Source organism: Shimazuella sp. NTD248 (assembly GCF_059510395.1).
Map to the genome: position 1 here is coordinate 1 of NZ_JCAJZT010000006.1, position 115,343 is coordinate 115,343.

Annotated in this window: 117 protein-coding genes, 2 tRNA genes and 2 pseudogenes (1 of these 121 running past the window's edge); 55 read left to right on the plus strand and 66 right to left on the minus strand. The window is 38.0% G+C overall.

Annotated features, from left to right (window positions below):
• Positions 1–1,013: 1,013 nt before the first annotated feature.
• Both purU and AC5WOE_RS14310 read right to left on the minus strand, forming a co-directional pair.
• Positions 1,014–1,901: a formyltetrahydrofolate deformylase gene (gene purU / locus AC5WOE_RS14305; protein WP_496050910.1), complete on the minus strand. Its 888-nt coding sequence runs from the start codon at positions 1,899–1,901 to the stop codon at positions 1,014–1,016.
• 65 nt (positions 1,902–1,966) lie between these two features.
• On the minus strand, positions 1,967–2,833 hold the full coding sequence (locus tag AC5WOE_RS14310) for a fructosamine kinase family protein (protein WP_496050909.1): 867 nt from the start codon (positions 2,831–2,833) through the stop codon (positions 1,967–1,969).
• Between the two features lie 83 nt (positions 2,834–2,916).
• Here AC5WOE_RS14310 and AC5WOE_RS14315 point away from each other — a divergent pair, with 83 nt between their 5' ends.
• The gene (locus AC5WOE_RS14315; RefSeq protein WP_496050908.1) at positions 2,917–3,942 is read left to right on the plus strand and encodes an SPFH domain-containing protein; all 1,026 of its coding nucleotides are present in this window, start codon (positions 2,917–2,919) and stop codon (positions 3,940–3,942) included.
• The gene (locus AC5WOE_RS14320; protein WP_496050907.1) at positions 3,939–4,907 is read left to right on the plus strand and encodes an NAD(+)/NADH kinase; all 969 of its coding nucleotides are present in this window, start codon (positions 3,939–3,941) and stop codon (positions 4,905–4,907) included. Before AC5WOE_RS14315 ends, AC5WOE_RS14320 begins: the two co-directional genes overlap by 4 nt.
• 199 nt (positions 4,908–5,106) lie before the next feature.
• On the opposite strand, the gene AC5WOE_RS14325 is transcribed toward AC5WOE_RS14320, so the two are convergent.
• Positions 5,107–5,550 (minus strand): hypothetical protein, encoded by a 444-nt coding sequence (locus AC5WOE_RS14325; protein WP_496050906.1) that lies wholly within the window; start codon positions 5,548–5,550, stop codon positions 5,107–5,109.
• Positions 5,551–5,817: 267 nt separating this feature from the next.
• On the opposite strand from AC5WOE_RS14325, the gene AC5WOE_RS14330 reads away from it, so the two are divergent.
• The 4 genes from AC5WOE_RS14330 to AC5WOE_RS14345 are packed head-to-tail and all read left to right on the plus strand — an operon-like array spanning position 5,818 to position 9,249.
• Complete coding sequence (locus AC5WOE_RS14330) at positions 5,818–6,477, plus strand: GntR family transcriptional regulator (protein WP_496050905.1); 660 nt, start codon at positions 5,818–5,820, stop codon at positions 6,475–6,477.
• The gene (locus tag AC5WOE_RS14335; RefSeq protein WP_496050904.1) at positions 6,474–7,148 is read left to right on the plus strand and encodes a DUF2848 domain-containing protein; all 675 of its coding nucleotides are present in this window, start codon (positions 6,474–6,476) and stop codon (positions 7,146–7,148) included. The genes AC5WOE_RS14330 and AC5WOE_RS14335 overlap by 4 nt, the downstream gene beginning before the upstream one ends.
• 13 nt (positions 7,149–7,161) lie before the next feature.
• Positions 7,162–7,947, plus strand: coding sequence for a carbon-nitrogen family hydrolase (locus AC5WOE_RS14340; RefSeq protein WP_496050903.1), 786 nt, complete (start codon positions 7,162–7,164; stop codon positions 7,945–7,947).
• Positions 7,948–7,959: 12 nt separating this feature from the next.
• The gene (locus tag AC5WOE_RS14345) at positions 7,960–9,249 is read left to right on the plus strand and encodes an MFS transporter (protein ID WP_496050902.1); all 1,290 of its coding nucleotides are present in this window, start codon (positions 7,960–7,962) and stop codon (positions 9,247–9,249) included.
• Between the two features lie 141 nt (positions 9,250–9,390).
• Here the strand turns inward: AC5WOE_RS14345 and AC5WOE_RS14350 are convergent, their stop codons facing one another.
• Positions 9,391–9,954, minus strand: coding sequence for a DUF4309 domain-containing protein (locus tag AC5WOE_RS14350; RefSeq protein ID WP_496050901.1), 564 nt, complete (start codon positions 9,952–9,954; stop codon positions 9,391–9,393).
• A gap of 385 nt (positions 9,955–10,339) precedes the next feature.
• Between AC5WOE_RS14350 and AC5WOE_RS14355 the strand changes: the two genes are divergently transcribed.
• Entirely contained in the window at positions 10,340–10,999 is a 660-nt protein-coding gene (locus AC5WOE_RS14355; RefSeq protein ID WP_496050900.1) for an SDR family NAD(P)-dependent oxidoreductase, read from the plus strand.
• A gap of 89 nt (positions 11,000–11,088) precedes the next feature.
• Here the strand turns inward: AC5WOE_RS14355 and AC5WOE_RS14360 are convergent, their stop codons facing one another.
• The 5 genes from AC5WOE_RS14360 to AC5WOE_RS14380 form a co-directional block, all read right to left on the minus strand.
• Positions 11,089–11,997 carry a peptidoglycan recognition protein family protein gene (locus tag AC5WOE_RS14360; protein ID WP_496050899.1) on the minus strand — a complete coding sequence of 303 codons (909 nt, stop codon included), beginning with the start codon at positions 11,995–11,997 and terminating at the stop codon, positions 11,089–11,091.
• 380 nt (positions 11,998–12,377) lie between these two features.
• Positions 12,378–12,785: a GNAT family acetyltransferase gene (locus AC5WOE_RS14365; RefSeq protein ID WP_496050898.1), complete on the minus strand. Its 408-nt coding sequence runs from the start codon at positions 12,783–12,785 to the stop codon at positions 12,378–12,380.
• A 120-nt stretch (positions 12,786–12,905) separates the two neighbouring features.
• Entirely contained in the window at positions 12,906–13,316 is a 411-nt protein-coding gene (locus AC5WOE_RS14370) for a hypothetical protein (RefSeq protein ID WP_496050897.1), read from the minus strand.
• Between the two features lie 116 nt (positions 13,317–13,432).
• Complete coding sequence (locus AC5WOE_RS14375) at positions 13,433–13,606, minus strand: hypothetical protein (RefSeq protein WP_496050896.1); 174 nt, start codon at positions 13,604–13,606, stop codon at positions 13,433–13,435.
• Positions 13,607–13,925: 319 nt separating this feature from the next.
• Positions 13,926–14,156, minus strand: coding sequence for a hypothetical protein (locus tag AC5WOE_RS14380; RefSeq protein WP_496050895.1), 231 nt, complete (start codon positions 14,154–14,156; stop codon positions 13,926–13,928).
• 172 nt (positions 14,157–14,328) lie between these two features.
• On the opposite strand from AC5WOE_RS14380, the gene AC5WOE_RS14385 reads away from it, so the two are divergent.
• From AC5WOE_RS14385 to AC5WOE_RS14400, 4 genes are all read left to right on the plus strand, one after another.
• A complete protein-coding gene (locus AC5WOE_RS14385) occupies positions 14,329–15,648 on the plus strand; it encodes a helix-turn-helix domain-containing protein (protein ID WP_496052861.1) in 1,320 nt (439 codons plus the stop codon).
• A gap of 830 nt (positions 15,649–16,478) precedes the next feature.
• The gene (locus AC5WOE_RS14390; protein ID WP_496052862.1) at positions 16,479–17,630 is read left to right on the plus strand and encodes a D-glucuronyl C5-epimerase family protein; all 1,152 of its coding nucleotides are present in this window, start codon (positions 16,479–16,481) and stop codon (positions 17,628–17,630) included.
• Between the two features lie 348 nt (positions 17,631–17,978).
• Positions 17,979–18,407, plus strand: a complete 429-nt coding sequence (locus AC5WOE_RS14395) for a MarR family winged helix-turn-helix transcriptional regulator (protein ID WP_496050892.1) — start codon at positions 17,979–17,981, stop codon at positions 18,405–18,407.
• Positions 18,408–18,444: 37 nt separating this feature from the next.
• Positions 18,445–18,798, plus strand: a complete 354-nt coding sequence (locus tag AC5WOE_RS14400) for a nuclear transport factor 2 family protein (RefSeq protein WP_496052863.1) — start codon at positions 18,445–18,447, stop codon at positions 18,796–18,798.
• 78 nt (positions 18,799–18,876) lie between these two features.
• Here AC5WOE_RS14400 and AC5WOE_RS14405 read toward each other — a convergent pair whose 3' ends face one another.
• The 7 genes from AC5WOE_RS14405 to AC5WOE_RS14435 form a co-directional block, all read right to left on the minus strand.
• Entirely contained in the window at positions 18,877–19,083 is a 207-nt protein-coding gene (locus AC5WOE_RS14405) for a hypothetical protein (protein ID WP_496050890.1), read from the minus strand.
• A 1-nt stretch (position 19,084) separates the two neighbouring features.
• Positions 19,085–19,213 (minus strand): winged helix-turn-helix domain-containing protein, encoded by a 129-nt coding sequence (locus AC5WOE_RS14410; protein WP_496050889.1) that lies wholly within the window; start codon positions 19,211–19,213, stop codon positions 19,085–19,087.
• Positions 19,214–19,426: 213 nt separating this feature from the next.
• Positions 19,427–20,053 carry an FMN-dependent NADH-azoreductase gene (locus AC5WOE_RS14415; RefSeq protein ID WP_496052864.1) on the minus strand — a complete coding sequence of 209 codons (627 nt, stop codon included), beginning with the start codon at positions 20,051–20,053 and terminating at the stop codon, positions 19,427–19,429.
• Positions 20,054–20,131: 78 nt separating this feature from the next.
• Complete coding sequence (locus AC5WOE_RS14420; RefSeq protein WP_496052865.1) at positions 20,132–21,325, minus strand: NAD(P)/FAD-dependent oxidoreductase; 1,194 nt, start codon at positions 21,323–21,325, stop codon at positions 20,132–20,134.
• A 246-nt stretch (positions 21,326–21,571) separates the two neighbouring features.
• Positions 21,572–22,078 carry an SRPBCC family protein gene (locus AC5WOE_RS14425; protein WP_496052866.1) on the minus strand — a complete coding sequence of 169 codons (507 nt, stop codon included), beginning with the start codon at positions 22,076–22,078 and terminating at the stop codon, positions 21,572–21,574.
• Positions 22,079–22,316: 238 nt separating this feature from the next.
• The gene (locus AC5WOE_RS14430; RefSeq protein WP_496050931.1) at positions 22,317–23,192 is read right to left on the minus strand and encodes an RNA polymerase sigma-70 factor; all 876 of its coding nucleotides are present in this window, start codon (positions 23,190–23,192) and stop codon (positions 22,317–22,319) included.
• A 39-nt stretch (positions 23,193–23,231) separates the two neighbouring features.
• Positions 23,232–24,530, minus strand: a complete 1,299-nt coding sequence (locus tag AC5WOE_RS14435) for a phytoene desaturase family protein (RefSeq protein ID WP_496052867.1) — start codon at positions 24,528–24,530, stop codon at positions 23,232–23,234.
• A gap of 252 nt (positions 24,531–24,782) precedes the next feature.
• On the opposite strand from AC5WOE_RS14435, the gene AC5WOE_RS14440 reads away from it, so the two are divergent.
• Both AC5WOE_RS14440 and AC5WOE_RS14445 read left to right on the plus strand, forming a co-directional pair.
• Positions 24,783–24,962 (plus strand): hypothetical protein, encoded by a 180-nt coding sequence (locus AC5WOE_RS14440; protein ID WP_496050884.1) that lies wholly within the window; start codon positions 24,783–24,785, stop codon positions 24,960–24,962.
• A gap of 173 nt (positions 24,963–25,135) precedes the next feature.
• Positions 25,136–25,759, plus strand: coding sequence for a flavin reductase family protein (locus AC5WOE_RS14445; RefSeq protein ID WP_496050883.1), 624 nt, complete (start codon positions 25,136–25,138; stop codon positions 25,757–25,759).
• A 431-nt stretch (positions 25,760–26,190) separates the two neighbouring features.
• Here AC5WOE_RS14445 and AC5WOE_RS14450 read toward each other — a convergent pair whose 3' ends face one another.
• Together AC5WOE_RS14450 and AC5WOE_RS14455 are read right to left on the minus strand one after the other, a co-directional pair.
• Positions 26,191–26,607 carry a hypothetical protein gene (locus tag AC5WOE_RS14450; protein WP_496050882.1) on the minus strand — a complete coding sequence of 139 codons (417 nt, stop codon included), beginning with the start codon at positions 26,605–26,607 and terminating at the stop codon, positions 26,191–26,193.
• A 56-nt stretch (positions 26,608–26,663) separates the two neighbouring features.
• The gene (locus AC5WOE_RS14455; RefSeq protein WP_496050881.1) at positions 26,664–30,992 is read right to left on the minus strand and encodes a PolC-type DNA polymerase III; all 4,329 of its coding nucleotides are present in this window, start codon (positions 30,990–30,992) and stop codon (positions 26,664–26,666) included.
• A 320-nt stretch (positions 30,993–31,312) separates the two neighbouring features.
• Here AC5WOE_RS14455 and AC5WOE_RS14460 point away from each other — a divergent pair, with 320 nt between their 5' ends.
• Positions 31,313–32,665 carry a protein kinase domain-containing protein gene (locus AC5WOE_RS14460; protein WP_496050880.1) on the plus strand — a complete coding sequence of 451 codons (1,353 nt, stop codon included), beginning with the start codon at positions 31,313–31,315 and terminating at the stop codon, positions 32,663–32,665.
• A 19-nt stretch (positions 32,666–32,684) separates the two neighbouring features.
• Here AC5WOE_RS14460 and AC5WOE_RS14465 read toward each other — a convergent pair whose 3' ends face one another.
• Together AC5WOE_RS14465 and AC5WOE_RS14470 are read right to left on the minus strand one after the other, a co-directional pair.
• Positions 32,685–33,284 carry a DUF4241 domain-containing protein gene (locus AC5WOE_RS14465; protein WP_496050879.1) on the minus strand — a complete coding sequence of 200 codons (600 nt, stop codon included), beginning with the start codon at positions 33,282–33,284 and terminating at the stop codon, positions 32,685–32,687.
• Between the two features lie 116 nt (positions 33,285–33,400).
• Complete coding sequence (locus AC5WOE_RS14470) at positions 33,401–34,237, minus strand: EamA family transporter (protein WP_496052868.1); 837 nt, start codon at positions 34,235–34,237, stop codon at positions 33,401–33,403.
• 473 nt (positions 34,238–34,710) lie between these two features.
• On the opposite strand from AC5WOE_RS14470, the gene AC5WOE_RS14475 reads away from it, so the two are divergent.
• Positions 34,711–34,836: a hypothetical protein gene (locus tag AC5WOE_RS14475; protein WP_496050877.1), complete on the plus strand. Its 126-nt coding sequence runs from the start codon at positions 34,711–34,713 to the stop codon at positions 34,834–34,836.
• Here the strand turns inward: AC5WOE_RS14475 and AC5WOE_RS14480 are convergent.
• Positions 34,833–35,021, minus strand: a complete 189-nt coding sequence (locus AC5WOE_RS14480) for a hypothetical protein (RefSeq protein WP_496050876.1) — start codon at positions 35,019–35,021, stop codon at positions 34,833–34,835. The two genes, AC5WOE_RS14475 and AC5WOE_RS14480, sit on opposite strands and share 4 nt — an antisense overlap.
• A 154-nt stretch (positions 35,022–35,175) precedes the next feature.
• Here AC5WOE_RS14480 and AC5WOE_RS14485 point away from each other — a divergent pair, with 154 nt between their 5' ends.
• From AC5WOE_RS14485 to AC5WOE_RS14505, 5 genes are all read left to right on the plus strand, one after another.
• Positions 35,176–35,547 (plus strand): YndA family protein, encoded by a 372-nt coding sequence (locus AC5WOE_RS14485; RefSeq protein ID WP_496050875.1) that lies wholly within the window; start codon positions 35,176–35,178, stop codon positions 35,545–35,547.
• Between the two features lie 119 nt (positions 35,548–35,666).
• Positions 35,667–36,473: an alpha/beta fold hydrolase gene (locus AC5WOE_RS14490; RefSeq protein ID WP_496050930.1), complete on the plus strand. Its 807-nt coding sequence runs from the start codon at positions 35,667–35,669 to the stop codon at positions 36,471–36,473.
• Positions 36,474–36,608: 135 nt separating this feature from the next.
• Positions 36,609–37,859, plus strand: a complete 1,251-nt coding sequence (locus tag AC5WOE_RS14495; RefSeq protein WP_496052869.1) for a copper resistance CopC/CopD family protein — start codon at positions 36,609–36,611, stop codon at positions 37,857–37,859.
• 20 nt (positions 37,860–37,879) lie between these two features.
• Positions 37,880–38,497 carry a YcnI family copper-binding membrane protein gene (locus tag AC5WOE_RS14500; RefSeq protein ID WP_496052870.1) on the plus strand — a complete coding sequence of 206 codons (618 nt, stop codon included), beginning with the start codon at positions 37,880–37,882 and terminating at the stop codon, positions 38,495–38,497.
• A 101-nt stretch (positions 38,498–38,598) separates the two neighbouring features.
• Positions 38,599–38,733, plus strand: coding sequence for a hypothetical protein (locus AC5WOE_RS14505; protein ID WP_496052871.1), 135 nt, complete (start codon positions 38,599–38,601; stop codon positions 38,731–38,733).
• A 129-nt stretch (positions 38,734–38,862) separates the two neighbouring features.
• Here AC5WOE_RS14505 and AC5WOE_RS14510 read toward each other — a convergent pair whose 3' ends face one another.
• The 3 genes from AC5WOE_RS14510 to AC5WOE_RS14520 all read right to left on the minus strand — a co-directional run bounded on the left by AC5WOE_RS14510 (position 38,863) and on the right by AC5WOE_RS14520 (position 40,666).
• On the minus strand, positions 38,863–39,621 hold the full coding sequence (locus tag AC5WOE_RS14510; protein ID WP_496052872.1) for a pirin family protein: 759 nt from the start codon (positions 39,619–39,621) through the stop codon (positions 38,863–38,865).
• A 156-nt stretch (positions 39,622–39,777) separates the two neighbouring features.
• A complete protein-coding gene (locus AC5WOE_RS14515; RefSeq protein WP_496050870.1) occupies positions 39,778–40,200 on the minus strand; it encodes an organic hydroperoxide resistance protein in 423 nt (140 codons plus the stop codon).
• A 19-nt stretch (positions 40,201–40,219) separates the two neighbouring features.
• A complete protein-coding gene (locus AC5WOE_RS14520; RefSeq protein WP_496050869.1) occupies positions 40,220–40,666 on the minus strand; it encodes a MarR family winged helix-turn-helix transcriptional regulator in 447 nt (148 codons plus the stop codon).
• A gap of 287 nt (positions 40,667–40,953) precedes the next feature.
• Here AC5WOE_RS14520 and AC5WOE_RS14525 point away from each other — a divergent pair, with 287 nt between their 5' ends.
• From AC5WOE_RS14525 to AC5WOE_RS14545, 5 genes are all read left to right on the plus strand, one after another.
• The gene (locus tag AC5WOE_RS14525) at positions 40,954–42,720 is read left to right on the plus strand and encodes an HSP90 family protein (protein WP_496052873.1); all 1,767 of its coding nucleotides are present in this window, start codon (positions 40,954–40,956) and stop codon (positions 42,718–42,720) included.
• A gap of 2 nt (positions 42,721–42,722) precedes the next feature.
• Positions 42,723–43,772: a hypothetical protein gene (locus AC5WOE_RS14530; RefSeq protein WP_496050867.1), complete on the plus strand. Its 1,050-nt coding sequence runs from the start codon at positions 42,723–42,725 to the stop codon at positions 43,770–43,772.
• 72 nt (positions 43,773–43,844) lie between these two features.
• Positions 43,845–44,339 carry a DinB family protein gene (locus AC5WOE_RS14535; RefSeq protein WP_496050866.1) on the plus strand — a complete coding sequence of 165 codons (495 nt, stop codon included), beginning with the start codon at positions 43,845–43,847 and terminating at the stop codon, positions 44,337–44,339.
• 15 nt (positions 44,340–44,354) lie between these two features.
• Positions 44,355–44,657: a putative quinol monooxygenase gene (locus AC5WOE_RS14540; RefSeq protein WP_496052874.1), complete on the plus strand. Its 303-nt coding sequence runs from the start codon at positions 44,355–44,357 to the stop codon at positions 44,655–44,657.
• 29 nt (positions 44,658–44,686) lie between these two features.
• A complete protein-coding gene (locus tag AC5WOE_RS14545) occupies positions 44,687–45,241 on the plus strand; it encodes an RNA 2'-phosphotransferase (protein ID WP_496050864.1) in 555 nt (184 codons plus the stop codon).
• Positions 45,242–45,373: 132 nt separating this feature from the next.
• Here the strand turns inward: AC5WOE_RS14545 and AC5WOE_RS14550 are convergent, their stop codons facing one another.
• The 5 genes from AC5WOE_RS14550 to AC5WOE_RS14570 all read right to left on the minus strand — a co-directional run bounded on the left by AC5WOE_RS14550 (position 45,374) and on the right by AC5WOE_RS14570 (position 48,545).
• On the minus strand, positions 45,374–46,414 hold the full coding sequence (locus AC5WOE_RS14550) for an oxidoreductase (protein ID WP_496050863.1): 1,041 nt from the start codon (positions 46,412–46,414) through the stop codon (positions 45,374–45,376).
• A 127-nt stretch (positions 46,415–46,541) separates the two neighbouring features.
• Positions 46,542–46,655, minus strand: coding sequence for a LuxR C-terminal-related transcriptional regulator (locus tag AC5WOE_RS14555; protein ID WP_496050929.1), 114 nt, complete (start codon positions 46,653–46,655; stop codon positions 46,542–46,544).
• A gap of 111 nt (positions 46,656–46,766) precedes the next feature.
• Positions 46,767–47,015, minus strand: a complete 249-nt coding sequence (locus tag AC5WOE_RS14560; RefSeq protein ID WP_496052875.1) for a hypothetical protein — start codon at positions 47,013–47,015, stop codon at positions 46,767–46,769.
• A gap of 211 nt (positions 47,016–47,226) precedes the next feature.
• The gene (locus AC5WOE_RS14565; protein WP_496052876.1) at positions 47,227–47,745 is read right to left on the minus strand and encodes a pyridoxamine 5'-phosphate oxidase family protein; all 519 of its coding nucleotides are present in this window, start codon (positions 47,743–47,745) and stop codon (positions 47,227–47,229) included.
• Positions 47,746–48,011: 266 nt separating this feature from the next.
• A complete protein-coding gene (locus AC5WOE_RS14570; RefSeq protein ID WP_496052877.1) occupies positions 48,012–48,545 on the minus strand; it encodes a hypothetical protein in 534 nt (177 codons plus the stop codon).
• 648 nt (positions 48,546–49,193) lie between these two features.
• On the opposite strand from AC5WOE_RS14570, the gene AC5WOE_RS14575 reads away from it, so the two are divergent.
• From AC5WOE_RS14575 to ulaA, 3 genes are all read left to right on the plus strand, one after another.
• On the plus strand, positions 49,194–49,991 hold the full coding sequence (locus AC5WOE_RS14575; protein WP_496050860.1) for an HAD family hydrolase: 798 nt from the start codon (positions 49,194–49,196) through the stop codon (positions 49,989–49,991).
• A gap of 102 nt (positions 49,992–50,093) precedes the next feature.
• A complete protein-coding gene (gene rpiB, locus AC5WOE_RS14580; RefSeq protein WP_496050859.1) occupies positions 50,094–50,537 on the plus strand; it encodes a ribose 5-phosphate isomerase B in 444 nt (147 codons plus the stop codon).
• A 154-nt stretch (positions 50,538–50,691) separates the two neighbouring features.
• On the plus strand, positions 50,692–52,062 hold the full coding sequence (gene ulaA, locus AC5WOE_RS14585; RefSeq protein ID WP_496052878.1) for a PTS ascorbate transporter subunit IIC: 1,371 nt from the start codon (positions 50,692–50,694) through the stop codon (positions 52,060–52,062).
• Between the two features lie 325 nt (positions 52,063–52,387).
• On the opposite strand, the gene AC5WOE_RS14590 is transcribed toward ulaA, so the two are convergent.
• The 3 genes from AC5WOE_RS14590 to AC5WOE_RS14600 form a co-directional block, all read right to left on the minus strand.
• On the minus strand, positions 52,388–54,109 hold the full coding sequence (locus tag AC5WOE_RS14590; RefSeq protein WP_496052879.1) for a M20/M25/M40 family metallo-hydrolase: 1,722 nt from the start codon (positions 54,107–54,109) through the stop codon (positions 52,388–52,390).
• Between the two features lie 787 nt (positions 54,110–54,896).
• Positions 54,897–55,376, minus strand: a complete 480-nt coding sequence (locus AC5WOE_RS14595; protein ID WP_496050856.1) for a hypothetical protein — start codon at positions 55,374–55,376, stop codon at positions 54,897–54,899.
• A gap of 40 nt (positions 55,377–55,416) precedes the next feature.
• The gene (locus tag AC5WOE_RS14600; protein WP_496052880.1) at positions 55,417–55,857 is read right to left on the minus strand and encodes an Lrp/AsnC family transcriptional regulator; all 441 of its coding nucleotides are present in this window, start codon (positions 55,855–55,857) and stop codon (positions 55,417–55,419) included.
• Positions 55,858–56,001: 144 nt separating this feature from the next.
• On the opposite strand from AC5WOE_RS14600, the gene AC5WOE_RS14605 reads away from it, so the two are divergent.
• Positions 56,002–56,829: an alpha/beta fold hydrolase gene (locus AC5WOE_RS14605; protein ID WP_496052881.1), complete on the plus strand. Its 828-nt coding sequence runs from the start codon at positions 56,002–56,004 to the stop codon at positions 56,827–56,829.
• A 195-nt stretch (positions 56,830–57,024) separates the two neighbouring features.
• Here AC5WOE_RS14605 and AC5WOE_RS14610 read toward each other — a convergent pair whose 3' ends face one another.
• The 4 genes from AC5WOE_RS14610 to AC5WOE_RS14625 form a co-directional block, all read right to left on the minus strand.
• On the minus strand, positions 57,025–57,645 hold the full coding sequence (locus AC5WOE_RS14610) for a LysE family translocator (RefSeq protein ID WP_496052882.1): 621 nt from the start codon (positions 57,643–57,645) through the stop codon (positions 57,025–57,027).
• Positions 57,646–57,742: 97 nt separating this feature from the next.
• Positions 57,743–58,165, minus strand: coding sequence for a DUF2000 domain-containing protein (locus tag AC5WOE_RS14615; protein ID WP_496052883.1), 423 nt, complete (start codon positions 58,163–58,165; stop codon positions 57,743–57,745).
• Positions 58,158–58,991: an AraC family ligand binding domain-containing protein gene (locus tag AC5WOE_RS14620; protein WP_496052884.1), complete on the minus strand. Its 834-nt coding sequence runs from the start codon at positions 58,989–58,991 to the stop codon at positions 58,158–58,160. Before AC5WOE_RS14620 ends, AC5WOE_RS14615 begins: the two co-directional genes overlap by 8 nt.
• A 558-nt stretch (positions 58,992–59,549) precedes the next feature.
• Positions 59,550–61,451, minus strand: coding sequence for a BglG family transcription antiterminator (locus tag AC5WOE_RS14625; protein ID WP_496052885.1), 1,902 nt, complete (start codon positions 61,449–61,451; stop codon positions 59,550–59,552).
• Between the two features lie 191 nt (positions 61,452–61,642).
• On the opposite strand from AC5WOE_RS14625, the gene AC5WOE_RS14630 reads away from it, so the two are divergent.
• From AC5WOE_RS14630 to AC5WOE_RS14645, 4 genes are read left to right on the plus strand one after another with little or no spacing between them, the layout of a single operon-like run.
• Positions 61,643–61,951, plus strand: coding sequence for a PTS sugar transporter subunit IIB (locus tag AC5WOE_RS14630; protein WP_496052886.1), 309 nt, complete (start codon positions 61,643–61,645; stop codon positions 61,949–61,951).
• 28 nt (positions 61,952–61,979) lie between these two features.
• Positions 61,980–63,218: a PTS sugar transporter subunit IIC gene (locus AC5WOE_RS14635; RefSeq protein ID WP_496052887.1), complete on the plus strand. Its 1,239-nt coding sequence runs from the start codon at positions 61,980–61,982 to the stop codon at positions 63,216–63,218.
• A gap of 34 nt (positions 63,219–63,252) precedes the next feature.
• Complete coding sequence (locus AC5WOE_RS14640) at positions 63,253–63,615, plus strand: PTS sugar transporter subunit IIA (RefSeq protein ID WP_496050847.1); 363 nt, start codon at positions 63,253–63,255, stop codon at positions 63,613–63,615.
• The gene (locus tag AC5WOE_RS14645; RefSeq protein ID WP_496052888.1) at positions 63,608–65,044 is read left to right on the plus strand and encodes a glycoside hydrolase family 1 protein; all 1,437 of its coding nucleotides are present in this window, start codon (positions 63,608–63,610) and stop codon (positions 65,042–65,044) included. The genes AC5WOE_RS14640 and AC5WOE_RS14645 overlap by 8 nt, the downstream gene beginning before the upstream one ends.
• 121 nt (positions 65,045–65,165) lie before the next feature.
• Here the strand turns inward: AC5WOE_RS14645 and AC5WOE_RS14650 are convergent.
• A pseudogene (locus tag AC5WOE_RS14650) lies at positions 65,166–65,435 on the minus strand (DUF444 family protein); the annotation flags it as partial.
• Between the two features lie 386 nt (positions 65,436–65,821).
• On the opposite strand from AC5WOE_RS14650, the gene AC5WOE_RS14655 reads away from it, so the two are divergent.
• On the plus strand, positions 65,822–67,528 hold the full coding sequence (locus tag AC5WOE_RS14655; RefSeq protein WP_496052889.1) for a DUF262 domain-containing protein: 1,707 nt from the start codon (positions 65,822–65,824) through the stop codon (positions 67,526–67,528).
• A gap of 885 nt (positions 67,529–68,413) precedes the next feature.
• A complete protein-coding gene (locus AC5WOE_RS14660; RefSeq protein WP_496052890.1) occupies positions 68,414–70,225 on the plus strand; it encodes an ATP-dependent nuclease in 1,812 nt (603 codons plus the stop codon).
• Positions 70,226–70,309: 84 nt separating this feature from the next.
• On the opposite strand, the gene AC5WOE_RS14665 is transcribed toward AC5WOE_RS14660, so the two are convergent.
• From AC5WOE_RS14665 to trmL, 4 genes are all read right to left on the minus strand, one after another.
• On the minus strand, positions 70,310–70,660 hold the full coding sequence (locus tag AC5WOE_RS14665) for a hypothetical protein (RefSeq protein WP_496050843.1): 351 nt from the start codon (positions 70,658–70,660) through the stop codon (positions 70,310–70,312).
• 378 nt (positions 70,661–71,038) lie between these two features.
• On the minus strand, positions 71,039–72,187 hold the full coding sequence (yhbH, locus tag AC5WOE_RS14670; RefSeq protein WP_496050842.1) for a sporulation protein YhbH: 1,149 nt from the start codon (positions 72,185–72,187) through the stop codon (positions 71,039–71,041).
• Positions 72,188–72,214: 27 nt separating this feature from the next.
• The gene (locus tag AC5WOE_RS14675) at positions 72,215–74,113 is read right to left on the minus strand and encodes a PrkA family serine protein kinase (protein ID WP_496050841.1); all 1,899 of its coding nucleotides are present in this window, start codon (positions 74,111–74,113) and stop codon (positions 72,215–72,217) included.
• Between the two features lie 338 nt (positions 74,114–74,451).
• A complete protein-coding gene (gene trmL / locus AC5WOE_RS14680; protein WP_496050840.1) occupies positions 74,452–74,916 on the minus strand; it encodes a tRNA (uridine(34)/cytosine(34)/5-carboxymethylaminomethyluridine(34)-2'-O)-methyltransferase TrmL in 465 nt (154 codons plus the stop codon).
• A 105-nt stretch (positions 74,917–75,021) separates the two neighbouring features.
• Between trmL and AC5WOE_RS14685 the strand changes: the two genes are divergently transcribed.
• Together AC5WOE_RS14685 and AC5WOE_RS14690 are read left to right on the plus strand one after the other, a co-directional pair.
• Positions 75,022–76,194 (plus strand): MFS transporter, encoded by a 1,173-nt coding sequence (locus tag AC5WOE_RS14685; RefSeq protein ID WP_496052891.1) that lies wholly within the window; start codon positions 75,022–75,024, stop codon positions 76,192–76,194.
• Positions 76,195–76,219: 25 nt separating this feature from the next.
• On the plus strand, positions 76,220–77,059 hold the full coding sequence (locus tag AC5WOE_RS14690; protein ID WP_496052892.1) for a Cof-type HAD-IIB family hydrolase: 840 nt from the start codon (positions 76,220–76,222) through the stop codon (positions 77,057–77,059).
• A 2-nt stretch (positions 77,060–77,061) separates the two neighbouring features.
• Here the strand turns inward: AC5WOE_RS14690 and AC5WOE_RS14695 are convergent.
• The 6 genes and pseudogenes from AC5WOE_RS14695 to AC5WOE_RS14720 form a co-directional block, all read right to left on the minus strand.
• Positions 77,062–77,550, minus strand: a pseudogene (locus tag AC5WOE_RS14695) (amidase domain-containing protein); the annotation flags it as partial.
• An 84-nt stretch (positions 77,551–77,634) separates the two neighbouring features.
• Entirely contained in the window at positions 77,635–79,014 is a 1,380-nt protein-coding gene (locus AC5WOE_RS14700) for a cytochrome P450 (protein WP_496052893.1), read from the minus strand.
• 482 nt (positions 79,015–79,496) lie between these two features.
• Positions 79,497–80,636 (minus strand): tRNA epoxyqueuosine(34) reductase QueG, encoded by a 1,140-nt coding sequence (gene queG / locus AC5WOE_RS14705; RefSeq protein ID WP_496052894.1) that lies wholly within the window; start codon positions 80,634–80,636, stop codon positions 79,497–79,499.
• A gap of 16 nt (positions 80,637–80,652) precedes the next feature.
• Positions 80,653–81,063 carry a ribonuclease HI gene (gene rnhA / locus AC5WOE_RS14710; RefSeq protein ID WP_496050835.1) on the minus strand — a complete coding sequence of 137 codons (411 nt, stop codon included), beginning with the start codon at positions 81,061–81,063 and terminating at the stop codon, positions 80,653–80,655.
• An 82-nt stretch (positions 81,064–81,145) separates the two neighbouring features.
• Positions 81,146–81,223, minus strand: a tRNA-Pro gene (locus AC5WOE_RS14715).
• Positions 81,224–81,237: 14 nt separating this feature from the next.
• Positions 81,238–81,321: transfer RNA gene (locus tag AC5WOE_RS14720), tRNA-Leu, on the minus strand.
• Between the two features lie 173 nt (positions 81,322–81,494).
• Between AC5WOE_RS14720 and AC5WOE_RS14725 the strand changes: the two genes are divergently transcribed.
• A complete protein-coding gene (locus tag AC5WOE_RS14725) occupies positions 81,495–82,277 on the plus strand; it encodes a mechanosensitive ion channel family protein (RefSeq protein WP_496050834.1) in 783 nt (260 codons plus the stop codon).
• A gap of 34 nt (positions 82,278–82,311) precedes the next feature.
• Here the strand turns inward: AC5WOE_RS14725 and AC5WOE_RS14730 are convergent, their stop codons facing one another.
• Both AC5WOE_RS14730 and AC5WOE_RS14735 read right to left on the minus strand, forming a co-directional pair.
• Positions 82,312–82,830: a DNA topology modulation protein gene (locus AC5WOE_RS14730; protein WP_496050833.1), complete on the minus strand. Its 519-nt coding sequence runs from the start codon at positions 82,828–82,830 to the stop codon at positions 82,312–82,314.
• Positions 82,831–82,979: 149 nt separating this feature from the next.
• The gene (locus AC5WOE_RS14735) at positions 82,980–84,887 is read right to left on the minus strand and encodes a heavy metal translocating P-type ATPase (protein WP_496050832.1); all 1,908 of its coding nucleotides are present in this window, start codon (positions 84,885–84,887) and stop codon (positions 82,980–82,982) included.
• Positions 84,888–85,380: 493 nt separating this feature from the next.
• On the opposite strand from AC5WOE_RS14735, the gene AC5WOE_RS14740 reads away from it, so the two are divergent.
• The 3 genes from AC5WOE_RS14740 to AC5WOE_RS14750 all read left to right on the plus strand — a co-directional run bounded on the left by AC5WOE_RS14740 (position 85,381) and on the right by AC5WOE_RS14750 (position 91,417).
• The gene (locus AC5WOE_RS14740; RefSeq protein WP_496050831.1) at positions 85,381–87,759 is read left to right on the plus strand and encodes a type IV secretory system conjugative DNA transfer family protein; all 2,379 of its coding nucleotides are present in this window, start codon (positions 85,381–85,383) and stop codon (positions 87,757–87,759) included.
• 26 nt (positions 87,760–87,785) lie between these two features.
• Positions 87,786–90,104 carry an ATP-binding protein gene (locus AC5WOE_RS14745; RefSeq protein WP_496052895.1) on the plus strand — a complete coding sequence of 773 codons (2,319 nt, stop codon included), beginning with the start codon at positions 87,786–87,788 and terminating at the stop codon, positions 90,102–90,104.
• Between the two features lie 113 nt (positions 90,105–90,217).
• Positions 90,218–91,417, plus strand: coding sequence for a peptidoglycan-binding protein (locus AC5WOE_RS14750; protein ID WP_496052896.1), 1,200 nt, complete (start codon positions 90,218–90,220; stop codon positions 91,415–91,417).
• 52 nt (positions 91,418–91,469) lie between these two features.
• Here AC5WOE_RS14750 and AC5WOE_RS14755 read toward each other — a convergent pair whose 3' ends face one another.
• Positions 91,470–92,837, minus strand: coding sequence for an amino acid permease (locus AC5WOE_RS14755; protein WP_496050828.1), 1,368 nt, complete (start codon positions 92,835–92,837; stop codon positions 91,470–91,472).
• 617 nt (positions 92,838–93,454) lie between these two features.
• On the opposite strand from AC5WOE_RS14755, the gene AC5WOE_RS14760 reads away from it, so the two are divergent.
• Together AC5WOE_RS14760 and AC5WOE_RS14765 are read left to right on the plus strand one after the other, a co-directional pair.
• A complete protein-coding gene (locus AC5WOE_RS14760; protein WP_496050827.1) occupies positions 93,455–94,105 on the plus strand; it encodes a hypothetical protein in 651 nt (216 codons plus the stop codon).
• Positions 94,059–94,682 (plus strand): divergent PAP2 family protein, encoded by a 624-nt coding sequence (locus tag AC5WOE_RS14765; protein WP_496052897.1) that lies wholly within the window; start codon positions 94,059–94,061, stop codon positions 94,680–94,682. Before AC5WOE_RS14760 ends, AC5WOE_RS14765 begins: the two co-directional genes overlap by 47 nt.
• Here the strand turns inward: AC5WOE_RS14765 and AC5WOE_RS14770 are convergent.
• A complete protein-coding gene (locus AC5WOE_RS14770) occupies positions 94,679–94,960 on the minus strand; it encodes a YuiB family protein (protein ID WP_338057502.1) in 282 nt (93 codons plus the stop codon). The two genes, AC5WOE_RS14765 and AC5WOE_RS14770, sit on opposite strands and share 4 nt — an antisense overlap.
• Before the next feature lie 165 nt (positions 94,961–95,125).
• Complete coding sequence (locus AC5WOE_RS14775) at positions 95,126–96,322, minus strand: NAD(P)/FAD-dependent oxidoreductase (protein ID WP_496050825.1); 1,197 nt, start codon at positions 96,320–96,322, stop codon at positions 95,126–95,128.
• A gap of 254 nt (positions 96,323–96,576) precedes the next feature.
• On the opposite strand from AC5WOE_RS14775, the gene AC5WOE_RS14780 reads away from it, so the two are divergent.
• Positions 96,577–96,840: a hypothetical protein gene (locus tag AC5WOE_RS14780; protein ID WP_496052898.1), complete on the plus strand. Its 264-nt coding sequence runs from the start codon at positions 96,577–96,579 to the stop codon at positions 96,838–96,840.
• 32 nt (positions 96,841–96,872) lie between these two features.
• Here the strand turns inward: AC5WOE_RS14780 and AC5WOE_RS14785 are convergent, their stop codons facing one another.
• Both AC5WOE_RS14785 and AC5WOE_RS14790 read right to left on the minus strand, forming a co-directional pair.
• Positions 96,873–97,232 carry a HesB/IscA family protein gene (locus tag AC5WOE_RS14785; RefSeq protein WP_496050823.1) on the minus strand — a complete coding sequence of 120 codons (360 nt, stop codon included), beginning with the start codon at positions 97,230–97,232 and terminating at the stop codon, positions 96,873–96,875.
• Between the two features lie 53 nt (positions 97,233–97,285).
• Positions 97,286–97,525, minus strand: coding sequence for a Spo0E family sporulation regulatory protein-aspartic acid phosphatase (locus tag AC5WOE_RS14790; RefSeq protein WP_496050822.1), 240 nt, complete (start codon positions 97,523–97,525; stop codon positions 97,286–97,288).
• 328 nt (positions 97,526–97,853) lie between these two features.
• Here AC5WOE_RS14790 and AC5WOE_RS14795 point away from each other — a divergent pair, with 328 nt between their 5' ends.
• From AC5WOE_RS14795 to AC5WOE_RS14810, 4 genes are all read left to right on the plus strand, one after another.
• A complete protein-coding gene (locus tag AC5WOE_RS14795; protein WP_496052899.1) occupies positions 97,854–98,579 on the plus strand; it encodes a futalosine hydrolase in 726 nt (241 codons plus the stop codon).
• Complete coding sequence (locus tag AC5WOE_RS14800) at positions 98,579–99,412, plus strand: 1,4-dihydroxy-6-naphtoate synthase (RefSeq protein ID WP_496052900.1); 834 nt, start codon at positions 98,579–98,581, stop codon at positions 99,410–99,412. The genes AC5WOE_RS14795 and AC5WOE_RS14800 overlap by 1 nt, the downstream gene beginning before the upstream one ends.
• 34 nt (positions 99,413–99,446) lie before the next feature.
• Positions 99,447–100,520, plus strand: a complete 1,074-nt coding sequence (gene mqnE, locus AC5WOE_RS14805; RefSeq protein ID WP_496052901.1) for an aminofutalosine synthase MqnE — start codon at positions 99,447–99,449, stop codon at positions 100,518–100,520.
• A gap of 178 nt (positions 100,521–100,698) precedes the next feature.
• Positions 100,699–101,685: a ketoacyl-ACP synthase III gene (locus tag AC5WOE_RS14810; RefSeq protein ID WP_496050818.1), complete on the plus strand. Its 987-nt coding sequence runs from the start codon at positions 100,699–100,701 to the stop codon at positions 101,683–101,685.
• 149 nt (positions 101,686–101,834) lie between these two features.
• Here the strand turns inward: AC5WOE_RS14810 and AC5WOE_RS14815 are convergent, their stop codons facing one another.
• The 4 genes from AC5WOE_RS14815 to AC5WOE_RS14830 are packed head-to-tail and all read right to left on the minus strand — an operon-like array spanning position 101,835 to position 104,454.
• Entirely contained in the window at positions 101,835–102,074 is a 240-nt protein-coding gene (locus tag AC5WOE_RS14815) for a YuzB family protein (protein ID WP_496050817.1), read from the minus strand.
• Complete coding sequence (locus tag AC5WOE_RS14820) at positions 102,058–102,387, minus strand: DUF1462 family protein (RefSeq protein ID WP_496052902.1); 330 nt, start codon at positions 102,385–102,387, stop codon at positions 102,058–102,060. Before AC5WOE_RS14820 ends, AC5WOE_RS14815 begins: the two co-directional genes overlap by 17 nt.
• Positions 102,388–102,400: 13 nt before the next feature.
• Entirely contained in the window at positions 102,401–103,531 is a 1,131-nt protein-coding gene (locus tag AC5WOE_RS14825) for a bifunctional cystathionine gamma-lyase/homocysteine desulfhydrase (RefSeq protein WP_496052903.1), read from the minus strand.
• 2 nt (positions 103,532–103,533) lie between these two features.
• Entirely contained in the window at positions 103,534–104,454 is a 921-nt protein-coding gene (locus AC5WOE_RS14830; RefSeq protein ID WP_496052904.1) for a PLP-dependent cysteine synthase family protein, read from the minus strand.
• Between the two features lie 145 nt (positions 104,455–104,599).
• Here AC5WOE_RS14830 and AC5WOE_RS14835 point away from each other — a divergent pair, with 145 nt between their 5' ends.
• Positions 104,600–104,821, plus strand: coding sequence for a NifU family protein (locus AC5WOE_RS14835; RefSeq protein WP_240876194.1), 222 nt, complete (start codon positions 104,600–104,602; stop codon positions 104,819–104,821).
• Between the two features lie 19 nt (positions 104,822–104,840).
• Here AC5WOE_RS14835 and AC5WOE_RS14840 read toward each other — a convergent pair whose 3' ends face one another.
• The 3 genes from AC5WOE_RS14840 to AC5WOE_RS14850 form a co-directional block, all read right to left on the minus strand.
• Positions 104,841–106,493, minus strand: coding sequence for a peptide ABC transporter substrate-binding protein (locus tag AC5WOE_RS14840; protein ID WP_496052905.1), 1,653 nt, complete (start codon positions 106,491–106,493; stop codon positions 104,841–104,843).
• A 108-nt stretch (positions 106,494–106,601) separates the two neighbouring features.
• Positions 106,602–106,946, minus strand: a complete 345-nt coding sequence (locus tag AC5WOE_RS14845) for a PqqD family protein (RefSeq protein ID WP_496052906.1) — start codon at positions 106,944–106,946, stop codon at positions 106,602–106,604.
• Positions 106,933–108,819: an OPT family oligopeptide transporter gene (locus tag AC5WOE_RS14850; RefSeq protein WP_496052907.1), complete on the minus strand. Its 1,887-nt coding sequence runs from the start codon at positions 108,817–108,819 to the stop codon at positions 106,933–106,935. Before AC5WOE_RS14850 ends, AC5WOE_RS14845 begins: the two co-directional genes overlap by 14 nt.
• A gap of 131 nt (positions 108,820–108,950) precedes the next feature.
• Here AC5WOE_RS14850 and AC5WOE_RS14855 point away from each other — a divergent pair, with 131 nt between their 5' ends.
• Positions 108,951–109,448, plus strand: coding sequence for a phosphatidylglycerophosphatase A family protein (locus AC5WOE_RS14855; RefSeq protein ID WP_496052908.1), 498 nt, complete (start codon positions 108,951–108,953; stop codon positions 109,446–109,448).
• A gap of 30 nt (positions 109,449–109,478) precedes the next feature.
• Here AC5WOE_RS14855 and AC5WOE_RS14860 read toward each other — a convergent pair whose 3' ends face one another.
• Positions 109,479–110,435 (minus strand): MBL fold metallo-hydrolase, encoded by a 957-nt coding sequence (locus AC5WOE_RS14860; protein ID WP_496052909.1) that lies wholly within the window; start codon positions 110,433–110,435, stop codon positions 109,479–109,481.
• The gene (locus tag AC5WOE_RS14865) at positions 110,428–110,859 is read right to left on the minus strand and encodes a DUF86 domain-containing protein (RefSeq protein ID WP_496052910.1); all 432 of its coding nucleotides are present in this window, start codon (positions 110,857–110,859) and stop codon (positions 110,428–110,430) included. The genes AC5WOE_RS14860 and AC5WOE_RS14865 overlap by 8 nt, the downstream gene beginning before the upstream one ends.
• A gap of 35 nt (positions 110,860–110,894) precedes the next feature.
• Between AC5WOE_RS14865 and AC5WOE_RS14870 the strand changes: the two genes are divergently transcribed.
• The 5 genes from AC5WOE_RS14870 (at position 110,895) to AC5WOE_RS14890 (ending at position 113,972) form a co-directional block, all read left to right on the plus strand.
• On the plus strand, positions 110,895–111,791 hold the full coding sequence (locus AC5WOE_RS14870) for a DUF4349 domain-containing protein (RefSeq protein ID WP_496050808.1): 897 nt from the start codon (positions 110,895–110,897) through the stop codon (positions 111,789–111,791).
• A 534-nt stretch (positions 111,792–112,325) separates the two neighbouring features.
• Positions 112,326–112,547 carry a spore coat protein gene (locus AC5WOE_RS14875; RefSeq protein ID WP_496052937.1) on the plus strand — a complete coding sequence of 74 codons (222 nt, stop codon included), beginning with the start codon at positions 112,326–112,328 and terminating at the stop codon, positions 112,545–112,547.
• Between the two features lie 224 nt (positions 112,548–112,771).
• Entirely contained in the window at positions 112,772–113,377 is a 606-nt protein-coding gene (locus AC5WOE_RS14880) for a MerR family transcriptional regulator (protein ID WP_496050807.1), read from the plus strand.
• Between the two features lie 45 nt (positions 113,378–113,422).
• Positions 113,423–113,689 carry a DUF3055 domain-containing protein gene (locus tag AC5WOE_RS14885; protein WP_240876183.1) on the plus strand — a complete coding sequence of 89 codons (267 nt, stop codon included), beginning with the start codon at positions 113,423–113,425 and terminating at the stop codon, positions 113,687–113,689.
• A gap of 31 nt (positions 113,690–113,720) precedes the next feature.
• Complete coding sequence (locus AC5WOE_RS14890; protein ID WP_496050806.1) at positions 113,721–113,972, plus strand: hypothetical protein; 252 nt, start codon at positions 113,721–113,723, stop codon at positions 113,970–113,972.
• Positions 113,973–113,979: 7 nt separating this feature from the next.
• Here the strand turns inward: AC5WOE_RS14890 and AC5WOE_RS14895 are convergent, their stop codons facing one another.
• From AC5WOE_RS14895 to AC5WOE_RS14905, 3 genes are all read right to left on the minus strand, one after another.
• Positions 113,980–114,270 carry a YutD family protein gene (locus tag AC5WOE_RS14895; protein WP_496050805.1) on the minus strand — a complete coding sequence of 97 codons (291 nt, stop codon included), beginning with the start codon at positions 114,268–114,270 and terminating at the stop codon, positions 113,980–113,982.
• Between the two features lie 139 nt (positions 114,271–114,409).
• Entirely contained in the window at positions 114,410–115,282 is an 873-nt protein-coding gene (lipA, locus tag AC5WOE_RS14900; protein ID WP_496052911.1) for a lipoyl synthase, read from the minus strand.
• 57 nt (positions 115,283–115,339) lie between these two features.
• Positions 115,340–115,343, minus strand: the end of a protein-coding gene (locus AC5WOE_RS14905; protein ID WP_496050803.1) for a FecCD family ABC transporter permease. Its footprint extends 1,001 nt past the window's final position; 4 of the gene's 1,005 nt are visible here — the last part of the coding sequence; its start codon lies off the right edge, out of view; its stop codon occupies positions 115,340–115,342.

Sequence of the window (115,343 nt, forward strand, 5' to 3'; positions counted from 1 at the left end):
TTGACCAGATGGTCGTTTTCACCACTATAACACCTATTGACCATATGGTCAAACGGTATGAATAAAAGAAATGTTGATGTTAAATTATTATCTAGCATTAAATGTTAAGCGTTAAAAAAACACTTGATCCCCTATAAAGATCAAGTGTCTTATCATATTCTCTATTCCATTACATTCATGTTAAAAATATGGAGAGGCCTCATCTCCATGTCATAGCAAGATGAGGCGTCCTGACATCTAGCAACAAGAGCAGATATCAGGAAAGATCGTCCACCTCAGTCCTCACTTATCGATGATCTTCGCCATCTGCTTCTTGTACGACTCCGCCTGTCGCGGGCTGACCGTATTGGCAGGGTTAGCCGGGTCGCCGACACGCACAGTATGATCGTCCATCAACGTGACCTTCTGACCCCTGATGTTAACGGTCATAACCTGTTTCGTCATAATGCAAGCTCCGAGGTTGATCCGATCTCACTATCATCACTTTACTGGAAATGTTATTAGTAGAAAATGCATAAAAAATGGATATAAGTAATTATGGAGAGAAATTTCAACCTTTTATAAAAAAAACGCCCAATCTAAGTTGGACGTCTCTTACAAAACAAAGATTATATGAATAAAGAGCGATCGACCGCCCGAATCTTGTCTCTCAACAGATCCAGACGGTCTTACCCCATCAGGAGGTCAGGAGGTTACTTACTTCCGACCGACAGGTAGAGCGTGTACCGTCCGGGAACAGAGCGAACCTGCGTTCCTCTCTGATTCCGCACATAGATCGCATGGATTCGACGCTTCCCTGCGTTACGCTTCTGTGCGATACGCCGCATCACCCGCAGCCGGTAGTTGCCACTGCGCCTGACATTCTTACGCAAAACGACTCCTTGGTGAGGAAGGGACGACATTGTCCTTGTTTAAATTTTATTTGCTATTCCTTCTTATTTCAATATTAAAATCAATGAGATGATATCTAATGAGACACTTTTTGTTTTATTGACAATTAGTAAATGAAATTTCTACCCAGGAAATACAATCGTCTTATTCCCATGCACCAACACTTGGTCATTCACATGCCAAGAAACAGCACGAGCGAGTACAATTCGCTCTACTTCACTTCCAATACGAATTAATTCCTCTGGTCTTTGGCGATGGCTGACACGCTGGACATCTTGTTCGATAATCGGGCCTTCATCTAACTCTTCTGTCACATAGTGGGCAGTAGCACCAATGAGCTTGACACCGCGGTCAAACGCTCGCTCATATGGATTTGCGCCGACAAATGCTGGTAAAAAAGAGTGGTGAATGTTAATGATCTGATTCGAATACACATCGATCATGCTTTTGGGGATTATCTGCATATATCGAGCTAAAATGACCGTATCTACTTCTTCTCTATGTAAAATTTCCAATTGTTCAATCGCTGCTTCTTCGCGAGTTTCCCTTGTCACAGGGATATGATAATAAGGCAGTCCATATGGTTCCACCAATGGTCTACAATCAGGATGATTGCTGATCACTACTTTTATATCTGCGTCTAATTCTCCCATTCGCCATCTCCACAATATTTCTTGCAGGCAATGGTCATATTTGGAGACGAATAATGCGATTTTCTTCTTATGAGAAGCCAGAGAAATTTTCCATTCCATTGCAAATTTATCCGCAATTGGTTGAAATTGTTCACGTAAATAAACTTGCTTCTCTTCTAATTCATCCAACTGAAAAGCAATGCGCATAAAAAAGATACCATTTTCCTGCTCTGTCGCATGCTGATCGGAGTGGATAATATTTGCTCCTTGTTGAAACAAAAATTGAGAAACTGCGGCAACTATTCCTGTTTGGTCGGCACAGGAAATAAGCAATCTGCCCACATCTTTTTGCGTTTTTGCTGTATGTGTTGCATCCAACTTCCATTCTCCTTCACTGTTCAAAATAGAAAAGCCTACAGGTCGGTACCTGTAGGCACTCCCTCTTATAACGAAACATAACGGTCAAGCATATCATCGACTTGTTTTCCGTATGATGATTCTCCATAATAATTTAAATGCAGTAGTAGATAGTATAACTGATATATTCCTTTCCGATCACTATATTCTACTTCTAAGGGATTTATTTCCTCGTAGGCTTGATAAAACCTTGGGGAAAATCCACCAAATAACTCTGTCATCGCGATATCTACTTCTCTATCTCCATAACTCACAGATGGATCAATGAAAACAGGCTCTCCTGTTGAACTGATAAATGTATTTCCACTCCACAAATCACCATGTAACAAAGAGGAGACTGGTTTTGCTGGGAGGAAATCTTCTAATCTTTCCATTAGCTTTTCGAGCTTTTGCAACCGATCTGCATAAAGAAAACCTTTTTCCAGACCGATTTCTTTTTGCACTTGTAATCGCTTATCCCGAAAGAAAGAGACCCAATCATCTGACCATGCATTTCGCTGAGGGTAGATTCCCAAGTAATTATCTTCCACAAATCCAAAAGTAGTATGAGTGGTTTGATGGAGTAATCCGAGTTTTCGTCCTAGTTCTTCTTCCCCTTTTTCAGACCTCACTCCAGCAGGAACCCACTCTAACCAAAGACTTCCACCCGTCTCCTCATCATACTGATAGCTATATACTTTAGGAACTCGCACACAGCAAGATAATGCGGACAATCCCATTGCTTCTTGGATAAAGAAGTTTTCCGGCATATTTGTATGCGCTTTCAAAATGTACTTGTTGATATCCGTCTCCACATACGTCACCTGATTGATGCTGCCACCAGAAACCGCTTTTATCTCCCGTATGCAACTCTTGTCGCCTAGCTCACGCAATGCTTCTAGCAAATAAGTCAATGCAGATTTCCTCCCTTTTTTTCTCCTTTTTTGAATATTGTATATGTTACAATATCCTTTATACAACTTAAGGAGTGAACAGCATGTTTGGCTTTCGTTATCTCAAGACCAACCCAACACAATTTGTACTTCATTATCAGAAAGGAATATTAAAACAGAGTGGGAAAGGGTTATCTTTCTTCTATTTTAAACGTTCTTCCTCCATTTCCGTAGTCCCAATTTCCAGTAAAGATACATCTTTTATTTTCAATGAGATCACCGCTGACTTCCAACCCGTCACCGTACAAGGACAAGTCACTTACCGCATAATCGAGCCGGAAATGGTGGCAAGTCTATTGGACTACACGATCAAAGACCGCTCCAATCAATACATATCCGATGATCCAGAAAAATTGGAACAGAGGATCGTCAATTTATTACAAGTACATACCCGAACTGAAATTCAAAAACGCTCCTTAAAAGAAGCTGTTCAAGTGTCAGATGAAGTAAGTCTTGCTGTAAGAAAATTGTTAACTGACTCTGGCGATTTAGAAAAATTAGGCGTAGAACTCCAAACATTAGCGATCGCGGCTATTAAACCTACTCCAGAAATGGCTCGAGCACTTGAGGCAGAAGCGAGAGAAGACTTATTGAAAAAAGCGGATGATGCGATCTACGAACGACGCAATGCAGCCGTTGACCAAGAAAGACGAATCAAAGAAAACGAACTGCAAACGGAGATCAAGCTGGAAGAAAAACAACGGCAAATACGCGAAACCAAAGCAGAAGCAAACCTAGCTATCGAGATGAAGGAACAAAAGATCAGAGAAGCGAAACTGCAAGGACAAGTAAAATTAGAAACAGAAAGAAAGCTGCTCGTCGTTACAAAAACAGAAAATGCCAAAGCAGAAGCGGATGCACAAGCTTACGCCTTAGAAGCTACCCTTCGCCCGCTTACAGAACTCGATTCCTCTCTCATCCAAGCACTAGCGATTCAAACGGCTGAACCACGCTTAGCGGTTAGCATGGCAATCAAAGAACTGGCGAAAAATGCATCTAAGATCGGGCAGCTAAATATTTCTCCTGATTTACTAGAATCTTTGATGGAAGAAAAACCGAAGAGACGATGAATTACGAAAAAATCGTCATCGTCACGAGGGAAACACGATTAGACGGCTTGGTCAAACGCTATAATACGCGATCTCAAGCCAAATTTTATGTCAATCAAAGCCTTAAACAGGCTTCACGCTCCCCATCAGGAGAAACTACTCAGGATTTCAGTCTTTTTGAAGCAGAACACAATACGTATCTTTCTGCGGTAGAATCCGTCAAAGAACAGCTTCGTGAAAACTATAAACTGCAAGTGATTGATCGCTCTTTTTTACCAAATTATATTTTTTCTCCCCAAGATATTGTTGTGACCATCGGTATCGATGGGTTAGTGGTCAATACGGCAAAATATTTATCCGGCCAGCCATTGATTGCTATCAATCCTGACCCTGAACATATTGATGGAATCTTACTTCCTTTTCAAGTAACTGATGCATATGCTGCTGTGGAAAGCTTATTCCATGGCAGAGAAACATACAAAAAAATTACTATGGCAGAAGCCAAACTTAACGATGGACAGTCTTTACGTGCTTTTAATGACTTATTTATCGGTGCTTCTACCCATGTCTCTGCTCGTTATCGGCTTGGATATCAAACTCCAAATGAAACACAATCTTCCAGTGGGATCATCGTTTCCACTGGTGCCGGTTCTACTGGATGGATAAGTTCTGTGATCCATATGGCTAATGGTGTTTATCGCTCTTATCAACCGAAAAGCCAGCAACTTGCTCAACCAAAGGTCAAATGGGAAGACGAATCTCTCCTGTTTGCCGTCCGGGAACCTTTCGTGAGCAAGATGACATCCGCTCAGATGGTAACTGGCTCGATTACGAAACATAAACCGCTGGTCATTGAGTCTCAAATGGAACAAAGCGGTGTGATATTTAGTGATGGAGTGGAAAGTGACTTCCTAGCGTTTAATGCAGGAATGACAGCTACCATTACGATCGCTGAACAGAAAACAAACTTAGTAATCAAATCATAATGAATATGATGAAAACAGCCCAAGTATATTACGCTTGGGCTGTTTTGCTGGTTTCTTCTAATACAACGCATATAAGAGAACAGTTGTCTTTTAATTTCTAAGAGCATTTATACTATCAACGATTTATCCAAACCTCATAAAAAGCAGCGACCCAGCCTCCTTGATCAGGGGCTGGGTCTGCATGTATCGACCAGGAGGTCTAGTACCACTTGCCGTTGTTGTAGGGTTTCCGGGCGTCACACATCACCGGACTGATCCAGCCGTTCTTCCGTGCCAGCTCGGTCCATGCCTCGACTGCCTTGTCTGCTTTGATGAGCTCTTTCTCGAAGTCGCTCAAGGCAACAATGTAGTCGTCCTTCACCGCGATGCCGTGCGTCATGAACCCAACCGCGAACTTGTCGGGGTCGATCTCATCCTTGTGACGATAGATCATCACGGGGCACTGTCCCAGTCGGGCCGTGACCTTCGACCAATGCTCGTCGTCACTTGCGACCGTCTGGACATTGGTGTAGCCAGCCTTGACGGCCAGCTCGTTCAGGGAGGGCCTGTGTACCCAAGGCTTGCTGGCGTAGAGTCCGATGGCGACGAAGAAGGCGATCGTGACCACGACAGCCAGGACGGAGTAACGCTTACGCTCACGCATGGCGGAATGCCTCTCTCACTGGAATCGATCCATGCCAGAAACCAGAATCTGATCGAAACTGGTTGTTTTCATTATTGTATCACTTTTCACGAAAATGCGAAGTGTAGGTAGCAAAACTTACTTGGAGACAAACAAGACTCTAAATGAACAGCGGATTTTTGTAATTAAAATTCACATAATTCCATCATTAATCACAAAATAGACAAACGCCTTTGGATCGTATATCATATACGATATACGATATATTTGATATTAAAGGAGTTTCGCATGGATCATCATTCATTATTGCCAAATCCATTGAGGCAGCAGGCGTATCACATTATGAAAGAAGCAATTATTTATGGGACTTTCAAGGAAGGAGAAATCATTTCAGAGCGGCGTGCTAAAGAGGAATTGGGTATTAGCCGGACACCTTTTCGTGAAGCCATGCATGCTCTTGAAGCAGAAGGCTGGGTCTTTACCATACCTTATAAAGGTGCTTTTGTTAGCCCAATCACACACAAAGACATGGAGGATTTGTTTGAGCTGCGGGTATTATTAGAGACATTTATCGGCCAAAAAATTAAAGATAAACTAACGCCGAAGCATCAGCTTAAACTGCAACTTCTCATAGAAGAAATGAAAGAAGCGATAGAGTTATCAAAACATGATGTCTTTATTCGTTTGGATCGTGATTTTCATCATTATCTCGCCAGCTTATCTGAAAATAATCGCTTAATCACTGTATATGAACAGACACTAGACTTGATGCGGCGCATGGGAATGCGTGCATTGCAGCAGGAATCACGAAATGAAGAGGTAATAAAAGAACACCAAGCGATTATTGACTCATTCCAGACTGGCAGTATCGAAAATGCTTTGCTTCATCATCTTGAAAACACCAAAACAGCACTTTCACCTCACATCAAAGGAGAAGAAACACCATGACACCACTTGTTTTTCAATTAGCACCAAATGAAAACGTTTTCGCAAACCCTCAAAAGGTTGTATGCATTGGTTATTCTGGGCGAAATCAAGAAGTAGTACAAAAGCATATTGATGAGCTGGCGATGGAAGGAATTGCTGCCCCGCCAGAAGTCCCAATGCTTTACCCAGTGAGTCAATTACTAGTGACGCAAGAGGATAAAATTCAAGTTTTAGGAGAAAAAACTTCTGGAGAAGTAGAGTTTGTGGTCATATCGCAAGGTGAAAACAAGTGGATCTCCCTTGGTTCTGATCATACAGATCGAGAGTTAGAAGCCTATAGTATCCCATATGCAAAGCAGGCCACACCAAAACCATTGGCAAAAAAGGTATGGAATTTAGAAGAAGTACTCCAGCATTGGGATCAAATTGAGCTAAAGTGTGAGATCAAAATGGACGGAGATTGGCAAGTTTATCAGCAAGGAACTGTTGCAGGGATATTACCTGTACAAGATTTACTAACATGGGCAGACAAACGCCAAGCGGTCGAAGGAACTACCATCCTGTTTTGTGGAACTGTGCCCATACTAGGTGGTTCCTTTCAGTTTGGATCTGCTTTTCGGATGCAAATGCACGATCCTGTTCTTGAAAAAACAATAGAACTGCAATACAGCGTAGAAAATATCGCTAGATAGGAGCTTATGTTCAATGAAAATCGCTATATGCCAGATGAATGTTGTACAAGGGGATAAGGTAAAAAATGAACAGCGTGCAACAACGATGATAGCAGAAGCTGCAAAAGGCGGGGCGGAATTGATCGTATTACCAGAGATGTGGAAATCAGGATACGATTTTTCCAATTTAGCAAAGCATGTAGAGCCAATCGATGGGGCCACCGCTGCTTTCCTAGCCGAACAAGCTAAATTACATGGTGTGTACTTGATAGGCGGATCGTTTACGATGCAGCAAGCAGGCAAAGTATTCAATACCTCCCTGACATTTGACCCTCATGGGGAACAGATTAATGCATACTCAAAGTTACACCTGATCGGATTGATGGCTGAAGATAAATATCTTGCAGCAGGTACAGACTACCAAACCTTCCCGCTTGGGGATGCACTGGCAAGTGTGATTATTTGCTATGATCTACGATTTCCAGAATTAATCCGTACTTATGCAGTGGAAGGTGCTTCTATTTTATTCGTTCCTGCTGAATGGCCGATACAGCGTGAGGCCCACTGGCTTGCTCTCCTTCGGGCACGGTCCATCGAAAACCAAATGTTTGTGGTTGGTGCCAATATCGTCGGTCAAAATGAAAATGACCGATTTAATGGAAACTCTATCATCTTTGATCCTTGGGGTGAGATAGTAGCTCAAGCAGGAGCAGAAGAACAGATCCTGTTTGCAGATTTAGCATTGGAAAAAGTAGCAGAAATTCGTCAAGCCATTCCTGTATTTCAAGATAGAGTACCACACCGATACCGACTTTCTTAGGAGGAGAATAGTATGAGCAGCCAAGAATCTACAGCAAGAAATCAGTCACAACCTACCAAAGTTCGCTGGTGGTTAGCATTCCTCTTTTTTATCATTGGTTTAGTAGCTTATATGGATCGCTCAAATATCTCTGTTATGGCAAAACCAATCATGGACGATCTTCATATGGATAAAGTGCAATTCGGTTTACTAGCATCACTTTTTTCATTGGGATATGCATTGATGCAAATTCCGGCTGGTCTCTTAGCTGAAAAGCTTGGAGCAAGGAAGATTGTGTTTTACGCTCTCGCATTTTGGTCTCTCTTCACTGCATTAACGGCAACAGTAAAATCACATGGGTGGATGGCTTTGGTACGGTTCTTGTTTGGTATGGGGGAAGGACCGATGTATCCGGGGAATGCAGTATTTAATACGTATTGGTTTGCTAAGGAAGAAAAAGGACGGGCTTCAAGTGCACTACTTGCTGGGTCTTATTTTGGTCCTGTAATCGCACCAATTGTCACAGTAGCAATTTATAACCTACTTGGCTGGGAAGCCGTTTTTTATCTATTTGCTTTGATCGGTTTACTTATCGGTCTTGTTTGGTACTGGAAAGGTCGAAATCGACCTGAAGAGCACCCAAGTGTCAATGGAGCAGAATTGCAATGGATTCTAGCAAATCGTTCTGTGAAAACGGGACAAAAACAAGCAGCACCATGGAAACAATTTTTGTCTAATATACGGTTTTGGGTACTCGGTCTTCAGTATTTTGTCGTCTTATATATCGTTACGTTCTTTCTGGTTTGGTTACCTACCTACTTGCAAGAAGCTCAGAATTTTTCCCTAGAAAAGATGGGATTTGCAGCTAGCTTACCTTGGCTCGCCATCTTTATCACCGTGATGACTGGCGGAGCAATCTCCGATCGGTTAGTCAAACAAGGAAAATCTAAGTTTGTTGCCCGTGGTATGTTAGCGATCGTTGGGTTACTAGTATTTGCAGTAACCATGTATTTAGCCGCACACGCAGCCAGTGACTGGATGAACGTCCTGTGGTTAACCATCTCACTGGGTTCCCTCGGGTTTCCAGTCGTCGTCTCTTGGGCAGCAGCAAATGATATGGGTAATCAATATGCTGGTTCTGTGTCCGCTTGGATGAATCTATGGGGGAATATCGCTGCATTTCTATCTCCATTAATCTGTGGCTGGCTGGCACAAAAAATCGGCTGGGAAGGAACATTACTTGTTACTATCCTCCCGATCTTGCTTGCAATCATACTTTGGTTTATGGTACGACCTGATCGTGCGTTTGTCGAAGAGGAATAACCTTTTTGTATCGTCTGTACCGAAATAAAATAACATAACAAAAAATCCCCTCTGTACCTCTACTAGGAGGGGATATCCTTATTGATTTTTTCGGGTGTATGTTCACGTTTGAAATGATTTGTTCTTCATTTTGAGAAATGTTTAGGTAAAATAATTAACAGATACTTCTTTGACATCTCCCATTTTTCCATGTTTATCGAGAGAGAAATAAAAATTCAAATAGTTTGATTGTTCACCGCCGGCTGGAGCAAGATAACTCACACAATACGTATTTTTATCCACTTTACCTTCTTCAAAAGGTTTCCCCCATGTTTTTTTCAATTCTGCTACCGTTACAGATTTGTAACTTTTATCGGTAGTTGAAACTATTTCAACAAGTTGTTTTTTATCTTCTGTATCTACATAGAAAATCGTATGATGTTTGCTATAGCTCAAAATCGCTTTATTCTTATTTTTATCTGGTTTTCCCCATTTGGATTCAATAGATTTACGGGGAGTGGACAGTTTGAATTCGCCGCTTGTTATCACTTTGCCTTGTTTAGCCAGATTCCATGTTTGTTTTAGCAGTTGGGCATGATTTTGTTTCGCACTTACTTGTGTTGCATGACTCGAAGCGGCTTGCACTCCATTCATATAACCGAAGCCTGTTAGTAAAGTTCCGATAGCCAATGTAGTGATCATCGCAGTTTTTATACTTTTTTTCATTTTCCTTTTCCCCTTACAACATTTATTTGCAATTGATCAAGCTAATTTGTTCCCTTGTCGCTTTATCAATTTAAGGTTATTGTAAGAGACTCCTTTTTCCAAAAAATATCGAAATTGTTTCCACAATGTAAACTAACTATGGCTAAAATGAGGCAGACAAATACTGTTTGAAGTGGAAAAACATATGCGATAATAACTCGAACAATCGCTTCTTCGTATAACCAATTCCCATACAATAACGAACTCTGTATATTGACAATTTTAATCATTCGGCCTAAAATACGATTATACCAAAATACTAGTATTAATAAACATTTATAAAAGGATTATACAGATGACTAACTGAAAGCCATGTACGGAGAAGATAAAAAAGGAGATTAGATAAATGAGCAGCAAACCATTACTTGTCATCATTGGATCAGGACCAGGAGTAAGCTTAGGTGTTGCAAAGAAATTTGGTGCACAAGGATTTCGGATTGTTCTCGTTTCCAGAACCCATGAATCTCTCGAACGTAATATCAAAGAACTACAGGAACAAAATATTGAATCATATGGTGTTCCCGCCGATGCTGCTGATTCAGATTCACTGAAAAAAGCCATGAAGTATATAAAGTCGACATATGGAATACCTGATGTTTTTGTATACAATGTGGCAAATATTGTTCAGGGTAATGCCCTTTCCTTGACAGAACAGCAATTAATGGATGATTTTAAAGTGAATACAGTAGGTGCATTAACGAGTGCCCAACAAGTGATACCCGAAATGATCGAACGTAAGCAGGGAGCACTTTTCTTCACAGGAGGAGCAATTGCTCTTGAGCCAAATCCAGAGTATGCCTCGCTATCGATAGGTAAATCGGCAATTCGTTCCCTTGCTCTTTCTTTGGCTGATACACTTTCTCCATATGGAATCTATGTAGGCCAGGTTTTGATTGCAGATCATGTTAAACGTGGAACCTATTATGATCCAGACCGTATCGCGGATGTTTTTTGGGATGCATATAAAAATAAAGATCAAAAAGAAATTATTTTTAAAGAAGTATAATCATTTCCTGAGTTTCTAAAGCTTGTCCTTCCACTGCATACTATGTAAATAACCCAAGCTTTTACGCTTGGGTTATGTTTCTTAATCAGTCAGCCAAGCAAAATAGCCTCCCAAGTTGACTCTCCTACAATTCCATCCGTTTCTAAACCATACGATTTTTGAAGCTTTGTAACGAGATTCATGGTCTTGGCATCATAAATCCCATCGATAGGTGCATGAACCTTCTGTTGAACCTCTTTTACATCTTCACCTGTCATGGGAGGATTCGTTAGTTTCAATGTTCTCCTGTTTAAAAAAATTACCTTCCAAGTCTTTTCTCCTACGATCCCATCCGTTGATAAACCATGTTCTTTTTGTAACTTTGTTATTAAGTTCATCGTTTTAGGTCCAAATACTCCGTCTGCCTCTATACCAATAGCCTTTTGAATTACCTTGATATCATTTCCATGCATATAAGGTGACGTTAACTTCACCATTCTTTTGTTAACCGTGTTCGGTATGGGAATATCGCTAGAACCAGAGCAGTGGGTGACAAGATTTAAAAATGACTGCCACCCGCTCTTTCTTATGTTTCGCGGGCAGTTTTTGCCTGACCAATGATTGTGTTGAACTACATTTGAGATAGAAATGCCATGTTTTTTCATCAAATATGAAATAAGGCGGGCAGCGTTGTGTTTCGCCTGCTCAAAATTTCCGTCAGCGTTAACACAAATCTCCACACTGATACTCTTCCGATTTCCTGCTCCATTTCTACCATCTCCACAAGCCCAAGAGACTTCATCGTCGGGGATAGACTGCCAAACCTCCCCTTCATCGACCGTATAATGCCAGCTTGCCTTTCTACTATTCCCTTGTGCCTGTAAATTCGCATGTGCCCTGGCATCTGCCCCTCTTCCCGTATTATCCGTTTCATGCACCGTGATGTAAGAGGGATTTAAATACAGACCTGAACGTGTTCCAGTTAAAGATCTAGGTATTAATTTCTGTTTTATTTCCAATAAAACAATCTCCCTTCGTTTTAATAATATTGAATTATCATAATATAAAGATATCACAAAATAGAAAATATATCCTTACAAGGATGAAGATTCCTATCTTTTTTTGTAATCTACTATTTTTATTTTCAGAGTGACTGGTCGATAACTCGGCTTTAAAATGAGTACTCCGCTTGAGCAAAAGACTTTGAAATAAAAAACATGAGCTTCCCTTGTTGAAAGTTATAGGATCTCTCCAAATAACTCTACAAAGGAAGCTCATGTTTTGTAATGTAATTCTAACTCGAAACCATTCATATAGTTCTCTAATGATTTGATCTATATGGCATATGAGATTAGCCGATTGGAAGAAACAATAGCTCTCAATATTCTTTGATCATTAATTATATCCATTTCTCCATAAATATTAATTCATCCCTATGAAATCCTTGTTTTTCATAAAAACCTTGCACGTTTTCATTATCCAATTCAATTAATAGATTAATCTTTTCACACCCTGCTTGCTTGAAACGCAGTTCAAGCTCGGCTATTATTTTCTGACCTATCTTATTTCCTTGATATGCTGGGTCAACAGCTAAATGATTAATCCAACCTCTTCTTCCATCATAGCTGCCCATCACTACTCCAATAATTCGGGTATTATCTTCTAATACAAAAAACAACTCCGGGTCTCTTTTTAATTTTTTCTTCATTCCTGCCAATGTATCCGAACGAGATAATTGTAATCCTGTTTTTGTCCATAAATGAATAACGGAATCGAAATCATTTAATACAAATCCACGAAAAATCATAGTATTCACTCCTATGTTTTAGTAAAAATACTATAGCAGGAGGAATGCAGCGTTGAATGTAATGAAAAAGGAAGAAAACGGCGGCGGCATCAGAGCTGTGGGCTCTGATGCCGCCGATTGTCACTGATGGTTCAATTCAGGGAACACCGTTTTGATGAGACCTCGGGTTGTACCCACCTTGAATACCCACCGAAAGGGGGATGCCTCTCCTTGGAGCGGTACCTCCCGAAGCCTTTGTGCATCCAGCAGGTTTACTGCCTCCTTCCAGAGGGTGGTGATCTCGGCGAGGATGTCCTCTTGTTCCTGCCTGGACATTCCATTGAAAGGACATCGATCTTGGTTGTCTGTCAAGGACAAGGTCCAGTCACCGATTGGAAAGAGCTGAGCGCCAGCGTCCACCGCCGCCTGCAACTGATTCCAGAACAGATTTGAGGGTCCTTCCTGACGGAAAATCTCTGTCACGTCTTCCCAGTGGTAAGTAAGCTTTCTCAGGGCACGCAGTTCCTCGACATTGAGTCCAACGAAGGACATTTTTTACCTCCAGTGACTTGGGAAGTTCCCGTATTTTAAGTATACTTCTATTCCCAAAAGGGATAAAGGAGTACCAGAGACCCGTCTCCTTAAACTCTTCCTCACTTACAAATAGTCTATGATATTGGAAACTTCAACTCCCTTATCTGATCTAAGTCGATTCCATACCGTTTATATATTTTAGTCGTATTTTCCCCTGTTAATTGTTCCTCTTTCAAATCTAGCAACCGTACTGTCGCTACTACCCGTTCATAACAATCTGCTTCGATTTCTTGATAAGCTGGGATCAAAGGCCAGTGATCTATCTCTAGTTGAACTAGTCCTCCAGCCTCTCCAATTCTACCCTTATCTTTTCGCTTCCAAATATTAAGACATAGTAAATAAAATCATAGTAGGATTTCCTCCATTCGTGCTCATCCGCTTGAATTAAAAAGTTACTTATCTCTTCTAGATGTCCTTGTTTTAGTACCGTTTGTATCGGCTTCCCATGTTGTAAACAATCATTAATCCATTGAACAAAGCTTTTTCGCTCATCCATCTCTTGAGAGGATAGTTTCTGGTAAATCTCCCTTTCATCACAGGCATATATCAAGTGCCAAGCTAAATATTTTAGAGATTCCATGGAACAGGATTAGTTTGCACGTTTTCTTTAGCAGGACAATGAGCTTCCTGATCCAACACCTTGCCAAACACAAACACATGCCCATTACCCATATCGACCAATTTGGCATCCCATAAAGGAATATCAATCTTTTCCCCATTCTCTAGATGTAATCGAATGTCTTTCTGTACTCTGCTGAGAAAGGAAGCGACTTGAATGTTTGCCGATAAATCGTTCATACGCTCACCCCTTTTTCTTGATACTATTAGCCTAAAATATTTAGAAAATATTTACAAATATTAAAATAGTAAACATTATTATCGCAATCCATAAAATATCTTGCTTTTTTGTCCAACATCTTCCATAATCACGATAAAGAATATCCATTTTTTTGCAGAGACAGGTGATGACATGGATTTAGTGCAGATCGGCGGAGTTTTACGAGCAGAACGAAAGAAGCAAAAAAAGAGTTTAGAGCAGATTGCAGATGAACTGGGCTGTGGAGCATCCACTATTAGCTCCATTGAACGAGGAATTTTAAATGTAAGCGAAGAAAAACGGATTGCTTATGCGAGAGCAGTAGGTATGGGGAGTTTATTTGGGATTGTGGAAGAGGCTGAAAAACGAATTATTCGTTTACAGCATAAATTAGAGATAATTGAAGAGATTGTATTTGCAAATCCTAAAGAAGCTCTACAGAAGTTAGCAAAACTAAATAAAGAAGAAAAAGTTGATTATATTGGCATTCTTCGACCATTTGTTCATTATTTAAAAGGAAGGGCATACTTCGTTTTGCAAAACGGGGAAAACGCAGAGAAATATTTTCATTATTGCATTGAAAGCATGGAAAAGTATCCTGAACTGGAGAAAACAAACCATAAAACCTTTTGTTATAATGGATTAAGTGTCATTAAACACTTGCAAGGGAATTATCGAGAAGCACTAAAACAAGTACAATTTGGGTTGGAAGGCTTTCTAGAGACAGGAGAACGAACCTATATCAAACCTCTCTTACTTTTAAACAAGATTATTTACTTAGACGGTTTGGAAAAGTACGAAGAAGCACTGAAATCATTGGACGAATTAAATCAATATATCACAATAACACCAGATCAAAATGAAATACGAACTTCATTAAAGATTAAGATGTATACCCTTTATACCAATACATTAGATAAACTGGGAATGCCACAAAAAGCATTAGAATATGCCAGATGCGGGGAAAAAATCGCCGATACCAACCAAGAAATAGACAGCTTATTTATGTTATGGAGTCAAATCGGTACGATTTATCTAAAGCTAGAAGAATTAAAAATAGCAGAGGAATATTTCTCCAAAGCACTGGATATACAACCAAAAGTAAAAGGAAGACATCTTATTCCTTTTGCATTCAAACACTTCGCCACCTTGCTGATGATGAAAAACGATTGGGATTTTGCCAAAGAAATTATTGATCAATCGATAGAAATCAGTAAAAATCAAAAAGATGAACGAGAACTAGCTGAATCTCTTGTTTCTTTGGCAAATTGGTGTATGAGACAAAATCAATTTGAAGAAGCAATTGATTTATATTTACAAGCAGAAAAACTAGCTGAACTACAACCAACAAAATCTCTATTAACTGAATTAACTGCTGATTTATGCTTTTGTTATGAGAAAATCAATAACTTGGATATGTTTCAATCCTATTCAAAAAAATTCTTCTGGTTATCCTATAACAAAGACAAATGATTTTCTCCGTGATTGACTTAGTCTTTCCACAATTATATATTCAATTTGAAAAACTATTTCATAAGGTCGGTGATTGCTTTGTCTACTTATAAACATCTTCCGTTATCCGGTCCCGTTGATCCTGAATTAGCTTAAAACTATTCACTGAATGGTAAAAACCATCAGTTTTATAAATCTGACCATGTCCTATTTTTAATTACGTATATCATCATAGAGGTTGCTAAAGATCAAAAACTTGGGTGGTGACAGCATTGCATACAAACATGAAAATGTATATGGGTGGACCTGGCCCAGAAGGAAGTTAAACAATAGAAAATTGTAATTTTCGCATATACTAGATTAAATAAAATACATTCCATTTTTCCAATCGCCCACCAACATATGGGCGATTTTTTCTTTTCAATTACCTTTTTACTAAAAAGCTTATAAATTATCACAAATTTCTCCATGCAACCTACATCCGATGAATTAAAAGTTCTCCAATGATGATTTACAAGATATGTATGAAATCTATCAAGATGAAGAAGGGAATACATTTCTTCCCTAGTTCCCCTTTCTATCCATTGAAGCAACAAGCAATCTTGTCCATCAGACAATTCTATTCATCAGAAATAATAAAATATTTATAGTTAAATTTATTTTTCCTAAAATCAAAATATCTACCTGATTGTCTATCATTTAAAAAAGAAATAAATATCACTTTTATAAGTGTATAAAACTACTCATTAATCCATTTTTAATTCATAAATTGAATATTTTTATTCATTTACACTTTCTCCTATTCTATTATAATGAAATGGTATTGTATAAAATTATAAGGAGGAAATTATTTGTTCAAGAAATTCATTGTTTCATCGCTAGTTTGCATTTTTACATTAAGTACTTCTTTATATGCAGTAGCAAATGCAGCAACGACGAGACCAAACCCCGTAATGAAGCCTTACACAACTATTGGTACTTATAATAGTACATACCGTGTAAATATCTATCCATTTAACTTTGTTTCTTTAACCGCACAAACCGATGATCCATATTACTATGACTTTGCAAATGGAAAACCCGTGGAAGAATTAACAGCACCAGTATCACCGATGACTACAGATAGTAATGGAATGCCATTGATAAAAGTCGGAACCTCCTATTACCATCATCCTGTTCGAGCTGCTGGGAATGGATTATACTATCTGAATGCTTATAAACAATTACAAAAACCAGAATATCTAGCGAAAGCAAAACAGTTTGCAGATCACTTAGAAACGCTGGCAATAAAGACTTCTGACGGTGCATATTATTTTCCATACCGATTTCAATTTAATGTCTTAAGTCGTTCTACTGAAACACTTACCGCCCCTTGGTATTCTTCTATGGCACAAGGACAAGCATTGTCTCTATATATTCGACTTTACCAAGAAACACACGAAACCAAGTATTACACAGCTGCAAATCGTACGCTAAAAGCACTACTTAAGTTTGTACGCACCATGCCCGGTAACAAACCATGGGTAACAACTTCAGATGGCTATTTATACGAATGGTTTGAAGAATATCCCACTGAAACAAAAGTACACAATCATGTGTTAAATGGATTTATCTTTACTCTTTATGGTCTGTATGACTACTATAATGCAACCGGCAATACCATCACAAAAACTTACCTTCAAGGTGGATTAACCACTATTCTTGCATATGGAGACCGGTTCCGCCTTCCTAACAACTATAGTTATTATGGGCTGAAATATAATAATGCTGCGAGTGCTACGTATCACAATATCCATATTCGTCAACTCAAACAGTTGTACAAAATAACAAATGATTCACGCTTTCTCGCTTTAAGTAACCGCTTCTCTAACGATACTGCTTCGTCAACACAATCCAGCACTACGCGTTCACTAGCACCTAATATAAATACCAATGGAACTAGTGGTTTTACAACCGATGAAATCGAGACCATTCTCAACAATTCAACCATTCCAAATAAATAATAACTCTGCATGAGCGAAAATATGCATATATAGTGTATTTGCTCGACTGGAAAATAAGGAATGAAGAGACCTGTATGAATGTATAGGGTCTCTTCTTTTTGATTCCTTAGATTAAATTACAATTAAGGAGAACCATGAAAAGACGGCTGAAATCAAACTCTCTCTTCTCAGGAACATAGAAACTGTAAATGTTCATTTTTTAATATCAACTATTGATTATATCAACAGTTGATGATATAAATATAAAGACGAAATCAATTTACCTCCATCCAATGTAACCCTATCTTCTAGATGAAATGTCCATATTGACTCGTTATATCAAAAATATTTTCCTTCGAAAGGATCACTATGAAAAACGAAGCAGATATTCTTTTTCGACAACTTGCACATGTTTGTTCTGAATCTAAGCGTGCCTTTGCTGATCACATCGGTGTGAGTCAGCAAAGAATGCGGCTGCTTACACTAGTGGCAAGGCAAGGAGAGATCAGCCATGCTGAGATAAAACAACAACTATCGCTTGACGGAGCAACAATTACTCGTATTGTCAAACAGTTTGAATCTGAAGGAGTCCTCAGCCGACGAATCGATCCGCAAAATAATCGCTATACGCTCGTTTCTTTGACCACGTCTGGAAAACAACTTGTTTCTAAATCCATCGAAGCTCACGGTGCATTTCAAGAAAAGCTTCTTTCTGGAATCACCAAAGAAGAGCAGGAAATCATGGTGAGTGTGCTGGAGAGAATGCGAAGTAATATATCTACTATTCAGGATAAGTAGGGGCTAATTTTCAAGAAAAAGCGAAGGGGATATTCATATGACAGAAATAAATAAAAAGGCTTTAGGGTACCGGATTTACGAAGCATTTAACACAAGAAACTTAGAGGCGATAGATGAACTTTTCTCCCCCAATTTTTATAGTCATGCATCTGGAATAAAAGGAACCGAAAGTATAAAAAATTATTTGACTGGGTTATATAAAACCTCTCCAAACAAGCGTTTTGTTGTAGAAGATTTGGTGGAAGACGGCAATAAGTTTGCTATACGTGTGACTGTTCACGGGATTCCATTGGATTCACATGAACCACAGCCAATGATTATGGAGATATTTCGTGTGGAAAATGGTCAAGCCGTTGAAGTCTGGGGAGCAGGTACAAGTAAAATGAATTAGCCTCCAAAATGATTGGAATGGAGAGTGTAATAAGTGAGAAAAGTAAACACACCAACGATCGAAGTAGAACGATTGATATTAGAAGTAGTCTACAAGTCGGTTTAACTCTCCTCCTAAATTTTCCATGCCTTTTTGCGAAGTACGTAATCGATAACGTAAATTAAGATTTCCAGCTTGAATTTCCCGTGTAATCTGGATGATTATTTTTATTTCCCGAATGACCTGGAAGTATCGAAACAAAAGAACTAGGATAAAACATAGGAGTACAAGAGTTATGCTCAGCATACTAACACCCCTCACCCAGTTTATAACCAAAGCCCCACACCGTTTGAATATAAACAGGATTGGACGGATCTGGCTCTATCTTCGCTCTGAGTCGATTGATATGCACCATAACGGCATTGTCATCAGCCATACTATCTTTCTGTCAGACGGTTTAGAAAATTTTCGATTTACTAAAAACACGAGTGGGATTTGTTAGAAACAGTTTTAAGATGGCGAACTCCTAAGAGGAGTTTAGGGAGCAGACGAACACAAAATGGAATAAGTGATACAGGCCTAGAACAGTGATATGTAAAACCACTGTTCTAGGCCTGTATCAGATTTACGTAGTCTACCTTTCGTAACCTCAGAAACTTGCTGCGACTTTCTTAGTTTTCTCTAACCCTGATTGAATGATTTCGGAAGTACGATTTGGATATTGTTGATGGCCCTCAATTATTATTTCTTCTACTGGTGCTCCCATTAATCCGGAGAAAACAGACTTTGTTGGTTTGACTGCAAACTCCATAAGTTGTGTGGATTCTGAAGAATAATCACCTCCGCGGGCATTAAGCAACAGAATCTTTTTATTGGTCAGAAGCCCAACAGGACCTTCTGCGGTATACTTAAACGTTTTTCCAGTCTGAGCAAGATAAGATATATAAGTCATTAACGGAGCAGGCACAGTAAGATTCCACGTCGGGAAAGCGATGACGATTTTATCAGCGGCTAAAAACTGATCCATGTATTTATTAATAACATTCACCATTTGCTCTTCGGCTTCTGTTAATGATTCTCGTTGGGAAGCTTTATGCAGACCTGTTATAGCATCATTCCCATAATAAGGGATATTGTCTTTGAACAAATCAATCTCCATCAGCGTGTCTGACGGATTTGCTTCCTGATATGCATGTAAAAATGTTGCATACATTTGGACGCTTATAGCTTGTTCAAAGGGGCGATCATTTACTTTCACGAACAGTACATTAAACATCTGTTCATCTCCTATTCATTATATAAACTGAGACTACTTGTTTTATCACTTCAAATTTCATTTTGATATGACATTTCCTTATGCTAGTTCTGCTGCTGCAAAAATCTCATCCCGATTTTCAGAACTAGGTGGATAGATCGCTAAGTTAACGCCTCTTTTCGCTTGTTTCGCTTCTTCTTTTTGAATAACCGGAACTCTGTCCCATCCTCGAGTTACAAGTGCTCCCCATGCTCCTAAATCTATTGCAGTGTTATATCTTTCCTGTCTGTATGGAATTTTTTCGTCTATGCCTAATAAATCACAAACCGCATTATGCCCAGCAACTCTGCCTTGAGGATTTGCATGCTGGCAAGACATGAGTGAAAAATGATGATCATCTGTTTTCGCTTTTACTGCATCTCCAGCAGCAAAAACAGAGTTGATCCCTTCGACCTGTAGGTAAGAATCAACGGACAATCGTCCCAAATGATCTTTTTCTACAGGAAACCATTTAGCCAATGGACTAGCTTGTAAACCAGCAGTCCAGATAGTAGTAGCAGCAGGAATTCGTGTTCCGTCCTGTAAAAGGATACCTTGTTCCGTCATTTCACTGACTGTCTCATTCGTATAAATTTCTATATTTAATTCCTGTAATGCTTGTTTAATGATGGGTCGAGGATTAGCTCCTAATTCTGGTCCTACAACAGATGCTCTTTCTATTAAAATCACTTTTGCTTCGGATTCTTTCTTTTCCCTTTTTGCGACTTCTTGGATACGGGACACCATTTCAGTAGCAATCTCCAGTCCCGTAAATCCTGCTCCAACCACTACTACTGTATATTTTCCGTCTGCGATAGATAAGGAAGGTAACTGGTGTATATGTTGATCCAGTTTTACTGCATCTTGCAGTGTATCAACAGAGAAGGAGTGATGAAACCCTTGGATATTTGGACGAATTAATTGACTACCTGCGGTATAAATCAAGCGGTCATAATGTATATTTACCTTTTCTTGTTGATGAATCGTTACTACTTGGGATTTCGTATTGATTTTTTCCACTTCTCCTTGGATAAAATCAACCCCTGTGGGTCTGAAAACTTTTTCTAACGGAAATCGGTAGTTTTGCGGATCCTTTTCATAAAAACGCGGGCGAATGCCTAGATAGGCATCCCGATTCACAACCTGTATTTTTACTTCATCCGAACTTATATTTAACCGGTTCAATTGTCTAGCAGCACTAAGTGCGCTCCAAGTACCAGCAAATCCACTGCCAACAATAACAATGTTTTTCATGATATGTCCTCCAATTGGGGCATACAATAATTGATCTTTCTAATACTCTGCCAGATTTCGAAAGCTCAAACTATATCGTATATAATTTCTTATTATATTTGGAAATTGTAACCTTTCTCTTCAAGTCTCAACATAAATATGCAGATACACTAAAACGAAAACATAAACTTATATTCTAAACTCTTTTTTCCAGTAGAATAAACGACCAACACCAACTGTTTTTGTATTGATGTTGGTCTGTTTGTTTTAAATCGAAACCACACTTGCTAAGTAATTTTCAAGCTGATCAAAGAGTACAGCAAATGCTTGTTGAGCTGACTCCATTCCACCCTCAAAGGTTTTGAGCTCCTTTTCTGTAGCAGAGGACCAAGGACCCACACGCATGGTGATGGTAGTCTTACTTTCCTGTTCAGTAAACGACAAGGTATTGAGGATTTCTAATGGATAGTTGGGAAATGGCGCACGGATCGTATTACCTTCTTCATCAGAAAAAGAATTGATGAACACAAGATTTTCTGGCTCGTCCACCTCACGATAAACAAACTTTCCCCACATTTCTTTGCCATCAGGAGATTTTTGGCAGAAATGAAAACGACCTCCAGGACGAAGATGATCTAACTTGGCGACATTCATCTCAAACCCTTTATTCCCCCACCAATTTTTCAGATGCTCAGGCTTCGTAAAAATTTGAAATACAAGCTCACTAGGTGCATTAACGGTACGCGTAATAATGAATTCTACTTTTTTGGACATGATGGTTCCCCCTAAAATTTATATTGTTATTTTTCAAATGCGCTTTCAGACGATCGAGTGTTGCTCTTCCTCATTCCGACCTTCCTTCGCTTTTTTGTCTTTCATAAACTAAGATGAAGAAGGATGTAGTTTTGTGACATTTTTTAATAACTTTTTTTCTATAAAAATCTATATAGAACATAGAATAGTTAATATAAGCGGGTTTAAATAACCTATTAAATATATGAATTCATTCATCTTAAAACACATGTGTCAATTTATCTGGATTTATAACGAAGTAAAGATTAGCGATGTGGCCATCTTGAATCTGAAACGAAAGGACAGTCAACGTTTTCCCATCCAAATATACGACGATTCCAGGCAGGCCATTTACCATGGTGAGACGATAAGTTACGTTTCCAGGCAATTTTTTCAAAAAATTCGATGTCAAATGGGAAATTGGTATATGCCCATGAAGGGGTTGCAGTTGTGCTCTTACTTTTCCTCCCCCATCTGTGACGAGTACTGCATCAGCCGATAGGAGTTTCAAGATTTGGGCCGCGTCACCGGAAGCAAGAGCATTCATAAATTGCTCCACCAAGTTGGTGGTTTGCTCTTGATCGAAGCGATCCAAATGATCCGGACCATCTTTTAGATGAAGACTGCGTTTCGCTCGATGAAAGATTTGCCGGCAGTTCGCACTGCTCTTGCCAACGATGTCAGCAATTTCTTTATAATCATACTGCATCACCTCACGCAGCAAGAATACAGCCCGCTCCACGTAAGATAATTGCTGCAACAACAGCAAGTAAGCGGTGGATACCGATTCCTTCTGTAAATAAGATTGCATCGGATCTGTTTCCTCACTCGCTGTAGTCACGAGTGGTTCAGGCAGCCATGTCCCAATGTAGTTTTCCCGTTGTTTGCTCGTAGAACGAAGCAGACCGAGACAAGCGTTCGTTACGATTTTGCACAGGTATGCTTTCATATTTCGAATGTGATCAGAACCAGATTTATATAAGGTTAAAAAGGCTTCCTGGACTATATCTTCCGCATCTGTGACACTTCCAAGCATACGGTAAGCAAGAGAGAATAATAGTGGTTTGTATTCAATATAGAATTGTTCTGTTTTTATGTTTTCCAAGATGTTAGCCACCTGCTTTCTTCCTTTTATTCAGACTACAATAGTTTCCCGATCACCTTTACGGTCTATCTCCATATCTTTTAACACGCACTGTGCCGCACGTCTTCCGCTTGCCGCCGCAGCATCTGCCAAATTTTCTCCATGAGTAGCCCACTCTCCTGCGACGTAAAGCCCTGCAATTTCAGGTACGGCTGGACCGGGAAATCGATCTTCCCTGCCTAAATGCATATAGTCGTAGGCTACCACCATATTGGGGAGGTACTGTTTGGCGACGACTTCCTTCTGCCAGCCCGGTTGGATCACGTCCAACATCTGTTCGAGAAATCGTTCGTCAGCCTTTGGATCTGTTCCACCAGCGCCATTATATTTAACAATGTTCACCACTGAAGTGTCATCTTCACTTAGTCGAATAAATTTCGATTGATTCACGAAGTATATGGGTTCATCCACACCCAAAACCGCAAAATGAGTTGGTGCGGAAAGCCGCTTCAAAGAAAGCGTCAAGCTTGCCGCCTTAATGACACGAGCCTGTTCTTTCCAACGTAAAACCGACTTACTTCCCACATCCCCTAAAAGTCGAGAAGTTACTGCTGGTGGGGTGGAGGAAATCACATGCGAGATGTCCATCTCCTGACCGTCAGCAAACCTTATTTTACGAACGGCTCCATCATGCTTGATTTCCGTTACGTTTTTTCTTATCATCATGGCTACGCCTGATCGAACTGCCTTTTCGTAAAGTTGATCCATTAGAGTTTGCCAGCCATCCTGCACATAGACAATACTATTCTTTTTCGTCGTGCGTGCTATCGAACGTAAGGCAGGACCCGCTAATTGGTGATCAGGAGCATGTGAATACGAACTTACCCGGAACATGGCGTAAGCAATATGACGAGTCATTGGGTCGCGAATTTCATGTTCCAGCCAACTCCGCAGGCTGATAGCCGGCACGGAATCGGCATCGATTTTTGTCAACTTATTATAGAACTTAAAAAACTCTATTTTGCCTAACCAGCTCAAGTTTTGAGAGAAAATAAATCGAAATATATGAGATACTTGATTGTTCCAGAGAAACGATATATTAGCCGAGGGGGATCTCCCTTCCATTCTTATACCTAAATCTTGAAAGATTTCATCTACTGCCCCTCCCCTGATTATTGCATGAGCGCCTAGATCAAAGGTAGCCCCGTTTTGCTTGACAGATATAGCCCGACCACCAAATTGGCTGGCCTTCTCCAACAGGACAACAGACTTCCCTGCCTGAGCTAAGTCAATTGCAGCCACCAAGCCTGCAATACCTCCACCGATGACTGCCACATCAAACTGTTTCATTATTGAGACCTCCCTTCGCTTTTTTGTCTTTCATAACTAAGATGGGGAAGGGTGTGGATTTGTGACATTTTCTAATAACTTTTTTCTAATATCTGTTTCTTTGAGAATGAAAGCGATAATCGGTTCAAGAACTTGATAAAATTCGTTTTTTAAGTCCTTATTCAGTTTTTACAACTATCTATTGAATGAATAGGTTCTTACGCTTGAAGAACGAGACTCTATTTGGTTAAATTTAATTTGGAGGTAGATCATTTGAAATCGCATTTTTTAACTATTCCTGGAAGGTTTCATATTGCTGTGCAAGCATTAGTCGTAATTGCCGAAACAGACGGAGCTTGTTCTAGTTCTGTAATTGCTCAAGAATTCAAAACACATGCTACTTTTTTAAGACGTGTCATGACCCAACTTCTACCCAGTTTCGCTATCCCTTAAAAATATGAAAATTGTCTAATCAAACAAACTCAACTGCTAACTAGCATAAGCTGAAAGTGTTATGTGTCATCTCTGTTTCGTTTGTATGTATGCCATTGATGCTCAAAGAGCGATCAAAACGATATTTGTACACTGCGAAATAGCGTATATCAAATAGAGAAGAAGGCGTGTATATGTATAAAATTTATCCTGATGACCTGTCCATTAACGAAAATTATAAATTAATGAGTGGTTCCGTTATCCCTCGACCTATCGCATTTGTTACCACATTGTCAACTGTCAATGGAGTTGTAAATGCAGCTCCTTTTAGTTACTTTAATGCCGTCTCTTCTGATCCTCCCTTACTTTCTATATCTATTGGACGCAGTCAAGGTCAAATGAAAGATACAGCCCGGAATGCCATTGAAAATAAGGAACTTGTCGTTCATATTTGTGATGAACAAATCATAGGTGATGTAGATAAAACTGGTACTCCACTGAAAGCAGATCAAAGTGAGTTAACTTTGACAAGTCTCACTACCATCCAAAGCGACAGAGTTTCCGTACCAGGTATCAAAGAAGCACGCATACGTTATGAATGTAAACTCCATCAACATCTGCCAATTCAGAACGATCATGGAGAAATTGTGATAGATTTTCTGCTTGTTCGGATTGTTTGTTATCATTTTAGTGAACAAGTATATGATCCTGAAAAGAAGTATATTTACTCCGAAAAACTCCAACCTATCAGCCGACTGGCAGGAAATAATTATGCATCACTTGGAGAGTCGTTTGCACTGGAGAAACGTCTCAAATAGATGTCTCTCCTACATTTGTGTTAAAGACATTGCCCAAAATAAAAATGTTATTGTTCTCTATAGAATAGTCTGATATATTTAAATAAGGAGAGAGCAGTTGTCTCCCATACATTGGTTTAGCAGTACCAGCAGTACCATTCCGTAGAAGTAAGCAGAGCATTACCCGCAAGTCGATGAATCATGTTTCGCTCTTTACGAGCGCTTCGTGTCGTCCTTGACGGGACGGCACTTCTGTGGAGAAGTACAAGCAGTACCAGCAACACCAAGCTGAACCAGCAGTGCACAATTACTTTATGCGCACACATCCCGCACAGCAACACCGTGTGGGACTCAACAAATAACGATATATCCATAAAGAAAAGCACCTAATACTAGGTGCTTTTTTCATTTCAAAAAAAGATCCCTCCCTCTGGAGAGATCTGAACCATTACTTACTCACGATACTTCTTCGTATCATCTTTTCCATCCTTATCATCTTCATGATACTCATCTTCTTCATCTGTCTGATTTTCACGTGAAGTGAGATCATGGAAATAAATCTTATCTTCCTCTTCTTCCTCATTAGAATCCACTTTGCTGCCTTTCGAAGCTGTATATGTCCGCATGAAGCCTCCTGTTAGATCAGAAAGCTTATACGTACGAAACTTATCGGTAATATTAATCCCCACCTGGTTAACTTTACGACCTACTTCTTTTCCGACACCCATCAGTAAAGAGGAAAGGGAACCTAACCAGTTTCCAACTTTTCTGCGTGCTCGCGGAGATATGAACAAGATAATAACTGCGGAAATGACTAGGAATATCAAAAAAGAACTGCCAGATGATCTACGTCTATAACTATAGTACATATTATGTCACAACCTCCATTTCTTTCTCCTTAAGAGTTTGTGCTAAATTTGCAACTCTATGCAAACAAACTGAGCTGGTTGCTTTCTGGTAAACCTTTCAAACAGCCCATGCGCTGCAAGCTCTCAACGACGGTACTGGAAATACGACCACGTCGTTGTAAGTCTTCAATCGATAAAAATTCACCAGCTTCTTGAGCTTCGGCAATTCCATCTGCTGCACTCTCTCCCACTCCTGCAATCGAGGCAAAAGGTGGAAGTAAACCGCCATCGCTGATTAAAAATTTATCGGAATGAGACTGATGAATATCGATGGGAAGAAATTTAATTCCTCGTGCATACATTTCTTGAGCCAGTTCCAAATTAGTCAGAAAGTTTTTCTCTTTTTGGGTTACTCCATACCCTTTTTCTTTGATTTCTTTCATCGCATTGGTGATCGCTTGATAGCCTTTCCCCATCAATTCGATATCAAAGTTATTGATTGCTTTGCTAAAGTAAGCAGCATAAAAAGCTTCTGGATGATACACCTTATAATAAGCAATCCAAATGGCAGAGATAACATACGCTGCTGCGTGTGCCCTTGGGAACATATACTTGATCTTTTTACAGGACTCGATATACCACTCTGGGACATCATGTTCACGCATAAGAGCAGTTTGCTCCTCCGTGAGGCCTTTTCCTTTCCGAACTGCTTCCATGATCTTAAAGGACGTTTTATTCGGCAATCCTCTGCGAATCAAGTACAGCATGATATCGTCACGGTTACAAATGGCTTCTGACAGGGTACAAACCCCATTTTGGATTAACTCCCGCGCATTTCCAGCCCAAACATCTGTCCCATGGGATAAGCCAGATACACGGGTAAACTCCCCAATCGTTCTCGGACGGGCAATTTCCAAAATACCTTGGGCAAATGCGGTTCCAAACTCTGGTATTCCAAGGGTTCCAAGCGACACACCACTGATATCTTCCGGCTTTATCCCTAACGACTCTGTACTTTTAAACAATTCGATTACTTTCGAATCATTGGTAGGCAGTGTAACAGGATCAACACCTGTCATATCTTTTAGCATTCTGAGCATCGCTGGTGCTGTGTGTCCCAGCAAATCGAGCTTCAAAATTTTACCGCCGATAGCATTGTAATCAAAGTGTGTTGTCGTCACGGTGGACTTCATGTTATTTGCTGGCCGTTGGATCGGAGTGAAATCTTCAACAACCATCGTTTTCGGTACAACCATCAATCCACCAGGATGCTGACCTGTTGTACGTTTTACCCCGATACAGCCATTGGCAATTCGCGCTATTTCTGCTTGACGGAACGTACGATTATTTTCTTCTGCATACTTTTTCACATAGCCAAAAGCTGTCTTCTCTTTGACGGTACCTACAGAGCCTGCACGGAAAATACATTCTTTGCCTAGTAGATCCTCTGTATAAGAGTGACATCTCGCTTGATAATCGCTGGCAAAGTTCAAGTCAATATCAGGTGTTTTGTCTCCTTCAAACCCAAGGAAGGTTGCAAACGGGATATCGTGACCGTCTTTTTTCATCTGTGCTCCACATTTTGGACAAGCACGATCAGGTAAGTCAAATCCCGTCTCGACTGAACCATCAGTGACAAACTCGGTGACAAAGCAGTCTTGACAACGATAGTGCGGCGGGAGAGGGTTCACCTCGGAAACTCGTGACATGGTAGCGACAAAGGAAGAACCCACAGAACCCCTCGATCCTACCAGATATCCGTCTTCGATCGATTTAACAACCAATTTACTGGAGATCATATAAATAACAGCATATCCATTACTGATAATCCCGTTCAATTCGGTATCTAAGCGTTCTGCTACGATATCTGGCAATGGGTTTCCATACCATGCATGAGCGGTTTCATAACAAATATTTCGCAGCTCATCTTCTACGCCCTCAATTTCTGGAGTGTAAGTACCTTCTGGGAACGGATTGATTTCTTCGATCTGATCTGCAATCAATTGGGTATTGGTAATAACTACTTCCCTTGCCTTTTGGGAACCGAGATAAGCAAACTCCTCTAACATCTCATCCGTTGTCCGCAGATGTGTTCGGGGTAATGTCCCTGTAAAGCGTGCACCACCCATCTGGTTACTGGAGACAATCTCTCGATAAATGGCATCTTTTTCATCCAAGTAATGCGCATTGCCTGTTGCAACAACGGGTTTACCCAGCTTTTCCCCAATGCGGACAATCAGCTTATTTGCTTCTTTAATCCGATCAATGCTATCCACTAATCCCTTTTCCACCAAATGTTGATTGATTTCCAGCGGTTGAATCTCTAGGTAATCATAATACTTAGCCACTTCTTCTGCATCTTCTGGTGTCTTGTTGAGAACTGTCTCATACAATTCTCCTTTCTCACATCCTGAACCGATAATCAATCCTTCTCGATATTCTTCTAATAAGCTTTTTGGAATCCTTGGTACTCGGTAAAAATGTTCGATATGAGATAAAGAAACGAGTTCATATAAATTTTTAAGTCCTGTTTTATTTTTGGCAAAAATAATAGCATGAAAAGGACGAAGTCTGCTGAGATCTCTGTTCTTGCTGGCTTCATTTAATTCATTTAACTCAGTGATATCTCGTTTTAATAGTAATTCGATTAGTTTCCAATGAACATAACCAGTAGCTTCTGTATCATAGATCGCTCGGTGATGCTGTTCTAAGGTTACATCGAATTTTTTTGCTAATGTATTTAAGCGATGGTTTTTCAAGTCAGGAAAGAGAAAACGAGCCATTTCCAATGTATCCATTACCGGATTCGCAGCGCTCGGATGCCCATTCTTCTGAAAAGCTGCTTGAATAAAGCCCATATCAAATCGAGCATTGTGCGCAACAATAACACTGCCCTCGATAAACTGAATAAAATCAGGTAAAATTTCGTGTAATTCTGGAGCATCCTGCACCATATCATCGGTAATCCCTGTCAGTTCTGTTGTAAAAGCAGATAGAGGGCGGTGCGGGTTGATAAATGTTTCATATCGATCGATGATTTTGCCTGCTTTCATCTTAACCGCAGCTAACTCAATCATCACATCGTGATTGACAGAAAGACCAGTAGTCTCCACGTCAAACACAACATAAATATCATCTTCAAGCTTTCGTTCTTCTGGATTCATCACGATGGAGACCCCATCATCGACAACGTTGGCTTCCATCCCCAAAAGCATCTTTATACCATGACTTTTCCCAACATCATATGCCTCTGGAAATGCTTGAATCACGCCATGATCGGTTATCGCTAAAGCGGTATGTCCCCACTCTTTTAACCTTTTGCATACTTTGGAAAACTGGGAGAAACCTTCTTTTTCAAAGCCATATAATCCATCCATCGCTGACATTGCGGTATGAAAGTGAAGTTCTACTCGCTTCTCCTCTGATTCATCCATCCGATATTCTTCCACTTTTGGCACTTCTACTATGTCTCTAGCAGTTAAAACCAAGTCGCGAGAAAAAGTGTCGTATTGAACAGGACCGCGAACTTTCAGCCAAACTCCATTTTTAATCCGTCTTAAAACTGGCATATCTTCTTTGTTCACAAACATTTTCATGGAAATAGAATTGGAATAATCCGTCAAATAACACGTGAACAATGTCCTTCCACTCTTTAAATCTTTCCAGTCTATTCCAAATACTTCTCCAGCTACAGTGATCCGCTTTTCTTCATCTTGAATCGTATCAATGGGAACAGGGGAATCTTGAATTTGATTTCCAAGTTGAATTTTGCTATCAACCGTCTCTTTTTCTTCTATTCTTTCTTTTACTTTTGCTTCTTGCATCTGAGTCTGATACAACTCGCGGCGAAGTACTTGTTCTTCTTTCTGCTTTTTTTCTTCTCGTTCTGTTGAATCCATCGTTTGTCCATCTGTTTTCAAAATAACCCGTATCTCTTGCCCCGTTAATCTTCGATAATATCCCTGGACGAGAAAATCCAATTCTTTTTGTCTCGCCATTTTCTCCATTAGCACATTGGGAAAAGCAACTTCTAAACTGCCAGAAACCATTTTCCACTTTGCTTTTCCAAGCCATCCACTCGCTGCGACAGCAGACTTTTCTGCTATTTGTCTTTTTATCCAATGCCAGTATTTTTCCATGACTACTTTAGTTTCCAGCGGATCATATATGAACTGTACCGTGGCATCGATACTCGGAGCCAAGTAACGCTGAATCTTCTCTTGAACTCCTTCCCATACCTCTACAGGTACCAGCTCTGGTAAATGGATATGTATCATCCAAGATTTCTTTTGAAGTTGAACGTTTACGTTTGTTATGAATGATTGTGTAAAATAAGCTTGATACCATTCAGAAGGGATTTCAGCGACAGAGAATAATTTCTGGAGAGCTTCATAACCTCTCGACAAATCCCCCACATCCTTTTTCTCATAGTAGAAATTAGTTTATCAGATTTTGCTTCAGAAGTCCCTCGATTTATTCCTAGCAAAACAGTCTAACATTATACATCCGTTACCTTCACTCAAACGTCACTTAACCTTTAAAAATAATTAATATTCTCTTGGAGTGTTATCCTGTGATAGACTTCATAATTATAGAGGAGATACAACGTTTTCCTATGATCTCAAAAGATTCACGCTTATGACACGTATTCGAACACAAATCTCAGCATACCTGATATAATAAGCAATGGACTAAATCCTTATGATAATAGACAAAGGTGGATACCATGTTAGGTAAGATTATCGCTGGCAGGTACGAAATACTAGAACATATCGCTGGTGGCGGAATGGCAGCTGTCTATCAAGGAAGAGACAATGTTTTAGATCGCATCGTGGCAGTAAAAGTGATGGACCCCCAACTGGGGCAAGACGATGAATTTGTGAAAAGGTTTATTCTAGAAGCCCAAGCAACCGGGAGGTTATCCCACCCTAACATTGTAAATGTGTACGATGCTGGAGAAGAAAATGGCATCTACTACATGGTAATGGAGTTTGTAGAGGGCATCACACTGAAAGAATATATTATAGAAAAAGGTTTTCTTTCCGCAAGAGAAGCAGCGGAAATTAGTGCTCAAATCTGTGATGGTTTAGCACACGCACACAAACAAGGCATCATTCATCGTGACATCAAACCGCAAAATATATTGTGTACTCCAGATGGAAGATACAAGTTGACTGACTTTGGAATTGCCCGTTTAGTGGACGCAGCTACACATCTGACCAAAACTGGAACGGTAATGGGGTCTGTCCATTATTTTTCACCAGAACAAGCTAGCGGACTCAACATCTCCTACCCTTCTGATCTCTATTCGCTAGGCGTAGTACTATTTGAAATGTTAACTGGCTCTGTTCCATTTGATGCTAAAGAACATATTTTAGTTGCGATGATGCATCTTCATGATGAAGTACCTGATCCAAGATTGGTGCAAGAAGACTTGCCAGAAAGTTTCACTCAAGTATTAAACCGTGTATTAGCCAAAAAACCGGAAGAACGCTATCAGTCATCCGAAGAATTTAAAACAGCATTACTTCAATCATTTTCCAATAACCCAGAACCCGAAATTCCCCTTCGTACCGAAGTACATTACCAGCCTACTGGGGACCAAGAGGTCGCTTGGACAAACGACAATCAAGCAGGATGGACGGACAAAAACCCGGAATATCCTCCAAAGAGCAATCGTCGGAAATATACCATTATCGGTTTATGTATTTTAATCATTGTCGGTTTAGGTTACTTTTTCTGGTCGCCAGGGGAACCAAACGCAGATGAGACCAAACCGCCAAAGACGGAACAATCACCACCATCGCAATCATCTTATATTGTAGTAGTTGGACTATTTCAGCATCGTACCAACGCAGAAAAGTTGGTAAAAAAATTAGATAATCAACAATTCGACGCAATGATTACTCCGAAAATAGTAAATGGAACTAAATATTACAGTGTTTATTTAGGTACTTATTCCGATAAAAACGAAGCACAAGTCCAGTTGGATGAACTGAAACAAACAGATATAAAAAATATACAAGATGCCTATATCACAGAAATGGACTCGAAAGACATAAAAAAGAGTGGTTCTTAAAATAGAACCACTCTTTTTCTTATGTTTTTATAAACTCCGTGACTAAACAGACAGGGTCGCCGTCTTCGTCATATCCCCAGTAAGTAGGATAAATACCGTGCCCATTGCCAGCCTGAAAACTAAATACATTGTAGCCCACTTGATTGAGCATTCTCTCTCCCCAAGTCATATCATCCTTACTGATTAACTTCATCCAATCCCCGCCATCTTCTACTTCATCACGACGGAACCGCAGTAGATTTGCTGTTTCTAAATCCATAAAACAACCTACTCCAGCGTCTACTGCATAACCAAATATCTCGTTTTCTTTTAGCTCTCTGATATCTTGCCCTTTGGTAGTGGCTAGCTCCCAATGAGCTACGTTCCCATCACCAAAACGCAACATGGCATGAGCAACACGACCATTATTTTCATCTTCAGAAGAGATGCGATTCATATACACAGGGTATCTGCCTTGAGGAACAACTTGTACAAATGGCTCGTATTCAGGACCTAAAGGATATATGTATGGATCACAAGCTACAATGCGTCCGGTAGGGAGCAATATAGTGCCTAGCTTTTTCCAGTTGTCGTGTGTAAGATTTTCCATGTTGTCAATCTGTATGGATAATTGTCTCATGAAACCCCTCCAAAATTTTTTCCTTATCATAACATATTGAAAATGTTACTAAATTTCAATCATGTTTCATTAAGTTAACAGATAAGAAAGACTCTAAAGCATAACATCGAACAAACCTATCCACCCAACTTGATCAAAAGAATCCCCACGATCAAAATCCCAATGCCAATATAGTGGTTTTTCTTCAATTCTTCTTTAAAAAATAACCAGCCAATCAACGTCCCAAAAGCAATGCTCAGCTCTCTGGTAGCAGAGACATAACCTACTGGAGTAGATTGCAAGGCATATTGCGTAGAGGCATTTGCTCCGAAAGTCAGCAATGCGCCAACCACCGCTTTGCCCTTATTTAAAAGAAAAACCCGTTTATATTCACGCAATGAAATACGATCCATCATCATTTTCCCTAGCCAGATGCCAATAAATACAATGTATTTGAATAACACACCAGACATCATAGCAGCACCCATGCTGTCAAATGTGATCGCACCTCCATTGATCGCGCCAGCGAGAAAAGCCCAGCCTGCTCCCGTTTGCAAAGTAAACTTTCCGCTAAACTGCATCAATAAAATACCCGCGACAACGAGGAGAATGCCGCCAAAACCAATCCATGTAAGAGTTACTCCGAGAAAAAAGGATAAAAAAGTAGACACCAACGGCCCTAATCCTCGAACGATCGGATAAGCATAACTAAATGGCAATTGTCGATAAGCATGAGCCAAACCCCAAAAATAGATGAGCTCACAAACAATGCTGCCTGCCATATAGAGATATGCTGCTGGTGGGATGGGTTGTTGTAACAAGAGATAAATGGCTAGTGGCAAGTAAAGAAAAACAGCGAGACCTACGATAATAGTGAAAAATGTATCTTTTTCTGTTACTTGCTTCGAGATAGCATTCCATCCTGCATGACCCAATGCCGAAATCAACAATAAGGACAAAATATATCCAGTCAAATGACCAATCCTTTCCCTTACATTAATACTTTTTTTCTTGACAAAAAAATAAATCCATGTTATTTCATTATAATTGTGGAGAATTGCAAAAAAAAGCACCTTTTCCTCATCTAAGCTGTATAAAATTCATAAATTTTTATTAAAAATAATAAAACACCTTTATTGATTTTTTATTAAGATTATTATTTATTTTTTAAATTTTAAACTCGCATCTTTACAAAAAATCAATAATTCTCTGGCTTGTTAGTACGGTAAAGCAAAAAATCTCCTTATTTTGAAAGCGATATCTTTTATGTAAAGAATGAAATCATCATAAAAAGAAAATATCCAATCGGCAGTTTTTTTGAAAATTTACGAAAAAGGGGTAGCATAATTTTGGTGGTTGGTCTATAATAAAGATGACTTCACAACCGTGGAGTTACCCGGAAACTTAGGAGCTGAGGCTCATAGTTTGGACCTCTTAGGAGGAACTCATGGCGAACACCACTTTCGTCAAGGTCATCAAGGTCATCGTCATCGTGGCAGAGCACAACGTCTGCTCCTGCGGAAAGCCGCAGGGACAGGGCGCGGGCTGCAACCACGGCGGTCGTGACCGCTAGTCCGAAGGGATCGGTAGATTAGGATGGACGATCATCCTAGCACAAGTCCGCACTCTCATCAATACATTGATTTGGTAATGATGAGAGTGCGGGCGAGCAAAAGCAAACACTTTATGTGTTTTATATAAGAGAGGAAAAGGGCTGGTAGGAATACTAGTCTTTTTTCGTACGCTCATACCATTCACACAGTACCCTCTTAGGAGATAGGTTCAGTGTTAACAATCTTTTCAAAGTAGGCTGTCATTAGCTTATCTCATTACATTCCTAAATTTTATGCATTTATACTTCTGATATATTGATTTATACTAAAATTCAATTAGCGAAATAGGGGGAATCGCCGTGAAACGAAAAAGGTTCAGTCATTTATTTGTGCTATTTCTCACTTTAGCTTGTGCTTCTGTTCTTCCATCTGGAGTGATACATGCTGGAACATGGGATTATCTAGGTAAGTATGATATGCATACGTATGTATACTCTACAGGCGGAGACTTTATGGCTTGTACCTCCCACCGTGAAACCATTAAATTGTGGGAATATGATCCGGACAATGCTGATGATTATGTCGGTTCTCAGTATCCTCTATGGAATCCTACTTATGGCGGCTGGTGTTCCATTTGGCGCGGTATTTCCAAATATGTCGACGGGGACAATGAGCGAGCAGAATTTTATGTCACCGGCTACGAAAGTACTTGGGTAAAATATTATGATTGAGTGTAGTTTATAGAAAAAAGCTCTCGACAGTGTTACTAATTCATTTTGTGTTCATACTCAAAACCTAAAATAAACATAATAATATCCACTCCCTAAGAGAAAGGAAGCAAAAATTGAGTATGAAAACAAATATTTTACCTGTTCCTGGAGCTAACTTGTACTACGAAGTCAGAGGTTCTGGCCCTATTCTCCTTTTGATTCATGGTGGAGGAGGAGACACAAATGTATTTCATTTTATCGTTGATCAACTCGCCAATTGGTATACTGTTGTAACTTATGACCGCAGAGGACATTCTCGCAGTAGCTTAATAGACCCATCAGAATCCTTTCATATCTCCACACACAGCAATGATGCTCATTTACTCTTGTCCCATATCACTGATGAACCTGCCTATATATTTGGAAGTAGTTCTGGAGCCGTGATTGGACTCGATCTAGCTCTTCATCACCCTGAGCAAATAAAAACCCTTATAGCCCATGAGCCACCTTTGTTTCAACTTCTCTCTGGCAAAGAAGGAGAATTTGCAAGAAACTTAATCATTGATTTGCAAATCGATCTCCAACAAAAAGGCGCATTTTATGCAATGAATCGGTTTGGACAAGTGCTAGGTATGCATCACGGTGATCAAGCCCCTCCAGAAAGAGAATCAGACAAGAATGTGGTTTATTTTATTACCAAAGAAGCACCGGGTGTTGTGGAATACCAATTTAATAAAAATCTTTTATCATCCATCGAAGAAAACAACGCTCTGTCGGTATTACCTGCTGGTGGAGAAAGCTCAAAAGATTACTTCCCATTTACAAGTTCCGTATTGCTTGCCGGGCTATTACAAAAGCAAGTTACTGAATTTCCTGGTGATCACATCGGTTATGTCTTTCAGCCTCAAGCTTTTGCTCAAAAATTACATCAAATTTTATCCGAATAAGAGCCTGCAAATACGAACCTTTTATAAAATAGGTTCGTATTTTTTTGTGAAAGGATAGTCCTTTTGAGTCATATCAAAAATAAGATGATCTTCTATAATAGAGAAGACAAGTTTTTACATTTAGGTGGTCTTTTCATGCCAAAAAAATCAGCTTTTCTATTATCCTTATTTATTTGTTTCCTTGGATGCCTTATACCTAGCCGTGTATTTGCACATGCATATTTACTCGATAGCAGTCCCAAACAAGGAGAAACAGTAAAACTAGCTCCCAAAGAGATTCAGTTACATTTCAGCGAACAAATAACACCGGATGTGCTGAGTATTACTGTGAAAAATCCAAGGGGACAGTCCCTTCCCATATCGCTAAAACTTGCCCCAACTGATCCATCCCGAGTAATCGCGTCCCTCCCAAGTATTAGTAAAGGTACGTATACCGTCAACTGGTCAGTAGTTTCTGAAGATGGTCATCCAGTGAATGGAAGCTATTCTTTTGCTTTTGGAGAGAAAGCAGCCACAACAGCAGGGGGAAATGAAACTTCACATCCCATCTCGACATCACTGCTCATTCTGCTCCGTTTCCTTAATGAAGGATGGCTGCTGATCGGTGCAGGATTTGTCTGGGTTTCTTTTTTTGCGAAAAAATATCAGTTACCCGTCTGGACAGGAAAATCCAACCGTCTTGTCAAATGGACTTCGGCTCTTCTTTGGTTTGGGTTTCAAATCACTATCTGGTTTTTGTATGCATCGGAACTGCCTCAAAACTTGTTAAACAAATGGTTATGGCAAGGGCAGTTTGCTTCCCTTGTGCTTGTTCCATTTGCAATCGTCTTACTGCTTCAGGCATTTCTTTATATCTTGCTGTGCCTTCCAAACATGGTCAAAGGCTGGTATCTGACCCTATGGGTATTGATTACAGCAACTTTTGCTTTTAGCGGGCATGCTTGGTCTAGCCAATCGGTCGGTTTAGCCTTGATCGCTAGACTTCTTCATATTTGGTCTGGAGCACTATGGCTCGGAGGGCTCGCTTATTTACTATGGGTTTGCATCCACTATCAAACAAAAATCGGGGAAACGCTGCGAAAGTTTCAACCTTTTTTCTCTCGAACAGCATTGATAGCTGCTAGTTTATTGATTTCAAGCGGCCTATTACTTGTTACGGTTCAAACCGATTGGTCTCTTGTTTGGACATTCCAGACATTTTGGAGTCGTTTTCTGATCATAAAAATATTACTTGTCATCGGAATGCTCTTATATGCAGGACTGCAAAATCGTCATTGGAAATCCACTATGCTGCTTGAGCGTGATTCCCTGCGAACAGAAATCATACTTGGTTTCATCGCATTATTACTTGGTGTCTGGATGAGTCAAATCGCTTATCCCATCTAATGAAAAAGGAGTTTATTTCATTGAAAAAATATCATATCCCTATGACGTTATTCGTTTTATTTACCTTTTTTGGATTTACAAGCATCGTCGATGCACATGTTACCGTTTGGCCTAAAGAATCAACGGTTGGAGCTTATGAAAAATACACCGTACGTGTACCATCTGAAAAAGACAGCAGCACGACGAAAGTACAATTAGAATTTCCAAAAGACGTGCAGGTAGAAACCGTAGAACCTGTTCCCGGTTGGAACTATCAATTTGTCAAAGGTTCCGATGGCCGCAATACCGGTATCATCTGGACGGCTACAGGTGATGGGATCAAAGCCCATGAATTTTTTGAGTTTCCGTTTATCGGAGCAAACCCAAAACAAGCAACATCTGTCTCATGGAAAGCTCATCAAACGTATGCAGATGGCACTGTAGTTGACTGGACTGGTGCTCCTGAGAGTGAATCACCTGCATCTGTCACCACCATTAGTCCTAAAGTGGAAATGAATGCAATGGATCATACGATGAATATGAATCCTCCAGCAACCGACAAGTCTTCATCTTCCTATCAATGGATAGCCATCGTCCTTGCTGCACTAGCACTCTTGCTTTCCATCATCAATCTGTTCCGAAAGAGAACAGGAGAATAACTTATTAAGGAAAATTTTTCGTACTTGGATTCATATTACCGAGCAGATACAATGATAAGTGTAAGCATAAGCATCACTCTTCCTTCTGTTTGGGAGCAGTTATGGATGATGAGCAACTCAAGGAAACTCTGAAGGAGCTGGACAAAGACCTCATTGAATCTCTGGAAGGGGATTCTGATGTTGAAGAGGAACTGGCAAAAGTCAAACGGCTAGCCGCTGGTGAACCCACGGATTAACTGCGTCCGCAAACAGAAGCGACCGACCTGAATCATCTCGGATAGATTCGGTCGGTCGCTCATTTTATTGATATAAGGAAAATCGCATTTAGTAATGCTAAGTCTCCACACTACTTACATACAAACATCTTACCATTTTGGATACAGTTTATAATCTGTTTTACTGGGTACTTGAATGAGTAACATTCGTAACTCGGAATCTGATTTCAGTTGATATATGTGTTGCTCATCTGCTTCCAAAACAATAAAATCTCTCTCTTGAAAAGAAGTCCAGTCATCCTCTTTCCAACTACCCGTTCCTCGCAGGGCTAATGCCGCTAAGACATATCCTGCCGGAAGAAGATGTTCATAAGTACTGTTGCCAGCTAATTGTACATCCCACATCTGTACATCAGTAGTCAAAAAAACAGGGGAACCGCTGCCAATAATATTTTTAATCTGCACACCATCTTGCTCCACAACAGGAAACTCTGTTGTTTCAAATTGATGATAAGTTGGTTTCCTTTTCATTGCTTCTTGAATAAAAGGTTCAAACCATATTTGAAATGCTTCCATATTAGGTCCGATGAATCTTTCTTCATGAGACACTCCTGATCCTGTCTGCATCACTTGTAATCCACCAGCGCCAACAACACTTTTCGTGCCCAACGTATCCCCATGTTCTGCCTGACCATGTATCACATAGGTGATAATCTCAAATGCTTGGTGGGGATGTAACGGAATATAGCCTTCTTGCTCTGCATGAGCCCATGCCCAATAAAACAAAGGGCCAATTCGTTTAACTCCTGATCTTTCCCCTGAAAAACCAATGGGTTTTTGTTCTGTAATTTTACCGCCATCAAAACTGCCAACAGCTTGTTGAGATGGTTGATAAACGCTTATACCCATCATGACACCTCATCATTTTTATAAAAAATTTTATTAGTTCAATCACTTACTTTAATTTAGTATATAACATTCACTTACTTTTGTGAAGTTACTTGTTTCATCTAGAAAAAACAGGCTATAGATCTCGTTTGATCTATAGCCTGTTTTGTTTATGGTTTATTCTACTACATTCAACACAACATCAATATTGCCACGAGTGGCTTTGGAATAAGGACATACCTGATGTGCTGCTTCTAACAACTCTTGTGCTGTCTCTTTATCTACTCCAACAATTTGTACATCCAGCTGAACAGCAAGTCCAAATCCACCATCTGTATCTTTGCCAATTGAAACGTTAGCTGTGACTTTTGTACTCTCTACTTCTTTTAAACGTTTTTTTCGTATCACAAGGTTAAGTGCGCTATCAAAGCAAGCAGAATAACCAGCTGCAAATAACTGCTCAGGGTTTGTTGCTTCTCCACCCGGTCCGCCTAAAGACTTAGGCATTTTCACTTCCAAATCAATCACACCATCACTTGATACTACTCGACCATTACGACCGCCTTCAGCAGTCACATGCGCTGTGTATAGAGATTCCATATTGTTTACCTCTTTTCATTTATTTATCTTTTAACCCATGCAATTGCCCAAGTAATGCTTGTAAGCGGCTGAGCATCTCCATGATTTCTTCTGCTGTCCATCCACTTTTTTCGAGCAATTCCTCAGGTATGCAATAAGCTCTCTCCTTTAAAGCTTCCCCTTTTTCCGTCAAACTTACTAAAACCGTTCGTTCATCTTCCTTCGATCGAAAGCGTTTCACTAACCCATTTGCTTCCATTCGCTTTAACATCGGGGTAAGAGTACCAGAATCTAAGTAAAGTTTCTTTCCAAGTTCTTTAACAGTTGCTTGTTTTTGCTCCCATAATACAAGCAGCACCAAGTACTGGGGATACGTTATCTCTAAAGCATCCAACAAAGGGCGGTAGAGCCCGATAACTTCCCGAGAGCAAGCATATATCGAAAAACAAAGTTGTGAATCAAGCCGCAGCATATCTTCTTTGTTCATTCTTCCTATCCTCCAGAAACTGCTTCGTAGTTTCTTTCTACCAGCAAAACAGCCACCTTCTTCAAATTCAATTTTAAGCAATTTGATTGTGCACAATTAAAATATCATGTTCTATTCTTCTTGTCAAGGAAAGGTTTATGATGACTAAAAACTAATTCTATTTTTCCCAAAATGCCCTAGAAAAAACATCCAATTGCCATAAAATTAATGAAATTACTGGTTTGATCTAAGTATTTATAATAAAATTAAAATCAATATTTATTTGCAAATCACAAGGGAGATATAAAATGGATCAATTTCATTTTAAAGTAAACCTCAAAGGGATGATTGATCTGCTTTCCAATCATCTATACAGCACCCCACAAGTATTCGCCCGTGAATTGATACAAAATGCAGTGGATGCGATCACAGCACGTCAAAAAATAGAAGCTTCTCATCAAGGGAAGATAGGATTAGAGTTGTTCTCTTCTCCTGATACTCTCCCCACTTTATATATTGAAGATAACGGTATTGGATTAACAGAAGAAGAAGTACATCATTTCCTTGCACAGATTGGACAAACATCCAAAAACCGGGAAGAAGAACAAGATTTCATCGGTCGCTTTGGTGTTGGGTTGTTATCTTGTTTTATCGTGAGTGATGAAATTGTGCTGCTCACTCGTTCTGCTAAGGAAAACAAAACGATTGAATGGCGCGGTAAGCCTGATGGAAGCTATACAATCCAAGTGTTGGAACAGGAAATGGAAGTAGGCACAAAGATTTACCTCCAGAGCAAACGCGGCTTTGAATCCTACTTTACAAAGGAAAAAATACAAGAAATGGTTCGACACTATGGGGAGTTTCTTCCTTTCCCCATTCACTTTTATGATGATAAGCCAATTCGATTGAACAGCGATAAAACCCCATGGGAAATGACGACTGAAGAAGCACTTTCTTATGGAAAGAAAAAAATGCAAATCGATTATCTCGATGCAATTCCGTTATATTCACCTGCCGGGGATGCTAGTGGTGTTGCCTACATTCTTCCCTATCCTATAAGGGTCAACGCTAAAAAACAGCATCTTGTCTATGTGAAGCAAATGTTATTATCCGAAAAAGTAGAAGGAATACTCCCAGACTGGGCATTTTTTGTCACAAGTATTCTCAATGTCAATTTACTAAAACCGACAGCGTCTCGTGAAGAATTCTCCAATGACGAACGCCTAAAATTGGTTCAACAAGAATTAGGAAAATGTATCAAACGATACCTCATTCAACTGAGCAAAACAAACTTAAATCGATTTAAAAAAATCATTGAAATTCATTATGAATCCCTTAAGTTTTTGGCGCAAGAAGATGATGAATTATATACACTTTTCATCGATTGGCTACCATTCAACACTTCTTTTGGACGACTGGCCATGAAAGAAATCCGAGATCATTCCAATACCGTCTTATATACCTCGAATATGGATGAATTTCGACAAATCCACCAAGTAGCGAAAGCTCAATCGATCTGCGTTGTAAATGGTTCTTATATGTACGACACAGAGCTATTGGAAAAACTGCCAAACGTATTTTCTGATTATAAAGTGAAACACATCAATTCTAGTTCTTTCATGTATAATTTCACAGAGTTATCACTGGAAGACCGAAGAAAAGCATATGATTTTGTTGAATTAGCAAACAAAGTTCTACAGCCCTACCAATGTACAGCAGAGATGAGAAATTACCAACCTGATGATCTCCCAGCACTTTATACAACAAATGAAGAAGCACTTTTTATTCGTACGACCGAACAGACAAAAGAAGAAGCGAACGATTTATTTTCTTCGATTATCACTCAACTGACCAATAACAAAGTAAAACCTAGTTTTGCTCAATTGTGCTTTAACTTTCAAAATCCAACGATCCAAAAAGTGATCCAATCTACCAATACATCACTCAATGAGTTGATCGTAGAAATGTTATATGTACAAGCGTTACTGCTAGGGAATTATCCACTGAAAAAACAAGAATTTCAATTACTGAACAAAGGATTAATCTCATTTATCGAGCGAGGGTTAGGAGAATAGCGATGATAGAAAAATTTGAAGACCTTTTGGAGCAATCATATGATGCTCCTCATGGCAGAGCAAAAATCGGTATCTTGGAAGAAGCGATCCGAATCGCAGATGTACATTTAGGTCCAGAATATCAATTTGATGCGAGAATGTTATTAGTCGATACTGCTATTTTCTCTGGGCATGGCGAGAAGGCCATCGTAGCATTCGCTTGGTGTCTGGCTTATTATGATAAACATCCAGAGATGGCAAACAACCATCAAATGATGTGGAACTACAAATGGGTTGCCGATCGTCTCCTTTTGTTCCCAGATATCGAACTTGCCAAAGTGGAATCGACACTCGAAGATTTAAGAGAAAGATTTTCCCAGACTGGTCATGGGCCACACTACTATTATTATCTCAAACATGTCTTAGCGATGAACTTAGAGAAAACAGAAGAAGTAAAACACTATTATGAAAAATGGATAGCAGAACCAAGTGATTCACTGTCTGATTGTCATGCTTGTACATTAGCAAACAAAACACAGACGCTTCTTTATCTGGGAAAATTAGAGGAAGCCTTAACCGTCGCACAGCCTATTTTAACAGGAAAGGTTTCTTGTCATAGCGTTCCACATCGAACCTATGCTGATTTATTACTTCCTCTTTTAAAGGCGAATCGCAAAGCAGAAGCTGATACTTATTATCAAAAATGCTATGAACTGATCTATAATCAAACTGGATTTCTAGATACATCTATAAAACTATTTACATATCTGGCCATTACCGATACAGCAAAAGCAGTAGCATTTTTAGAAAAATACTTTAAAGATGCATATGAAACAGATGAATCTATTGTCAAATTTGATTTTTATATTGTTGCAGCAACCATTTTGGATATATTAGAAGAACAAGACTCTAAAACGATCCAGTTACCCGATTCCATGAAACTAGAAGACATCAAACAAGAAATGTTAAGATTAGCTACACTATTTGATGAGCAAAACCAAACAAATGTCTATACCAACAAAATAAAAAAGGTCCAAACGGAAATACAAGAACTTCAAAAAATATTTCAATAAATCAATCACCCTGACCATATTTTGTCAGGGTGATTGTATAATAAAAGAAAATAGTTAGGGGAGTTTATATGCATGTTTATTACTATAAAGCAATTTGAAGCCGAGTTTATTGAACACGCCACCAATACACAAAATCTGTTTAATGCCCTGACAGACGAATCTCTCGATCAAAGAATAACAGAGGATCACCGCTCGCTAGGAGAACTCGCTTTGCATGTTATCGCTTCTTATAATTTCGTCGGTTTACTCGGATTATCTGTACCAACATTTGAACTAGATGATATTAGGTTATCTGCTGAATACATTCAAACAGAGTATAATAAAATGATAAATGCAGTGTTACGAGCTGTTGTAACGGAATGGAAAGATAAAAAATTAAAAAAGCAAGTAAACATAATGGGAGAAGAATTACAGAACGGTGCAGCACTTCGATTTATCATCAATCATTCCATCCATCATTGCGGGCAAATGACCGTATTGATGAGACAAGCAGGTTTACGTATCCCAGGATTATATGGTCCGACAAGTGATGATTGGATAGAACAAGGAGAAACACCTCCAATTTAAGAGGAGCCAAGTGACATGGACAAATTCGGTCAGTATGTGAAGTTCATTACTCATGAAGGGAAAAGAGATGAGCTGGCTCAAAATCTACTACAGGTGGTTGAGCACATGCATATAGTAGAAGGTTGTGAACTTTATGTTATCAATATATCTATTGAAGATGAAAATGCATTATGGGTTACAGAGATATGGTCAAATAAGGAAGCTCATCAAGCCTCTCTCACCTTAGAAGGAAGCAAAAAATATATCGCTGCTAGTTTACCTCTTATCAAACAAGTTGATAAAGTAGAGCTAAAAACATTAGGTGGCTTTGGCTTGTAATTTGGATATAAAACAAAGAAGTGATGGAAATGAATGAAAGCAAACTAAAAAGTACCAGTAAGTTCCTCAGTTTAATCTTGCGACACCAACCAGAATTAATTGGAATTGAATTAGACCAAAATGGATGGGCCTCTGTTTCCAAGCTTCTAACTGCATGTAAAACCAAAAACAAGTCCATCACGATGGAAGAATTAGAATTTATCGTAGAAACGAACAACAAAAAACGGTTTTCCTTTGATATACAAAAGCTTCGAATACGTGCAAATCAAGGGCATTCGATAAACATAGATCTAGGCTATGAACCCAAGTCCCCACCAGATCTGCTGTACCATGGAACTGCAAAACATTATTTAGAACAAATTTTAAAAACAGGTTTAAATAAAAAATCCCGCCATCATGTCCACTTATCGTTATCTCCGGAAACAGCCAGGGATGTTGGAAAACGACATGGCGTTCCTGTTATACTCACCGTTAATGCTTACCAAATGGCACAAGACGATCATCTCTTCTATGTATCAGAAAATGGAGTCTGGCTAACCGAACATGTACCACCAAAGTATATTTTGCAAAAAGATCAAAGGTAATCACCGGCTATAGATGATTACCTTTGATCTTTAGTTTGGATTAACTTCAGAATACATATTGGTGCTTGTCCGAGAATCACATCTTGCATAATAAAAAGAAAAAACTCCCTCTTTTCTAGGGAGTTTCCGTTTCTACTCTGACAAATAAATTGCTTTTTTCTGCTCACTGCTTAATTTTGCCAGCTCAATCAACTTTATGGTTAACAAACCTTCCTCTGCTGGGACGGGAGAGGCTTTGCCTTCTTTTATATGCTCATATACTTTTTGATAGTAGGCTAGATAAGAACCTGGAATCGTTTTCACTCTTTGCGTCACTGATTTGCCTTCTTTTTCAACGGTTAATTCCCCATATTTTGTAGGATCATCTTCTCCCCAATCACTGCTGATCGGTTTCTTCCCTGCTTTTAATGCTTCTTCTTGACAGTCCAGTCCATATTTAATAAAACTGCCTTTGTCTCCATGAACAATATATTTTAAATCATGTGCTGAAACGACGGAACCTGCATGTAAAATCACACGCAATGTATCGTAACCTAGCACCAAATGAAAATAATCATCTGTTACTGCCTGATCTCGTTGGTGAAGGAGATCAGCCTGTATAAACTGAGGAGGTCCAAATAGATGGAGTGCTTGATCGATTAAATGAGACCCAAGATCATAAAGAATTCCTGAACCTACGCCTTCTTGCTCTCTCCAACGCGCTTGCACATCCGGCCGATATCGATCAAAGTGAGCTTCATACATACGAACTTCTCCCAATACTCCTTCGGTTATAAGATGTTTTACCGTCAAAAAATCGTTGTCCCATCTTCTATTTTGATAGACACTGAGCATTACATTTCTCTCTTTTGCTATTTCCAATAACTGCTCAGCTTCTTCAACCGTATTCACCATCGGTTTTTCCAAAACTACATGTTTTCCAGCCAGCAACGATTGTTTGGCCATCTCAAAGTGAAATATGTTAGGGGTAGTAACGACTACCAATTGTATGCTTGAATCATCTAAAATTAGTTGAAGATCAGATACTACTTCAACATTACCAAGATCTTGATGTACCTTCTCTGGGTTGGATGACAGTACCTTAGTGATCTTAAAGTTTTCCAAAACTTCTAGCAGAGGTGCATGAAAGGTAGCCCCTGAAAATCCATATCCAATAAGCCCTACTTTAATCATATAACACCCTCTTTTCCCTTCCATTTTTCTCTTCTACATTTTCCGTTAAACCTGCTTTCAAAGCAAATAAAGCTGCTTGTGTACGATCTCGAATTTTCAATTTTTTTAATGTAGAAGAGAGATAATTTTAAACGGTACCTTCACTGATATACAACTTACTCGCTACTTCTTTGTGATGAAGACCACATCCCAAAAAATCGAGAACTTTCTTCTCTCTACTAGTAAGCTGATCTGATCTGATCTAATCTTTTTTGTCCTTCATCATCTAGTGTATTCTCATTTTTTCTATTTTTATCAGAGCTCTTCCATAATCTCTCCTGTTACGTCTTCTTGCATGACTATTCCCCTCTCATTAGACGATGGGAATAACAACTCTTGTTTTAAATCCATTCCCTTTTTCAGATAAAAATGAACATATTCCGTTCAATTCTTTTGCACGATTTTGTATATTCTTTAAACCAAACCCCATTTTTACTGACTCACAACCTATTCCATCATCTTCTATCATGAATTGGAGAAGATGATCTTTAAGCTCATCCCTTATCCATGCTTTATTGGCATTTTCATAGGTTCCTGACAAAAAATAAACGACTTGAATCATTTCCGATTCAAGTCGTTTATTTTTACATAAAGAAAAGACATTTCATTTATAGTCTTTTGACCGAAAAGGAAAACCGCAAACTCTGGATATCACACCGATTTCTACATTAGTCAGTTTTATATAAAAGCAAATCATTTCAGGATAGAGAAGAGCTACTTAAACGTCTTCTCCAATTTTGGAATTAGTGAAGACGTTGCTCAGAAAAAAGAGGCTATAGTTGTGATCCTTTTAAGTTTTCCAACACACGATCAACCTCTACTTCTAAACGACGATCAATTTGTGTTTTCATAACAGATTCGATATCTATAATGTATATTTTCTCTAATTCAATCTTAAAAAATCTCCATGGAGCATTTCCTTCAAATGAAGTAGAAGGACGGTACCACCATTCTCGCTCTTTTGAGTCAGGAAAGTTAACTTTAAAATAATATTCGGATACTTCCTCTAATTCTTTGCCAGATACAACGGAGCAATTTCCAATGAATTGCATACCATCTACTTGCTCACCAATAGCTGTAGAGTTATAGACAGCACACATAACCCTTGGATGCTTTATTATATCTTGAGAGTGATGTGCTTCTGTTGCAGAATAAAAATACAGATGACCTTCAGGTCCGATAACATAATTGACAGGTGCAACCCAAGCTTCTCCGTTTGAATTGGTTCCTAAAGTTAAATACCTGTTTTCTTGTAGGATTTTTACCGCACGTGCAACAGATGGATTATTCATTTTAATTCTCCTTTTTTTAAAAGTTTTATATATAAAATATAGAATTTACCAAACGAAGTAAAGGAAAAATAATAAGAATAACAATAAATCAACAAAAACCGTCTATTTCAAACTAAGAGAAGACGATTTTATCCATTACTTTATTAAAAATTGTTAATAATTAAATTTCGATTAATAAACCACTCATATAACTTACATATTTTTGGTGGCTGGGCGAGATCACTGAGGCGATGCCTCGTCCTCGTCCAGCCTCCCTGGAAATTCAGTTATTCGCTCAGGAGACTCCTGAGGTCCTTTCCAGACCTTCTCCGGCCATAATGGTGGTATCCCTCTGGGATCCCACATTCAGCCAAGGCATCATTGAGCAGAACGTACTCTTTCAGAATCCCGATCAATTTTTCACCCAGTGGTAGCATTCGAGCCAAGTAGTCCTCTTCTCCTTCATAGCCTCGAAAAGAGAAGTTAGGTCGAAATCCTTTTTGCCACGTAGGGCGATTGTCCGTCAGTCTCATCAGATACCAGATTCGATCTCCCACCAAAGTGAAGTCGTAACCGATCATCACGGGATACCACCTTGTTGCAAGTTGGTACACCTTGGAATCAACGATGGTGAGACGATCTTTCTCCAGATGGGACAACTCACGGGAATCTTCCTCGGAGCAGGGCTTCAGAAGTGATTCGTAGATTACCTCCTGTGTTCTGGGAACTACGGCAGCCATCATGTGAAAGAGAAACTTCCTCTGCCACAGATAGTATTGATCGGTCAACTCAAGTGCTTCGGAAGAAAGTCCATCGGACATCTTTACCTCCAGGGTTTCGATATATCTATTATAACGAAAAAGTCATAAAATGAGCAGCTGCCCCTTAGGCGAATTCCTTGAAATAGTCACTAAGAAAACATAAATCCCATAAGGAATGTTTTTATATAAAACGAAACTCTTTTGATAGCGCAAACAATCTATTTTTTTTACAATCTACTCCTATTAAAAATCGTGTAATAAGATAAGAATCTGTTTGTCTATTTGATCCATCAAGCTAACCTTCAACTATTATATAAATATATAAATTCAATCGCCCAATTTTCTACTAGACTCTATTCTTGTTCAAAAGAATAGAGTCTAAAATTTATTCAAAACTCTAATGGCTTTCCATTTTAGTCATATTTTCTTTGAATTTTTTTGTCTCTCTCAAATGTATCAAAGATTCGTTTTCGTTTGTAGAACTATCCAACTATATCAAAACTTACCTAACTGTTATGTACTGAGAAATTAAGTTTAAATATAATTTACAATCTTTAATATTTCTTTATATAATTATCATTATTCCTATATAGAATTATCTATATATTTCTGATAAAATAAATCCCAATCATTGATAATTAAAGTTTATATTTTGCAGAAATTGTGCAAGAAGATGGGAATGATTTCTATTGAAGAAGGGGAAAAGAAATGATTCGATTATTTGTTAGTGACATTGATGACACCTTGTACAATGAGAAAAAGCAAGTTGATTCGGAAAACCGAGAGGCCCTAAAAAAATTACACCAAGCCGGTATCCACCTTTGTTTAGCATCTGGAAGAAATAAATTAGAGATTGATGAAGTGGTTCAAGATATTGGAGGCAGTTATCATCGAATCTGCCAAAATGGGGCAGATGTTTTCACATACGAAGGAAATTGTGTTGATACGATCTCCTTTGAACCTCATCTGGCACGTGAACTTTATCAAACTGCTAAAAAGTATGAATTATTCCATTTTATTGGAACTCCTACACAGATACTCACTCCAGAAAATCACGATTTAGCACGAGAATATTCCCAAAAAGTAGGCATCATATTTGAAGAAGATCGAGGTGTAGAGAGCAAAATAGGAAATAGTATTCTACCTAGTAAATTTGTTTATTATGGCGCACAGGAAGAACTTAATTCTTTGGATCAACTCATACATCATACTTTTCCTGAAAAGCTGGATAGTTTTATGAGTACTCCTTATAGTTTGGATTTTTTACCTAAAAATGTAAATAAAGGCACAGGTGTTCATAAATTAGCTCAACATTTAGGAATAAAAACAAACGAAGTAGTGACCATCGGAGATTCAGACAACGACCTCTCGATGTTAGCTTACACGCCACACAGTTTTGCTATGAGCCATGCAAAACCTCATATACAAAACAGTGCGAATCATGTGGTTTCTTCCGTAGCTAAAGCAGCTGAATGGATACTTGATTATAATCAAAAAAACGCTTAGTGGGGACCTCCTTCACTAGTAAAATACATGTAAATCTAAAGTGTGATGTATTTAAAAAACAAAAAATTGATGACAAACATCAAAATACGGGGGAATACATCAATGCGAATTTTAATTGGTTCTGATCATAGTGGACTAAAATTAAAATCGGACATCCAAGAATTCTTAGAAAAATCAGAGATTGATTTTACTGACTATGGTTTTGATAGTGAGAGAATAAGTGATTATCCAGACTACGCCATTCCTATTGCTGAGCAAATAGCTAGCGGAGAATATGACTTAGGAATTCTTATCTGTGGTACAGGGATTGGCATGTCGATAGCAGCCAATAAAGTACAAGGAATTCGCTGTGCGCTTGTCAGCGATGAGTATTCGGCTCGTATGAGTGCTGAACATAATAATGCCAATATTTTAGCTATTGGTGAACGGGTCGTGGGACCTGAATTAGCCAAATCAATCGTACAAGCATGGTTAAATGCCAACTTTGCTGGAGAACGTCATTTGCGCCGAATCAATAAAATTGCCGAATTTGAAAACCAGAGATAGATTGCGTGTATGAACTACCTTAGAATCCTACGACTTGGGTCGTGTGGAGTCTCAAACTATCTACTCAGCAGACGGTAAAATGTAATTTATCAAATACGCCCTAAAATACAAGAATGTAAAGTGTTTTTATTTCACCTATGTGGATGTGTTGGCATTGTTTAACTTCTTGAAAGATATCCTCAATACACCTGCTCTACTCATGGGATCATTTTCTCTCGTAGGTCTTTTATTACAGAGAAAAAATGTAGCTGATACTATTTCGGGAACGATCAAAACGATCATAGGGTTTATTATCCTCCAAGTTGGTGCTGGTGTTTTAATTAACTCCATTGGTATCTTCGGAAAAATGTTTGAAGCAGGATTTCATATTCGTGGTGTTCTTCCAAATAATGAAGCGATAGTAGTTATTGCTCAAAAAATGTTCTCTACTGAAACTGCCTTAGTAATGTTTTTTGCGATGATCGTTAATATTTTTTTGGCACGTTTTACTCGTTTTAAATATATTTTCTTATCCGGCCATCTTGTTCTTTATATGTCTTGCCTGCTCTGCGTTGTATTATCAAATGGAGGCATAGAAGGAATTTCACTCATATTTATTGGTTCACTGATTCTCGGCATCCTTATGGTATCGCTGCCTGCACTCCTCCAACCATTTGTAAAACAAATTACCGGATCAAATGATTTAGCCGTCGGTCATTTTGGTTCATTTGGATATTTGATATCAGGTACGATTGGAAAATTGTGGGGAGATAAAACGAAATCAACGGAAGAGATAAACATTCCAAAATCTTTAGGGTTTTTAAGAGATACCACAATATCCATTTCCCTAATCATGCTGTTGATGTTTTTCATTGTCGCTTTTGCAGCTGGTCCATCTTTTGTTGAGAGTAAATTGAGTGGAGGTACCCATTTCATTATATTTTCATCAATGCAAGCACTTACATTCGCTGCTGGTGTATATGTAATAGTAGCCGGTGTTCGTTTGTTGAATGCTGAAATTGTTCCTGCATTTAAAGGAATCGCTGAAAAGATCGTTCCAAATGCCATTCCGGCTCTGGATACTCCTAGTATTTTCCCCTATGCACCAAACGCTGTTGTGATAGGATTCAGTTTTAGTACTCTTGCCGGCGTAATCAGCATGTTTATTCTCCCTATATTGGGAATGAAAATCGTCATCCCTGGACTAGCTTCTCATTTTTTTACAGGGTCTGCTGCTGGTATTTTTGGAAATGCTACAGGTGGGAGAAAAGGAGCTATTTATGGCTCATTAGCTAACGGCTTTATTATTAGCATTCTGTCATCTCTGCTTTTTACATTTACTGGTCCCCTGAATTCTGTGAATACCACATTTGGTGACTCTGATTATGCAATCATTGGAATCATTATAGGGAAACTGACTCAGATTCATGAACTTGTTGTTTATGCCTTACCCATTGTCATCATCGCTCTTTTTTTTATAGGGTCAAGAAAAAAAACTAATTTGGCTTCGGTGAATAAAATGAAAGAAAAGAGTAGTGCAGGCTGACTCTTAGTCAACGAAACACGATTGCACTCAGTTATTGAAGGTTAAAGAGAGACCACAGAAACCCCCATGTTATTAGGTTAATATCTCATTCCTTCGCAGAGTGAAGTCCTAATTACGGACGACATAAAAAGAGGAAACCGCCTCCTCCAATACACGGAGAAGGCGGTTTCTTTTTACATTAGTTCTTTCACTTGAAAAAATGCTTCAACACATATAATAATTGACCATTTTCACAGATTACAGAATACATAAATTAGGATTCTACCAAATGCCGGCAAGCAGTCATGAGAGTGCTGTAACGGTTGTATTGATATCACTCACTAGCTTATTGAGCTTCAGAAAGGTTCCATCGCTCAGCATCTTTTGATATTGTTACGAACAATGCGGAAATTATCGCAATTGGAATGACGCTTATCGTGACTGCTAACGGGGTAAACGGTAACATGAACATTACATAAATCAACCAGCATACCGGCGTATACAAAAACACTATCCCTACTCCGACAACTGCCGATACAATCCATCTCCCGATTCGGTACTGATCCAATAGGGCAACAATCAAAAGCCCTAGCGTGGGGAGAGAAAACAAATAACTAATCTCTTGAAACAGAACAGCACTGCCTATAATCAGAAGCAAGAGAAGAGGTGAGAGGCCAGCAAGCATTTCATGCAGAGACAATTTGCGAACTCCGATAATTCCAGCAGTGAGAATACACACTTCTACAACGAATAGGATACTTAAAAATACCACATCATTGTTTGTTGACTTACCCAGCTGCATCACTTGCGTTACTCCAGATACGATTCCCCAGCTCAATAACGCCGCTCCAGCCATCGCTCCGAGCAACCAGCCTGTTCCTATCATGATTGTATGAAGCCGAAAGTTGCCATTTCGAATCTGTGAGATCATCCACCATAAGGCAAGCACAACCGCTATAAATGACAGGATATAAGACGTAAAACTGCTCATGATCATCAAATAGTCAGGTGACAAGGAGAAGAAAAGGCTGTCTTGGTTACTTCCTTCGTTAAAAGGTACCTGTGCGGCATGGCCTGTAACTTCCAAGGCTGTTAATAAAAAATGGTATGCCGTACCACGATCTAAATTTTCGAAGTTATCCGTTTTTTTGTGGTAATTCTCCACTCCTTCCGCTGCTGCGAAATTTAGACCTGAGTATCCTGCCTTCAAAAAACGGGTTAAATCTGTATCATTTGGCATCTGGTGGTACAACGCAGTCAGAAACGAAAAGGACAACGGACGCGAGCTTGCAGACTGAAGGTAGTGTACTTCATCCAGATTGTCATCGGAAGTTTCGAACATCAGCAGTGGTCCGCGATTACCTCGTGCTTCAAAATTGACGGCTAGATCGATTTTATGTTGCAACTCCGGGTGTGATCGAACAAATGACTTCGCTCCCAATGTCCCGATCTCTTCTCCATCAGTAAACAGAAAATAAAGATCTGATTTAAGATTCGGGTTTCCCGCCTGTTGGCGCATGGCTTCCAGCATGGCGACTACGGAGAGCATATCGTCGGCCGCGCCTGGAGTTTCCGGTTTGGAGTCGTAATGGGCTGACATCAAGATTCCGCGATCCGTTCCGGGAGCGTCCAACTTCACCAATATATTTTGCAGAACCACTTTATCATTCTTATCAAAATGGGCTTTTGCTCGAATGAAATTCAAGAGATCCTCCTCTGGAGGAATGCCGTTAATAGTTGGCATATTCTTGAAATCCGGCCGTCCCTTGCGCTCAAATTGGTCATCCTCCACGTCTTTGACCGTGTAGGTTACTTTTTCGACTTCCGCTTTCACTCCCATTTTGCGGATTTGCTCCAGTATATAGGCTCGAACCGATTCCAGTTCCTTCGAGCCGGATGGATGTGGTGCGACAGTCATCGCCTTTAGGTTATCCATCATCTGCTCATATGCTAGATAATTGGTATCAGATTTGGACGGCTGCATCGGAGGCTGAAAAAGATGAGCCCCCAGTCCAATTCCTGTCGCAAGTACAATGAACATTAGAATAATTGAAAGAATTCTCGACATATTGTGTCCTCCCGCCGAATTTTTGTAAGCCCATGCTGATTGATCGTTGTATTGACAAATCATCCTCGACTACTAATATTTTCAATATCATTTCTCCCTTCATCCAGTTAGTCCCATGATAAGACAAGCTCAGTTATGCGAAGGTTAAGATTCCATCCAAACCTTACGAATTCACAAAAGCCAGACCAATATTGACAATTGACAATGGAAATTGCTAGTATCGTGAACAAAAAGAAAATCGAAAACACTGAGTAAATTTCCCTTAACCCTATTTTTCATGTAACCCAGATCACCCGCTGCCCCCTCCTTAAGAGCATTTTCTTATGATCCTCAAGTGTTTAGGCCAAAAATTCGCTCTACATATTGACGTGGTTTAAATATACTATTTCATTGCATCGTATTACTATATTTAAACGCACATAAACAACATACATAGAACGAATTGAAACAATTGAAACAATACCAATATATTAAATCATATATATTTAGCAAAACCTCATAATTCCATAAAATAAAGAATCGCCTCCTCTGAATGATAGAGAAGGTGATTTCCTTTTATACCACTTTCTTTCACTTGAAAAAGTACTTTAAGCATGGATTACATAGTGCATAAATTTTGGGTCGACCAAATAACGATAAGCAGTCAGGAGCGTGCTGTGACGGTTGTATTGATATAGAACAACAAGATCTATACTTAATAAACTTTCCATATTAATCTATCTGTACTCCCCGGCTAATGATTCCAATTGATACTAGAAGCCTTATTCTTAAACTATAATTTCTTAACTTATTTACATAAAGAGAGAAAAAAGTTTCCAGTATATAGCCCAAGGGATAAAAAAATCCCTCCAATCATAAGCATAATGATACGAATACGATAAATATTTGTCAGTTTTGCATGTCGTCTTTTTATCCAACTTATGAATAAGAATACAGTTAGTACTAGTGTTGCAAGTGAGGTTAGTTGAATGAGTAGCCAAAACAATGGTTGTCCAATCATGACTGGACCGACATTTTTCCCTCCTCCTGTTAAAACGAAAAAGGTATATACCCAAAAACCAAGAACAGAAATAGTACCAGCAAATGCTAGTAATCTTGCTTGTAACTTGAACGGGAAATAGTCTTGTTTTCTTTTCTTAAAGAACCCGCCAATGGTTCCAATATAATATCCTACGAAAGCTAAAAGAAATACTATCAATAGCCCCAATTGAAATTTATAAGAGTCATACCAGTGTATTTGTGTTACTTCTGGTGAACTCATACTCATTTGTGTTGGTGTCTGCCCAAGTGTGAGCAATGGGACCATGTCATATGGTTGACGGATTTCCTACAATACATTTATCCTCAAACGTCGTCGAGAGTACGATTAATGGTATTGAAAATCCAAATATGTTGCAGCTGTCAAGAAATTCCGCAAGTGATTCAGTCGTTTCTGACTGTACCTTCATTAAAAAATTATACTCTCCACTAATCCTATAAAGATCGACAATCTCAAGGGATGTTTCACAAAATGTATTGAAATCCTTGCAATTACTAGTTTTAAACAAAACAAATGCGGTTGTATGCTTACCAAGTTTCTGAGTAGAGAGTTTCGCATGATAGCCAGTTATAACCTTCTTCTCTTCCAATTTCCGAATTCTTTCCGTTACAGCTGGCTGCGACATAGCGATCAGTCGGCTCATTTCTGAAACAGAAATACGAGCGTTGTTCTGTAACACAGACAAAATTTCATAATCAATTTTATCCATAAACAGGATACCTCCATTTATAAAGTATAATCTCTTAATTAAAATAAATAATTAAGTATTTACCCTTTTATAACTTAATAATCATATGTAAATTGTACATTTTCCCTTATAAAATGTCACTATCAAATAAAAGGAGAAAATAATATGAAAACAAAAGTAAACGAACCTATACTACATGACAGACTAAACTTCTTTACAACTGGTGATGGGTGCCGCATTGCTTATCGATTTGATGGTCAATCCAACAAACCTGTGTTGGTCCTTGCAAATTCAATTGCAACTACAATGAATATGTGGGACGGACAAATCCAGAGTTTGTCAAAACATTTCCGCGTCCTACGATATGACTTCCGTGGTCATGGTGCCTCTGAGGCCTCAGTTGGTGCTTATTCACTTGACCGGTTGGGACGGGATGTAATCGAGTTACTCGACTCGTTACATATAAGTCGTGTACATTTTTGCGGGCTTTCATTAGGAGGAATGGTTGGGCAATGGCTAGGAATCCATCATTCTGATAGAATCGAACGGCTAATTCTGTGCAACACTTCCTCATACTTGGGACCAGCCGATCAATGGGAAGATTTAATCGCATCTGCTTTGAAAGCCAAGGAGCTCTTCAAATTTGCTGACATGTTTATGAAAAATTGGTTTCCATCACGTATGCTTGAGACGGAGAATGACATTGTGTCGAAGTTTCGTGGCATGGTACTCGCAACCAACCCACAAGGTCTTGCTGGATGTTGGTGTGCAGTTCGTGACATGGATTTGCGTCGAACGATCTCCCTTATTAATAGTCCGACATTGGTGATCGCAGGGCAATATGATACGGTCACTCTCCCCAGCCACAGCGAATTGATTGATTCGACAGTACCTAATTCAAAACTAGTCATTTTACCTGTAGTCCACTTATCAAATGTAGAGCGCCCTTCCGATTTCCAGAGCACAGTACTGGAATTCTTACTCTCGAAATAAAGGAAATTATTTAATACTTCTAGAGACTGACTTCTTGATCAGATGGAAATTTATAGATCATATCATCAAATTGCACTATTTGATCCATTATGCTAACCTTCGTCTATTTGTGGATATATAAGTATAGCAAACAAACAATGTTAAATGAAAAAGGATCGCCTCAAAAAAATTGGAGGCGATTCTTTGTCTACATATTCAAATACAAGTTTCTACTCCAAATGCTATTAACATTACCCCAATAGATTTTTGAAATACTTTTTGAATTTTAGGTTTTTTCAACCACTTTTTCACATGATCTAGAAGATAAATCAAGATTAAAAACCATCCCACTGCTATTATGGTAAGAATTAAGCCCAATCCAATAAGTTGTTGATTTATATTTTCATTCAGATCAATGAATGGAGGTATAAAAGTTATATAGACTAAAACAGTCTTAGGATTAAGGATATTACTGAGTGCTCCTTGCAAATAGGATTCTCTATAATAATGATGTTGTGTTGACTTGTCCACACCTTGAACAGCTTCTAATGAAATTGTACTTTTAGAAAAAAATGCCCTCACACCTAAATAAAACAAGTACGTCGCTCCCAAATACTTGATTACATTGAAAAGAACTACTGACTGAGCAACGACAACTGACAGACCGAGAACAGCAATAATCGTCCAGCAAGTTAAACCTGTTGCTATCCCAAGTATCGTATAGCATCCAGCTTTTGCTCCATGGTTGAGCGTATTTTTAATAATAAGTGCTGTATCTGTACCAGGTAACATAGACATCATAAGAGCCATTAAGATATATGCAAGCAAATGATCCATTATACTCCTCCTTTTTTATATCTATTGGTCCAAATCGGCAGTTACAAGTTGCCTTCTCTTATGTAACAACACACATAAACTATAATCTCGTTTCTGTCTACCTGAGCAGAGATAAACCTCCCGTTAATCGATTTACTTTTTTCTTATCGCCATAGATTCCCATCCCAAAATAACGATAATCGTTTTTGGATATTTTCTGTAGTTTCGCTGTGTACTCTTCGTATGTTTTACAGCTTTGTGCGGTATCTGAAAAACCTACGACAATGAGATCAGCAAACGCTTCTGTCATCGTCCTATCTCTTAGCTCATGAAGAATGTGAGTACTCCCTTTTAAGATTGGAACTGGTGTTTTCACTATTCCCAAATGTTCGATCCCTGAAAGGTCTGTTACACTGCGGCCTACCATCTCGGGAACATACTTTCCAACAGTTATACCCAAGATTGCTGCTGTATTGGTAATCAATCCTAAAGGTAAATTTTCATCAATAACAAGTACACATTTTGTTTCAAAATTACTCATTAGGTTCTCCTTCACTTTCAAAAATTCTCATATATTGTTTTGGCGTTAACCCAACCAGTCTTTTAAAAAACTTAGTCAAATGACTTTGATCACTAAATCCTGTTAAATACACTACCTCTATGGGCTTTACACCTTGTTCCAAAAGTTTTTTTGCATGATTTACTCGGATGGTTTCTAGATAGCTGAAAGGAGTGATACCCTTTTGTTTTGTAAAGGATCTTAGTAAGTGATACTTACTCCATCCCGTTAAGTTACTTAATTCATTAAGCGTAATTGATTTTGTATAATTTTCTTCCAAATAGCTACATATAGTTTTGATTTCGTGAGAGGTCTCAGAAGCTGTCGGAAGGATCGTAAGGTCAGAATGCATCTGAATGAGCTCTTCCAATAAATACAGAAATAACTCTTCCTTTTTAAGGTCATTCTCACCCTGCGAAATTTTTAAATGTAACTCTTTTAAATTAGATACAATCTCGCTATTATATAAAACATTTTGCTTAAAGCAGGGAAGATTTTTATTACTATTAATTTCCGATATTGCATTTTTCATGACTTCTGGATTCACATTGATGCAGCGATAATCTAATGTTTTGCCGTCTATTTGTTCACAACTGTGAGTATCATAGGGGTTGAACAATAATAAATCTCCTGGATTAATAATGTATTCTTCACCTTTACAAACCAAATAACGCTTCCCTTTTTCAATAAAACCGATCACATAATATTCATGAAAGTGGGCAGGAAACTTTTGCATGATCCCCTTAAATCGATAGGCTTCGATGTTTAAATCAGAATCAAGATAAACTGTTCGGATTTCATTTAACATCAAGCCAGCCTCCTATACTGTAATAACTTTTCTAAATGTATCATTTACTTTAAAACTTTTCTTGTATGATATTGCGCTTGAGACATTAGCTGGTTGTCTTGAAAAATAAAATGAAGATGCAGGCATGCTCCAGTCTATTGAAGTATATCAACAAGAAACTCTATCTTTAAGGGTAGAACCAGCAACTGACTACTGAGGGGAAATGAAACTATATAATGAATCTTACGAACCTTCTCGGTTGCAGATCGAATGCCTTCTCATTCTTCCAGCACGATCAAACTATTTTTCCCCATTTGCTCCACGAGTGCCTTAGAGACTTGATGGTTGACATCTGTCATCCAACGGTTTTCTCGTGACTATAACGATCTCATTATATAGAACTCGCCTCCAAATTATTGGAGGCGAGTTCTTTTACACCACTTCTTTTTGCTCTTAAAGAAATGCTTTAACGTATGGTACACTTGACTCTTTTCTCGAATGATGTAATGCATAATTTTGAGACTAGCACATGGCGGCAGCTACTCCCCTGCTTATATTGCAATCTGTCATTAAATCTAATTAGTAACATGAAACAAGTAAATCAACAAAGCTCTGATAATTTACTGCGGTCACAATTTGAGAAACATTTCTATCCTCAGTCAAAATGGTTGCCAGTGAATCAAATACATCGTGGAATATTCCCCTATCGTCTGCACTGACAGCTAAAAGCAGGACTAAGTTAACGGTTAAATCATTCCACTCTATGCCCTTGTTATTGATTAAAGCAAACATTCCGGTCCTTTTCGCATTCATTTTGATAGCATGAGGAATAGCTATTCGTCCATATGCGGTTGAAGACATAGCTTCACGTTCTTTTACGTTTGAAAGAAAATTAGAATCAACAAACCCCTTTTGTTCCATAATTTTACACATCATGGTCAGAGTTTTCTCTTTCGTTCCTGTTGCATCAGCTATTTCAAAAAGATCTTCATCTGTAATCGCCTCAATATTTCTCTTGAAGGAGTCTTTCCTTTTCGTTTCTTTTAGTTCACTAATTTTATAAGCCACTTTGTTTTTGTCAGCACTCGTAAAAAAAGGATTAATTAAAACAAACGGTGCTTTCGGCACTGAATTAAGCTGCACTGTAGATATAACTAAATCGCTATTTAGTACATTTAAATCGCTTTCATTTGTTACGATATGCTGAATAAGAAGATCTTCACCAAACTGTTTCGTTAACTTTTCTGACAGCTGCACATTGTAATTATAGTAAAAAGGAAAAAGGATAGAACAAGTAATTTTTGAATCTGCCTGCTTTTGCATTTCTAAGGCATAACCTAAATGAAAGGCAATATAGGCAATCTCATCATCATTCATCGTGTATCCTGTTTCTTCCTTAATAGTATACGAAACATGAACGGCACAATCATAAATGGACGGACAATTTAGCTTAATGGAAGAAGTCAACGGATTTTTGCTAGAAAAATTATTCTCCAAACGCATAAGCAGATTTTTAATATGAAGGGTGAAACGTACCAAAAATTCTGCGTCCTCAATCAATAAATAATAATTACTTTGCAAGTCATCAAGGATTTTCCCTACTAGATTTAAACATCGCAATCCTGCCACGTCCTGCAGTTCGGAAAGCTGCAGGTGCATGAAGTTGATGCTGGTTCCACTACTGGAAATAAGGAGAGCAAGATCGCGTATTTCCCCTTCTGAATACTCAACACCAAAGTGCCCTTCAAGTTTTTTGGCAATCTCCTTGGCAATTTTGTATTCTTTTTCCTGATTCGCATCCCCATCCACTTGTTTCGAAAAAATAAAGCCATTTTTCATACGATCAATGGCAATAGCGATATGCAGTATGACATTGATCTGCGAATAATCATTTGTAAAATAATGATAAGTTGAGAAGACTTCCGAAATAACATTACGGATATAATCAACATCAAAACCCTCAAAAGAGGCTTTTAGCTTATCAATATCTAAGAAATTATCGTTTGTTTCACTATAAAGAATAGAACTCATTAATTTCCGTTTATTTTTTTCATTCCCGACAATTTGAATCGTGTCGCTGGAAATTCTTAGTTCCAAATCATGGTCTGCTAAACGTTTTTTGACTTTACGTAAATCACCTTTTAAGGTGACTTCACTGATGTATAATTCATCACTTAAATCGTAAATATTAAGCTCGCGGTCTGTATTAACCAAAGACTTTAAAATATATTCAACACGTTCTTTTGGTGTTTGTGGAATCGTGTTATTCATGGATGTTAAAAATGGGTTTAATTTTTCTAGGTCAACTTGATAACCCTTTTTTGAAGAAATGACTAAATCATTTTCCAATGAGTTAATGTCAGCAATATATGTTTTCACACTTCTTTTTGAAATACCTAATGCACTGGCAAGCTGAGCTGAAGAAGTCCAGCCATTTTGAGTACTTAGATGACGAAGAATATTTCTGTATTTTAAATTCATTGGTTTTCAGCCCTATTTCTTTTTAAAATATGGATTTTCACCATGAAATACATATATTTGCACTACAAAAATATCTTTTTGCACCACCTTAGTGTAAACGAATATTTGAGAGATGTCGAGATTCATTTTATTGTAGAGATGTAATAAATGATAGCGCTATCAAAAAAGTAAAAAAAGCTGAGGTGATTCATATGAAAAAATTAAACATATTATTAGTTTGTGGATCTGGGGCAAGCTCAGGTTTTATGGCATCAAATATTCGCAAAGCAGCAGCAAAACGTAAACTTGATATTGATGTCAAAGCCCGTGGTGAAGCAGAAATTGAAAACTATATTGATCAAATCGATGCCCTAATGGTAGGCCCTCACTTAGCCTATATTTTAGAAGATATCGAAGAATATATAGGCAATGCTGACGTAAAAGTTATTCTTATGAAACCTTCCTACTATTCTACTCTTGACGGTGATGCAGCTTTAGAAGATTTATTAAAGGAATTCTAAAACCTGATTAGTCGAGGTGTATAATAAAATGCAAAAAATGATGAGATGGTTAGAAAATGATTTCTCACCAAAAATGATGAAAATTAACAGTAATGTATGGATTACAACGCTAAAAGACTCCATCATGCAATTGCTTCCCTTTATTTTATTAGGTTCTGTATTTTGTTTGTTAACCATCCCTGGTGATGTGCTCCATATTAAAAACTACCCTAATTTCTGGACATTATTTGGTTGGACAATGGGTCTGCTGTCCCTATTCATTTCATTCTTAATTCCATTCAACTTAATGGAAAAGAAACGGTTGCGTAAACAACGTTTTATCGCTGGATGTACAGGTCTTATAACGTTTTTAATCATTATTACTCCACAAGTCATCGCTGATAAAGCGATCGGCTTTAGCCATGAGTCATTGGGCGCAGGGGGTATGTTTGTAGCGATTGTTGCAGGTGTAATAACCGGATACATCATGGGTCTATTTGGGAAGTTTTCTTTCTTTAAGGAAGAGTCTGTCATTCCTGACTTTGTCCGGGCCTGGTTTGATGCTATGCTGCCGATTGCTGTTGTAATTGTGGCCACTTGGTTAGTAGTGGATATCGCTGGCTTTGATTTATACAACACGATTTTAAGACTTTTTAAACCACTTGGAAACATTATGGAATCACCATGGGGATTCCCGCTTATGAGCTTTATTATCTGTTTCTTATACACATTGGGTATTTCTTCTTGGGTGCTGACTCCAGTAACAAAGCCGGTTTATTTAGCTGCTATTACCGCTAATGCTACTGCTGGGGCACACTATCTAGTTACTTCTGAAACAATCTTCTCAGCTTATCTTTTCGTCGGTGGTATCGGTACAACATTGCCGCTCGTTTTAATGATGGCTTTCTCTAAAAATGCGAAACTTAAAGCGTTAGGACGAGCTAGTATTACCCCTGGTATTTTTAACATTAATGAACCAATTGTCTTTGGGGCAATCGCATGGAACCCAATTATGATGTTACCAATGTGGATTATCTCCATTATATTGCCAATCATCATTTGGACTGGAACAAAAATCATTCCTTTTGCACCTATCCCAAAAATTGTCTTTGATTTATGGTATGTTCCGTTCCCTATTTCAACTTGGATTACAACAGGCGCTGTAAGCGGGATAATTTTAATGCTTATCTGTGTGACAGTAGCATCTCTCATTTGGTATCCATTTTTTAAAGTGTATGAAAAACAAGAAATGGAAAACGAAGTAAAAGAAAGTACAACCACTTCATGAGAAGCGAAATAATGATTTTGAGGAGATTTTAAAAATGATTGATGAAAAAACAGCTCAGAATGCCATGCAAATTATTCTCCATGCCGGCGATGCACGCACCCATTGCATGAATGCATTAAAAGCAATTGAGAATAGTAATTTTGAAAACGCGAAAGAAGAAATGGAACGTGCGAATGTCGAAATCGTCAAAGCCCATCGTATTCAAACAAATGCTATTTCAGCGGAAACACAAGGTGAAGATGGTAAATACTCTGTGCTCTTTGCCCATGCCCAAGATACATTAATGACCATTTATAGTGAAATTAACATCGCCAAACGAATGATTAAGATTTTTGAAGCGTATGATGCTCGTTTAGCAAAATTAGAAAAGATAGAAAAGGTGAATGAACATGAGTAAAGTACCCGCAGGTTTTCCTAAAGAATTTCTATGGGGCGGCGCTATAGCCGCCAACCAGGCAGAAGGCGCGTATGACTTGAACGGAAAAGGATTAAGTGTAGCAGATATTAATGAATTCCGTGACGATATTCCGATTGAGAAAAAGTCAAACTGGGAAATTAACACGCAATACATTAAAGATGCCTTAAACAGCAAAGATCGTGTGTTCCCGAAACGTTGGGGAACTGACTTCTATCATACGTACAAACAAGATTTGAAATTATTAGCAGAAATGGGTTTAAAAACATTTAGAACATCCGTTTCATGGGCACGCATTTTTCCTAACGGCGATGAATTAGAACCAAATGAGGAAGGTTTACAATTCTACGATGACTTATTTGATGAAATCATCAAAAACGGCATGGTGCCGATGATTACCATTTCACACTATGAAATGCCTTTATATTTAACAACCGCATACAAGGGCTGGTATTCTCGTGAATTAATTGAATTCTTCACTCGTTTCTGTAAAGTCCTGTTTGACCGTTACCACGAAAAAGTGAAATATTGGATTATTATTAACCAAATTAACTTAATCGTTCATGAATCCTTTAACCATTTAGGAATTGCCGAAGATAAGGTCGATAACCTTCAAGAAGCAAAATATCAAGGCGTCCACAATGAAATGGTTGCTTGTGGGTATGCAACAAAATACGCACATGAAAACTATCCTGATCTACAAATCGGAATGATGTTATGCGGTGGACCAGCTTATCCAGCGACTCCAAAACCGGAAGATGTATTCGCTACCGTTCGTCATAATCAAATGGAATACTTCTTTTCCGATGTATTATTGCGCGGGTACTATCCTGGTTACGCATTCAGATACTTTGCCGATATTGGCATCGACGTAGAATTTGGCGGAGGTGATGAAGAAGCATTGAGAAACACTGCTGACTTCATGTCATTCTCATACTACTATACTCGTATTTGTGATACTGAAAGTTTTGCAAATGGGAATGAAACTTACCGCAATCCACAGTTGGATGCAAACCCTTGGGGCTGGTCTATTGATCCTGTTGGGTTAAGAACGTTTCTTAACCTATTCTATGACCGCTATCAATGTCCAATTTACATCACGGAAAACGGTGTTGGATACTATGACAAATTAGAAAATGACGAAATTCACGACTCTTACCGGATTGATTACTACCGCGCACACATTGAACAAATGAAAGAAGCAATCAAAGACGGTGTTGACCTACGTGGCTACTATGCTTGGGGACCAATTGATATTATCAGCTGTTCATCATCTGAAATGTCCAAACGCTACGGATTTATCTATGTAGATCAAGATGATTATGGTAATGGCAGCAAGAAACGAATACTAAAAGACAGCTATCACTGGTATAAAAAAGTCATTGAATCGAACGGTAAAGACTTAAAGTGAAAATGTAAGAGAAAAGCAACTGTGTATAAAAATTTTTACTTTTATTATGTTCCCACAAACTACGGTTGGTGGAAACTTTTTATTAAAAAATCGCCTCCTCAATTGAGAAGGCGATCTTCTTTTACACCACTTCTTTCTCCTGAAAGAAATGCTTCAATGCATGGTACACTTGGCTTTTTTCTCGAATTACAAAGTGCATAAATTTTGGATCTACCAAATTACGATAGGCCGTCATTAGTGTGCTGTGGCGGTTGTATTGGTTTACTTCACCATAGCCAAACATGTTACTTCTCTCCATCAAAGCTTTGACTAAACCCACGCATCTTTCGTTGTCAGAGGTCAAATTGTCCCCATCGGAAAAGTGAAAGGGATAAATGTTGTAACGGCCAGTATTCAACGGGACGGTTCTCTTGTCGCATTGAATACTAGATAATGATCCACTCCCCCGCACACTAAATTACCTTTTTGGTTAATCTCTTCATTCCTATAAAAATTCCATCTCTTATATCTTTCGTATTTTATATTCTTCAACTCCAATAATTAAAGTAGAATCATATCTATCTTGTTTGTCAATCTATACACAGAAAGTGCCTTTCAATACGGTATTAAATCAAGTGTCTCAGATTTTATTTGTTAACCATTCAATATAAACCTTTTAGACTGATGATTCTATTTCAATCTAAATAAAAAAAGAATTTCTCATTCGAATAAAAAATAGTTCATGATAAAATAGGAATTGAAAATTTTGATTCTTTGACAAATAAAGCAGGTGACAGAATGGCAGAATTAATGGTTAATAAGACAACTATCTACCACTATTTTAAAGAAACAGGAGAAAAAATCTATCGAATACCCCCATATCAACGACCTTATGCTTGGGAAATCAATGAAATTGATCAACTATGGGAAGATGTGAAACAGTCTTTTGAAGATGCCCCAGAAACAGAATATTTTTTAGGCTCCATTGTTACATACCAAAATAGAAGTTTTGCTGACATCATTGATGGTCAACAAAGAACCATTACTCTTCTATTGTTTATACGTGCTATATTAAATCACTTAAACCCAAAATCTACACTATATGATAATGTTTTGCCAACTATTTTTAAAGCAAAGGGATTATCAGGTGATATTGACGAAAAGAAATCGCCCATCGTAATAGCATCAGAGCTCATTCAAGAAGACAATACCATTTTGGAGAGAATCCTCAGAAGAAATTACACCGAAGAAGAATATGAGAATAATCAGAGTAGATATTTCGAGAACTTCAGGCGGTTCAATGATTTTCTAGATCAATATACAAGTACCAATGCTAGTTATATTGCAGACTTCGTTGAATTCTTACTCAAAAAATGCATCATTTTACCCATTGAATGTAATACTTTTGAACTGTCACTCCGGATTTTCTCCACTTTGAATTCAAGAGGACTTCCCTTAAGTGAACTTGATATTGTGAAAGCAGAACTGTATGAACGATTAAATTCAAATGAAGACAGAAATGAATTTGTCAAAGATTGGGGAGTGTTTATTGAAACTTGTGAAGATGGAAACATCTCGCCTGAGTTAATTTTTTCCATATACAACACGTATTTGATGGCAAAAGCAGGACATCGCGACGCGAAAAAATATGGTGGTGCATTAAAAGGATATTTTAAACGTCACAGTATCGATGAGTTCATCCAAAATAATACATTACAAAATCTAATCCAAATTGCTGATATTTTTGCATTCATTCAAGATAAGAGTAGCAATGTGTATTCGCCATTTGAGGATTACTTTATAAAAAGCCATATAAGATTAATTATGAACGCAAAAACTGCTTTGAATGACAATTATGTTGCACCAATTATTGTGTACTATTTGCATTACAGAGAGAATCTAGACATTCATAAACTTAGAAAATTCATTCTGTCATGGGTACAATCCATACTTAGATTAATTTTCACAAAAGAAACCAGTGGTAAAATTAATGCTTTGACCATCGCAAAATCAATTGAAATTGTAAATGACTTACCTCAGATGTACAGCATTTCATGGCAAGATCATGAAGAGCCATTTATCAGAGAACAGATAAAACAACTAACCAACGATACTAAATCTAAAAATAAGCGGATTACTACAACAATTCTGTACATACTTGCTATCTTAAATCCTAAACAACAAGAGATTTTAGAAAACAATCTGGAAATCGAACATATCATACCTCGAAATGGTAAAAATTCTACTTTATTTGATAAACCATGGAAAGAAGTTCAAACGTATGTTGAACGTCTCGGAAATAAAACATTATTTGAGAAACGCCTAAACGTAAAAGCAAGTAACTATTTTTACGCTAGAAAGAAAGAACATTATTCCACTTCGCAAGTGATTGATACAAAAGAACTAAGCATCAAGTATTATAATGAGTTTGCATTGGATGATGTGGTAGGTAGAGAATTGAGTATTATCGATAAATTAATAAATTACATGAAAAACAAGAGTTAGATTGGATTAGAAAATCAAAAATTTTATTGGGTAAATCTGTAACACTTTACTAAACTAATAATTAACTTTGTGCTGCATAAATGGGATTCTAACAAAAACAGGACTCCAACCATGCAGTTTTCTTTTATTCGATTATTGTACATATGAGAAACAACAAACTATTTTTTTAAATGACGCCCACTACAGATAACGAGCATAGAAAAAAGCCACACTTATTTGTGTATATCTAGGATACAGAATGCCTCCGTCGTTTGACTGATTCACTTTCTATTTTCAATGGAATCCAGCCTCTGACCCCCGGCCTCAACGTGAAAGAGGAGTAGATCCCAGACAGCAAACATTGGATTTCTTCTTCTCTAAAAAAGGAGGAAGGTCAAAAACCTCGGACATTCACGTTCCAAGGATCTGATTATCCGGGTTTACCATATAGATGATCACGCTGTCAAACCGCTTGCAACTCAATGGTAGCAGGTGTTTTTTTATTTTCTGTAATCCAATAATAAAATTCACAACAAAACACCATTACTATTGTTCCTCTACTTCTTTTCCTGACTACCTGCACTCTATTTCCCGCAACGAGTAGCTTCAACTTCATCTGAGCGTTGGCTTTTTTGTCTGGGAGATTCCATACTTACAAGTGTTACAGAGGACAGTTCTTCTTTACTGTTACATGAATGAATTTATTGCCTTTACAACAACAACCTTCATTATGGTTTCTGAAAAAGAGAGGAAAACATAGAATATCGCTTGAAAAATATAGTATTCAGTTTGGAAAATTCAAATTTTAGATATACTAATTACTTTACACACTATTCTTAATTTTAATAATATAGAGCACAGTCCCAATTTAATCAGTACGAACAAAAATATAGGAGAGTGTTGATCATGAGATTAACAAGAATTGAAATCGAAAATTTGAGAAAAATCGAATATGCAGATATTCAGTTTAGTCCAGCGTCGTTTATTATTGGTCCTAATAATGTCGGTAAAACAACAGTTATCAGAGCAATCGAATTACTACTGTCCAACAAAGAAGATCTATGTATAGAAGATTTCAGGATATTATCCGAAGGAAAAAGATCTAATATAATTGAGATACGTGGCTATTTTTCCGATATACCTAGAGACACAGCAAATAGTAAAGGTTTCAAAGGAAGAGTCGTAGATGGATGTTTTTCTTATATAAAACGCTTTTCCATTAACGATTCTGATAACAAAGTGAAGACCCAAATATTTACTAAAAAATATACACATAAACGAACTGATGAATTTAAAGAAGTAACTACTTGGCAACATCTTATTGACAAAGGATACGTACTAGAGAAACTAAAAGAATTGCTGAATATGAAAAGACCTAAAAATGACAAATTACCAAATGAATGGGAATTATGTATTGAGGATGCGATTGAATGGGATTTAGATTCTGACTTTAGAGAAGTTGAAAATCCTGGAGGTCTTCCAAGTATTATCGTTTCAAAGTTACCACGCTTAGTTCATATTCCATCATTTGCAAATGCGGATGATATTGGTAAAGCGGAAGGAGCCAAGTCAAAACTAGGGGAATGTTTGAATCTTCTATTTGGAGATTTACTAAAACGTAGTAAATTAGCTTCTGAAATACAATTGAAACTATATGAACTACAAAAAGAGATGTCACCTGGTATAAACGGATCTATGATAGATGAGATCTGTAACAATGTTAATGATGTGATCAGCAGTGTTTTCCCAGAATGTGGGATAACTATACAACCGTCGCTTCAAGACCTAGCTTCTGTGCTGAAACCACAATACAAAGTGGAAATGTTCTCGAATGTAGAAACGAATGCATCTCGACAAGGAACAGGACTAATTCGAACTGGTATCTTTTCTATGTTACGATATCACTCTCAAATAAATAAAGAATTTAAAACAAGGCCTCTTCTTATTGCATTTGAAGAACCTGAAATTTATTTACATCCTGCAGCAGCAAACTTGTTAAAAGATACTCTTTATTCCCTAGGTAGATCTGACCAGATTATTTGTACAACCCATTCACCATGGATGGTCGACTTGTCTAAAGATTGGCAAAGTTTGACCAGACTTAATTTAAATGATAACGGATACAGTTTTGCAATCAATTACGGGTTGTCAGAAGCAACTGAAATTCTACAGAGTGATGAGAAAGAACATCTCAAAATGATTAAGACATTTGATAACGAACTATCTCAAGTGTTTTTTGCAGAGCACTGTGTAATTGTTGAAGGAGATTCGGAAATTATCGCCATTAAAAATACGATCAAACATCTCCCTGAAGAACAAAAAAAGTATGTATTATCCAAAATTCAAGTGGTGAATGCACGAGGAAAAGCAACAATCATCCCTCTTGTCAAATATTTAAAAGCCTTAGATATATCATTTTACGTCATACATGACAGAGACAAAGATAAAAGAAAGGTAAAGGCTGAAAGTTTCAACGATTTTATATTGAAAGCAGTTGACAATCCTGATTCAATCTCCTTATTAGAAGAGTGTCTGGAACAATGTTTGGGTTATGAGCCACTCAGTTCTAACAAGCCTTTTCAGGTTCATAAAGTGACTTCAAAATGGAATTGTTGGGAAGATATCCCCAAAAAATGGAGTGAAGTTATCCTTACTGCTTTTGGATTAAATTCTATAAGTGAAAAAGAGTCTAAAAAGAGTGAATTAATTATGGGATAGTTCCTCTAAATAAATCCACTACTTGTATATTTAGCAGAATAATTACACCCGTAAAGAAAACCACAGGAACAGTTCTCATATACATCAACTCAATAACTCCAACAAATAACGATCCTGCTCCCGTATCTTCTCCACCTCATACTTCCAGATATGCATACTAAGGGAAGAGTGAAAATGGGTGACCTCTTCCCTGCTTTTTGTTTGGATAAATGGGTATAAATGCTTTAACTTTGGTTCCTGTAAGTCTTCTAATTCGAATTTGAGATGTGCAGTTCCATAACAAATCAGGACATAGATCACTTCGATGATGCTGGATCGGGTATTGGCAGCGCGCAGCCGGTCGATCAGGGCAATGTAGTGTTCCCCTTCACCACAAGAATAAACGAAATATTCCGCTAATAATTTTCCTATTTGTTGTGCTTCCTTTCTTTCCACAGTTACCACCCCTCACCCATCAATTCTTCATATTTTCTCTAAATGAAGCCATTTGTGGTTGCATTGGGATCAATGAACACATTTCGTTCAGCTGTCAACCCTAAATGAGCAAGAATATTCCATTTATTCGAAAGGAAGAGAAAATTACTTTTAATCATGAATCCCTACCTATTTGTGTCAATAGTTACATTATATCGAAATTTATCTCTGAAATAAAAAATAGATTTCGTAAAGGGAAAAGGACATAAACGGTAAATAATATTTATTTATGACAGTAGAGTTGAGCTAACAGATGAGACAAAAGGACCGTTCTTTTGTTTCATCTGTAAATGATAAAAAAATCGCCTCCTCAAATTCAAATGAGAAGGCGATCTTCTTTTACACCACTTCTTTCTCCTGAAAAAAGTGCTTCAATGCATGGTACACTTGGCTTTTTTCTCGAATTACAAAGTGCATAAATTTTGGATCTACCAAATTACGATAGGCCGTCATTAGTGTGCTGTGGCGGTTGTATTGGTTTACTTCACCATAGCCAAACATGTTGCTTCTCTCCATCAAAGCTTTGACTAAACCCACGCATCTTTCGTTGTCAGAGGTCAAATTGTCCCCATCGGAAAAGTGAAAGGGATAAATGTTGTAACGATTGGTAGGATAACGACTATCGATTATCTCGATAGCTTTTCTATAAGCAGAGGAACAGATGGTTCCACCACTTTCTCCTTTGGTAAAGAACAGGTCTTCTGTTACTTCTTTTGCTTCCGTGTGATGTGCAATAAACACGATTTCTACATTTTCATACTTGGTACGCAAAAAGCGTACCATCCAGAAAAAGAAACTTCGCGCAATATATTTTTCAAAGATACCCATTGAGCCACTAGTATCCATCATCGCGATCACAACGGCGTTGGAATGAGGCTGAACTTTTTCTTCCCATGTTTTAAAACGAAGATCATCGATCGAGATTCGCGTCTTTTCCCTCGAACCTGCTAATGCATTTCGTTTAATGGCTTCCAATAGCGTACGCTTTTTGTCAATATTGCCCATCAAACCTTTTTTGCGGATATCAGTGAAACGAATCTCCTCGATTTGAATATCTTCTTGTTCTTTGCGTTCCAAATTGGGAAGTTCCATTTCAGAGAACAAAATATTCTCCAATTCATCGATGGAAACTTCAGCTTCAAAGTAATCATCACCTGCTTGGTCCCCCGCACCTTTGCCTTTCCCCTTAGCAGGTGAGCCGGAAGGATCTCTAGCTACCACATCACCTACTTGACTGTCGCCATCTCCCTGACCTACTTGTTTTCCTTTGTTAAAGTTGTAGCGAATGCGATATTCCTCAATGGAACGGATAGGAATCTTTACCATCTGTTTTCCATCTGACATAATAATACTCTCTTCACTCACCAGATCAGGCAAGTTTTTCTTAATTGCTTCTTTGACTTTTTCTTGATGGCGCAGCTGATCTTGATAGCCTTTGCGATGGAGGGACCAATCTTCCTCTGACACAATAAACAGGGGATTCTTCATTTTCGGTTCACCTCCCGCCTTGTTAGGTTATCGATTGAGTAAACTTCCTACATAACGCAGTAGTCCGTTCGCACTGGAAGGAGTATAGCCATAATCTTCTACCAATCGGGAAATAACTTCATTCATTTTTTTCAGTTGTATTTCATCAGGTGTTTTTGTAGAAGTAGTTATTTTCACTACATCTTTTAAATCAGCAAACAGTTTTTTCTGGATTGCTTCGCGTAAACGTTCATGACTGTTGTAATCGAAGCGCTTTCCTTTTCTTGCAAATGCAGAGATACGGATGAGAATCTCTTCTCGGAATGCTTTTTTAGCATTTTCTGAGATACCGATCTGCTCTTCTATCGAGCGCATCAATTTCTCATCTGGTTCCATTTCTTCTCCAGTAAGTGGATCACGAATTTTTCCCCAGTTACAATATGCCTCCACATTGTCCAAATAATTATCCATCAATGTTTTGGCAGATTCTTCATAAGAGTAAACAAATGCTTTTTGAACTTCTTTTTTTGCAATTTCATCGTACTCTTTTCGAGCTACTGAAATAAAATGCAAATATTTCTCACGCTGTTCGGCTGTGATCGAAGGATGTTGATCTAGTCCATCTTTTAGTGACCGTAAGATATCTAATGCATTGATGTAATCTTGATCAGTACGAATCAAGGCACTGGATATCCGATTGATGACATAACGAGGGTCAATACCTGACATACCTTCGTCTAAGAACTCATTTTGCAGTTCTTGGACATCGATATCTTTCATACCCTCGACAGCCTCACCATCATAGAGTCTCAACTTTTTGAGTAGATCTACACCTTGTTTTTTGGAATCTTTAAGACGGGTCAAGATTGAAAAAATAGCGGCAGCTCTGAAAGAATGTGGTGCAATGTGGATATGAGACAGGTCACTTTGTTTGATTAACTTTTCATAAATACGTTCTTCTGCTGTTACTTGCAGATTGTATGGTATCGGCATTACGATCATCCGAGACTGCAATGCCTCGTTCTTCTTGTTTGCAATAAAAGATTTGTATTCGGATTCGTTAGTATGAGCAACAATTAGCTCATCTGCAGAAATCAGGGCAAATCGTCCTGCTTTGAAGTTACCTTCTTGTGTGAGAGACAATAAGTTCCATAAGAACTTCTCGTCACATTTCAACATTTCTTGGAACTCCATCAATCCACGATTTGCTTTATTTAGTTCTCCATCAAAACGGTAAGCTCTCGGGTCTGATTCTGAACCGTAGTCAGTAATAGTCGCAAAATCAATACTACCAGTCAAATCAGCAATGTCTTGAGATTTTGGATCAGAGGGACTAAAAGTACCAATTCCTTGCCGCTCATCTTCTGAGAGTAAAATACGCTCGATAGTCATATTTTCAATACGACCACCAAACTCTTCTTTCAGACGGAAACGACAAGATGGACATAAGTTACCCTCAATGCGAACCCCTAGCTCTTTTTCAGCTTCGGCTCTTAACTCTCTTGGAATTAGGTTTAGTGGGTCTTCTTGCATCGGACAACCTTTGATCGCATATAGCGCTCCTTCGTCCGTACGAGAATACTGTTCTAATCCCTTCTTCAACATGGCAACAATTGTTGATTTACCTCCACTTACTGGCCCCATCAAGAGAAGAATTCTTTTTCTCACGTCTAACCTACGTGCTGCTGAGTGAAAGTACTCCTCTACCAATCGCTCGATTGAATGATTGAGACCAAAGAGCTCCTCACTAAAAAACAAATACGTTTTTCTACCATCTGCATGTGTCTTTACACCGTGGCTTTTGATCATATTGTAAACACGTGAATGTGCAGTCTCAGCCACTTGCGGATATTCCTTCACAATTTGCAGATAGTCAGCAAACGTACCTTCCCACAGGAAATTCAACTCATTTTCACGGTAGTCGGAAATACGTTTTAAGATGTCCAATGGAAGCCTCCTCTCCGGTAAGAACCAGCTTCACTTGCTTAACCGTTTATTATCGTATTCCACCAATACCCCTACTTTAAAACCTATAAATAGAGAAAAAGTGTATATTACTATATGCTTTTCTATAGCAAAAGGATACGATAAGTTTTAAACTTTTAGAAAAATGGGAGTTAGTAATATATCCAAATTTCCTAGGCAAATGAGAGAAAATCCACTGTACAAGCCATTAATTCATAAGAATGAATTTGAAATTCTATTCTCTACTATTCATTATACATCAAGAAAGCCTAATTTGCTGTTGTTTTCGCATATTAGGCTGATCTTTATATCCATTTCTCCTACTTCAAACCTGGGAAATCGAGCTGACGTAACCCTTCATAAAGCACAATAGCTACTGAGTTTGCCAAATTAAGGGATCTTACTTTTGGCATCATAGGAACACGGATCAAACTGTCTTTGTTTGCTTCTAGGATGGAAGCATCTAACCCTTTTGTTTCTTTTCCAAACACAAAAAAATCACCTTCTTGATAGGAAAACGATGTATAAGACTGTTTGGCTTTCGTTGTAGCACAAAAAAAGCGGCGGTCGGGATACTTTTCGCGAAGTTCTTGAAAAGAATCATACATTTGAATATCTAAATCATGCCAGTAATCCAAACCAGCTCGCTTTAATTGTGTATCATCAATGGCAAAGCCAAGAGGTTTTACCAAGTGCAATTTTGCTCCGGTTACCGAACAGGTACGAACAACATTTCCAGTATTAGGAGGAATCTCAGGTTCAACTAATACAATATGAAAAGGCATATTTAATTCTCCTGTCATTTATCATTAGAAATTAATGTATTATTTTACACTTTCAATATAAAAATTATCATTTTATAATGAAAGAAACGAAAAAGGAGTTATCCTTTGATTTATTCCTCAACCAAAAAAAATAACTATATTATTTCTAGTTTCTTTTTGACGTATTTTATCGCGTTAGGGGCTTTTGCACCTCTTTTTAGTTTATATTTACAAGATCTAAAATTTACTGGATCACAAATCGGTATAATTGCATCCATCAATCCTCTTATTGTACTCTTTGTCCAACCTCTTTGGGGATATGTAGCAGACATAACCAAACGTTTTCATTTGATTTTGATCATTACTATCCTATTATCAGCTGGATTAGGGCTCTTATTCCCAATGCTTAGTGGATTCTCTCTATTTCTTTTATTATCCATCTGTCTTGCTTTTTTGCAAGCTGCAATTGAGCCAGTATCTACCAGTATCATTTTAAGTTACACTGAAAAATTCAATTTATCTTTTGGTAACTTTCGTTTATGGGGTGCTGTTGGGTATGGTTTGTCTATTTGGGCATTAGGGCAATTAGCCCAATTGTATACTCTTAAAATTATTTTTTACACCTTCTCCCTGTTTTTAGTCTTATCTGCTTTTTATGCTTGGAAACTACCATCTCAGCCATCACAGATTACGCAAAGCAAGCCCTCACTAAGACAAATAAAAAAATTGATGACCCATAAAAGATTTTTACTCTTTCTTCTCGCATGCTTTCTGGTTTATGGAACCATGCTGTCTAATAATTCTTTTTATGGACTTTTATACATCAGTTTAGGAGGAACAATTTCAGGGTTGGGCATCAGCTTTCTGATCAGTGTAGGCAGTGAAGTTCCTTTTATGAATCTCGCCGGAAAACTACTAAAACACATAAATATTGCTACGATTTTATTTGTAGCTTCCTTCGTTTCAGCTATTCAATATTTGTTATTTTTTTATCACTCTTCTACAAATTTTATTTACCTTATCAACATCGCTCAAGGCTTCTCTTTGGGAATATTCATCCCTGTATCTCTCCAATATGTACAATCTCTTACACCCAAATCATTTCAAACAACTGCTGTAGGAATTTATAGCGGAGTAGGTCTTGGTCTTGGGAACTGGTTTTTTACCTTGTTAGGTGGGATTGTATTGGAACATAGCAATATCCACTATGTCTATCTATTGTTTGGGATTGTCTCTCTCATCGGCATGTTTCTTTTTTTAGTCATACGATTATTACCACAAAACGCAGATCCATTCTAACATACGAATTGTGAGGTTGATCGTTATGTACCCATTATACCCTCTATTAGTGACCGATTTAGATGGAACATTATTAAATTCCGCCAATCAAATACCTCATATAGTAAAAAAAAGGATAAATGATTTCCGGAGTGATGGAGGAAGATTTTCCATTGCCACTGGTAGAAGTTTAGCAGAATGTAAAATATATTTGGAGGAACTCCAAGTAGAAGAACCTGTCATTATTTATAATGGGGCAGCTATCTATTTACCCTTGGAAGATCGTATTATTCCCTTATACACGTTACCTGCGGATCTATTGGAAACTTTATTACAGGATATTCGAAAGCTACCAATAACAGCAGATATCCTCCTCCATAGCCCTACAAGTATGTATGTGCGAAGAATGCGTATATCCACCAGAGAAGTACTGGATCAGCTCCCTATACGTATTCGATTATTTCCTCCGGGGTTAAAGCTACTTGAACCTATTTTTAAAATTCAGCTCATCGGAACATGTGAAGAAATCGATATGCTGAAAGAATGGTCACATACGCATCCACTTGCTAATTATGTAGAATTTACCCAAACAGCGGATGAATATTTTGAAATATTGCCGAACCATGCCTCTAAAGGAAGAGCTCTTCAAAAAGTGCTGCAATTGATAAATTTCACTATGGATCAAACTGCTGTTATTGGTGATCATTGCAATGATATTTCCATGTTTCAAATTGCATCCTTAGCAGCGGCAGTTCGTAATGCTCACCCTTTAGCTAAAAAACACGCCACTCATGAAGTTCCTTCCAATGATGCAAATGGAATTGCTACCCTAATTGACCATTACCTTATGCGTCGATCAAAAAAACCTACAAGCACTGCATTGTAGGTTTAGCGGATGTGAAAAAAATCATATCGAATATTTGGAGTCCATGCTGCTGAATCTTGATATTGCCAGTAACGATTTTGGCTATTGTTCGTATGGGCATTAACATACGCTTGACCATTTTCATCTTTATACGTCACAATGGTATTATGATTCCATCTGCCATCGCCTTCAAAGTCATAGCAGATAACATCTCCGATTTGTAACTCTTCTACTCGAGAAACCCTCTGTGCCCGACTGCGCAAAAATCCATGTAAACTATGGGCAACTGCCCAGCTGTAACTCCAGTTATCAGGGTGTCCTTTGCGGTACCACCAGCCTCGGCCACGGTCACTACCGCCAACCATAGGATATCCCCCTGCATGTAAACACTGAGAAATGAAATTTGTACAGTCATTAATCGAAAAGTAACGAAATGCCGGGTTATGCGAGTTCCAATAAGTATTTGCATAAGTAACTGCTCGTTCACGATTATACATAGCTTCTCCCCTCCACTATTCATCTATATGTAGAGGGTGGAATGTGGTCACTAAAAAAGTACATTCACAGAAACAATGTGAATATTGATTATTCTGATCCTAAATATTGTTTCTTTTTTTCAAATATAAAGGCATCTCAGCAGGTTGATAAGTCATCGCATAACGAGGACTTACATTTTTGTTAGGGACAAGCGTGAATTCATACTTTTGCACAAATGCAACCATCATGATGAGGGCAGTTGCCAATGACATATCTTGTCCAATACATAATCGCTGGCCTTTTCCAAATGGGTAATAGGCTTTGCGTGCAGTATGATCAAAACGCTCAGGTAAAAATCTGTCTGGATCAAATTTTTCTGGATCTGGCCAAAATCGAGAATCATGGTGAGTTGCAAAAGGACTTAAAATGACAGCCGAATTTCCATGTATGACATAGTTTCCTATTGTATCCTCTTCTACTGAAGTACGAAAATACATCGGAAAAGCTGGGTATAATCGCAATGTCTCATTCAATACCATTCGAGCATATTTCAATTCCTTCAAATCCATGTATTCGGGCATCCGATCTTTTAATACCTTATTTGCTTCCTCGTAGACCCGGTCCGCAATGATTGGGTTTTGGCTGAGCAAATAAGCAGCCCATGTCACACTGCTTGCTGTAGACTCATACCCTGCTAGGAAGATAGTAAAAACCTCATCCCTTATTTGTTTGTCTGTCATATATTGTCCATCTTCATCTTTCGCTTCTAATAAAACATTCAGTAAATCATCTTTTCCTGACTCACTCGATTGTCTTCGCTGATTGATAATCGAATAAATTTCTTGATCCAATTGAACAATTGCCTGTCGGTAGGCAGATTTCCCAGGTGTAGGAAGCCAACTCGGGACAAAAAATGTCCAAACTCTCTTTGTCATCCCTTGAAAAACAGCGTTTGTCAATTCCACTAGCTTTCGGGTCTGCTCTGAATTAATAGATGTGCCAAGTAATGATTTAAGTACCACTTGTACATTCGTTTGTGTTGCATCTTGAAGCATATCCAATGGCAAATTTTCTTCTGAACATTTTTCCCATCTTTGTGCTGCTTCTTTGACTTCTTCATTTACGATAGATGCTACCTTTTCAATTTGGCCCGGATGAAAAGCTGGCTGCATTAATTTCCTTTGTCGTTTCCAGTGATCCCCTTCTGCTGTAAATAACCCATTACCTAAAGCAAACCTGATACCATCCATAATACTCCCTTTTATGTAATTGGAAGCGTTCTCAATCAGGATATGATGAACATAATCTGGATGACTTACTAAATATGCACGAGCTGGACCAGAACCGAGGCGTACAAGACCATCACTTTTTGCTGCCTCACTCATGCAATAACCAAAAGGATCTTTGGCTAACCGAGGAAGAGAAGAAAGAAGACCGAACCCCTTTGGTCCTTTTGGATGTATGGCTTTCTGGGAATTTGTTGGGGTTGAAGTAGTCATGTTGTCTGCTCCTTTGTTGTTTGGTGAAATCATATTTCATTTACTCAAAATAAATTGAATTGCTGATTATTATTATAGCATTGTGAGCGAGAGAACCCACGGTTTAAATCGTGGGATGAAAACGAGCGTTGGACAAGGGAAGGGATTTTCTTTCACCAATCCAACCTTTGAAGAAAGTAATTTACAAACGAGTATTCGCATAGTAATATATGTCTAATCGCAGAAGACGAAAACCAAGTTGTTCGCGGCAATAAGAAATTAACATACGTAAACCGTGGGGCACACGGGGTTAGCTTGGTAATGAAATAGTCATGAGGCTATCGTCCCAAGAATCCAACGGTTTTAGCCGTGTGGAGTGTCAAACCAAATATTTTTACTTAACGGAAAAATAGGATTATGGTAATGTATCATAATATTACTCCAATCAGGATTATTTCCAAAATAAAAAACCAATCCCCTATAGAAAAATAAGAGATTGGTTTTTATTTGCTCTTTTTTAATTTATAGAGCGCTGACTCTATCTCGTTTTTAACCATTGCATCGCCTTCGATAGAAATTGCCTTTTGCAAACTTTTTTCTGCTTCCTCTCCGCCAATTTTCCCAAGTGCCCATACTATGGTCCCTCTAATCATCGGACGAGCATCTTGTTGAAGCATGGAAGTCAACTGGGTAACTACAGATTTATCTTTAAAATGAGCTAAGGCAATAATTGCATTTCGCTGGATTGGATTTTTCCCCCTCCAAGAACCAGACATACTTCCATACTGATCTTTAAATTGTCGATTACTAAGTTTTAACAGTGGTTTCAACAAAGGCTTTACTTTTTCTCTATCTGGTTTCAATGCTTCATGATGATCAAAATATCGCTTTCTATTTTTCGGGCACACCGTTTGACATGTATCACAGCCATACAGGCGATTACCAATTTTATCTCGATATTTTTCAGGAATCATCGTCTTCGTTTGTGTCAGATAGGCAATACAGGATTGTGCATCCAATCTACCTGGTTCTACCAAAGCTCCAGTTGGACAAGCTGTCATACATAACGTGCATTCCCCACAACCATCTTCAATCGGTTCATCTGGTGGAACATACACATCTACCAACATCTCTCCTAGGTACACCCAAGAACCAAATTCCTCTGTAATAATAGAAGTATTTTTGCCGCTCCAGCCAATTCCTGCACGTTCTGCAACTGCTCGATCACTTAAAGCCCCGGTGTCGACCATGGATTGAATAGTAGCATTTGGAATAAGTGAATGTAGATAAACGGCAAGATCATCCAACTTTTGTTTTAGGACTTGATGGTAATCCGTACCCCAAGAAGCTCGACAAAAGATTCCTCTGTAATTTCCAAGTGCTGATTTTGGAGGATTTGAAAGTTTGGCAGGATAAGCGATGGCGATCGCAATTATGGTTTTTACCGTTGGCATTAGCTTTTCTGGATGCGTACGAAGTTCAATATCTTTTTCTTCAAAGCCTGAAGCAAATCCACGCTCTTGTTGTTCACGCAATCTTTCTTTCAATTCTAAGAAGGGATCAGCAGATGCAAAACCAATTTTATCGATTCCTAATTGCTTAGCTTTCTCCATTAGTTTCTCTTTCAATTGCGATCCATCCATCGTCCTACCTCCCTTCTTATTTTGGAACAGCTGCTCGAGCTAATTCATCACAACGGTTGTTTAGCTCCACAGTACTATGTCCTTTTACTTTTATAAACTCCACATCATGTTTTCGATATAATGTTAGTAACTCTCTCCATAAGTCTTCGTTTTTCTTAAAACCTGACCTTTCCCATTTCACATACCACTTTTCATGAAAGCAGTTGACAATATAAGCACTGTCTGAATAAACTTTTACTCTACAAGTTTGCTTTAATATTTTTAACGATCGGATAACAGCCATTAGTTCCATTCGATTATTAGTTGTCTTCAGCTCTCCGCCAGAGATTTCTTTCATTTGATCGCCATATATCAAAATAGCTGCCCATCCACCTGGACCTGGATTTCCAGAACATGCTCCATCCGTATAGACTGTAACTTCTTTCAATTCATTTCCTCCCTATCAAAAGAAAAAGACATATTAGATTTTTTCTCTAACATGTCTTTTTCTATCTTACACCTAAATTGTGTGGTCGGGGTGACAGGATTCGAACCTGCGACCCCTCGCTCCCAAAGCGAGTGCTCTGGCCAAACTGAGCTACACCCCGATATGCAATTTTGGTGGTACCGAAGGTGGGACTCGAACCCACACTCCATAGGAACACGATTTTGAGTCGTGCGCGTCTGCCAGTTCCGCCACTTCGGCTCAGCGACAAAAACTATGATACGATATAATATCCACTGTGTCAATCCCTTTTCAAAAGAAAATTATCTAGCAAACATTTTTATCTTTGATTGAATTTTCTTATATGTTTTATTTTTAAATATGCTATATTATACCTACTCCCATTATTTATCCTAACAAGAAAGGAAGATATTATGAATTGGAACTTTAATATCAATTGGGCTCATGTTTCTGAGGTCATCATCAGTTGTCTTGTTATTATTGCTATTACCTACATAGCCTTTTTGATTATCAAAGGAATTATTTATCGTTTTATCGTTGGAAGAAAAAAAGAAATTCCTCGCCTACAAACGCTAGCCAGTTTAGCCAGCAATTTTATTGGATATGTCCTTTTCTTTGTAGCGATAGTTGCATTACTGGATCAGTTTGGTATCAATGCAACAGGACTCATCGCCAGCGCCGGAATTATTGGCTTAGCTATTGGTTTTGGTGCACAAGGTCTTGTAAGTGATATTGTAACAGGTTTCTTTATCTTGATGGAAGACCAAGTAAATGTAAATGATCACATCACCGTTAACGGATTTTCTGGTGTAGTAGAACAGACAGGGCTACGTGTTTTAAAAATTCGTGATCTTAATGGAGACCTTCACTTTATACCAAATCGCGAGTTAAAATCACTGACCAACCATTCAAAAGGTACTTCCAATACGATCGTCAATGTGAAAATTCCTTATAACAATGGACAAGATATGCTCCCTTACATATCAGAACTCCAAGCAAAATTGAACCAACTAAAAACAGATATGCCACAAATAGTGGAAGGACCTGCTGTACTTGATGTACATACACCAAACAAAGCAGAAAATTATATCCGCATTATCGCTAAAACAGAACCAAATCAAGGAATAGCTGTTGCTAATGTTTTAGAACAACATGCGAAGGAAATTGTAGAAGTAGAAAAAACGGTCACGGTTTAAACAACTTTTATTTTTTAAAGCAAGGCAATCCATCTTATCGATTGCCTTGCTCTATGTTTATCAGAAACTCCGTTACCTCTTTACCATTGCGTAAGATAATGATATTTTTTTGAGTGGTATATTTCTGTGTCATCGCCAATACTTTGTTTCTACGGTGTGCTGGGTATCTCCAAACATACAACAAAAAAGCAAAATCGATCTTCTCTAGACAACCGCTGCCCATATCCGATCTTGTTTGATTACAAGTTAAAACGTAACGTTTGAATACACGATAAAGACAAATCCACCGCGAAATATCTAAAAAAATGATCGTGTCTGCCCTTTCAAGCCTTTGTTTCCAGACACTAGTGTAAGAACCATCTATTATCCAGCTGTCTTTTTGCAAATATTTTTCTTGCAATCTTGCTAATTCTTCAGTTGAAACAGCATTCCAACCAGGTTTCCAAAAAAGTTTGTCCAAATGAATAACTTCTATCTCTAATAGACAACCTAATTTTTTTGCTAAAGTCGACTTGCCAGAACCCGGTGAACCCACAATACATAGTCTTCTCATTACCTCCTCCGTTTCCAGACAAAAAAAAGAGTAGGGTTAGAGAGCCTACTCCCGCACATATCTATTTTTGGTGTTCTATCTTATTCAAGATAAGGCTTCGCTTTACCTTCTTGCTTCTTTTTTTATAAACAAAGAAAGCAAATCCTCTTTTACCGTAATAAACGCAATCCATTTAAAATAACCAAAATCGTACTACCTTCATGTCCAACTACTCCCAAAGGCAAATTGATCAACTCCGTAAAATTAGAGAGCAAGAGGAGTAAGATAACGGTTGCTGCAAAAATAAGATTCTGCTGCACAATCCGCTTCATTCTCTTGGATAAACTGACAGCTGTAGTAATTCGTGAAAGCTTATCATTCATCAGGACAACATCAGCAGTCTCTAGAGCAATATCACTTCCTCCTGCCCCCATCGCAATACCCATACTTGCTTGACTCAATGCTGGAGCATCGTTTACGCCATCCCCTACCATTGCAATTTTACCATGAGTTTCCCTTAATTCTCTTACCTTATTAACCTTGTCTTGAGGCAGTAAACCACTGTAGTACTCCTTAATTCCTAATTCATCTGCAATAACTTCTGCTGTTCGTCTTTGGTCACCTGTCAACATTACTGTATGAATTCCTAATTTATGCAGTGATTGAATCAGGGATTTAGCATCATTTCTTATTGTATCTTTTAACGCAATAGCACCGATTACTTCTTTTTTCCTTTCTATGATCACAACTGTTTTTCCTTGAGCTTCCAATTCTTGAACTGATCTCTGCCTTTCACTCGTCAGGAAAAACCATTCTGGTTTACCGATTCTCCACTCTTCTCCACGGTAATTTGCTTTGACACCATAACCAGTTTCCGCTTGGAGCATCTCTGGTTTCGTACGATCTATCCCTTTGCATTTTGCATGGGAAACGATTGCTTTTGCAATCGGATGTTCAGACAACCACTCTATAGAAGCTACAGCTTGTAGTAATTTCATTTCTTCCAATTCCACAAACGGTACAATATCGGTTACTTTCGGTTTTCCTTCTGTCAAAGTACCTGTTTTATCAAAAGCTACAACATTTATCTCAGACAAGATTTCGAGTTGCATCCCATTTTTAAACAAAATTCCTTTTCGCGATCCATTTGACATTGCAGACAAAATGGCAGGCATAATGGATGCAACCAAAGCACATGGAGAAGCTACAACTAGAAAGACCATTGCCCGATAGAAAGTCTCTGACCAACTCCAGCTAACAATAAAGTGAGGAGCAAATAATAAAATAGACGTTACCAGTAAAATTACTTTTGCATATGTTTTTTCTAAACGTTCTATTTTTAGTTGAGACTCTGGTACCTCTTCTCTAGCTTGATCTACCATGTTTACGATCTTTGCGAATAAACTATTTTCATTAGAAACTGTAACTTTAATGAAAAGTGAACCAGTGCTGTTCATAGTCCCGGCGTATACTTCATCGTTCATGACTTTTGCTACTGGAATTGATTCTCCTGTAATGCTTGCTTGATCAACTTCTGAAGATCCTTCTAACACAACCCCATCTACTGGAATTCTCCCACCAGGTCTTACAACGACAACATCATCCACTTTTAGCTGTGAGACTGGAACTTCAGCCTCCGAACCATCTGAGAAAACGATTGTCGCAACTTCAGGTTGTAGACTGAGCAGCTTAGATAGATCTCGTTCACTTCGAGCCATTGTATATGTCTCTAGTGCTCCACTTAAGGAAAATATAAAGATGAGTAGTGCTCCTTCCAACCAATATCCGATTGATGCTGCGCCAATTGCAGCTACCATCATAAGTAAATCCACACCGAATTCACGTTCTTTCCATAACTCCACAAGTCCTTCTTTTGCTTTTACATATCCCCCAATAAGAAATGCCATAGCATAAAAAGTAACTGCATAATGAAAACTTGATTTTTCCAGTAAAAACGCGACAAATGTTAACAATCCACTTGAGATGGCAAAAACAAATTCCAAATATTGATCTATTTTTTTTGTAGGTTCCATTGATTCTTTACTTTTTTTATCTATTTGATATGTCACTAATTCCATGATCTTCACCACCATTATTAGCGAATTTTATTTCTACCTTTTGGGCAAAAGGACGATGTAATGAGAATGATTTTCATTTTTGCCCACCCGCAACTTTATGATAATTATTATAAAGTAAAAATGATTACTTGTGAATACTTATTTTTATTAATTTCAATCTGTTGTTGTGTACTGTTCCAAGTACAAGATAAGAGGATAAAGGTTACAAAGGTAGGCTAATGCAGTATAAAAACTACTGATATATTAAAATAACACCCCACTTGAAATATGAAGAACCAATGCCGCTCTATTTGCTGTTTCAAAAAAAGAAGCCCTAATGTAAATAAGGACTTCATTTTTATGATTCTGTTTTTACTATCGTTTTCTGCACTATTATGATAAATTTAAAGAAAATCTGACCACTTCTCGATCAATTGAAGTTGATAGGTTTACCCATCCTATTAGAAAATAGACTAGCCTTACATCCCATCGTAAGGGAAAGGAGCAGATAATCTTGAAGAGGTTTCACTTCTTACCTTTTCTCATCCCTGAAGGGGTTACGTATGAAATAGAAACACTTATAGGCTCAAGGCCGAATTATGCAAATACACAGAAATCCCTTAATGACTACATCGATTATATGAAGTGGAAGTGGTACCGACGCTTTCCCTTTCGTATGATTGAACCTTGGATTTCTTGGGAAATATATGCTGATGATACACAAACCAGGTACTTTTTTTGGGCACCAAATCTACAGTGGGGAAACGAATTTTGGAACCGGATGTATACTTGGAGTCCTGAACTTAATTTCACCCTAGCAGATACACCGAAGATGGATTTTTCTTTACCTCATGCAGGTTTAAAGCTTCAATTAGAACGTGATTTTACTGTGCCGATGCGCATTTATGAAAAGAGCACAATCGATACTCAATCTGCACTTCTCGAGTTTCTTAGCAATGTAGAGGAAGGCGAACAAGTTGGTCTACAATTTTTAATCAGGCCTATTTTTCATCACCAAACTGATAAGGCATTCCAGAGAGCGATTCGAGAAGTTAGTCGAGATAAAACTGCAACTAGAAAAGAAACGGAAATGTATCTGAATGCTATAAAAACAAAAAGCGCCCAAGCACAAGCGGAAGTATCTATTCGCATTGCTGCAACAGCACAATCTTATGAGCGAGCATTTGAACTGACAGACCAAACTGCACGTACATTGAGCTATATGAACTCAAAAGAGTTAAATCGATTTCAATCTCGTGAGTGGTGGCAAATTGTCCGTCCGATGTTCCGTTATGAATGGAATAAACGTATATTCTCTTTTCGCAAACCAGAAAACAAAGTTGTGCTTGGCACTCCAGAGCTTGCTGGTCTTACACGACTGCCCAGTATTGCAGGTACAACAAAATTTGTAAAAATTAAAGGTAGAAGAGTGCTCATTCCTGTTGAGGTGCGAAATTTAGCTAATCGCCCTGACCCTACTATACTGGTTGGTCATAATAACAGAAACATCAACAAGGCACCGGTCTACCTGCCTGTAGAAGATCTAAAAAATCATGTATCGATTGTCGGAGGTCCTAAGACGGGAAAGAGTACCCTCATCGTAAACATGCTTTCTGATTTTCTAAAATTAAAAACAGAGGAAAATAAACACGGTTTAACCTTAATTGATACACAGGGGACATTGTCTGATCAATTATTAGAACAAATTCCACCTAAATGGCATCATTTGGTTCGTGTAGTCCGGTTTCGTACAAGAACTCCATTCAATCCATATGATATGGATTTCCCTGCAAGTGATAACCGAAAAGCAAATCTCATTTCGGAAATCATTCGACGGGTTACAGGTAGTTGGAACCCTATGATGCAAGAAATATTTCTTGTATCAAGCCTTGCTCTATTAAAAGTTGGCATGGCAACCTTAGAAAACTTATTAAAGGTTATCGAAGATGAAGAGTTCTGCAAACGAGTCATCTGTCTGTTAGATGAAAATGATCCAGAACAAGCGACACTTATTCGAAGTCTCATGAGAAACCTGCGTGACACAAAGCGAATTGATTGGCGAAAAGAATTTGTACTCAGCTCCACATTAGCTCGTTTTAGAGGAATGCTCTTATCTTATTCTGGAATTCTGATGAATAAGAAATCCAATTATATTAAATGGCGTGAAGCTTTAGATGAAGGTCACATCGTTATTTTAGATATATCCGCCTGTCCAGCTTATGAACGTACCTTTTTTGGAACTGCTTGTTTTGTTCTATTTCGTCAAGCAATGGTTACACGCGCCAAAGAATTTGGAGCTAATGAACATATGCCGTTGCACCCTCTTATCGTGGATGATGCTAGTTTGTACATGAATGCAGCACTGGACAATATTGAGTTTGTATTAAATGAAGCCAGAAAATACCATGTACCTTTTATCTTGGCAAATTCAGCGTTAAAATCACAACTTCAAGATCAAGACATTGGAACTTTATTCCGTAATTTTGGTACGATATTTGCTTTCCAACAAGGCAGTCCAAGTGATGCACAAGTCGCTGTAGAAAATATGTTGCTTTATGGACTATCCCATCGTGATTTTAACTTGGTGGAAAAACATGTCGCTTATCTTCAAATGATAGTGGACAATGTAAAGATACGGACCTTTAGTATGAACATTAGAAAACCTCCAAACCCAATACACGATATATCAGCAGATCAAATGGCCAAAGAACACTTCGATAAAGCAATGGAAATCGAAGAAAAGGTAGCAAAAGAAAAAGAAAATCAAAGAAAAAAGAATTGGCAGGACATCGAAGAAAAAGTAAAATTATTAGAACAAAAATTAAAGAATATGGAACCCTATTCATCTGAAGAGGAAGAAGATGACTTTATCGACATCTTCTATGAAGATTGATTTTTAGTTGAAAGGAGTGAAAATCATTGAAAAGGTATCATTTCTTACCACAATCCATTCCAAAAGGCGTCCTTTATGAAGTAAATACCTTATTAGCAGATTCACCTTCCTATGATTTAACTGCCATCGCTTGGCAAAACATTCTCGAATTTTTGCAGCAAAAATGGTTTCGTCGTTTTCCATATGCCTGGTTTGAACCTTGGGTAGCGTGGGAAGCATTTGCTACCGGGACAAGAACACGCTTTTTTTATTGGGCACCTAATGAAACGATCGGACAGCATACACTAGACCGAATTGCTTTAGAGCACTTTGAATTCAATTATGAATATGCCGAAGACCCTTATCAGCTTGATTTTTCTAAGCCTCATAATGGCATGAAGTTATTTTTAGAGCGTGACTTCACTGTCCCAATTGAAATATTTACAGGCAGCCACGACAGCCTGACACAACTTGTTGAACATATGAGTAATGTCGGCCCAGGACAGGAATTATTGATTCAATATTTGATAAGACCAGTTTATGATAGGCAGATGATTCCTAAATTTAGAAGAGTACTAAACAGCCTTAAAAAAGATAAATCATCCGATACAGGAATGTACCTTGATGCAATTCAAGAAAAAATGGAACAACCCAAAGCAGAAGTCGCTATTAAAATCTTAAGTTTTGCTGATTCTGAAGAGAATGCAAAAAAAATTACGGAGCATACTTATCGGTCTCTAGCCATGTTAAACTCTCCAGAATTAAATCGATTTCACTCCCGTGAATGGTGGAGAATCATTCATCCATTATTTAGATATGAAGCACAAAATCGTATTTTTCCTTTTCGCAGACCACAAAATGCAGTGATTTTAGGTACTCCAGAACTATCTGGATTAGCAAGATGGCCAACCACTTCAGGTTCTAGTAAGCTAGTCCGTACCAAAATGCAATATCCACCTCCACCTGTCGTGGTTAGAAAATTAGCGAAAGAGCCCGGTAATATCTTTATAGGTAATGGTAAACGATTTACAGCTCGTTTCCCCATCTATCTACGACCAGAAAATTTAGATGATCATATTGCCGTTATGGGTGGACCAAAATCGGGGAAAAGCGGTTTTATTTTAAATCTCATTGATGACTTGATTAAACTGCGGACAGATGAAAACCGCATGGGCTTCACCATCATCGATACAAAAGGGACATTAGCCAATGATGTGCTAGATCGTATCCCTCCAGAAATGCATGATAAAGTTACAGTTGTACGTGCAAGGGAAGGCAATTTTCCTTTTAATCCATTTGATGTGGACTACTCGATTCAACAAAAAGGTGGACAGGTAGTCGATATATTAGCTCGTGCAGATTCCTCTAATTGGAAACCTGTCGTCACGGAAACATTATTGCTTATTGGATATTCTCTCTCTAAAATAGGCATTCCTAATTTGCGGAACATTCAACGAGTCATTGAGGAACCAGAATTTTGTAACTGGGTTATCGATCAACTTGATGAATCTTTACCAGAAACAGCTACCCTAAAACGCTCTCTGTTAAAATACGTACAAAAAGATAGCAATAAAATCAGCTGGCCTCGTGAGTTTATCGAAAGTTTCAGTACTGCTCGATTACGTAATATCAATACTTCTGGTATCACTAGAATGATGAATGCTTACACATGTGGAATTAAATGGTTGAAATCATGGGAAGATGGTCACTACAATATCATTGATATATCAGGTATGCCACCTGGAGATCAACGACTTATCGCTGCTTGTACCATCGCTCACTTCGAACTTGGTATGGTATCACGTGGAAGAAAAAATGCAGAAGGAAAATACGCACAACATCCACTTATTATTGACGAAGGGTCAGGATTCGTTGATCTATTTGGTGATTTAAAAACTCTTACTGATTTTTACCGGGAGTTTAACATGCCATTGATATTATCAACCCAAGGTTTGAAAGATCATATGCCGCCGAGTTATACAGAAGCTTTTTTCCGTAACTTCGGTACTCATGCCGTCTTCCAATTAGGAAGTATTAAAGATGCTCAAACCGTGAGAGATAGTCTGCGTTCAGAATCATTCTCTTTAACAGAATTCGACTATTATCAAATCAATCCTCGTCATTGTTATATGCAACATACTCTACTTCGATCAGAAGTGTTTATTTTAAACCCAAAAGAAATTAATCCTGCAAATTACACAGGAACGGGACAATCCATAGCAGATAAATCATTAGCAACAGCTCTAGAAACAGAAGAAGCAAAACGAGCAGAAATTAAATTAGGACTTAAGCCATTGGTAAAAGAAAAACAAGAAGATCCAGTTTATAAACTTATTGATCAATTGTACGAAAATGATGTTTCCTAAAATTAACAGTAAAAAGAATCCTCTGTTGTTACTAAAAATTTTAATTTTGTATACTCTTCTCCTATTCCCTTGTAGTATGATGTGGATAACTAATTAGTGAGGGGAGGAAGTGTATGTCAAAATTATCCGGTCTATTTAAGAAAGAATCACCAACTAGTAGCAAGCTTGCCAAATGGTTAGAGTTAACATCCATTGGTGTTATTTGCACATTCGGTGGTTTTTTCGTCTATCACTATACTCAAACATTTGCGCAGTCTCCACCTGCACAGCAGCAACCAAGTGTTCAAAAATCACCTATTGTAATGAATACTGTTGTTTCTAAAGATGCGAATGAACAGATGATGGAGAACCTTCCATCCAAAAGTTTGGAAACAACACTAAAAGTAAAGCCTATTCCTTACAATGGAACGGATCAAAATGAAGATGTACCCCTAACGGGAGTTTCTTCTACTCCACAGGGTAGTAGTGATGCAGTCGAATTGCCTGATACTTCTATAGCTTCACAAACACCATCGACAACAACTGATTCAACCTCAACTGATGTAGCTGATTCTCAGTCTTCAGAACCAACAAACCCAGTTGAGATCATTACTGATCCAGACTATGCTGTAGCAGATAGCAACGTCGAAAAAGAACAAGTAAAAGGAAAAGAAGACAAACAACATTCCAACCTAATTACAGCAGCTATCCAAAAATCAAAGCCAAAACCAGCTGTAAAAGAGAAACCAACACCAATACAAGTCATTACAAAGCCTGTTACTTCGAAACCGAGTACTTCGACTTCAAAGCCTAGTACTTCAACTTCGAAGCCTAGTACTTCAACTTCGAAGCCTAGTACTTCAACTTCGAAACCTAGTACTTCAACTTCAAAGCCTAGTACTTCAACTTCGAAACCGAGTACTTCGACTTCAAAACCGAGTACTTCGACTTCAAAGCCTAGTACTTCGACTTCAAAGCCTAGTACTTCGACTTCGAAACCTAGTACTTCAACTTCGAAACCGAGTACTTCGACTTCGAAACCATCAAAACCAAAAGCACCATATGCAGTACAAAAGACATTCCCTGGAACAAAATACTTTAAAACAGGTGCTAAAAATAAATTTGTTACACAATTAGGTCACATGTTAGTAGCAGCTGGTTATGGAAAGTATTACAAAGTTGGCCCTGGACCAGAATGGACATCAGCTGATTTGAAAAATACACAAGCATTCCAGCGTGCACAAGGCTGGACAGGCGGCGATGCTGATGGATACCCAGGTCCCGAAACATGGAAACGCTTATACAATAAGTACTATACAAAATATAGTCACTAGAAACATGCAAAACGCTACTTTCATTGGAAAGTAGCGTTTCTTTTTCGTAAGTCTAAGCGTTACGCCTTTTATCAACAAACACATAGTATATGATGTAACACAAAATAATAGCTGGAATACCTAAATATACAGATAGAGCTGTTGATGGATCTAAAACTTGACTTAACATCACAATAGCATTTAGAACAAAAGCAAGAATAGGAACAAATGGATAGAATGGAGTTCGGAAAGATAAATTCTCTACTTTTCCACCATTTTTCACATATTGTCGTCTGAAGAAAAACTGTGATGCAGCAATGGACATCCAAGCAATAACAGCTGTAGTACCTGCTATGGACAGAATCCACATATAAACGGTATCAGCAGCAAACTTAGATGTAAGCAAAGACAAACTAGCAACCAAAAAACTTATGACTAGTGCCCAAAATGGAACCCCTCGATCTGTTACTTTTCCTAGTAATTTAGGAGCCATCTTATTTTTTGATAGCGCATACAACATTCTGGTTGCAGCATATAATCCAGAGTTTGCGACAGATAACAATGCTGTGATAATAACAAAATTCATGATGTCTGCAGCATAGGGGACTCCAATTTTATCTAAAGCCAGTATAAATGGACTTTCTACAACGCCAGCTTGTTTCCATGGTATTAAACACACCAACACCGCAATTGCTAAACCAAAAAATAAAATTGTCCGATAAACGGTTTGATGAATGGCTTTAGGCAAGGTTTTCTCTGGATTTTCACTTTCACTTGCAGCAATTCCCACTAGTTCAGTTCCCTGAAATGAGAAGTTCACTGCTATCATTGTCATTAAAATGGGAGTAAATCCATTTGGAAATATACCATCTTTGAACAAATTTGCAAATCCAGTTACTCCGCTATGTACAGGTATGAAACCGAAAATAGCAGCTGCACCAATTATAATAAAGAGGACAATCATCGAAACTTTGATAATTGCAAACCAAAACTCAGTCTCTGCAAAACTTCTTGCGGAGAAAGCGTTTACTAAAAACAGTATGACACCAAATACTAAACTCCACACCCAAATACTTACATCCGGAAACCACCGCTTCATTGTTGAACCAATTGTTACCAATTCCAATGCAACGGTTGCTGCCCAACCAAACCAATATAACCAACCGACCATAAAACCCGTTCCTGGGCCTACATATTTGGTTGTATAATCTTGAAATGAACCAGAAGATGGATCTGCTAGTGTTAATTCCCCTAGACATAACATGATTAGATACATCACCAGACCGCCAACAAGAAACGAAAGAATTGCTCCGACTGGTCCTGCTTGACTAATTGTATAACCAGAGCCATTAAAAAAGCCTGTCCCAATGACTCCACCCAATGCGATCATAAAAAGGTGTCTACTTTTCATTGATCTTTTTAACTTATTTTGGTTATCCATAAATACCTCCTCACTGACTAAGCCATTATGACATGTTTTTATTTTGTTTGCAAATAATGTCTAATTTGTTTAAATATTTCATTTTAATATACCTAAAATTTTCTTAGAAAGAGTGTATCTGTTATCTAGTCTTATTCGAGGCATATATTAGGTGATATGGGACTACCAATACTTTACGAGAGGAGCATTGATAATGAACTGCTGATTGTCTTATAAAATCCCCATGTTAAAGGAAAATGATGTATTTGCTCGACAAGAAAGGCTGTAGATGACACTTGATCATATTTTTAGGCCAAATACAAGAGATACTGTTATCCATGGCAACAAACACACAACAGTTTATTATGAAGTTTGGGTTTGGGGTGTAATGTTTCCATGCATTTTCAAAAAAGATGGGAGTAGCGGAAGGAAAAGGATTATCCATTACTGAAGCTGTTTTAAAACTCGGAGTACTTTTTTCAGGTGAATCAGCAACTCAATTCGGACCGTTTTTTCAATAACAAAAATAAACACATCAATTTCTATTTTGCCAAATCATCTCTGTTCTTCTTGAATTTTTTGCATAGTTTGTTACAATAGTCACTAGTTTCATTACAAATTTTAAAGGAGTTTATAATATGTTAAAAAAAGCTCTCATTTTATTTAGTTGCCTCTTACTACTATCTGGCTGTTCCTTACTTGCCGATTCTGGTACCAAAAAAGAACTAATGGATCAAATGGACAAATTGATGGATCATCATGACAAAAACATGGGTAATCAACGTCAGATGATTAATGACTACAACTCCGCAAACCAGCTAGGAAATGAAATCTCTCAAGCTTTAAACCAAGGTACCAATATGAGCGAAACCCAGTACAACCAATTAATGTCCTCTTTAGATAAAGCTAATACTGATCTAACTACATATAAGCAAGGTGTTCAAACTTTGCTTAATGAAATCCCTGCCGTTGAAAGCAAAGCAAATGAGTTGAAAAACGAAGAAACCAAATCAAGAGCAACCCAATATTTAACGGCATTTAAGAAAGCAACCCAATCGCAAGTGGATTATATCAATAACTTTCAAAATCTAATTGACTCTTATCGTCAAGCTTATGTCACTATCTCACAAGGTCAACAACCTAATATCGATAAATACGATGAATACTCCAAAAAAGAGGGAGAACTTGTCGATAACTTCAACAAAGAAATCGATGAATTTAACGCAGCTTGGAAAACGCTCAATGAAAAAGACTTTAATCGTGAAGTTAAAGAAAACCTATCTTTCTAATATTTCCACTTCCAGCTTTCAAATGAAAGCTGGTTTTTCTTGTGCAGAATATGAGACAATAAAGGAGAAATGCACAGTTGTATCCGAAAGGCAGGACCTCTACATGGTAAGTGATTTACTTGCAAATTTTCCTTTATGGACATCGTTACTGGCGATTTTACTCGCACAATTTTTGAAAATAATATGGAATCTCTCCATGACAGGTAAATGGGATTGGATATGGATTTATCATTCCGGTGGTATGCCCAGTGGACATACTTCAGCAGTAAGTTCTCTTTCCACTGCAATTGGTCTTACACAAGGATGGAACTCTTCTACTTTTGCAATTGCTACAATCTTGAGTGTCGTTGTCATGTATGATGCAACAGGTGTAAGAAGACAGGCTGGAGTACACGCTCAAGTATTAAATCGCCTCGTAGAAGATATGACCAAGTTGCTTGCAGAAGCAAAAGAAAAATCCCCTGCCGAGACAAGGGAGAAATTAAAAGAGATCTTAGGTCATAAACCTATTGAAGTCTTTGTTGGATTATGGTTTGGAATTATCGTGGCTATCATTAATTATTATCTTTGGTATTAGAACATCCGGTAACCTTTAGCTCTTAAATAACGTATGGTTAAACCACTGCCTACAACCCCTGCTAAACTTGCAATTAACCACGTAATATCCGTCATATAAACGGTGTTAATTTGAAATGCAAAATACACAATTAGGGCTGCAAATAAATAAATCGGTAACCATGTAGTCTTTAATATCATATTTAAGATAAATCCTATCCCAAAAAAGAAAACCAGTAATAAAGGGATAGAAATAATTAATTGAACAAGGCTAATTGGGGGAACTGCTAACATTGTCATTGGAATTATCTCCTTCCACATGCTGCCTATATGGTACAAAAAATGAGACATGCGGTCAATGGCTGTCTTTCTCTACACAAAAAGAGCAATCCTACTTTCCTGTAGATGATTGCTCTTTTTTAGTAGCTAAGTAACTTATCTACATTTTCGCAACAGTGATCTCTTCTAAAACTTACCTTTACGTAGCACAAGCGAAATTCCACCCAGTAAATAGAGCCAACGCAACTCAGTAATTCTCTTGATAAAGGAAGCTTTAAAGCCAAACATTTTGCTATTTTTTCCTAAAACTCCAATCGCTTCTTTTCTTCCGAGGGAAGCAAAAGTACCTTTTGGATGATAAGCAAAAGTGTCCATTTGACCACCGTGTATCACATTCACTAAGTTCTTACCAAGGAATTGGCCTTGCTGAGTGGCAATTTGAGCAGTTGGTGGATAAGGTCTTTCATTTTCACTTGGGAATACAAGTGAACTATCTCCGATGATAAAAATATTTTCATGTCCTGGAGCGCGCAATTGGCCATCGACTTTCACACGTCCACGCATCGTTTCAATTCCAGCGTCTTCTACTAATTTATTACCTCTGACACCACCAGTCCATACTACCGTGGAAGCTTTAATCTCTTCTCCGTCTTTAAGAATAACACCTTCAGGTGTACATTCTGCAATAGGAGTATTGATGTGAAATTCCACACCTTTGCTCTTTAGATAAGTCGTAGCATATTCTACTAGTTCAGGGTCGAACCCTGGTAGTACACTAGGTGCAGCTTCGATATTTACAAGACGTACTTTTTCAAGGGGAATATCATATTCTCTACATAGTTCTGGCATACGATCAACTAATTCACCTACATACTCGATTCCCGTAAATCCTGCCCCACCAACTACTATGGTAATAAGTTCGTCTTTTTTCTCAGCTGCATATTGAGAGAACATGTACTCCATATGTTCGCGAATCATTCGAACACTATCGATACTTCTGATGAAAAATGAGTTCTCAAGTAGACCTTTGATTCCAAATGTTTCGGGAGCGCTTCCCAAGCCGATCACGAGATAATCATAAGTCAAAGGTTCTTTATGTTCTGCTAATGTGACTTTTTTTGCTTCTGTATCAATTGTAGTCACTTGATCTTGTATAAAGTTTACTCGATGAGGATGGATCACAGAAGTTATCGAAAGACGAGCGTGATCATGATGAGAAGTTCCAGCGGCTGGTTCATGTAATTTAGTAGTAATGTAATGATAAGAGTTCTGATTCACTAGAGTTACTTCTGCTTCTCCGGGACGGAGATGTTTTTGAAGGCCTTTTGCTGTCATAAGTCCACCGTAACCGGCGCCTAAAATAAGTATTTTGGGGACTTTCATTGTTCATCACTTCCATCTAATTTTCATTATATTTTCCATTCATATGATCTACTTAGACACTATGTGTGAGAGATCACAAACCTAATAGAGGAAAACCCTTAGATTCCTAAAATGCTAACAATAATATGATATGTATTTCACGTACTTTTTACAAGGGGTTTCTAATTTCCATTCTTTATTCTATAACTTTCTTGTGACAATCATGCATGTTTTCCATTGGTTTCTCTTATGCTAATCAAAAACGAGATGATTATATGAACCCAACCCATTTCCAGTGTCCTTTATGCAATGGATATACATCTTACTTAGAAGAATGCCCAAATTGCCTTCATACTATGGAAGATTATGGACCTGCTTCATTTTTGTTAGCTTCGTATAGTCCTTATCGACCTATCGAGGAAATGAAGAGAAATGATGGCTGGTTAATCGATAGTAGACAGCATTATTGTCCACATGAAGTCTTCTGCCCTGCTTGTGGATTTGATAAAGTGGTGTTTATCAATGAGATACAAACATGAAATATCCCTCTCTTTAGGAGAGGGATATAAGACTAACAATCGGTATCTGGTTTACCTTCATCAACAGCTGTACGGAAAGAAGAGCCACATCCACAAGTTAGGGATGCATTGGGATTATCGATTTGAAATCCCCCACCCATCAATGACTCCTTATAATCAACAACAGTACCTTTTATCAATCCCTGACTTTCGTCATCTATAAGTACTCGAACACCATGTTGTTCAAGTTCTAAATCTTTTGCTGTTTTCTCTTCATCAAAGCCCATTAGATAAGAAAATCCACTACAACCACCATGTTGAACACCCACACGTAGATATTGTTTTTCTGGATTCTCTGTTTCCCTCAGCATCTCTCTTACTTTAAATGCAGCTTGTTCAGTTAAGGTAATCATTTCTCATCACTCCAATGTGACAATTGATACCTTTTAGTTTACCACACTTTCGCTTAAACCACTGTACGGTATTTTTCATCTAAGGACTCTTTGATCTGATGTTTTGGGTGAGTACGAATGTAATTTCGATCCTGTTTGGTTTGTTGCCAATTTCTTTGCCATTCGTTATGAAGATTGTCTAGCTCTACACTCAATTCGTACACTGCAGGATGACCAATCCCTAAAAGCAATGCAGATTCAACCATTTTTAAACGCAATTTTTCAATGCGCTCTTCTAAATCCCACGCTCCCATCTTTAAGCCCTCCTTCATTCTTTATCTGCTACCAATTTTTAGTATACATGTTAACACGATTTTTGTAAGCTATTTTTTTACATTTTTTTCAGTTTTGTTTTTTTTTGTATTTTGATCACGACAAAAACATTGACAAATATTTACATTTGCAGAATTTTGTCTTGTCCATTTTTTAGGGATAGGTGATATCCATAACTTTGTGATAGAATGAACTTGTTTTAAAAAAAGTTCAAAGCAAGTATTTTCTTTTTCAGGTCAAGATTGCTTGTTTTTATTTATTTAGACACTAGAAATTTATTCATATCGAAGAAATGCAAAGGAGAGAGAAATGATCCAAGAAAGACTTGGAGACTCACCACCAGATTCCACAAATGCTAACATAAAAATCATTGTAGTAACTTCCGTTCTTGCTGAGAAATTGGCTCTAATAGACGGGTTAGGTCAACTTTCATCCGTTGACGTCGAAGTTGTAGGTGTTGGTTCTATCTCTGCTGCTATAGAAGCAACGAAATTACTTTCTAAGCAGAAATATGATCTTGTTATATGTGCTGGCATAGCAGGTGGGTTTGAAAACCACACTTCTATTGGAGACTTGGTGATTTCTGACCAAGTTATTGCTGCTGATTTAGGGGCTCAGTCATCCGAGATGTTTCTGTCACTTGAGGAATTGGAGCTTGGTAAAACTAGGTTTTCTACGGTTTCCAATTTCGTACAATCGCTTAAAATTATCTTTCAAACGAAAATAAATCATACCATTACAGGTACTATTTTAACTTTATCAACGGTAACTGGAACAAAAAATACTGCACAGCAATTGGCTGATCGCTATCCAATGGCAGTTGCTGAAGCAATGGAAGGCTTTGGTGTGGCATCTGCTGCTGACTCTTTTTCCATTCCATTTGTCGAAATACGAGCTATATCTAATCATATCGGACCCAGAGATAAGTCAAAATGGCGTTTTGTGGATGCATTCTCTCAACTAAAAAAAGTAGGTATGGTTTTAAAGGAAACTTTAAATGAAACAAACCATATACAGAAAGAAGCAGATAAATAATGGATATTGCTTTTTCCCCATGTCCCAATGATACTTTTATCTTTCATGCATGGGTAAACGGACTAATACCAGATGCTCCTAAACTAAAGGTAACTTATGCCGATATCGATATAACCAATACCTTAGCTGAAAAAGCGAATGGACCAGATATTTTGAAAATATCCTATGCCTCACTTCCATGGGTGCATGAGAGCTATGGGCTATTACCATGCGGTGGTGCACTTGGACGAGGATGTGGACCGCTTATCCTTACAAAGCAAGGGCAAGAGAATGTTTCACTTACTGGAAAAAGCATTGCTGTTCCCAGTGAACGCTCTACTGCTTTTTTACTATTTCGTTTGTGGATCGCAAAACATGTACCAGAAGGAATCAAAGAAATCCGTATTTTACCTTTCCATGAAATTATGCCAGCTATTGCCGATGGTAAAATTGATGCCGGATTGGTTATTCATGAAGCGAGGTTTACTTATCCATCATATGGATTACGATGTGTTGTAGACCTTGGAGATTGGTGGGAAAAAGATACTTCTCTCCCTATCCCGCTAGGTGCGATTATTGCCAAAAAAACGCTCGATTTAGCTAAAATTGCACAATGGATAAGAGCTTCCCTTGCTCATGCCCAAAAACACCCTGCATCTTCTCAGAAATACGTTATGGATCATGCCCAAGAATTAGACTGGAATGTAGCTCAGGAGCATATAGATTTATACGTCAATTCTTTCTCTGATGATTTAGGAAAAGAAGGATATGAAGCTATACATGCTTTACTTACAAGGGCAATGAAGGAAGGTTTGATTCCATCCGTTGATTTTAAATCTCTTTTGATAAAGTAACCGGATAATAGCTTAAGAGAGGAGTATACATATGATGCTTCAAGAAATTATAGAAAAAGTGAGAGCAGGAGAAAGATTATCTTTAGAGGATGGATTAACACTCTATCAATCTCCAGATCTGTTGCAAGTTGCTCAACTTGCAAACGAGGTTAATTTGAAAAGGAATGGAAATAAAGTCTACTTTATTGAAAACTTATATATCAATCCGACCAACGTCTGTGAAGCCAAATGTGCATTTTGTGGATTCAGACGAGATCCAGATGAAGATGGAGCTTATACTATGTCAACGGATGAGCTTCTTCATTACGTTGAGACACGTATTACAAAAGGTACCCGTGAATTCCATATCGTCGGTGGACACAACCATACTGTTCCATTTGACTATTATTTGGATACCATTTCTATTTTAAAGAAAAATTACCCCAATATCACCATAAAGGCTTACACTGGTGCTGAAATTCAATTCTTTGCTCAAATTGCCGGTCGCACACCTGAAACGATCCTAAAGGAGTTAATGGATGCAGGTTTAGATACTCTTCCTGGTGGTGGAGCAGAAATATTAACGGAACGCTATCGAGCCAAAATGAGCCCTGATAAAGCAAGCACAGATGGATGGTTAGAAGCACACCGCATCGCCCATTCCCTTGGATTAAAAACACATGCTACTATGCTTTATGGATCGATCGAATCGCTAGAAGAACGCCTTATCCATATGATACGTGTTCGTGAACTTCAAGACGAAACGAATGGATTTATGGTATTTATCCCGCTGGCAATGCAGCCAAGAAAAACTTCTGCATCGCTGAAAAGACGTACTTCTGCCATGGATGACATGCGAACCATTGCTATTAGTCGTCTGATGCTAGATAATTTCCCACATATCAAAGCCTATTGGATCAATATCGGACCTCAGCTAACTCAACTAGCTACTCATTTTGGAGCTTCCGATATCCATGGAACATTGGTTGAAGAACGGATTAGCCATGCAGTTGGAGCATTGACTCAATCAGGTATCACACGTGATGAGCTGAAATGGTTGATTCAAGGTGCAAACCGGATTCCTGTTGAACGAGACACATTCTATAACGAAATAAAAGTATACACTTAATCTGCTGCTCAAAAAAATCATGATAAAATAAATCCACTAATTTGGTGGGTTTATTTTATTTGGACTCGTTTTTATACTTTATAAAAAGAAAGTTGCGGAATGCAAATAGAAAATGATAAAGTAATTTAGTACCTAGTACTAATATCAAGTCATAAGAAACTCGAAATGAGGACATAAGATGACAAAATCAACAGCTCGAATAACAGCGATTGGCTCCTATGTTCCAGAGCAGATTTTAACCAATCGGGATTTAGAAAAAATGGTTGAAACAAGTGACGAATGGATTACCCAACGTACAGGAATCAAAGAACGGAGAATTGCAGGAGAAAAGGAATATTCCTCTATATTAGCCTTTAAAGCCATAGAAGATCTTATACAGAGATACAAAAAGAGCTTGGACGATGTTGATTGTATCATTGTCGCAACATCAACCCCAGATCATATGTTTCCTAGTGTAGCATGTCAGATTCAGAACCATTTCCACATTCCTTTTACTGGCGCATTTGATTTAAATGCAACATGTGCAGGATTTACTTATGCTTTGCACATGGGCAACAGCCTAATTACAGCTAAAACACATAAAAAAATTTTAGTTGTTGCAACGGAAACATTATCAAAAGTGACGGATTATACAGATAGGACAACTTGTATATTGTTTGGTGATGGTGCTGGTGCAATGTTGATGGAATACGATCCAGAAAACCCAAGTTTTCTCGAACAATATATGGGGACAGATGGACAAGGAGGAGTTCATTTATACCGAACAAATCTTTCTGACTCTTTCGGTACTACTCCACTAAATCGTTCAGGAAAAATAGTTCAGAATGGAAGAGAAGTATACAAATGGGCTGTGCGTACTGTCCCTCAGGGGGTTAAAAGACTTCTTGATAAAACAGGGTATGCAAAAGAAGATATCAATTGGTTTGTTCCTCACAGTGCCAATTTAAGGATGATTGAAGCCATCTGCGAAAAATCAGGCATTTCCATAAATCAAACTTTAACAAGTGTAACTCATTATGGAAATACATCTGCTGCATCGATTCCATTAGCACTAGATTTAGGTATTAAAAAAGGTAAAGTAAAGAACAAAGATACCATTGTTCTCTATGGTTTTGGAGGTGGGCTCACACATTTAGGCATTATGATCCAATGGAATATAGGATAAAACTAGAGATCTTATTACCGTACAAAAAGAGACAAAGTACCTTAAATGCCTTTGTCTCTTCTGTTATTTATACATACAGTAATTAGGTTTTACAAAATACTTGGCAAAGAGCAGACAAAAAAGCCTCGAAAATAATATCAAGGCTTTCATCAATAACGAAATTCCATTTCTTCACATGCTTGTAATATTTTTTTATATAGTTCTTCAGCTGTCTCTGCTGTAATTACTTCCCCATTTACTAAAGCATACGGGGATTTAGCACAAAGGCCGCAATTACCTAAGCATCCATATTCCAAGACATCGAAATCCAAATTGCTTTCTAATTTCGCTTTTATCTCGAGTACATCTGAAGTTAAGTTATTCACGCAAAACTCAATTAGTGGCCTCATGATCAATCACTTTTCCTAACCCTAATTTTTCCAATCTATCACAGATTGTTTTTAATTTAGGATTGCCTTCTGCAATTACCTCATTTTGTATAACAACAACAGGATACCATAAATCTTCTTCTAATACTCTTTTTGCAAAATGGACTTGATCTTCTCCATTTGGAGAATAGATATCGACATAATGAACAGTAACTTGGTTTCCATATTTATGCTCTAATGCATGTGTAAGCCAAGATGCTGTTTCTTTGGAAGACGGGAAAGATACACAGCTTGGGCAGACCTGCTCTGCCCCGTAGACGTATAAATCCATCATGAGAATACCTTCTTTATGCAAAAATGGCCTGATTTAAGTCATTGATCAAGTCTTCCACATCTTCAATCCCAACAGAAATACGAATCAAACCATCTGTAATGCCTAATTTTGCTCTTGTTTCAGCCGGAATAGAGGCATGCGTCATTTTTGCTGGAATAGAGATCAAGCTCTCCACCGCACCTAGACTTTCTGCAAGAGTAAAATATTTCACTTTTGTTAGGGCTGTAGATGCTTTCTCGCCATCCCCTACATCAAATGATATCATTCCTCCAAAGCCTCGTGCTTGTTTTTTTGCGATTTCATGATTGGGATGTGTTGGCAAACCTGGATAATATACCTTTTCCACTTTGGAAGACAACCAGTCTGCGATTTTATTCGCTCCAAATTCATGCTGCTTCATTCGTAAACCTAATGTTTTCATCCCTCGCATCAAAAGCCAAGAATCTTGTGGACCAAGTACTCCACCTATAGCATTTTGATAAAAGTGAAGTTTCTCTCCTAGTTCTGCTTCTTTAGTAACAACTAATCCTGCCACGACATCACTATGTCCACCCAAATATTTGGTAGCACTATGTACTACAATATCAGCACCTAAATCAAGTGGATTTTGCCAATATGGCGTGTAAAACGTATTATCGACAATAAATGTGGCTTTTTTCGACTTCGCCAATACACTCAATGCCGAAATATCGGATACTTTTAAGAGCGGATTAGTCGGAGTTTCGACAAAAAGAGCTTTCGTACTAGGTTTAAAGGCATGTTCCACAGCAGATAGATCACTAGTGTTCACATAAGTAACCTCTAATCCAAAACGACGAAATACTTTATCCATAATGCGAAACGTACCACCATATACATCATCACTGCAAATGATATGATCTCCTTGCTCAAACAAAGATAGTACTGTTCCAGTAGCAGACATTCCAGATGAAAAGGCGAGCCCCCTCGCCCCATTCTCCAGTGCAGCAATATAATCCTCTAAGGCTTGACGGGTTGGGTTTCCAGTACGAGAATACTCATATCCTCGGTGTTTCCCTACTTCATCTTGTTTGTAAGTAGAAACTTGATAAATGGGAATACTTACTGCACCAGTCTGTTCATCTATTAAATGACTTCCATGAATCAATTTTGTATCAATTTTCATTTTCATTCTCCTCCTTGGAAAATCTTCTTACTGAGATAGCGATCACTACTATCTGCAAATAGTACCACAACATTAGCATTTGGTAATGCATTTATTTCTTCTTGTACTGCTGCAAAACATGCTGCACCAGAAGAACTGCCAACCAATAATCCTTCTTGTTCTGCTAATTTATTCACCATAGTAAAAGAATCTACATCATCAACGGTATAAACTTTATCAACTAACTCATGGACAAAAAATGGCGGAAAAAACTCCATGCCAATTCCTTCTGTCTTATGAGGACCAGATTCTCCACCACCGATAATAGACCCTTGTGGTTCCACAATCACATTTCGAATGCCAGGATTTTTTTCTTTCAAATAGCGTGCAACACCCATAAATGTACCTGATGATCCAGCACCTGCAACAAATACATCTACTTTTCCACCAGTCTGCTTCCAAATTTCCGGACCGGTCGTTTCATAGTGTGCAATAGGATTTGCTGGATTATCAAACTGTTGAGGGATGTAGGAATTAGGAATTTCTTCCGAGAGTTTTTTTGCTTTTGCAATTGCCCCTTTTATTCCTCCATCTGTAGGAGTATTCACAACTGTCGCTCCTAATGCACGCATGATTTCTTGTTTCTCCATAGAAAATTTGGAAGGCACAACACAAATCACACGATAATCTGTTCCAACAGCAGCTAAAGCCAATCCTATCCCAGTGTTCCCTGCAGTTGGCTCAATAATAGTACCACCTGATTTTAACTTTCCAGTCGATTCCCCTTCTTTAATAAGTGAAACTCCAAGCCGATCTTTTACACTTCCGCCAGGATTAAAAAACTCCAATTTCGCAAGTATATTTGCATGCTTTGACAAAGATTTTAATCGCATTATTGGAGTGTTACCAATCAACTCATGGATTCCCTCATATATTTTACTCATACCATTTCCTACTCCTTTAGCAATATCCTTAAAAACGTATTCTCATTTTAACAGGAACTTGAATAAATTTGCTACATTGCTTTCTTTTCCAAGAAGGCATACAATAGCTTTGATGCATTTGAACAACCGAAAGGGGATTTTAAAAATGGAAGAACGAGTCCAAGAAATTTTAGATAAATTGCGTCCTTATATCCAACGTGATGGTGGAGACGTTGAATTAGTGGAAGTCGAAGAGGGTATTGTTCGAGTTCGTTTGCTTGGTGCTTGTGGAAGTTGCCCAAGTTCTACCATCACTTTAAAAGCAGGAATCGAACGTGCGTTGATGGAAGAGATTCCAGAAGTTCGCGAAGTAGAACAAGTACTATAAAATATGAAAAAGAGGCGACCTATTTGGTCGCCTCCACTTGTTTAGGTGGTTGATAAGCAGCCCACTTTAAAGAATAATCTGCACCAAACGGATGATACAACACATTTTTCACATAAGGTTTCTGCAATCTTAAATCATTAACATATATTAATGGCATGACGACAGCTTTATCGACGATTAGATACCTTTCTGCTTCCTGAAGGAGCTGTGTTCTCTTAGTCGGATTAGATTCAAGTGAAGCTTGATCTAGTAGTAAATCATAGTGCGGATCAGAAAAACTAGAAATATTGGTGTCGGAATTACTTTTCCATAGAGATAAGAATTCAGTTGGGTCATTATATTTCAGTGACCACTCTGAAATAGACAGATCAAAATCTCCTTCAGATTCTTTTTTGTATTTTTCACTTGGATTGAGTTTTTCTACAATTACATTAATGCCAATAGTATTTAATTGTTTTTTTATTTCATTTGCTAAAAGAATAGAACGATTATCTTCATAGGTTAACAGTTTTAAATCAGGTAGTTTAGACACATCAAGTTCTTGGTATCCATTAGATAATAAATCTTTAACGGCTTTTTGGGAATAAATAATTTGTACTTTAGAATTAATTTTTTTATTGTCGATTGTCTTAAGTACTGGTGGAATCAACCCTTTAGCAGCTTTAGATCCATCTGCAAGAGATTTTTGAATCTCTTGATTATTAATTTGTAGAGTTATTGCCTTCCTAATTGATTCATTTTTTAATGATGTCTTTGTTTCATTCATTTCTAAAAAATCAGAAACACCTCTAGAAACACTAATAATGCTTTTATATTTTCCCGTGCTTATTTTATTTGATTTAATATTAGTTGTTAATTCACTATCATACAACTCTATTTGTTTATTCTGGTCCACTTCAACATTAATATCTACTTCTGGAAGCTTAACTTTTGCTTGATCCCAGTATGAGTTATTCTTTATCAGTTCTGCTTTTTGTGGTGTAAATGACTGCAATACAAAAGGACCTGTAAAGCTCATCGTTTCAGGTGATGTTGCATAGCTTTCCCCATATTTATCGACTAAATCACCTCTGATTGGAAGAAAAGGTGTAAGTGTTACAAGACTTAAGAAATTTGGATCTGGTTTATCTAATTGAATGGTTATGTGGCTTTCATCTGTAACCGAAATACCAACTTGATCCGTCCCTACTTTTCCTAAAGAATACGCTTGTGCATTATGAATAGGGTAAAATAAAAACGCATATTCATATTCATTCGCAGGGTTTAATGCTCTTTCCCATGCATATTTAAAATCATTTGCAGTAACAGGTTTTCCATCACTCCACCGTGCATTTTTTCGGATTGTAAAAGTATAAGTTCGATAATCTGGACTTACTTGGTAGGTTTCAGCTAATCCAAGTACTGGAACATCATTTGGACCGAGTCTCATCAAACCTTCTTGTACTTGATTCAAAATATTATATGTAATTTGCTGATTTGCTTTGGAGCTGTCCAAGATTGGTATAGGGGTTGATTCTGTTATCGTTAAAACGGACGGAACTTTTATGTAGTGTTTTTGGCAACATACTTGCTCTGCTTCGTTTTCTTGAAAAAAATGATTATAAATATATCCGATTACAACTCCTATAACAACTACTAATAATAGGAGGATCCACCTTTTCTTGATATACAAACTTTTGCCTCCTTTGTGAATTTTTTGTTTCTAATATATTCATTATATCGAAACGATTTGGGAAAGGAAACTTGTAACGAATCTCGATTGGATTGAATGGAGGGAGCCCTAAGGTTCTCTCCATTCAATCCAATCATTTACTTCTAAAATGGTTAAAAAAGCAAATAAACGTTCTCTTACTGGAGCAGCCTTGCTACCGAATTGTTCTGCTATTTTGTCCTCAATTGCATGAACAGGAAAAGAACCATCACACAATTGAATAACGAAACTACCAAGTTCATCCAGCTTCACTTCATGGTGAGCAGGCTGCCGTAAATACTTAATGGACAGACGTTCTAAAAAATTCGTTCTAGGAATTTGAACATATAAAATCCCAGATTCTTCTGCCGAAAATTTTAAGCTGATTTTTTCTTTTCTCTTTGGAATCATCAACAATACATTATTCGAGCTCATTTTTTTCTCTCTTTTTTATCGTAATGACAAATAACAATACTGCCAGCACCATAAACAATAAAAATGGAATTAAGTTGCTTTCTGTAAATACAGGTGCATCAGGATTAATAACCCCTGGTACAATTAGCATAGCAATAATAACACTGATAAGAGCTTCTCCTGCGATAAGACCAGAAGCAAAAAGTGTACCAATACGATCTCGTTTTGCTTTAACTTCAGCATTTGCAAAAAGCTCTGTCGCCCATCTCACAATTCCACCAATCATAATCGGAGTACTGACGGACAATGGTAAATAAAAACCTACTGCAACTGTCAATGAGTTTAGACCCAAAAACTCGAGGCTTATGGCCAAAGCTATCCCAATAAAAATAATTTCCCATGGTAAATTACCAGACATAAGTCCTTGTGCTATGATTTTCATTAATGCAGCCTTTGGTGCAGGTAATGCATCAGAACCCAATCCATAAGTTTTATCAAACAAGAAAAGAATACTACCGATAAACAAACCGCTTGATAATACCCCAATCATCATTGCAATTTGCTGTTTCCATGGGGTTCCGCCTACTAGATACCCCGTTTTTAAATCCTGTGAAATATCTCCTGCAACCCCCAAAGAAACACATATAATAGCTACGACAATCAGTGATGCGATCATACCAGTTTGACCTGATAATCCAGAAGATTTGAATAAGATCGTTACAATTAATAAGGTTGCAATGGTCATCCCAGATACGGGCATAGAAGTACTTCCAACAATCCCCACTATTCGAGAGGCTACAGTAACAAAAAGGAATCCAAATATTGCGATAGATAGTGCTCCAATTATGCCTACACTTGTCACAGGGGCAAAAGCAATGATTAAAACCAACAGTATAATCCCGATTATCAAAACACTAGGAGGAATATCTCGATCGGTTCTTTCCCAAGAGCGCGAATTTTTTGTTTTTTCATCTCTTAATCCAGCAAATGTATCACGTAAAGAACTGATTAGTAGTGGAAGTGTTTTGAGAAGTGTGATAAATCCTCCTGTAGCTACAGCACCAGCTCCAATGTAACGAATATAGTTAGAATAAATATCGTGTGGAGTTAAGTTACCAATCGGACTCATCGCAGGAAAAATAGAAGTTGGATTACTTGATCCAAAAAATCCAATTATCGGGACAAAAACGATAGAAGACAGCAATCCACCTGCGATCATCTGACCTGCTATACGAGGTCCAATAATGTAGCCAACTCCCAATAATGCAGGCATTGTATCCATACTAAGTGACGCATATTTAAACTTCCCAAGCCCTGTCTCTACTGTTGTTTTAAATAGATGAAAACCATCACCTAAAATCTTAAAAAGCCCACCGACTAAAAATCCATATCCAATCAATTTGGCTTGATGTCCGCCTTGTTCCCCTGATTTTAATACTTCTGCACATGCAGTCCCCTCTGGATATGGTAATACTTCATGCTCTTTTACAATCAACATCCGGCGGAGTGGAACCATCATCAAAACTCCTAGAAAGCCTCCTACCAAAACGATAAAAATGATTGTTCCTTGCGTAGGCGCTGCGTGGATGAAAAAAAGCGCGGGAATTGTAAAAATTGCCCCTGCTGCTAATGCTTCTCCTGCAGTAGTCATCGTTTGAACAATATTATTTTCTAAAATCGACTGTCTTCGAAATAAGCCGCGTAAAATCGCCATTGATATGACTGCTGCTGGGATAGATGCACTAACTGTCAGACCCGTTTTTAATCCCAAATACGCATTTGCAGCTCCAAACACAACAGCTAAAACAAAGCCTAATAACACAGCCGTTATCGTCAATTCTGGTAACGATTTACTAGCAGGAATATACGGTACAAAATTGTTCTTTTTGCTCATTTATACACCTCTTTATCTATATCTAACTCAATGTTAATATAAACCGCCTCTCAAAACCATCTTTTCCCATGTTTTTATTGGATATCTTTACACAAGAAGGTAAAAGCTAAAAAAAACGGAAGGGGCATACTATGTCTTCATTAGAACAAACTGTGTATTTATGGTTGGAAGAACGAGGTGTACAAATAGAAGATATTGCAGAACTCACGTTTTTTTTACAAGCAGATTTTTTTTCCGATGTCACCATGGAAGAATGCGTGGAAAATGTACAGACGGTACTCACCAAACGAGAAGTACAAAATGCACTCCTGACTGGAATTCAATTGGATCTACTTGCTGAAAAAGAAATATTGCGAGAACCTTTGCAACAGATGATCTACTCTGATGAAAGTTTGTATGGAATTGATGAAGTCATGTCACTTGCCATACTAAATGTATATGGAAGCATAGGATTCACCAATTACGGGTACATCGATCGATTAAAACCAGGCATTTTATGTCGGTTAAATAGCAAAAGTGATGGAAAAATACATACATATCTAGATGATTTGGTTGCTGCGGTAGCTGCAGCCGCCGCTGCAAGGCTCGCCCATACTCGAGCACATTCAAGTACTATTATCATCGAATGAAAACATCCGTTAACGAATAACGGATGTTTATTAATCAAAATAGTGGTATCCATTTCTGTCGAATTGTCGCTTGATTTCTCCTTCTAACCTTAAATACTCCAAATGAGCCAGCGTTTCCGAAAATGCAAACCTCAGATTATGTATATCTAACTTTCGATTACTAAATAACTGCTCACAAATCTGAAATCCTGTCTGTGTTGAATTGCCATGCACCATAGCTTTTATTTTTTCCAAACGCCTGCCATGGTGATCTTTTATCTCTTTAATACGTTGTTCTACAGAAAAAAATACGTCGCCATGAGCAGGATAAACTATTTCAATATCCAATGACTCTATTTTCCCCAATGTTGAGAGGAAGGTTGCAAGAGGATTTGGATCACCATATGGCATTAAAGGAATATTTGGGGTGATTACTGGTAAAATTACATCTCCTGCAAAAAAGATTCCACTTTCATGAAGGAAACTAAGATGACCTTGAGAATGCCCTGGAGTATGTATGATTCGATAATATTCTCCTCCTATCTTGACTATTTCATCTTCTTCCAACCACTTTAAACCAGACGGATGTGGTTCGATAACCGCTCGAAACCCTTCCATGTGTTTTGTTATCTCATGCAAAAGTTCACTTGGAAAACCATAGGCAGCAAAAAAAGTCGCTACTTCAGCGGGATTTCCTGAGGTTGGATTCCAAAAAGCTTGAATTTGATCATATTCTTGCTTGGACATATATACACTTGCTCCTGACCACTCCTGTAGTTTTCCTGCAAAGCCATAATGGTCAGGATGATAGTGCGTTACAATAATCTTTTCTACTTGTTTCCATTTCCAGTCTTTTTCGTGAAAAAATCGTTGCCATGTATCACTTGTCTGTCTGGTATGAAGCCCTGTATCGATAATCGTTAATTTATCTGCAGCTTCTACTACATAAGCTGTAATTTGCTTTAAAGAAAAAGGTAAAGGCAAGGATACTGCAAATATGTTATACATATACGTTACCACTTGCTTTTTCTTTCCTGATGAATGCTTCCACATGATCGATAAATGTTTGAAACGCTGCTATTTCTTTAAGAGAGTCTTCTAATGCGGAATCTTCTATTTGATCGTAATATCGTACCAATTGTTCTCTTAATTTCACAAAATTTTTGAGCTTATTTGCTAAAATAGTAGGAATCACCTGTTCATCTTCTAAAATATCTATAATATCTGAATATCCACCTGGATCACGCATAATAAATCCATCAATTATTGTATTTCCAATGTCGATAACACACTCTACACCAATATGGAAAGAACGCATCACTGCAAATCGTTCCATATTAGTTGCAGGTATTCCTACTTCCTTTAACACATCTAAACAAGTTGATAAATAATTCGCTTGGCTATGAATTCGATTCAAATTAAGCTCGTACACCAAAATACCTCCAATTTTGAAAGGGGTTTGTCTTTTTGAATAAGAAAAAATATTGGCTATTGCTTTCCTTGATTGTAATTTTTGTAATGATTGGTTGCTATTTACTTGGAGCTTCCTTCAATCAAGATGAAAACAATAATAGTTACTCTCCTGAAACAAGATCTTATAACACATCACCGTCTTTTGATAACTCACAGGCTTCCAAAGATTATTCGGGAAAGCAAATAACTCAAACTCCTCAAACTGACCATGTAGCTGGTGAGACGCAACAAATGGTCTATCATGCTGATATTTATTTAGAAGTGACCAAGCTACAGTCTGCAAAAAATGAATTGGATAGAATTGTGAAACAAACCAATGCCGTTGTAGTCAGCAGTTCTGATACAGAAAAACTCGATGAAAGAAATCTGAGTATCACCTATAATGTTCCACAAAATAATTTTCAACTGTTTCTTGACCACATTAAAAAGATATCAAATACTCCACCAGATATACAAATCCAAAGTGAAGATGTAAGTGAAGAATTAGTAGATCTCACAGCACGTATCAAAGCCAAAAAAGCGATGGAAGCACGTCTACTGGCAATGATGAACAAAGCAACCACTACCAGTGATTTACTAGATATCGAGAATACTCTCGGTACCACCCAAGAACAATTGGAACAATTGACAGGTAGACAGCAATACTTACAACATCGTATTGCATTTTCCACCATTACGGTTGAAATCAGTTCATCTACGTATCAACCCTTACAAACCAAATACTCATTATTAAATGATATCTCACAAGGGTTTATCAATTCCTGTAACAATCTATGGATTGGACTTCAATTATTTATCATTTGGTTAGCAAAAGCTTTACCATACTTCGTTTTGTTTATTATCATTGCTATTCCATTCGGAATGTTGATCAAGAAACGTCAAAAAAAATAATCTATGCGTAACCTAACTCTTCTTGGTTACAGAATGATTGTACACCTTGAAGGGAGATAAACCAGATGCAAATTTCATCCAAAGATCTTCAATACCTCAGTGATACAAGACCCTCAAATGAATGATCACGATTATATCAATGATATTTTAACTACTACAGCATTGAGACTCTCCACGACTGAAGTCGTGGGATTCTTAGGTAGTTCTGCTACGTGCGTCCATTTCTGTTTTGTGCAACTCCTAAGTTCAGGGCTGTCTCATCAGCCCATCCCGTGCAGTTAGAAATGTACCCACATGGGCGGAATACCTGTTACCAGTATTCTAGTCCTTTTCTAACTCTAATGGTTTTACACGATGGGAGACCTACCTTTGCCCACCGAAACCCCATACCATTACATTTTAAAAGAACAAACCTACTACCAGTAGAATGATCACCGATCATGTGTTCTAATATACAAAATATTTGTAGCTCTTACAACCCCTTTTTTTGGAATTCGAACAACGATGCTTTTCATCCCATGATTTAAACCAGATATACCGTGGGCTTTCAACCAGCATAATTCTGTAAATGAAGCCAGTATAGAAGAGCTTTATCAACTTCAGATTAAGCATTTAAACGATACGCATCAAGCTGCCCGAGATTTATACAATTTGATGCAACAAAAAGGTTACTATAAGATCGAACCTGCTGAAAGTCAGAAAATAAGTCAAAAAACTACACAGTTCGCGGAATACCGCAGCCAATTTTCATATTGATCAAAAGAAGCGATTATCTCAAAATAATCGCTTCTCTTTTTGTAAAAATGATTTTCCTTACTTTTTCCGAACTTTACACCTTTGTTTGTTAACACATTTGCAAGTTTTCTTTCGATTTTTATGACTTCCTTTGTCAACTCATGACTTCCTTTGTCACTGAGCAGGAGAGATAAAAGTGATGGTAGAAAAAGGTATTAACATCTTTTTCAGGGAGGTAATCTATCATGGCTCAACAAGAAGTGTTCTCTATTACGACTCGTGAAGCTGCTGAACAATTAAAAGTACATGCTAGAAGTATCCGAAAGTGGATCGATATGTATGGAGAATACATAGGATACGACGTGACGGAAAAAGGACATTACCTTCTTTCGGAGGAAAGTATAGAAAGGCTGAAAGAAATACAAATACAACTACAAAGTCCTGGTATGTCAATGCGTAAATTACGTGAAGAAATGTTAGACGAAGGGAAATTATCTCAACCAAGTGAAACATACTATTCCCAACAAACATTTGACGAAATGATCAGTTCTATGCATCAAATGGGACACATGATGGAAGAATTGTTTTCACGAATGGAAAGAATGGAAGAACACCTCTATGGTATTTATGATTCCTTTGAAGACCTAGAGCAAAAAATGGGAGTTGTGGCTCAAGACGCGGTTTCATCTGGTGAAGTTCATAAAATGTTTGATGAAATTCGTAAAAAACAAGATCAATTAAAAATCGAATTACGCAATGTTCATTTTACACAACGACTCACTTCTGCAACTTCCGAACAAGGGATGCTTCCGCGTCGTCAGAAAAAAAATCGCTTCTTGTTCTTTTTTTAGTATACTAGAAGCCAAAGATACATCTTAGATATAGGAGCCAAAAAAATGGAAGAATTTGATTTCTTGTATGATGACCTGGAAGAAACGAAAACACGCTTTGTCAGTTTTGTAGGTAAAGAGAATCGTTATGACCTTGTTATTATGATGTCAGGTCGTTTTTATGGTAAACACTTGATTATGCATCTTCAATCCAATAACTTTGCAATCATTGGTCGAGATGATCTAGAAGAAGAAGGATATTTAGAAGAAGCATATTCTCTCTCTGAAGCAGAGGCAGCAGAACTTCATTCTTTTTTACATACGATCGTATAGTTTGGGCACCTTATAATTGAGGTGACCTGATGTGAATGAAAATAAAAAAGATTATAAGGAACTCGATTCGGTAATCGCCTACCATTCAGAATTGGCTTTTGAAGAGTTCCCAGAAGGACCTTATGGTGCAGCTCATAATGAAGAGAAATTGGGTAAAAACTCACCTTGGCTTCCTGGACAACATGCACCAGCGCAATTCACTTATGAAAATCGCCAATTCCATGAAGGAATAGAACGGCAAATACCAGGCAGTCATCCTACCCATGACGAAGAAGAAAGCTAGCCCAAGGTTAGCTTTTTTGTATTTGTATTTTCTTTAAAATAAAATAAGCACAACCAAAATTACAATATTCGGAAAGATATTCTTCCAAATAACTAAATTTTGTCTCTCTCTCTGATAGTTCATTTGTATCTTCGTAAAAACCTTTCAAACGGAGTTGGCCATATCCCCAATCGCCAACAATATAATCATACTTTTCCAATAAATCTACATACCGTTTGCGGAATGCATTTTGTTTCCAACCTTTTCGATAGCTTTTTATCAGTTTATATTGATTTTCTTCCACTTGAAAAATATCCATTTTAATTCCCCTTTCAAATGGAAATGGAACTAGCTTCCTATTAGAAGCTAGCTCTGCTTCGTGTTTTTATTCCATACATACAGAGATTCTTTCAAGATCTTTTTCAAGATCTTTTTCATTATAATTTACTTTCAATTGTCTAACTAGTAGCTCTAGCCTCAGCGGATTTTACTTGTTCGTGGGCATGATAGGAACTACGCACAAGCGGCCCAGATTCTACATGGGAGAACCCAAGATCTAATCCCATTTCTTTCCAAATGACAAATTCCTCTGGGGTATAATATTTTTCTATTTTCATATGTTTTTTCGTAGGCTGGAGATACTGACCAATTGTTACAATATTTACGTCATGAGCTTGTAAATCTTGCATGGCTTCGATTACTTCTTCAAACGTTTCCCCTACTCCCACCATAATACTGGATTTGGTAGGAATTTGCGGTTGCATTTCTTTCGCTCTTTTTAGCAATTCCAATGAACGTGGATATTTCGCTTTAGAACGAACACGATCAGAACGTCTTCTCACTGTTTCAATATTGTGGTTGAGGATATCTGGTTTTGCATCCATTACAACTTTTAATGCATTCCAATTTCCTTGGAAATCAGGTATCAGTACCTCTACCGTAGTCAAAGGATTACGCTGACGAATTGCACGAATCGTCGCAGCAAATATAGCCGCTCCTCCATCTTCCAAGTCATCACGTGCAACAGATGTCACAACTGCGTGACGTACACCCATCTGCTCTACAGCCTCTGCTACTCTTTCAGGCTCCTGCCAATCTAACTCTGTCGGCATTCCTGTTTTCACTGCACAGAAACGACAAGCTCTGGTACAGATGTCACCTAAAATCATGAAAGTTGCCGTTCTATTCGCCCAGCATTCATATATATTCGGGCAGCGAGCTTCTTCACAAACCGTATGTAAAGTTTTGCTGCGCATCATTTTTTTTAATTCTTGAAAGTTCTCACCTGTACTTAATTTTACTTTTAACCATTCTGGTTTACGCTCTGCCATATGATCACTCCCCACCTTTAAGCACTATCCTATCTTACCACATTGTTTCCGATAAAATTAG

Excerpts from the sequence above, each read along its gene's own strand:
- AC5WOE_RS14420 (WP_496052865.1), bottom strand. The coding sequence starts at position 21,325 with ATGAAAAACATTGTTATTGTTGGCAGTGGATTTGCTGGTACTTGGAGC.
- AC5WOE_RS14795 (WP_496052899.1), top strand. The coding sequence starts at position 97,854 with ATGATCCAAGAAAGACTTGGAGACTCACCACCAGATTCCACAAATGCT.
- AC5WOE_RS14385 (WP_496052861.1), top strand. The coding sequence starts at position 14,329 with ATGGATTTAGTGCAGATCGGCGGAGTTTTACGAGCAGAACGAAAGAAG.
- AC5WOE_RS14735 (WP_496050832.1), bottom strand. The coding sequence starts at position 84,887 with ATGGAATTAGTGACATATCAAATAGATAAAAAAAGTAAAGAATCAATG.
- AC5WOE_RS14350 (WP_496050901.1), bottom strand. The coding sequence starts at position 9,954 with ATGAAAAAAAGTATAAAAACTGCGATGATCACTACATTGGCTATCGGA.
- AC5WOE_RS14725 (WP_496050834.1), top strand. The coding sequence starts at position 81,495 with ATGAATTGGAACTTTAATATCAATTGGGCTCATGTTTCTGAGGTCATC.
- AC5WOE_RS14770 (WP_338057502.1), bottom strand. The coding sequence starts at position 94,960 with ATGACAATGTTAGCAGTTCCCCCAATTAGCCTTGTTCAATTAATTATT.
- AC5WOE_RS14640 (WP_496050847.1), top strand. The coding sequence starts at position 63,253 with ATGATTGATGAAAAAACAGCTCAGAATGCCATGCAAATTATTCTCCAT.
- AC5WOE_RS14415 (WP_496052864.1), bottom strand. The coding sequence starts at position 20,053 with ATGTTTAATGTACTGTTCGTGAAAGTAAATGATCGCCCCTTTGAACAA.
- AC5WOE_RS14820 (WP_496052902.1), bottom strand. The coding sequence starts at position 102,387 with ATGATGGATTTATACGTCTACGGGGCAGAGCAGGTCTGCCCAAGCTGT.
- AC5WOE_RS14790 (WP_496050822.1), bottom strand. The coding sequence starts at position 97,525 with ATGGGAGCGTGGGATTTAGAAGAGCGCATTGAAAAATTGCGTTTAAAA.
- AC5WOE_RS14570 (WP_496052877.1), bottom strand. The coding sequence starts at position 48,545 with ATGTCCGATGGACTTTCTTCCGAAGCACTTGAGTTGACCGATCAATAC.
- AC5WOE_RS14315 (WP_496050908.1), top strand. The coding sequence starts at position 2,917 with ATGTTTGGCTTTCGTTATCTCAAGACCAACCCAACACAATTTGTACTT.
- AC5WOE_RS14425 (WP_496052866.1), bottom strand. The coding sequence starts at position 22,078 with ATGTCCAAAAAAGTAGAATTCATTATTACGCGTACCGTTAATGCACCT.
- AC5WOE_RS14800 (WP_496052900.1), top strand. The coding sequence starts at position 98,579 with ATGGATATTGCTTTTTCCCCATGTCCCAATGATACTTTTATCTTTCAT.
- AC5WOE_RS14530 (WP_496050867.1), top strand. The coding sequence starts at position 42,723 with ATGATAGAAAAATTTGAAGACCTTTTGGAGCAATCATATGATGCTCCT.
- trmL (WP_496050840.1), bottom strand. The coding sequence starts at position 74,916 with ATGCCTTTTCATATTGTATTAGTTGAACCTGAGATTCCTCCTAATACT.
- AC5WOE_RS14825 (WP_496052903.1), bottom strand. The coding sequence starts at position 103,531 with ATGAAAATTGATACAAAATTGATTCATGGAAGTCATTTAATAGATGAA.
- AC5WOE_RS14565 (WP_496052876.1), bottom strand. The coding sequence starts at position 47,745 with ATGAATAATCCATCTGTTGCACGTGCGGTAAAAATCCTACAAGAAAAC.
- AC5WOE_RS14690 (WP_496052892.1), top strand. The coding sequence starts at position 76,220 with ATGTACCCATTATACCCTCTATTAGTGACCGATTTAGATGGAACATTA.
- AC5WOE_RS14615 (WP_496052883.1), bottom strand. The coding sequence starts at position 58,165 with ATGAGTAATTTTGAAACAAAATGTGTACTTGTTATTGATGAAAATTTA.
- AC5WOE_RS14460 (WP_496050880.1), top strand. The coding sequence starts at position 31,313 with ATGTTAGGTAAGATTATCGCTGGCAGGTACGAAATACTAGAACATATC.
- AC5WOE_RS14380 (WP_496050895.1), bottom strand. The coding sequence starts at position 14,156 with ATGAACGATTTATCGGCAAACATTCAAGTCGCTTCCTTTCTCAGCAGA.
- AC5WOE_RS14655 (WP_496052889.1), top strand. The coding sequence starts at position 65,822 with ATGGCAGAATTAATGGTTAATAAGACAACTATCTACCACTATTTTAAA.
- mqnE (WP_496052901.1), top strand. The coding sequence starts at position 99,447 with ATGCTTCAAGAAATTATAGAAAAAGTGAGAGCAGGAGAAAGATTATCT.
- AC5WOE_RS14750 (WP_496052896.1), top strand. The coding sequence starts at position 90,218 with ATGTCAAAATTATCCGGTCTATTTAAGAAAGAATCACCAACTAGTAGC.
- AC5WOE_RS14335 (WP_496050904.1), top strand. The coding sequence starts at position 6,474 with ATGACACCACTTGTTTTTCAATTAGCACCAAATGAAAACGTTTTCGCA.
- AC5WOE_RS14395 (WP_496050892.1), top strand. The coding sequence starts at position 17,979 with ATGAAAAACGAAGCAGATATTCTTTTTCGACAACTTGCACATGTTTGT.
- AC5WOE_RS14365 (WP_496050898.1), bottom strand. The coding sequence starts at position 12,785 with ATGATTTTTCGTGGATTTGTATTAAATGATTTCGATTCCGTTATTCAT.
- AC5WOE_RS14520 (WP_496050869.1), bottom strand. The coding sequence starts at position 40,666 with ATGAACAAAGAAGATATGCTGCGGCTTGATTCACAACTTTGTTTTTCG.
- AC5WOE_RS14345 (WP_496050902.1), top strand. The coding sequence starts at position 7,960 with ATGAGCAGCCAAGAATCTACAGCAAGAAATCAGTCACAACCTACCAAA.
- AC5WOE_RS14340 (WP_496050903.1), top strand. The coding sequence starts at position 7,162 with ATGAAAATCGCTATATGCCAGATGAATGTTGTACAAGGGGATAAGGTA.
- AC5WOE_RS14785 (WP_496050823.1), bottom strand. The coding sequence starts at position 97,232 with ATGATTACCTTAACTGAACAAGCTGCATTTAAAGTAAGAGAGATGCTG.
- AC5WOE_RS14855 (WP_496052908.1), top strand. The coding sequence starts at position 108,951 with ATGTCTTCATTAGAACAAACTGTGTATTTATGGTTGGAAGAACGAGGT.
- AC5WOE_RS14765 (WP_496052897.1), top strand. The coding sequence starts at position 94,059 with ATGAAAAAGACTTTAATCGTGAAGTTAAAGAAAACCTATCTTTCTAAT.
- AC5WOE_RS14330 (WP_496050905.1), top strand. The coding sequence starts at position 5,818 with ATGGATCATCATTCATTATTGCCAAATCCATTGAGGCAGCAGGCGTAT.
- AC5WOE_RS14540 (WP_496052874.1), top strand. The coding sequence starts at position 44,355 with ATGGACAAATTCGGTCAGTATGTGAAGTTCATTACTCATGAAGGGAAA.
- AC5WOE_RS14610 (WP_496052882.1), bottom strand. The coding sequence starts at position 57,645 with ATGGATCATTTGCTTGCATATATCTTAATGGCTCTTATGATGTCTATG.
- AC5WOE_RS14660 (WP_496052890.1), top strand. The coding sequence starts at position 68,414 with ATGAGATTAACAAGAATTGAAATCGAAAATTTGAGAAAAATCGAATAT.
- AC5WOE_RS14515 (WP_496050870.1), bottom strand. The coding sequence starts at position 40,200 with ATGGAATCTCTATACACAGCGCATGTGACTGCTGAAGGCGGTCGTAAT.
- AC5WOE_RS14625 (WP_496052885.1), bottom strand. The coding sequence starts at position 61,451 with ATGAATTTAAAATACAGAAATATTCTTCGTCATCTAAGTACTCAAAAT.
- AC5WOE_RS14635 (WP_496052887.1), top strand. The coding sequence starts at position 61,980 with ATGCAAAAAATGATGAGATGGTTAGAAAATGATTTCTCACCAAAAATG.
- AC5WOE_RS14575 (WP_496050860.1), top strand. The coding sequence starts at position 49,194 with ATGATTCGATTATTTGTTAGTGACATTGATGACACCTTGTACAATGAG.
- AC5WOE_RS14405 (WP_496050890.1), bottom strand. The coding sequence starts at position 19,083 with ATGCTGAGCATAACTCTTGTACTCCTATGTTTTATCCTAGTTCTTTTG.
- AC5WOE_RS14850 (WP_496052907.1), bottom strand. The coding sequence starts at position 108,819 with ATGAGCAAAAAGAACAATTTTGTACCGTATATTCCTGCTAGTAAATCG.
- AC5WOE_RS14590 (WP_496052879.1), bottom strand. The coding sequence starts at position 54,109 with ATGTCGAGAATTCTTTCAATTATTCTAATGTTCATTGTACTTGCGACA.
- AC5WOE_RS14545 (WP_496050864.1), top strand. The coding sequence starts at position 44,687 with ATGAATGAAAGCAAACTAAAAAGTACCAGTAAGTTCCTCAGTTTAATC.
- AC5WOE_RS14475 (WP_496050877.1), top strand. The coding sequence starts at position 34,711 with ATGGCGAACACCACTTTCGTCAAGGTCATCAAGGTCATCGTCATCGTG.
- queG (WP_496052894.1), bottom strand. The coding sequence starts at position 80,636 with ATGGATGGATCGCAATTGAAAGAGAAACTAATGGAGAAAGCTAAGCAA.
- AC5WOE_RS14525 (WP_496052873.1), top strand. The coding sequence starts at position 40,954 with ATGGATCAATTTCATTTTAAAGTAAACCTCAAAGGGATGATTGATCTG.
- AC5WOE_RS14355 (WP_496050900.1), top strand. The coding sequence starts at position 10,340 with ATGAGCAGCAAACCATTACTTGTCATCATTGGATCAGGACCAGGAGTA.
- AC5WOE_RS14780 (WP_496052898.1), top strand. The coding sequence starts at position 96,577 with ATGAACCCAACCCATTTCCAGTGTCCTTTATGCAATGGATATACATCT.
- AC5WOE_RS14535 (WP_496050866.1), top strand. The coding sequence starts at position 43,845 with ATGTTTATTACTATAAAGCAATTTGAAGCCGAGTTTATTGAACACGCC.
- AC5WOE_RS14600 (WP_496052880.1), bottom strand. The coding sequence starts at position 55,857 with ATGGATAAAATTGATTATGAAATTTTGTCTGTGTTACAGAACAACGCT.
- AC5WOE_RS14775 (WP_496050825.1), bottom strand. The coding sequence starts at position 96,322 with ATGAAAGTCCCCAAAATACTTATTTTAGGCGCCGGTTACGGTGGACTT.
- AC5WOE_RS14510 (WP_496052872.1), bottom strand. The coding sequence starts at position 39,621 with ATGGGTATAAGCGTTTATCAACCATCTCAACAAGCTGTTGGCAGTTTT.
- AC5WOE_RS14400 (WP_496052863.1), top strand. The coding sequence starts at position 18,445 with ATGACAGAAATAAATAAAAAGGCTTTAGGGTACCGGATTTACGAAGCA.
- AC5WOE_RS14465 (WP_496050879.1), bottom strand. The coding sequence starts at position 33,284 with ATGAGACAATTATCCATACAGATTGACAACATGGAAAATCTTACACAC.
- AC5WOE_RS14320 (WP_496050907.1), top strand. The coding sequence starts at position 3,939 with ATGAATTACGAAAAAATCGTCATCGTCACGAGGGAAACACGATTAGAC.
- AC5WOE_RS14595 (WP_496050856.1), bottom strand. The coding sequence starts at position 55,376 with ATGAGTATGAGTTCACCAGAAGTAACACAAATACACTGGTATGACTCT.
- AC5WOE_RS14860 (WP_496052909.1), bottom strand. The coding sequence starts at position 110,435 with ATGTATAACATATTTGCAGTATCCTTGCCTTTACCTTTTTCTTTAAAG.
- AC5WOE_RS14445 (WP_496050883.1), top strand. The coding sequence starts at position 25,136 with ATGTATAAAATTTATCCTGATGACCTGTCCATTAACGAAAATTATAAA.
- AC5WOE_RS14835 (WP_240876194.1), top strand. The coding sequence starts at position 104,600 with ATGGAAGAACGAGTCCAAGAAATTTTAGATAAATTGCGTCCTTATATC.
- AC5WOE_RS14815 (WP_496050817.1), bottom strand. The coding sequence starts at position 102,074 with ATGAGGCCACTAATTGAGTTTTGCGTGAATAACTTAACTTCAGATGTA.
- AC5WOE_RS14620 (WP_496052884.1), bottom strand. The coding sequence starts at position 58,991 with ATGTTAAATGAAATCCGAACAGTTTATCTTGATTCTGATTTAAACATC.
- AC5WOE_RS14895 (WP_496050805.1), bottom strand. The coding sequence starts at position 114,270 with ATGGATATTTTTCAAGTGGAAGAAAATCAATATAAACTGATAAAAAGC.
- rpiB (WP_496050859.1), top strand. The coding sequence starts at position 50,094 with ATGCGAATTTTAATTGGTTCTGATCATAGTGGACTAAAATTAAAATCG.
- AC5WOE_RS14810 (WP_496050818.1), top strand. The coding sequence starts at position 100,699 with ATGACAAAATCAACAGCTCGAATAACAGCGATTGGCTCCTATGTTCCA.
- AC5WOE_RS14410 (WP_496050889.1), bottom strand. The coding sequence starts at position 19,213 with ATGGCTGATGACAATGCCGTTATGGTGCATATCAATCGACTCAGAGCG.
- AC5WOE_RS14605 (WP_496052881.1), top strand. The coding sequence starts at position 56,002 with ATGAAAACAAAAGTAAACGAACCTATACTACATGACAGACTAAACTTC.
- AC5WOE_RS14885 (WP_240876183.1), top strand. The coding sequence starts at position 113,423 with ATGGAAGAATTTGATTTCTTGTATGATGACCTGGAAGAAACGAAAACA.
- AC5WOE_RS14845 (WP_496052906.1), bottom strand. The coding sequence starts at position 106,946 with ATGAGCTCGAATAATGTATTGTTGATGATTCCAAAGAGAAAAGAAAAA.
- AC5WOE_RS14760 (WP_496050827.1), top strand. The coding sequence starts at position 93,455 with ATGTTAAAAAAAGCTCTCATTTTATTTAGTTGCCTCTTACTACTATCT.
- AC5WOE_RS14730 (WP_496050833.1), bottom strand. The coding sequence starts at position 82,830 with ATGAGAAGACTATGTATTGTGGGTTCACCGGGTTCTGGCAAGTCGACT.
- AC5WOE_RS14645 (WP_496052888.1), top strand. The coding sequence starts at position 63,608 with ATGAGTAAAGTACCCGCAGGTTTTCCTAAAGAATTTCTATGGGGCGGC.
- AC5WOE_RS14490 (WP_496050930.1), top strand. The coding sequence starts at position 35,667 with ATGAAAACAAATATTTTACCTGTTCCTGGAGCTAACTTGTACTACGAA.
- AC5WOE_RS14830 (WP_496052904.1), bottom strand. The coding sequence starts at position 104,454 with ATGAGTAAAATATATGAGGGAATCCATGAGTTGATTGGTAACACTCCA.
- lipA (WP_496052911.1), bottom strand. The coding sequence starts at position 115,282 with ATGGCAGAGCGTAAACCAGAATGGTTAAAAGTAAAATTAAGTACAGGT.
- AC5WOE_RS14560 (WP_496052875.1), bottom strand. The coding sequence starts at position 47,015 with ATGATTCAAGTCGTTTATTTTTTGTCAGGAACCTATGAAAATGCCAAT.
- AC5WOE_RS14700 (WP_496052893.1), bottom strand. The coding sequence starts at position 79,014 with ATGACTACTTCAACCCCAACAAATTCCCAGAAAGCCATACATCCAAAA.
- yhbH (WP_496050842.1), bottom strand. The coding sequence starts at position 72,187 with ATGAAGAATCCCCTGTTTATTGTGTCAGAGGAAGATTGGTCCCTCCAT.
- AC5WOE_RS14325 (WP_496050906.1), bottom strand. The coding sequence starts at position 5,550 with ATGCGTGAGCGTAAGCGTTACTCCGTCCTGGCTGTCGTGGTCACGATC.
- AC5WOE_RS14550 (WP_496050863.1), bottom strand. The coding sequence starts at position 46,414 with ATGATTAAAGTAGGGCTTATTGGATATGGATTTTCAGGGGCTACCTTT.
- AC5WOE_RS14450 (WP_496050882.1), bottom strand. The coding sequence starts at position 26,607 with ATGTACTATAGTTATAGACGTAGATCATCTGGCAGTTCTTTTTTGATA.
- AC5WOE_RS14880 (WP_496050807.1), top strand. The coding sequence starts at position 112,772 with ATGGCTCAACAAGAAGTGTTCTCTATTACGACTCGTGAAGCTGCTGAA.
- AC5WOE_RS14755 (WP_496050828.1), bottom strand. The coding sequence starts at position 92,837 with ATGGATAACCAAAATAAGTTAAAAAGATCAATGAAAAGTAGACACCTT.
- AC5WOE_RS14505 (WP_496052871.1), top strand. The coding sequence starts at position 38,599 with ATGGATGATGAGCAACTCAAGGAAACTCTGAAGGAGCTGGACAAAGAC.
- AC5WOE_RS14370 (WP_496050897.1), bottom strand. The coding sequence starts at position 13,316 with ATGTCCTTCGTTGGACTCAATGTCGAGGAACTGCGTGCCCTGAGAAAG.
- AC5WOE_RS14495 (WP_496052869.1), top strand. The coding sequence starts at position 36,609 with ATGCCAAAAAAATCAGCTTTTCTATTATCCTTATTTATTTGTTTCCTT.
- AC5WOE_RS14630 (WP_496052886.1), top strand. The coding sequence starts at position 61,643 with ATGAAAAAATTAAACATATTATTAGTTTGTGGATCTGGGGCAAGCTCA.
- AC5WOE_RS14435 (WP_496052867.1), bottom strand. The coding sequence starts at position 24,530 with ATGAAACAGTTTGATGTGGCAGTCATCGGTGGAGGTATTGCAGGCTTG.